This is a genomic window from Streptomyces sp. NPDC048442, from assembly GCF_040651475.1.
In the GTDB taxonomy this organism is placed as follows: domain Bacteria; phylum Actinomycetota; class Actinomycetes; order Streptomycetales; family Streptomycetaceae; genus Streptomyces.
The window spans coordinates 1-111683 of the sequence record NZ_JBEZKB010000008.1 but is presented as its reverse complement, the minus strand read 5'-3'; the positions used below and the strand labels follow the sequence as shown (position 1 = coordinate 111683).

116 protein-coding genes and 1 rRNA gene (1 of these 117 running past the window's edge) are annotated in these 111683 nt (G+C 69.7%); 43 read left to right on the top strand and 74 right to left on the bottom strand.

The genetic code is table 11. The features are described 5' to 3' along the window. The 4 genes in view from AB0D18_RS14810 to AB0D18_RS14795 are tightly spaced (at most 18 nt apart) and all read right to left on the bottom strand, a layout consistent with a single transcriptional unit that may run on beyond the window. Nucleotides 1-567 carry the start of an NADH-quinone oxidoreductase subunit D gene (locus tag AB0D18_RS14810; RefSeq protein WP_362417042.1) on the bottom strand. The gene continues 774 nt to the left of window position 1, outside the view, so the window shows 567 of its 1341 coding nt (coding positions 1-567); it begins with the start codon at nt 565-567; its stop codon lies beyond the left edge, outside the window. Continuing rightward, entirely contained in the window at nt 564-1280 is a 717-nt protein-coding gene (locus AB0D18_RS14805) for an NADH-quinone oxidoreductase subunit C (protein WP_362417039.1), read from the bottom strand. Before AB0D18_RS14805 ends, AB0D18_RS14810 begins: the two co-directional genes overlap by 4 nt. Then, nucleotides 1277-1831, bottom strand: a complete 555-nt coding sequence (locus AB0D18_RS14800) for an NADH-quinone oxidoreductase subunit B family protein (RefSeq protein ID WP_362417036.1) — start codon at nt 1829-1831, stop codon at nt 1277-1279. Before AB0D18_RS14800 ends, AB0D18_RS14805 begins: the two co-directional genes overlap by 4 nt. Nucleotides 1832-1849: 18 nt before the next feature. Beyond that, nucleotides 1850-2209: an NADH-quinone oxidoreductase subunit A gene (locus AB0D18_RS14795; protein WP_003967084.1), complete on the bottom strand. Its 360-nt coding sequence runs from the start codon at nt 2207-2209 to the stop codon at nt 1850-1852. A gap of 727 nt (nt 2210-2936) precedes the next feature. Here AB0D18_RS14795 and AB0D18_RS14790 point away from each other — a divergent pair. Continuing rightward, nucleotides 2937-3797, top strand: a complete 861-nt coding sequence (locus tag AB0D18_RS14790; RefSeq protein ID WP_362417033.1) for a C40 family peptidase — start codon at nt 2937-2939, stop codon at nt 3795-3797. Between the two features lie 93 nt (nt 3798-3890). Here the strand turns inward: AB0D18_RS14790 and AB0D18_RS14785 are convergent, their stop codons facing one another. Together AB0D18_RS14785 and AB0D18_RS14780 are read right to left on the bottom strand one after the other, a co-directional pair. Further along, nucleotides 3891-4823, bottom strand: coding sequence for a threonine/serine dehydratase (locus tag AB0D18_RS14785; RefSeq protein WP_362417030.1), 933 nt, complete (start codon nt 4821-4823; stop codon nt 3891-3893). A gap of 109 nt (nt 4824-4932) precedes the next feature. Further along, a complete protein-coding gene (locus AB0D18_RS14780) occupies nt 4933-6228 on the bottom strand; it encodes a geranylgeranyl reductase family protein (RefSeq protein ID WP_362417027.1) in 1296 nt (431 codons plus the stop codon). Nucleotides 6229-6333: 105 nt separating this feature from the next. Between AB0D18_RS14780 and AB0D18_RS14775 the strand changes: the two genes are divergently transcribed. After that, the gene (locus AB0D18_RS14775; RefSeq protein ID WP_362417024.1) at nt 6334-6891 is read left to right on the top strand and encodes a GNAT family N-acetyltransferase; all 558 of its coding nucleotides are present in this window, start codon (nt 6334-6336) and stop codon (nt 6889-6891) included. Between the two features lie 93 nt (nt 6892-6984). Here the strand turns inward: AB0D18_RS14775 and AB0D18_RS14770 are convergent, their stop codons facing one another. The 5 genes from AB0D18_RS14770 to AB0D18_RS14750 all read right to left on the bottom strand — a co-directional run bounded on the left by AB0D18_RS14770 (nt 6985) and on the right by AB0D18_RS14750 (nt 10959). After that, nucleotides 6985-7914: a glutaminase gene (locus AB0D18_RS14770; protein WP_362417022.1), complete on the bottom strand. Its 930-nt coding sequence runs from the start codon at nt 7912-7914 to the stop codon at nt 6985-6987. After that, a complete protein-coding gene (locus AB0D18_RS14765; protein WP_362417019.1) occupies nt 7914-8606 on the bottom strand; it encodes a demethylmenaquinone methyltransferase in 693 nt (230 codons plus the stop codon). The genes AB0D18_RS14770 and AB0D18_RS14765 overlap by 1 nt, the downstream gene beginning before the upstream one ends. Before the next feature lie 166 nt (nt 8607-8772). Next, on the bottom strand, nt 8773-9327 hold the full coding sequence (locus AB0D18_RS14760; RefSeq protein ID WP_362417016.1) for a hypothetical protein: 555 nt from the start codon (nt 9325-9327) through the stop codon (nt 8773-8775). 7 nt (nt 9328-9334) lie between these two features. Continuing rightward, nucleotides 9335-10531 (bottom strand): cyclic dehypoxanthinyl futalosine synthase, encoded by a 1197-nt coding sequence (mqnC, locus tag AB0D18_RS14755; protein ID WP_362417013.1) that lies wholly within the window; start codon nt 10529-10531, stop codon nt 9335-9337. 248 nt (nt 10532-10779) lie between these two features. Next, entirely contained in the window at nt 10780-10959 is a 180-nt protein-coding gene (locus tag AB0D18_RS14750; protein WP_362417010.1) for a hypothetical protein, read from the bottom strand. Between the two features lie 70 nt (nt 10960-11029). Here AB0D18_RS14750 and AB0D18_RS14745 point away from each other — a divergent pair, with 70 nt between their 5' ends. Further along, nucleotides 11030-11986: a hypothetical protein gene (locus AB0D18_RS14745; protein WP_362417008.1), complete on the top strand. Its 957-nt coding sequence runs from the start codon at nt 11030-11032 to the stop codon at nt 11984-11986. A gap of 4 nt (nt 11987-11990) precedes the next feature. Here the strand turns inward: AB0D18_RS14745 and AB0D18_RS14740 are convergent, their stop codons facing one another. Beyond that, nucleotides 11991-13646 carry a serine/threonine-protein kinase gene (locus AB0D18_RS14740; protein ID WP_362417005.1) on the bottom strand — a complete coding sequence of 552 codons (1656 nt, stop codon included), beginning with the start codon at nt 13644-13646 and terminating at the stop codon, nt 11991-11993. 240 nt (nt 13647-13886) lie between these two features. Between AB0D18_RS14740 and AB0D18_RS14735 the strand changes: the two genes are divergently transcribed. After that, nucleotides 13887-14921: an alpha/beta fold hydrolase gene (locus tag AB0D18_RS14735; protein WP_362417002.1), complete on the top strand. Its 1035-nt coding sequence runs from the start codon at nt 13887-13889 to the stop codon at nt 14919-14921. Nucleotides 14922-14933: 12 nt separating this feature from the next. Here the strand turns inward: AB0D18_RS14735 and AB0D18_RS14730 are convergent, their stop codons facing one another. Continuing rightward, entirely contained in the window at nt 14934-15806 is an 873-nt protein-coding gene (locus AB0D18_RS14730) for a menaquinone biosynthesis protein (protein ID WP_362416999.1), read from the bottom strand. Between the two features lie 319 nt (nt 15807-16125). Between AB0D18_RS14730 and AB0D18_RS14725 the strand changes: the two genes are divergently transcribed. After that, nucleotides 16126-16329 (top strand): cold-shock protein, encoded by a 204-nt coding sequence (locus AB0D18_RS14725; RefSeq protein WP_006347360.1) that lies wholly within the window; start codon nt 16126-16128, stop codon nt 16327-16329. A 163-nt stretch (nt 16330-16492) separates the two neighbouring features. Here the strand turns inward: AB0D18_RS14725 and AB0D18_RS14720 are convergent, their stop codons facing one another. After that, nucleotides 16493-18232, bottom strand: coding sequence for an AMP-dependent synthetase/ligase (locus tag AB0D18_RS14720; protein ID WP_362416996.1), 1740 nt, complete (start codon nt 18230-18232; stop codon nt 16493-16495). Nucleotides 18233-18323: 91 nt separating this feature from the next. On the opposite strand from AB0D18_RS14720, the gene AB0D18_RS14715 reads away from it, so the two are divergent. Further along, on the top strand, nt 18324-19376 hold the full coding sequence (locus AB0D18_RS14715; protein ID WP_362416993.1) for an AraC family transcriptional regulator: 1053 nt from the start codon (nt 18324-18326) through the stop codon (nt 19374-19376). Nucleotides 19377-19468: 92 nt separating this feature from the next. Continuing rightward, the gene (locus AB0D18_RS14710; protein ID WP_362416990.1) at nt 19469-20659 is read left to right on the top strand and encodes a lipase family protein; all 1191 of its coding nucleotides are present in this window, start codon (nt 19469-19471) and stop codon (nt 20657-20659) included. Between the two features lie 111 nt (nt 20660-20770). On the opposite strand, the gene AB0D18_RS14705 is transcribed toward AB0D18_RS14710, so the two are convergent. Continuing rightward, nucleotides 20771-21451 carry a hypothetical protein gene (locus AB0D18_RS14705; RefSeq protein ID WP_362416987.1) on the bottom strand — a complete coding sequence of 227 codons (681 nt, stop codon included), beginning with the start codon at nt 21449-21451 and terminating at the stop codon, nt 20771-20773. A gap of 148 nt (nt 21452-21599) precedes the next feature. Between AB0D18_RS14705 and AB0D18_RS14700 the strand changes: the two genes are divergently transcribed. After that, nucleotides 21600-21827 (top strand): hypothetical protein, encoded by a 228-nt coding sequence (locus tag AB0D18_RS14700; RefSeq protein ID WP_362416984.1) that lies wholly within the window; start codon nt 21600-21602, stop codon nt 21825-21827. 74 nt (nt 21828-21901) lie between these two features. Here AB0D18_RS14700 and AB0D18_RS14695 read toward each other — a convergent pair whose 3' ends face one another. The 4 genes from AB0D18_RS14695 to AB0D18_RS14680 all read right to left on the bottom strand — a co-directional run bounded on the left by AB0D18_RS14695 (nt 21902) and on the right by AB0D18_RS14680 (nt 24501). Next, nucleotides 21902-22336 (bottom strand): VOC family protein, encoded by a 435-nt coding sequence (locus AB0D18_RS14695; RefSeq protein WP_362416981.1) that lies wholly within the window; start codon nt 22334-22336, stop codon nt 21902-21904. A gap of 103 nt (nt 22337-22439) precedes the next feature. Beyond that, a complete protein-coding gene (locus tag AB0D18_RS14690; RefSeq protein WP_362416978.1) occupies nt 22440-23057 on the bottom strand; it encodes a GNAT family protein in 618 nt (205 codons plus the stop codon). Nucleotides 23058-23161: 104 nt separating this feature from the next. Further along, entirely contained in the window at nt 23162-23611 is a 450-nt protein-coding gene (locus AB0D18_RS14685; RefSeq protein WP_362416975.1) for an SUKH-3 domain-containing protein, read from the bottom strand. Between the two features lie 56 nt (nt 23612-23667). After that, a complete protein-coding gene (locus AB0D18_RS14680; RefSeq protein ID WP_362416972.1) occupies nt 23668-24501 on the bottom strand; it encodes an SMI1/KNR4 family protein in 834 nt (277 codons plus the stop codon). A gap of 536 nt (nt 24502-25037) precedes the next feature. Here AB0D18_RS14680 and AB0D18_RS14675 point away from each other — a divergent pair. From AB0D18_RS14675 to AB0D18_RS14660, 4 genes are all read left to right on the top strand, one after another. Further along, nucleotides 25038-26054, top strand: coding sequence for a LysR family transcriptional regulator (locus AB0D18_RS14675; RefSeq protein ID WP_362416969.1), 1017 nt, complete (start codon nt 25038-25040; stop codon nt 26052-26054). Between the two features lie 190 nt (nt 26055-26244). Continuing rightward, nucleotides 26245-27303, top strand: a complete 1059-nt coding sequence (locus AB0D18_RS14670; RefSeq protein WP_362416966.1) for a vWA domain-containing protein — start codon at nt 26245-26247, stop codon at nt 27301-27303. 524 nt (nt 27304-27827) lie between these two features. After that, nucleotides 27828-28229 carry a hypothetical protein gene (locus tag AB0D18_RS14665; RefSeq protein ID WP_362416963.1) on the top strand — a complete coding sequence of 134 codons (402 nt, stop codon included), beginning with the start codon at nt 27828-27830 and terminating at the stop codon, nt 28227-28229. A gap of 305 nt (nt 28230-28534) precedes the next feature. Beyond that, nucleotides 28535-28948, top strand: coding sequence for a hypothetical protein (locus AB0D18_RS14660; protein ID WP_362416960.1), 414 nt, complete (start codon nt 28535-28537; stop codon nt 28946-28948). Nucleotides 28949-29070: 122 nt separating this feature from the next. Here the strand turns inward: AB0D18_RS14660 and AB0D18_RS14655 are convergent, their stop codons facing one another. From AB0D18_RS14655 to AB0D18_RS14620, 8 genes are all read right to left on the bottom strand, one after another. Then, nucleotides 29071-29643 (bottom strand): GNAT family N-acetyltransferase, encoded by a 573-nt coding sequence (locus tag AB0D18_RS14655; RefSeq protein ID WP_362416957.1) that lies wholly within the window; start codon nt 29641-29643, stop codon nt 29071-29073. A gap of 464 nt (nt 29644-30107) precedes the next feature. Further along, nucleotides 30108-30413: a hypothetical protein gene (locus tag AB0D18_RS14650; protein ID WP_362417558.1), complete on the bottom strand. Its 306-nt coding sequence runs from the start codon at nt 30411-30413 to the stop codon at nt 30108-30110. Between the two features lie 284 nt (nt 30414-30697). Further along, the gene (locus AB0D18_RS14645; RefSeq protein WP_362416954.1) at nt 30698-31792 is read right to left on the bottom strand and encodes a WD40 repeat domain-containing protein; all 1095 of its coding nucleotides are present in this window, start codon (nt 31790-31792) and stop codon (nt 30698-30700) included. Next, a complete protein-coding gene (locus tag AB0D18_RS14640; RefSeq protein ID WP_362416951.1) occupies nt 31789-34725 on the bottom strand; it encodes an NB-ARC domain-containing protein in 2937 nt (978 codons plus the stop codon). Before AB0D18_RS14640 ends, AB0D18_RS14645 begins: the two co-directional genes overlap by 4 nt. Nucleotides 34726-34728: 3 nt before the next feature. Continuing rightward, nucleotides 34729-35046 carry a trypco2 family protein gene (locus tag AB0D18_RS14635; RefSeq protein ID WP_362416948.1) on the bottom strand — a complete coding sequence of 106 codons (318 nt, stop codon included), beginning with the start codon at nt 35044-35046 and terminating at the stop codon, nt 34729-34731. Continuing rightward, nucleotides 35018-35380 (bottom strand): DUF4158 domain-containing protein, encoded by a 363-nt coding sequence (locus AB0D18_RS14630; RefSeq protein WP_362416945.1) that lies wholly within the window; start codon nt 35378-35380, stop codon nt 35018-35020. Before AB0D18_RS14630 ends, AB0D18_RS14635 begins: the two co-directional genes overlap by 29 nt. A 101-nt stretch (nt 35381-35481) precedes the next feature. Then, on the bottom strand, nt 35482-35721 hold the full coding sequence (locus tag AB0D18_RS14625) for a helix-turn-helix transcriptional regulator (protein WP_362416942.1): 240 nt from the start codon (nt 35719-35721) through the stop codon (nt 35482-35484). Beyond that, nucleotides 35721-36212 (bottom strand): DUF2975 domain-containing protein, encoded by a 492-nt coding sequence (locus AB0D18_RS14620; RefSeq protein WP_362416939.1) that lies wholly within the window; start codon nt 36210-36212, stop codon nt 35721-35723. Before AB0D18_RS14620 ends, AB0D18_RS14625 begins: the two co-directional genes overlap by 1 nt. Before the next feature lie 455 nt (nt 36213-36667). Here AB0D18_RS14620 and AB0D18_RS14615 point away from each other — a divergent pair, with 455 nt between their 5' ends. Then, nucleotides 36668-37588 carry a hypothetical protein gene (locus AB0D18_RS14615; protein ID WP_362416936.1) on the top strand — a complete coding sequence of 307 codons (921 nt, stop codon included), beginning with the start codon at nt 36668-36670 and terminating at the stop codon, nt 37586-37588. A 43-nt stretch (nt 37589-37631) separates the two neighbouring features. Here AB0D18_RS14615 and AB0D18_RS14610 read toward each other — a convergent pair whose 3' ends face one another. After that, nucleotides 37632-38411 (bottom strand): NAD(P)H-dependent oxidoreductase, encoded by a 780-nt coding sequence (locus tag AB0D18_RS14610; protein WP_362416931.1) that lies wholly within the window; start codon nt 38409-38411, stop codon nt 37632-37634. Between the two features lie 167 nt (nt 38412-38578). Between AB0D18_RS14610 and AB0D18_RS14605 the strand changes: the two genes are divergently transcribed. Beyond that, complete coding sequence (locus AB0D18_RS14605; RefSeq protein WP_362416928.1) at nt 38579-39469, top strand: helix-turn-helix transcriptional regulator; 891 nt, start codon at nt 38579-38581, stop codon at nt 39467-39469. Between the two features lie 20 nt (nt 39470-39489). On the opposite strand, the gene AB0D18_RS14600 is transcribed toward AB0D18_RS14605, so the two are convergent. From AB0D18_RS14600 to AB0D18_RS14590, 3 genes are all read right to left on the bottom strand, one after another. After that, nucleotides 39490-40140: a dihydrofolate reductase family protein gene (locus AB0D18_RS14600; RefSeq protein WP_362416925.1), complete on the bottom strand. Its 651-nt coding sequence runs from the start codon at nt 40138-40140 to the stop codon at nt 39490-39492. A gap of 75 nt (nt 40141-40215) precedes the next feature. Next, nucleotides 40216-40500, bottom strand: coding sequence for a hypothetical protein (locus AB0D18_RS14595; RefSeq protein ID WP_362416922.1), 285 nt, complete (start codon nt 40498-40500; stop codon nt 40216-40218). Nucleotides 40501-40591: 91 nt separating this feature from the next. After that, nucleotides 40592-41017, bottom strand: a complete 426-nt coding sequence (locus AB0D18_RS14590) for an ATP-binding protein (RefSeq protein WP_362416919.1) — start codon at nt 41015-41017, stop codon at nt 40592-40594. Nucleotides 41018-41143: 126 nt separating this feature from the next. Between AB0D18_RS14590 and AB0D18_RS14585 the strand changes: the two genes are divergently transcribed. From AB0D18_RS14585 to AB0D18_RS14565, 5 genes are all read left to right on the top strand, one after another. Next, nucleotides 41144-42010 carry a helix-turn-helix transcriptional regulator gene (locus AB0D18_RS14585; protein ID WP_362417555.1) on the top strand — a complete coding sequence of 289 codons (867 nt, stop codon included), beginning with the start codon at nt 41144-41146 and terminating at the stop codon, nt 42008-42010. Further along, nucleotides 42007-42252, top strand: coding sequence for a DUF397 domain-containing protein (locus AB0D18_RS14580; protein ID WP_362416916.1), 246 nt, complete (start codon nt 42007-42009; stop codon nt 42250-42252). The genes AB0D18_RS14585 and AB0D18_RS14580 overlap by 4 nt, the downstream gene beginning before the upstream one ends. A gap of 5 nt (nt 42253-42257) precedes the next feature. Beyond that, nucleotides 42258-42551: a hypothetical protein gene (locus tag AB0D18_RS14575; protein ID WP_362416913.1), complete on the top strand. Its 294-nt coding sequence runs from the start codon at nt 42258-42260 to the stop codon at nt 42549-42551. A 119-nt stretch (nt 42552-42670) separates the two neighbouring features. Further along, nucleotides 42671-43858, top strand: a complete 1188-nt coding sequence (locus tag AB0D18_RS14570) for a cytochrome P450 (protein WP_362416910.1) — start codon at nt 42671-42673, stop codon at nt 43856-43858. Nucleotides 43859-43893: 35 nt separating this feature from the next. Continuing rightward, nucleotides 43894-44103, top strand: a complete 210-nt coding sequence (locus AB0D18_RS14565) for a ferredoxin (RefSeq protein WP_362416907.1) — start codon at nt 43894-43896, stop codon at nt 44101-44103. A gap of 301 nt (nt 44104-44404) precedes the next feature. Here AB0D18_RS14565 and AB0D18_RS14560 read toward each other — a convergent pair whose 3' ends face one another. From AB0D18_RS14560 to AB0D18_RS14535, 6 genes are all read right to left on the bottom strand, one after another. Next, nucleotides 44405-45019 (bottom strand): TetR/AcrR family transcriptional regulator, encoded by a 615-nt coding sequence (locus AB0D18_RS14560; protein WP_362417552.1) that lies wholly within the window; start codon nt 45017-45019, stop codon nt 44405-44407. Between the two features lie 233 nt (nt 45020-45252). Then, entirely contained in the window at nt 45253-46662 is a 1410-nt protein-coding gene (locus AB0D18_RS14555) for a dicarboxylate/amino acid:cation symporter (RefSeq protein ID WP_362416904.1), read from the bottom strand. 383 nt (nt 46663-47045) lie between these two features. Further along, the gene (locus AB0D18_RS14550; protein WP_362416902.1) at nt 47046-47348 is read right to left on the bottom strand and encodes a DUF4229 domain-containing protein; all 303 of its coding nucleotides are present in this window, start codon (nt 47346-47348) and stop codon (nt 47046-47048) included. A 102-nt stretch (nt 47349-47450) separates the two neighbouring features. Next, a complete protein-coding gene (locus AB0D18_RS14545; protein ID WP_362416900.1) occupies nt 47451-48008 on the bottom strand; it encodes a GNAT family N-acetyltransferase in 558 nt (185 codons plus the stop codon). Nucleotides 48009-48084: 76 nt separating this feature from the next. After that, nucleotides 48085-49248: an aminofutalosine synthase MqnE gene (mqnE, locus tag AB0D18_RS14540; RefSeq protein WP_362416898.1), complete on the bottom strand. Its 1164-nt coding sequence runs from the start codon at nt 49246-49248 to the stop codon at nt 48085-48087. A 58-nt stretch (nt 49249-49306) separates the two neighbouring features. Beyond that, nucleotides 49307-49762, bottom strand: a complete 456-nt coding sequence (locus tag AB0D18_RS14535; RefSeq protein WP_362416895.1) for an Lrp/AsnC family transcriptional regulator — start codon at nt 49760-49762, stop codon at nt 49307-49309. Between the two features lie 179 nt (nt 49763-49941). Here AB0D18_RS14535 and AB0D18_RS14530 point away from each other — a divergent pair, with 179 nt between their 5' ends. Continuing rightward, nucleotides 49942-50082 carry a hypothetical protein gene (locus AB0D18_RS14530; protein ID WP_362417600.1) on the top strand — a complete coding sequence of 47 codons (141 nt, stop codon included), beginning with the start codon at nt 49942-49944 and terminating at the stop codon, nt 50080-50082. A 17-nt stretch (nt 50083-50099) separates the two neighbouring features. Here the strand turns inward: AB0D18_RS14530 and AB0D18_RS14525 are convergent, their stop codons facing one another. From AB0D18_RS14525 to AB0D18_RS14515, 3 genes are all read right to left on the bottom strand, one after another. Next, a complete protein-coding gene (locus AB0D18_RS14525) occupies nt 50100-50795 on the bottom strand; it encodes a UbiX family flavin prenyltransferase (protein ID WP_362416892.1) in 696 nt (231 codons plus the stop codon). Between the two features lie 80 nt (nt 50796-50875). Then, a complete protein-coding gene (mqnP, locus tag AB0D18_RS14520) occupies nt 50876-51784 on the bottom strand; it encodes a menaquinone biosynthesis prenyltransferase MqnP (RefSeq protein ID WP_362416889.1) in 909 nt (302 codons plus the stop codon). Continuing rightward, nucleotides 51781-53232, bottom strand: a complete 1452-nt coding sequence (locus AB0D18_RS14515; protein WP_362416886.1) for a menaquinone biosynthesis decarboxylase — start codon at nt 53230-53232, stop codon at nt 51781-51783. The genes mqnP and AB0D18_RS14515 overlap by 4 nt, the downstream gene beginning before the upstream one ends. Before the next feature lie 97 nt (nt 53233-53329). On the opposite strand from AB0D18_RS14515, the gene AB0D18_RS14510 reads away from it, so the two are divergent. Both AB0D18_RS14510 and AB0D18_RS14505 read left to right on the top strand, forming a co-directional pair. Continuing rightward, nucleotides 53330-53686, top strand: a complete 357-nt coding sequence (locus AB0D18_RS14510; RefSeq protein ID WP_362416883.1) for a PLDc N-terminal domain-containing protein — start codon at nt 53330-53332, stop codon at nt 53684-53686. A 92-nt stretch (nt 53687-53778) separates the two neighbouring features. Next, nucleotides 53779-54381: a DUF4291 domain-containing protein gene (locus AB0D18_RS14505; RefSeq protein ID WP_362416880.1), complete on the top strand. Its 603-nt coding sequence runs from the start codon at nt 53779-53781 to the stop codon at nt 54379-54381. A gap of 4 nt (nt 54382-54385) precedes the next feature. On the opposite strand, the gene AB0D18_RS14500 is transcribed toward AB0D18_RS14505, so the two are convergent. The 8 genes from AB0D18_RS14500 to hemL form a co-directional block, all read right to left on the bottom strand. Next, nucleotides 54386-54901, bottom strand: a complete 516-nt coding sequence (locus AB0D18_RS14500; protein ID WP_362416877.1) for an SRPBCC domain-containing protein — start codon at nt 54899-54901, stop codon at nt 54386-54388. A 67-nt stretch (nt 54902-54968) separates the two neighbouring features. Next, entirely contained in the window at nt 54969-56132 is a 1164-nt protein-coding gene (gene ccsB, locus AB0D18_RS14495) for a c-type cytochrome biogenesis protein CcsB (protein ID WP_362416874.1), read from the bottom strand. Beyond that, nucleotides 56129-57850, bottom strand: coding sequence for a cytochrome c biogenesis protein ResB (locus tag AB0D18_RS14490; RefSeq protein WP_362416872.1), 1722 nt, complete (start codon nt 57848-57850; stop codon nt 56129-56131). The genes ccsB and AB0D18_RS14490 overlap by 4 nt, the downstream gene beginning before the upstream one ends. 4 nt (nt 57851-57854) lie before the next feature. Continuing rightward, nucleotides 57855-58562 (bottom strand): cytochrome c biogenesis protein CcdA, encoded by a 708-nt coding sequence (locus AB0D18_RS14485; protein ID WP_362417549.1) that lies wholly within the window; start codon nt 58560-58562, stop codon nt 57855-57857. A gap of 61 nt (nt 58563-58623) precedes the next feature. Then, a complete protein-coding gene (locus AB0D18_RS14480; protein ID WP_362416869.1) occupies nt 58624-59241 on the bottom strand; it encodes a TlpA disulfide reductase family protein in 618 nt (205 codons plus the stop codon). 118 nt (nt 59242-59359) lie between these two features. Further along, nucleotides 59360-60625 carry a hypothetical protein gene (locus AB0D18_RS14475; protein ID WP_362416866.1) on the bottom strand — a complete coding sequence of 422 codons (1266 nt, stop codon included), beginning with the start codon at nt 60623-60625 and terminating at the stop codon, nt 59360-59362. Between the two features lie 171 nt (nt 60626-60796). Further along, on the bottom strand, nt 60797-61495 hold the full coding sequence (locus AB0D18_RS14470; RefSeq protein WP_362416863.1) for a histidine phosphatase family protein: 699 nt from the start codon (nt 61493-61495) through the stop codon (nt 60797-60799). Continuing rightward, nucleotides 61492-62799, bottom strand: a complete 1308-nt coding sequence (gene hemL / locus AB0D18_RS14465) for a glutamate-1-semialdehyde 2,1-aminomutase (RefSeq protein WP_362416861.1) — start codon at nt 62797-62799, stop codon at nt 61492-61494. The genes AB0D18_RS14470 and hemL overlap by 4 nt, the downstream gene beginning before the upstream one ends. Nucleotides 62800-62923: 124 nt before the next feature. On the opposite strand from hemL, the gene AB0D18_RS14460 reads away from it, so the two are divergent. From AB0D18_RS14460 to AB0D18_RS14445, 4 genes are all read left to right on the top strand, one after another. Next, on the top strand, nt 62924-63532 hold the full coding sequence (locus AB0D18_RS14460; protein ID WP_362416858.1) for a hypothetical protein: 609 nt from the start codon (nt 62924-62926) through the stop codon (nt 63530-63532). Nucleotides 63533-63639: 107 nt separating this feature from the next. Next, nucleotides 63640-63828: a hypothetical protein gene (locus AB0D18_RS14455; RefSeq protein WP_362416855.1), complete on the top strand. Its 189-nt coding sequence runs from the start codon at nt 63640-63642 to the stop codon at nt 63826-63828. A gap of 87 nt (nt 63829-63915) precedes the next feature. Further along, the gene (locus AB0D18_RS14450; RefSeq protein WP_362417546.1) at nt 63916-65013 is read left to right on the top strand and encodes a magnesium and cobalt transport protein CorA; all 1098 of its coding nucleotides are present in this window, start codon (nt 63916-63918) and stop codon (nt 65011-65013) included. Nucleotides 65014-65097: 84 nt separating this feature from the next. Continuing rightward, on the top strand, nt 65098-67701 hold the full coding sequence (locus AB0D18_RS14445; RefSeq protein WP_362416852.1) for a PEP/pyruvate-binding domain-containing protein: 2604 nt from the start codon (nt 65098-65100) through the stop codon (nt 67699-67701). Between the two features lie 62 nt (nt 67702-67763). On the opposite strand, the gene AB0D18_RS14440 is transcribed toward AB0D18_RS14445, so the two are convergent. Continuing rightward, complete coding sequence (locus AB0D18_RS14440) at nt 67764-68129, bottom strand: VOC family protein (protein ID WP_362416849.1); 366 nt, start codon at nt 68127-68129, stop codon at nt 67764-67766. A gap of 147 nt (nt 68130-68276) precedes the next feature. Here AB0D18_RS14440 and AB0D18_RS14435 point away from each other — a divergent pair, with 147 nt between their 5' ends. Both AB0D18_RS14435 and AB0D18_RS14430 read left to right on the top strand, forming a co-directional pair. Beyond that, nucleotides 68277-68999: a Mut7-C RNAse domain-containing protein gene (locus tag AB0D18_RS14435; protein ID WP_362416846.1), complete on the top strand. Its 723-nt coding sequence runs from the start codon at nt 68277-68279 to the stop codon at nt 68997-68999. A gap of 966 nt (nt 69000-69965) precedes the next feature. Further along, nucleotides 69966-71456 carry an FAD-dependent monooxygenase gene (locus AB0D18_RS14430; RefSeq protein ID WP_362416843.1) on the top strand — a complete coding sequence of 497 codons (1491 nt, stop codon included), beginning with the start codon at nt 69966-69968 and terminating at the stop codon, nt 71454-71456. A 48-nt stretch (nt 71457-71504) separates the two neighbouring features. Here the strand turns inward: AB0D18_RS14430 and AB0D18_RS14425 are convergent, their stop codons facing one another. Next, nucleotides 71505-71990, bottom strand: a complete 486-nt coding sequence (locus AB0D18_RS14425; protein ID WP_362416840.1) for a hypothetical protein — start codon at nt 71988-71990, stop codon at nt 71505-71507. Nucleotides 71991-72056: 66 nt separating this feature from the next. Here AB0D18_RS14425 and AB0D18_RS14420 point away from each other — a divergent pair, with 66 nt between their 5' ends. Further along, nucleotides 72057-72407, top strand: a complete 351-nt coding sequence (locus AB0D18_RS14420; RefSeq protein ID WP_362416837.1) for a YnfA family protein — start codon at nt 72057-72059, stop codon at nt 72405-72407. 64 nt (nt 72408-72471) lie between these two features. Next, nucleotides 72472-73230 carry an SDR family NAD(P)-dependent oxidoreductase gene (locus AB0D18_RS14415; protein WP_362416834.1) on the top strand — a complete coding sequence of 253 codons (759 nt, stop codon included), beginning with the start codon at nt 72472-72474 and terminating at the stop codon, nt 73228-73230. Nucleotides 73231-73711: 481 nt separating this feature from the next. On the opposite strand, the gene AB0D18_RS14410 is transcribed toward AB0D18_RS14415, so the two are convergent. Beyond that, nucleotides 73712-74557: a pentapeptide repeat-containing protein gene (locus tag AB0D18_RS14410; protein ID WP_362416831.1), complete on the bottom strand. Its 846-nt coding sequence runs from the start codon at nt 74555-74557 to the stop codon at nt 73712-73714. A 344-nt stretch (nt 74558-74901) separates the two neighbouring features. On the opposite strand from AB0D18_RS14410, the gene AB0D18_RS14405 reads away from it, so the two are divergent. Further along, nucleotides 74902-76371: a recombinase family protein gene (locus tag AB0D18_RS14405; RefSeq protein WP_362416828.1), complete on the top strand. Its 1470-nt coding sequence runs from the start codon at nt 74902-74904 to the stop codon at nt 76369-76371. A gap of 59 nt (nt 76372-76430) precedes the next feature. Here the strand turns inward: AB0D18_RS14405 and AB0D18_RS14400 are convergent, their stop codons facing one another. Then, complete coding sequence (locus AB0D18_RS14400; protein ID WP_362416825.1) at nt 76431-77624, bottom strand: RtcB family protein; 1194 nt, start codon at nt 77622-77624, stop codon at nt 76431-76433. A gap of 190 nt (nt 77625-77814) precedes the next feature. Here AB0D18_RS14400 and AB0D18_RS14395 point away from each other — a divergent pair, with 190 nt between their 5' ends. From AB0D18_RS14395 to AB0D18_RS14385, 3 genes are all read left to right on the top strand, one after another. After that, complete coding sequence (locus AB0D18_RS14395; RefSeq protein WP_362416822.1) at nt 77815-78675, top strand: DUF3558 domain-containing protein; 861 nt, start codon at nt 77815-77817, stop codon at nt 78673-78675. 71 nt (nt 78676-78746) lie between these two features. Then, entirely contained in the window at nt 78747-79484 is a 738-nt protein-coding gene (locus tag AB0D18_RS14390) for a DUF3558 domain-containing protein (RefSeq protein ID WP_362416819.1), read from the top strand. A gap of 252 nt (nt 79485-79736) precedes the next feature. Next, nucleotides 79737-81137 carry a DUF2637 domain-containing protein gene (locus AB0D18_RS14385; protein WP_362416816.1) on the top strand — a complete coding sequence of 467 codons (1401 nt, stop codon included), beginning with the start codon at nt 79737-79739 and terminating at the stop codon, nt 81135-81137. Between the two features lie 11 nt (nt 81138-81148). On the opposite strand, the gene AB0D18_RS14380 is transcribed toward AB0D18_RS14385, so the two are convergent. Together AB0D18_RS14380 and lysS are read right to left on the bottom strand one after the other, a co-directional pair. Next, on the bottom strand, nt 81149-81364 hold the full coding sequence (locus tag AB0D18_RS14380) for a hypothetical protein (RefSeq protein WP_362416813.1): 216 nt from the start codon (nt 81362-81364) through the stop codon (nt 81149-81151). Nucleotides 81365-81669: 305 nt separating this feature from the next. Further along, complete coding sequence (lysS, locus tag AB0D18_RS14375; protein WP_362416811.1) at nt 81670-83403, bottom strand: lysine--tRNA ligase; 1734 nt, start codon at nt 83401-83403, stop codon at nt 81670-81672. Nucleotides 83404-83560: 157 nt separating this feature from the next. Here lysS and argS point away from each other — a divergent pair, with 157 nt between their 5' ends. Next, nucleotides 83561-85330 carry an arginine--tRNA ligase gene (gene argS, locus AB0D18_RS14370; protein WP_362416809.1) on the top strand — a complete coding sequence of 590 codons (1770 nt, stop codon included), beginning with the start codon at nt 83561-83563 and terminating at the stop codon, nt 85328-85330. Nucleotides 85331-85433: 103 nt separating this feature from the next. Here argS and AB0D18_RS14365 read toward each other — a convergent pair whose 3' ends face one another. Next, nucleotides 85434-86978: a helix-turn-helix domain-containing protein gene (locus AB0D18_RS14365; RefSeq protein WP_362416807.1), complete on the bottom strand. Its 1545-nt coding sequence runs from the start codon at nt 86976-86978 to the stop codon at nt 85434-85436. A 223-nt stretch (nt 86979-87201) separates the two neighbouring features. Between AB0D18_RS14365 and AB0D18_RS14360 the strand changes: the two genes are divergently transcribed. Further along, nucleotides 87202-88038: a DUF4232 domain-containing protein gene (locus AB0D18_RS14360; protein ID WP_362416805.1), complete on the top strand. Its 837-nt coding sequence runs from the start codon at nt 87202-87204 to the stop codon at nt 88036-88038. A gap of 6 nt (nt 88039-88044) precedes the next feature. Here AB0D18_RS14360 and AB0D18_RS14355 read toward each other — a convergent pair whose 3' ends face one another. Together AB0D18_RS14355 and AB0D18_RS14350 are read right to left on the bottom strand one after the other, a co-directional pair. Beyond that, on the bottom strand, nt 88045-88389 hold the full coding sequence (locus AB0D18_RS14355) for a hypothetical protein (RefSeq protein ID WP_362416802.1): 345 nt from the start codon (nt 88387-88389) through the stop codon (nt 88045-88047). A gap of 103 nt (nt 88390-88492) precedes the next feature. Then, nucleotides 88493-88930, bottom strand: a complete 438-nt coding sequence (locus AB0D18_RS14350) for a hypothetical protein (RefSeq protein ID WP_362416799.1) — start codon at nt 88928-88930, stop codon at nt 88493-88495. Between the two features lie 463 nt (nt 88931-89393). On the opposite strand from AB0D18_RS14350, the gene AB0D18_RS14345 reads away from it, so the two are divergent. Then, entirely contained in the window at nt 89394-90290 is an 897-nt protein-coding gene (locus AB0D18_RS14345) for an NAD(P)-binding domain-containing protein (RefSeq protein ID WP_362416796.1), read from the top strand. Here the strand turns inward: AB0D18_RS14345 and AB0D18_RS14340 are convergent. After that, on the bottom strand, nt 90287-90712 hold the full coding sequence (locus tag AB0D18_RS14340) for an ATP-binding protein (RefSeq protein WP_362416793.1): 426 nt from the start codon (nt 90710-90712) through the stop codon (nt 90287-90289). The two genes, AB0D18_RS14345 and AB0D18_RS14340, sit on opposite strands and share 4 nt — an antisense overlap. 112 nt (nt 90713-90824) lie before the next feature. On the opposite strand from AB0D18_RS14340, the gene AB0D18_RS14335 reads away from it, so the two are divergent. Next, nucleotides 90825-91649 (top strand): helix-turn-helix transcriptional regulator, encoded by an 825-nt coding sequence (locus AB0D18_RS14335; protein WP_362416790.1) that lies wholly within the window; start codon nt 90825-90827, stop codon nt 91647-91649. Next, nucleotides 91646-91879, top strand: a complete 234-nt coding sequence (locus tag AB0D18_RS14330; RefSeq protein WP_362416787.1) for a DUF397 domain-containing protein — start codon at nt 91646-91648, stop codon at nt 91877-91879. Before AB0D18_RS14335 ends, AB0D18_RS14330 begins: the two co-directional genes overlap by 4 nt. A 186-nt stretch (nt 91880-92065) precedes the next feature. Here the strand turns inward: AB0D18_RS14330 and AB0D18_RS14325 are convergent, their stop codons facing one another. Next, entirely contained in the window at nt 92066-92362 is a 297-nt protein-coding gene (locus AB0D18_RS14325; RefSeq protein ID WP_362416784.1) for a hypothetical protein, read from the bottom strand. 108 nt (nt 92363-92470) lie between these two features. Beyond that, the gene (hemB, locus tag AB0D18_RS14320) at nt 92471-93463 is read right to left on the bottom strand and encodes a porphobilinogen synthase (RefSeq protein WP_362416781.1); all 993 of its coding nucleotides are present in this window, start codon (nt 93461-93463) and stop codon (nt 92471-92473) included. Between the two features lie 136 nt (nt 93464-93599). Here hemB and AB0D18_RS14315 point away from each other — a divergent pair, with 136 nt between their 5' ends. Next, entirely contained in the window at nt 93600-94613 is a 1014-nt protein-coding gene (locus tag AB0D18_RS14315; protein WP_362416778.1) for an ANTAR domain-containing protein, read from the top strand. 115 nt (nt 94614-94728) lie between these two features. On the opposite strand, the gene AB0D18_RS14310 is transcribed toward AB0D18_RS14315, so the two are convergent. From AB0D18_RS14310 to AB0D18_RS14290, 5 genes are all read right to left on the bottom strand, one after another. Continuing rightward, nucleotides 94729-96411 (bottom strand): bifunctional uroporphyrinogen-III C-methyltransferase/uroporphyrinogen-III synthase, encoded by a 1683-nt coding sequence (locus tag AB0D18_RS14310; protein ID WP_362416775.1) that lies wholly within the window; start codon nt 96409-96411, stop codon nt 94729-94731. Next, nucleotides 96408-97382: a hydroxymethylbilane synthase gene (gene hemC / locus AB0D18_RS14305; protein WP_362416772.1), complete on the bottom strand. Its 975-nt coding sequence runs from the start codon at nt 97380-97382 to the stop codon at nt 96408-96410. Before hemC ends, AB0D18_RS14310 begins: the two co-directional genes overlap by 4 nt. Beyond that, complete coding sequence (locus AB0D18_RS14300) at nt 97379-98947, bottom strand: glutamyl-tRNA reductase (RefSeq protein WP_362416769.1); 1569 nt, start codon at nt 98945-98947, stop codon at nt 97379-97381. Before AB0D18_RS14300 ends, hemC begins: the two co-directional genes overlap by 4 nt. Next, the gene (locus AB0D18_RS14295; RefSeq protein ID WP_362416766.1) at nt 98944-99738 is read right to left on the bottom strand and encodes a redox-sensing transcriptional repressor Rex; all 795 of its coding nucleotides are present in this window, start codon (nt 99736-99738) and stop codon (nt 98944-98946) included. Before AB0D18_RS14295 ends, AB0D18_RS14300 begins: the two co-directional genes overlap by 4 nt. A gap of 365 nt (nt 99739-100103) precedes the next feature. Beyond that, complete coding sequence (locus AB0D18_RS14290) at nt 100104-100379, bottom strand: glutaredoxin family protein (protein WP_362416763.1); 276 nt, start codon at nt 100377-100379, stop codon at nt 100104-100106. Between the two features lie 124 nt (nt 100380-100503). Here AB0D18_RS14290 and AB0D18_RS14285 point away from each other — a divergent pair, with 124 nt between their 5' ends. From AB0D18_RS14285 to AB0D18_RS14275, 3 genes are all read left to right on the top strand, one after another. After that, on the top strand, nt 100504-101469 hold the full coding sequence (locus AB0D18_RS14285) for an HAD-IB family hydrolase (RefSeq protein ID WP_362416760.1): 966 nt from the start codon (nt 100504-100506) through the stop codon (nt 101467-101469). Between the two features lie 405 nt (nt 101470-101874). Continuing rightward, nucleotides 101875-102660, top strand: a complete 786-nt coding sequence (locus AB0D18_RS14280) for an ECF subfamily RNA polymerase sigma factor, BldN family (RefSeq protein WP_362416757.1) — start codon at nt 101875-101877, stop codon at nt 102658-102660. Between the two features lie 253 nt (nt 102661-102913). Next, nucleotides 102914-104140 (top strand): DUF5667 domain-containing protein, encoded by a 1227-nt coding sequence (locus AB0D18_RS14275; RefSeq protein WP_362416755.1) that lies wholly within the window; start codon nt 102914-102916, stop codon nt 104138-104140. A 70-nt stretch (nt 104141-104210) separates the two neighbouring features. Here the strand turns inward: AB0D18_RS14275 and AB0D18_RS14270 are convergent, their stop codons facing one another. The 9 genes from AB0D18_RS14270 to rrf form a co-directional block, all read right to left on the bottom strand. After that, nucleotides 104211-105263 carry a lysophospholipid acyltransferase family protein gene (locus AB0D18_RS14270; protein WP_362416752.1) on the bottom strand — a complete coding sequence of 351 codons (1053 nt, stop codon included), beginning with the start codon at nt 105261-105263 and terminating at the stop codon, nt 104211-104213. Nucleotide 105264: 1 nt separating this feature from the next. Next, the gene (locus AB0D18_RS14265) at nt 105265-106413 is read right to left on the bottom strand and encodes an NAD-dependent epimerase/dehydratase family protein (protein ID WP_362416749.1); all 1149 of its coding nucleotides are present in this window, start codon (nt 106411-106413) and stop codon (nt 105265-105267) included. Nucleotides 106414-106601: 188 nt separating this feature from the next. After that, complete coding sequence (locus AB0D18_RS14260; protein WP_003948845.1) at nt 106602-106700, bottom strand: AURKAIP1/COX24 domain-containing protein; 99 nt, start codon at nt 106698-106700, stop codon at nt 106602-106604. 130 nt (nt 106701-106830) lie between these two features. Next, the gene (locus AB0D18_RS14255; protein WP_185027739.1) at nt 106831-107043 is read right to left on the bottom strand and encodes a helix-turn-helix domain-containing protein; all 213 of its coding nucleotides are present in this window, start codon (nt 107041-107043) and stop codon (nt 106831-106833) included. 129 nt (nt 107044-107172) lie between these two features. After that, nucleotides 107173-107988: a phosphatase gene (locus AB0D18_RS14250; RefSeq protein WP_362416746.1), complete on the bottom strand. Its 816-nt coding sequence runs from the start codon at nt 107986-107988 to the stop codon at nt 107173-107175. A 413-nt stretch (nt 107989-108401) separates the two neighbouring features. Continuing rightward, nucleotides 108402-109577 carry an acetoin utilization protein AcuC gene (locus AB0D18_RS14245; RefSeq protein ID WP_362416744.1) on the bottom strand — a complete coding sequence of 392 codons (1176 nt, stop codon included), beginning with the start codon at nt 109575-109577 and terminating at the stop codon, nt 108402-108404. Beyond that, nucleotides 109546-110796 carry an MFS transporter gene (locus AB0D18_RS14240; RefSeq protein ID WP_362416741.1) on the bottom strand — a complete coding sequence of 417 codons (1251 nt, stop codon included), beginning with the start codon at nt 110794-110796 and terminating at the stop codon, nt 109546-109548. Before AB0D18_RS14240 ends, AB0D18_RS14245 begins: the two co-directional genes overlap by 32 nt. A gap of 78 nt (nt 110797-110874) precedes the next feature. Further along, complete coding sequence (locus AB0D18_RS14235) at nt 110875-111519, bottom strand: HAD family hydrolase (RefSeq protein ID WP_362416738.1); 645 nt, start codon at nt 111517-111519, stop codon at nt 110875-110877. Nucleotides 111520-111592: 73 nt separating this feature from the next. Next, nucleotides 111593-111683, bottom strand: a 5S ribosomal RNA gene (gene rrf / locus AB0D18_RS14230); the annotation flags it as partial.

Below are 111683 nucleotides of genomic sequence, written 5' to 3'. Positions count from 1 at the left end.
GTTCATCCGCAGCCCGGTGATCAGCTCGAAGGCGTCCAGGATGAGTTCGCGGTCCCGGAAGCCGTAGATCATGATCGTGGTCGCGCCGAGCTCCATGCCACCGGTGGCGATGCACACCAGGTGGGAGGAGAGCCGGTTCAGCTCCATCAGCATGACGCGGATGATGCTGGCACGGTCGGGGATCTGGTCGGTGATGCCGAGCAGCTTCTCGACGCCCAGGCAGTACGCGGTCTCGTTGAAGAACGGCGTCAGGTAGTCCATGCGCGTGACGAAGGTGGTGCCCTGCGTCCAGTTCCGGAATTCGAGGTTCTTCTCGATGCCGGTGTGGAGGTAGCCGATGCCGCAGCGGGCCTCGGTGACGGTCTCGCCGTCGATCTCCAGGATGAGGCGGAGCACGCCGTGCGTGGACGGGTGCTGGGGGCCCATGTTGACGACGATGCGCTCGTCGTCGGCCTTCGACGCGGCCTGTACGACCTCGTCCCAGTCGCCGCCGGTGACCGTGTAGACGGTGCCTTCGGTGGTCTCGCGGGCCGAGGCGGACGTGGGGGATGAAGAGGGGGTGGTCACGAGTACGACCTCCGCTGGTCCGGAGCCGGGATCTGGGCGCCCTTGTACTCGACGGCGATGCCGCCGAGGGGGTAGTCCTTGCGCTGCGGGAAGCCCTGCCAGTCGTCCGGCATCATGATCCGGGTCAGGGCGGGGTGGCCGTCGAAGACCAGGCCGAAGAAGTCGTACGTCTCGCGCTCGTGCCAGTCGTTGGTCGGGTAGACCGAGACCAGGGACGGGACGTGCGGGTCGGCGTCGGGGGCGCTGACTTCAAGGCGGATCAGCCGGCCGTGGGTGAGCGAGCGCAGGTGGTAGACCGCGTGCAGCTCGCGGCCCTTGTCCTCCAGGAAGTGCACGCCGCTGACGCCGGTGCACAGTTCGAAGCGCAGGGCCGGGTCGTCGCGCAGGGTGCGGGCGACCGTCAGGAGGTGCTCGCGGGCGATGTGGAAGGTGAGTTCGCCGCGGTCGACAACCGTCTTCTCGATGGCGTGCGAGGGAAGCAGGTCCTGCTCCTCCAGGGCGCCTTCGAGTTCGTCGGCGACCTCGTCGAACCAGCCCCCGTAGGGGCGGGACGATTCACCGGGAAAGGTGACGGTACGGACGAGTCCGCCGTACCCGGTCGTGTCGCCGCCGTCGCCGGCGCCGAACATGCCCTTGCGGGTGCGGAGGACCTCAGCGGTGTCCGCGCGCTGGGCGGGGACGCCGTTCGGCGTGCCCTCGTGTTGCTCGCTCACCGGAGCAGCCCCTTCATCTCGATCATGGGGAGCGCCTTCAGGGCTGCTTCCTCCGCCTCGCGGGCCGCTTCCTCCGCGTTGACGCCGAGCTTGGAGCCCTGGATCTTCTGGTGGAGCTTGAGGATCGCGTCGATCAGCATCTCGGGGCGGGGCGGGCAGCCCGGCAGGTAGATGTCGACCGGAACGATGTGGTCGACGCCCTGGACGATCGCGTAGTTGTTGAACATGCCGCCCGAGGAGGCGCAAACCCCCATGGAGATGACCCACTTGGGGCTCGGCATCTGGTCGTAGACCTGTCGCAGTACCGGCGCCATCTTCTGGCTGACCCGGCCGGCCACGATCATCAGGTCGGCCTGCCGCGGTGAACCGCGGAAGACCTCCATGCCGAAGCGGGCCAGGTCGTACCGGCCCGCTCCCGTCGTCATCATCTCGATGGCGCAGCAGGCGAGGCCGAACGTCGCGGGGAAGACGGAGGACTTCCGCACCCAGCCCGCGGCCTGTTCGACCGTCGTCAGCAGAAATCCGCTCGGCAGTTTCTCTTCGAGTCCCATGGGTGATCCCTCAGCCCCTCAGTCCCATTCCAGGCCGCCGCGACGCCATACATACGCGTACGCGACAAAAACGGTGAGCACGAAGAGGAGCATCTCGACGAGCCCGAAAATCCCCAGGGCGTCGAAGGAGACCGCCCAGGGGTAGAGGAAGACGATCTCGATGTCGAAGACGATGAACAGCATCGCCGTCAGGTAGTACTTGATGGGAAAGCGGCCGCCTCCGGCCGGCGTGGGAGTGGGCTCGATGCCGCACTCGTACGCTTCGAGCTTTGCCCGGTTGTAGCGCTTGGGGCCGATAAGCGTGGCCATGACCACGGAGAAGATCGCAAACCCTGCCCCGAGGGCGCCGAGCACAAGGATGGGCGCGTAAGCATTCACCCTCCTCGCTCCTTCCAGTCGTCCTTGACCGTTGGACCGCGCCGGGCTCGAACTTGCCCCGTCGCGGGGGGCCGGTGCGCCTCGCCGCGGAAGAACCGTATGAAGATCGCGGATATGTGAGGCAGTTCACAAGCCTGACTGCCCCGCATCCTATGCCTGCCGGTCTGTGATCTGCGACACGGGGTACGACAACGCCTTTGTGATCTCCACCACCTGACGAAGGATCATGAACACGGATGCACGGTGATCTACGTACCGGAAGCACGCAAGTGATCACCTGACGTGACATTCAGTGGTGTTACCGCTGGTCGGAGACGTGGTGCTCTATCAAGAGAGGGCGCCTACAGGCAAATTGGAGATGGACGGGCGCTGGTGATAGTGCCTTCGCGCCCGCTCTCGGGAGGGGGTCCGGAGGGACGGGTGGACTCGTGCGCGCGTTCACGAGCGGACAAGTCGGCGAAGCGCGCCTCTATTGTGACCTGCGTCACTCCTAAGAGGTCGTCAGAAAAGCGGGCTTGGCCATGCGTGTGAACGGATGGTAGGCGTCAGGGCAATTCGGGCGTATCGCGGAAAACCCATGATCACAGGGTTGGACGGTCGTGCCCGTTTTGCCCTTTACGGCGTCAATAAGGGTGCGCGGACGCGGAATTCGGGCCGCAGGATGGCAACTGTGGCGGAGACCACGTTTCTTGATGCAGACTCGTTACCTCTGATAGCGGTTGTTCTCATGTCCCACACCGCTCACATACCCAGCCACCGGAAGCCCCGCCGCAGCGCCTCGAAGATGGCGCTCCGTGCCGGAGTTGCCGGTGGCGTCCTCAGCACCATCGCGGTGGCTGGTGCGGCTGCTCCGGCGAACGCGGAGCCGGTGCACGAGACCGTCGAGATGCCCCTGCTGACGACCACCGCCGCTTCCACGCCCGCCAAGTCCGCCGCCACGGTCAACACCGCTGTCGAGGCGACGCAGCAGATCGCCTTCGAGTACGACCGCCAGGCCCGCCAGGACGCCGCGGCCGAGACCGCCATGAAGGACGCCAAGAAGGCCAAGGCCGAGGCGGACCGCAAGGCGGAGGCCGAGAAGAAGGCCGCCGAGGCCGCTCGTAAGAAGGCCGAGGAGAAGGCCGAGCAGGAGCGCGCCTCGCGTTCCTCCGAGCGCACCTCGCTCACCTCGTACTCGGGTTCCTCGTCCTCGTCCGAGGGTTCCGGCAGCTCGGCTTCCTCGTCGTCGGCCACCGGCAGCGCCGCTTCCGTCATCGCGTTCGCGCGGGCGCAGGTCGGCGACGCGTACGTACTGGGCAGCACCGGTCCCAACGCGTGGGACTGCTCCAGCCTCATGCAGGCCGCGTTCGGCTCCATCGGTGTCGACCTGCCGCGCGTCTCGCAGAGCCAGTCCACCATGGGCACGCAGGTCGGTCTCGACAACCTCCAGCCGGGCGACATCCTCTACTGGGGCAGCGCGGGCAGCGCCTACCACGTGGGCATCTACGTGGGCGGCGGCAACTTCGTCGGAGCGCAGAACTCCGGCACCGGTGTGGTGGAGCGTCCGCTCTCGTACGACCCGCCGACCGGCGCCGTGCGCGTTCTCTGATCCACCTTCCCTGCCAGTCAGTTGGTACGGCCGAGGGCCGTCGTCCCCCCGCTCGGGGACGACGGCCCTCTGGCGTAGCGGGCGGGGCGGGGGCTAGGTGAGGTCGGTGAGGCCCGTGTTCGCGCCGCACAGGACGATTGCGGTGCGCTCCCCGGGCTGCGGTGCGTACGCGTAGGCGGTGGCTGCCGCGTGCTCGACGGCGAGGCGGCGTTCGTCCCAGAGCCGGTGCCGTGCTCGTACGATCGCCTCGTCCGGTACGAGCACGGAGCGCACGCCGTCGCGGCGGGCCGTGTCGAGGGCGGTCTGCGAGACCCGGGTCGCGCCGAGGGAGTCGGCGGCGACCGAGTCCACCGCGGAGTCGACGACTTGGCCGGCGGCGAGGGCGGCGTTCAGGGCGCGGCAGTTCTCCGGCTCGACGGCGACGACCTCGATTCCTTTGTCCAGTGCGGCGGTTGCCACTCCGGCGAAGAGCCCGCCGCCGCCGACCGACACCACGATCGTGTCGAGTCCTTCGGGGACCTGCCGAAGGATCTCCTCCGTGAGCGTGCCGGCGCCGGCCGCGATCAGCGGATGGTCGTACGCGTGCGAGGCGAGCGCGCCCGAGGTCTCGGCGAACTCCGCGCAGGCGGCCCGCGCTTCGTCGTACCGTGTGCCGACGAGCCGTACCTCCGCACCGTACGAACGCAGCCGGGCCACCTTCACCGGCGGTGCGGTCTCCGGGAGGAAGACGGTCGCGTCGACGCCGTGCTCGCGCGCCGCCCATGCGCAGGCGAGGCCCGCGTTGCCGCCGGAGGCGATGGTCAGCCCGGCGTCGGGGAGCAGTCCGGCCTCGCGGTGGGCGAGGAGGAAGTTCATGGCGCCGCGCGCCTTGAAGCTGCCGGTGTGCTGCATGAATTCGAGGGCGAGCAGCACATTCCCCTCTGTCGGGGCAACGGCGACGGGCCGCACGTGACCGGCGATACGGTCGGTGGCGGCCTTGATCTCACCGGGGGTGAGGGCGGGGGCGGGGGTGCTGGGCTGTGGCACGGGGGCTCCAGGGGTGTAGGTGCGGCAGGTAGGTGGTGCGGGTTGCCTGCGGCTGTGCCCGGTGCACGGCTCCGCCGCGCGTCCTCAAACGCCGGACGGGCTGATGTGCCTAAGAGTTCGGTGCCACCTTCGCCAGGCCGTTGATGATGCGGTCCATCGCGTCGCCGCCCGTCGGGTCGGTCAGGTTGGCCAGCATTTTCAGGGTGAAGCGCATCAGGACGGGGTGGGTGAGGCCGCGTTCGGCGGCCAGTTTCATGATCTTGGGGTTGCCGATGAGCTTCACGAAGGCACGGCCCATCGTGTAGTAGCCGCCGTACGTGTCCTTCAGGACCTGGGGGTAGCGGGCCAGGGCCATTTCGCGCTGGGCGGGGGTCGCGCGGGCGTGGGCCTGGACGATGACCTCCGAGGCGATCTGGCCGGACTCCATCGCGTAGGCGATGCCCTCGCCGTTGAACGGGTTGACCATGCCGCCCGCGTCACCGACCAGGAGCAGGCCCTTGGTGTAGTGCGGTTGACGGTTGAACGCCATCGGGAGGGCCGCGCCGCGGATCGGCATGGTCATGTTTTCGGGGGTGTAGCCCCACTCGGCGGGCATGGACGCGCACCAGGCCTTCAACACCTCGCGCCAGTCCAGTTCCTTGAAGGCCTTGGAGGAGTTGAGGATGCCGAGACCCACGTTGGACGTCCCGTCGCCCATGCCGAAGATCCAGCCGTAGCCGGGGAGGAGGCGGTCCTGGGGTCCGCGGCGGTCCCACAGTTCCAGCCAGGACTCCAGGTAGTCGTCGTCGTGGCGGGGGGAGGTGAAGTACGTGCGGACCGCCACACCCATCGGGCGGTCCTCACGCCGGTGCAGGCCCATCGCGAGGGACAGGCGGGTGGAGTTGCCGTCGGCCGCGACCACGAGCGGGGCGTGGAAGGTGACGGGGAGCTTCTCCTCGCCGAGCTTCGCCTCGACACCCGTGATGCGGCCGGTGCGCTTGTCCAGGATCGGGGCGCCGACGTTGCAGCGCTCGTACAGCCGCGCACCCGCCTTCTGGGCCTGGCGGGCCAGCTGTTCGTCGAAGTCGTCGCGCTTGCGGACCAGTCCGTAGTCCGGGTACGAGGCGAGCTCCGGCCAGTCCAGCTGGAGGCGCTGGCCGCCGCCGATGATGCGCAGGCCCTTGTTGCGCAGCCAGCCCGCTTCCTCGGAGATGTCGATGCCCATCGACACCAGCTGCTTGGTGGCGCGCGGGGTGAGCCCGTCGCCGCAGACCTTTTCGCGGGGGAACGCGGTCTTTTCCAGGAGAAGTACGTCCAGGCCCGACTTGGCCAGGTAGTACGCGGTCGCGGAGCCGGCGGGTCCGGCCCCGACGACGATCACATCTGCGCTGTGTTCGGAGGGGGTCGCGGTCACGGGCTCGGTCACGGCGGGGTCTCCCGTAAGACTCGATGTTGATGTTGTGCCTTGACGGCACAGGGCAAGGGGCAGTCTATGGGGGCGTACCTCTCACTCATCTGAAGGGCTGCCCACATGACCCTCACGCCCCCCGCGGCTCCCGAGCTGTCCTCCGCGCCGTCCCGCGCCCTGCCCACCGTGCGGCTGCGTGTGCCGATCGAGGAGGACGCGTACGCCTGGCACGACGTGTTCAAGAACCCGGAGGTCATGGAGTTCCACGGCGGGAAGCCGCACGGTGTTTCCGTGTACGAGGAGCTGACCGCGCGCCAGCGCAAGCACGACGCCGAACGGGGGTTCTGCCTCTGGACGCTGCTCGACGAGGACGACACGGTGATCGGTTTCACCGGCGCCCAGCCGTGGCCGCACACCCACTTCGGGCCGGTCGGCGAGATCGAGATCGGCTGGCGGCTCGGCCGTGCGTACTGGGGGCGGGGGTACGTCACCGCCGCCGCGCACGCCACCGTGGAGCGGGTACGGGCGGCCGGCGTACCGGAGGTGGCGGCGATGGTGGACGCGCGCAACACCCGTTCCATCGCCGTCACCGAGCGGCTGGGCATGCGGCACACGGAGACCTTCGTCGTGCCCGACTCCGAGCCGGAGCGGACGGGTTACTGCTTCCGGCTGAAGCTGTGAGGCGGTAGGAGCTCGGGCGGGAAGGGCGGGATCAGCCGGTGTACGCGCACTCCCGGAGGGCAGGGCTCAGAAGGCACTCCCGCAGGGCCGGGCTCAGAAGACCGAGAGCCCCGTCAGCGTCGTGAACCGGTCCAGTGCCGCGATGCCCGCCACCGAGTTCCCCTGCGCGTCGAGCCCCGGGCTCCACACGCTCACCGTGCACGTTCCCGGTACGACAGCCACGATCCCGCCGCCGACGCCGCTCTTGCCCGGCAGCCCGACCCGGTAGGCGAACTCGCCCGCCGCGTCGTACGTCCCGCAGGTCATCATCACCGCGTTGATCTGCTTGGCGAGCCTGCGCGGCAGCAGCCGCGACCCGTCCGCGCGCAGCCCGTGCCGGGCCAGGAAGCGGGTGGCGAGCGCCAGGTCGGAGCAGTTCATCTCGATCGAGCACTGCCAGAAGTAGTGGTCGAGGAGGGCCGGGATGGGGTTGGCGATGGTGCCGTACGCCGCCATGAAGTGGGCGAGGGCGGCGTTGCGGTCGCCGTTGTCGGACTCGGAGGCGGCGACCTCCGGGTCGAAGGAGACGTCCGGGTTGCCGCTCTCCTGCCGTACGAACTCCAGGAGTTCGCTGCTCGCGTCGCCGGTGAGGGTCTGGAGGCGGTCGGTGACGACGAGGGCGCCCGCGTTGATGAAGGGATTGCGCGGGATGCCGTTCTCGTACTCCAGCTGGACGAGCGAGTTGAACGGGTTGCCGGAGGGCTCGCGTCCGACCTTCCGCCACAGGTCGTCGCCGCCCTCGGCGAGGGCCAGTGCGAGGGCGAAGACCTTGGTGATGGACTGGGTGGAGAACGGCTGCTGCCAGTCCCCCACCCCGTACACCTTGCCGTCGAGGTCGGCGATCGCCATACCGAAGCTGCCGGGGTCGACACAGGACAGCGCCGGGATGTACGCGGCGACCTGGCCCGCCCCGACCTGCGGGCGGACGTCCTCCTCGATCTGCCTGAGGATGTCCTGGAAGTCGAACTCGGCGGCCTCGCTCATCAGATCCGTACGCCCCGGTGCAGCGCCACGACGCCGCCCGTCAGATTGCGCCAGGCGACCTTCGACCAGCCGGCCTTCTGGAGCTTGGCGGCGAGGCCGGCCTGGTCGGGCCAGGCGCGGATGGACTCGGCGAGGTAGACGTACGCGTCCGGGTTGGAGGACACGGCCGTGGCGACCGGCGGCAGCGCCCGCATCAGGTACTCGGTGTAGACGGTCCTGAACGGCGCCCAGGTGGGGTGCGAGAACTCGCAGATCACCACCCGTCCGCCCTTCTTCGTCACCCGGAACAGCTCCTTCAGCGCGGCGTCCGTGTCGACGACGTTGCGCAGCCCGAAGGAGATGGTGACGACGTCGAAGGACTCGTCCTTGAAGGGCAGCTTCGTCGCGTCGCCTGCGGTGAGCGGCAGGTACGGGTGCTTCCGCTTGCCCTCGCGGAGCATGCCGATGGAGAAGTCGCAGGGGACGACGTACGCCCCTGTGGCCGCGAAGGGGAGCGAGGAGGTGGCGGTGCCGGCGGCGAGGTCCAGGATCCGCTTTCCGGGTCCCGCGTCCACCGCTTTGGCCACCTCCTTGCGCCAGGCGCGGTCCTGGCCGAGGGAGAGCACGGTGTTGGTGAGGTCGTAGTTCGCCGCCACGTCGTCGAACATCGAGGCGACTTCGTGCGGCTGCTTGTCCAAGGATGCGCGGGTCACCCACCCATTGTGCAGGGCGCCTGGGCGGCGGGCGTGGGGCGGGGGAGCGTCACGGCTCGCGCCGGTGGGGGCGGGCGTCCCGGGCTGCGCCCGGTGCACGGCTGCGCCGTGCGTCCTCAAACGCCGGGCGGGCTGTTGAAGATGCCCGCCCGGACCGGCTGATCCGTCAGGCCCGCCTGAACACCAGCCGGCCGCCGATCACCGTCACCAGGCACTCCCCCTCCGGCTCCGTGAACACCGCGAAGTCGGCGACCGCCGAAGGGGTGAGCGGGTTCGGGCGCGGCGCGTGCAGGATCCGGACCGGCGAGCGTTCGACCGCGACCCGTACGGCGGGATGGGTGAAGGGGCCTGCCACCGCCGTCGTGCCGTGGGCGAGGAGCCGCTGTACGCCCCGCCGGGCGCTCGCGCCCCACCGCGTGTCGGTCATGTCCAGGTCGTGCAGGGCGGACCCCGACAGCGGCCCGGTGCCGAGCTCGTCGGCCTCGCGGGGGTCGGGCCAGTAGCGGGCCTGCAGGAGCGTGACCGCGTCCGGCTCGAAGCGGCCGGGGGTGAGATAGCCGTCCCACTCCCTGGTACGGGCCCCCTGGCCCGCGTGCGCCGCCAGCTTCTCGTACGTACCGACTGCGGAGATGCGGTCGCCGTCCACGACGACCGCGTCCCCGGTCGAACCCTCCGAGCCGTCCGCCTCCCGGATCCCCAGGACCCGGTGAATCGTCAGCACCGCGACGTCAGTTGGAGGCGAGGAGCTTCAGCTCGGGGTGCGCCGTGCCGCCCTCGATCGCTGTGGAGGAGAGGTGCGAGACGACGTGGTCGTCGACCGGGTCGCTCGCCGGGTCCGTGTGCACGAGCAGGTGCTCGTACGTCGTGGCGCGCTGGGCCGGCACCCGGCCCGCCTTGCGGATGAGGTCGATGATCTCCATCCGGTTGGAGCGGTGCCTGGCTCCGGCGGACGAGACGACGTTCTCTTCGAGCATGATCGAGCCGAGGTCGTCGGCGCCGTAGTGCAGGGAGAGCTGACCGGCCTCCTTGCCGACCGTCAGCCAGGAGCCCTGGATGTGGGCGATGTTGTCCAGGAAGAGCCGGGCGACGGCGATCAGCCGCAGGTACTCGAAGATCGTGGCCTGGGTGCGGCCCTTCAGCGCGTTGTTCTGCGGCTGGTAGGTGTACGGGATGAACGCGCGGAAGCCGCCCGTCCGGTCCTGTACGTCGCGGATCATGCGCAGGTGCTCGATGCGCTCGGCGTTCGTCTCGCCCGTACCCATGAGCATGGTGGACGTCGACTCGACGCCGAGGCCGTGCGCCTCCTCCATGATCTCCAGCCAGCGCTCGCCGGACTCCTTGAGCGGCGCGATGGCCTTGCGGGCGCGGGCCGGCAGCAGCTCGGCGCCGGCGCCCGCGAAGGAGTCGAGACCCGCGGCGTGGATCCGCTGGATCGCTTCCTTCGTCGACACCTTGGAGATGCGGGCCATGTGCTCGACCTCGGACGCGCCGAGGGAGTGGATGACCAGCTGCGGGTAGGCCTTCTTGATCGCGGCGAAGTGCTCTTCGTAGTACTCGACGCCGTAGTCCGGGTGGTGGCCGCCCTGGAACATGATCTGGGTGCCGCCCAGTTCGACGGTCTCCGCGCAGCGGCGCAGGATGTCGTCGAGGTCGCGGGTCCACACGTCGGGGCTCTTCGGCGCGGCGAAGAAGGCGCAGAACTTGCACGCGGTGACGCACGAGTTCGTGTAGTTGATGTTGCGCTCGATGATGTACGTCGCGATGTCCTCGGTACCCGCGTACCGGCGGCGGCGCACGGCGTCGGCGGCCTGGCCCAGCGCGTGCAGCGGGGCGTCGCGGTACAGGTCGAGCGCTTCCTCGGGAGTGATGCGGCCACCCTCGGCGGCACGGTCAAGGACAGACTGGAGGTCGGCCTTCTCGGTCACCGGGGCGGTTCCTTCCCAAAGGGGTGCACAGCGGGGTGTGCGGGGCGGTACGGCAAGACCGATCCAGCGTACGCCAGGGCGGCATGCCCGTTGCGGGCGGCCACGGAGGGCGGCGCGGTGACGCGGCGCCGCACCTCGGCCCGTGCCGCATCCCGCGCCGCACCCGGTGGCGCCGCACCTCGGCCCGTGCCGCACCCGGTGGCGCGGCCCCGCCACGCGCCGCCTCACGCGCCCCGTCACACGCCCCCTCACTGCTCGTGCACGGGCCTCCGCCACACCGGGACGACGGCCGCGTCCGCCGCCGCCTTCTTCGCTTCGCGGGTGGCCAGCCCCACGGCGATGCGCCACCCCACGCAGTCGGCGAACGCCAGAGCGCCGATCGCACCCGGGACGTACCCGAACCGGTCCTGCGCACCCAGCAGCAGCACTGTCGCCCCGCACCTCACGGATTCCGTCGGGCCCCGTACGCTGCCCGGACCCCGACCTCCGGAGGACCGAATGGCCTCGCACCGCTCCCCCCACCCGGCCGGCCCGCCCGCTCCCCCGCTGCCGGGGGACGCTCTCCGCAGCTCCCCGGCCCTGCTGGCCGACGTCCAGCAGCTCAACGCCCGCTACGGAGTGGACTACACGGACGACGAAACGGTGGGCGCCCTCCTCGCCCGGCACAAGGAGGAGATACACCGGCTGCGGAACAGCCCCAAGGCGTGGGTGGGCGGGATCTCCCTGCTCGTCGCCGTCTGCTGGCCCGCCGCCACGCTCATGGGCCTGGGCCCGCCGGACATGACCCAGGCCCCCCGTTCCCTGGTCGTGCACGCCGCACCGGCCCTCGCCCTCTTCGTCTTCGGCCTCGTGCTCGTCGTCCAGTCCCACCGCAGGGCGGGCCGCCGCATGAATCACCCCGAACTCGTGGGCTACCGCCTGGTGCTGGCGACCGCGACCGCGCACCGGGTTCCGGTGCGCAGTGCCCCCGCGTGGCTGGTAGGGCGCGACAAGTACTCCGACAAGGAGTCCCACCCGGTCCCTGAGCTGGACCTGGCGCCCCGCCCGGACACCGCCGCCCCTGCCACCGGCACCGCGGCCGCGGGCGCTGTCGCCGCCGCGCCGGCACCCGTCGGCCCGCCTCCCCCCGTACCGGAGAAGCCGTACGACGTGGTCCGGTACGAGTCCCTGGGTACGGAGGGCGGCTGGCACGACGAGGCGGGCTGGCTGCTCGTCGCGGCGGGTGGCATCGCGGGAGTCTGGGCCTACTCCGACGGCCAGCCGTTCGGGTACGCCCTGATCCCGGTCCTCGTGGCGCTGGGCGTCCTGGTCTGGGTGGCGGGCCGCCGCCAGGGCGTCCGGCACACGGCGCTGCGCGAGGCGGCGTCGAAGTACGTGGCGGAGGTGACGGCGGCACAGCGGGCGGGGGCCCCGGTGCCGGAGCTGTCGCCCGAGCTGCGAAAGCTCATCGTCTGACCCGCTACTGCTTTTTGAGCTTTCCGTACGGCTTGCCCTGGACGGCGGAAGGCGACGTGTACTGGAGCGTGCCGTCCGCGTTGCGGGTGAGGTTCAGTTCACTGGAGTCGCCGGAGCAGAGCAGCGGGGTGGACGGGCGTGCCGGGTCGGTGCGGTCGACGACGCGGATCTCGTCGGCACTCGCGGAGACGAGCCGGCCGACGCCGTAGCACTTGACGGCTTCTCCCAGGGCGTAGCTCGACCTGTACACGTCCTGGCCCTTGTGTCCCTTGACGATCTCCAGGGTGATGGTGCCGTGCGGCTGGTGGGTGGTGGCCTCGGTGAGGGTGCCGCTCCAGGTGCCGAGGAAGCTGTCCGGCACTGTGCCGGACCCGGCCGGGGCGCCCTTCGTCGGAGAGGGGGACGACGACGAGGCGGCGGGGGGCCTGGCCGCACCGGGGTCCGCATCGTGTTTGCTGCTGCTGCCGCCGTCCGGCCACATGTTCAGCAGGAGGCTGCCGCCGAGAGTGACGGCGGCGAGGGCTCCTGCGACCGAGAGCACCAGCGTGCAGCTGCGGCGGCTGCCACGGCCTTCGGGCCCGGCGGAGGGCCCGTTCTCCGTGGCGACGGACACCGAGAGACCGGGTCTGCCCGGTACACCCTTCCCCCGCTCCTCCCGTTGTACGGGCACGGCGGGTGCCGAGCCCGGGACCGGCGGAATCTGCGCCTCGCTCCGCACCACCCCGTGGGTGAAGGGGACCGGCCCGGACGGCGCCTCGCCCGCCGACGCCTCCAGGTCGAGGAGCCGTACCGCGCCCCGTCCCGCCTCCGCCACCAGCGGCCCCGGCAGCCAGCCGGCCGCGACCATGCCCGCCGCCCCGCCCGGGGCCAGCCGGGCCGCGATCCGTGCCGGGGTGGGCCGGTCGGCGGCCGACTTGGCGAGGCAGTCGGCGACCAGGTCGCGCAAGTCCCCTGTCAGGCCTTCCAGTTCGGGTTCCTCGTGGACCACCTTGTAGAGGAGCGAGGCGGCGGAGTCGCCGGGGAAGGGCGCCGTCCCGGTCGCCGCGTACGCGAGGACCGCGCCCAGCGAGAAGACGTCGGCGGCGGAGGTGACGCCCTTGCCGAGGATCTGTTCGGGCGACATGTAGCCGGGCGAGCCGACCGAGACGCCGGTGGAGGTGAGCGAGGCGGTGGAGTCGGTGGCGCGGGCGATGCCGAAGTCGATGAGGCGGGGGCCGTCGAGGGTCAGCAGCACGTTGGACGGCTTCACGTCCCGGTGTACGAGGCCCAGCGCGTGCACCGCCGTCAGCGCCTCCGCGAGGCCCGCGCCCAGCGCACGTACGGAAGGGTCCGGCAGCGGACCGTGCTCCGCGACCGCCTGCGTCAACGAGGGACCCGCCACATAACCCGTCGCCACCCACGGCACCGGGGCGCCCGGATCGGCGTCGAGCACGGGCGCGGTCCAGGCCCCGCCGACCCTGCGCGCCGCCTCCACCTCACGGCGGAATCGGGCCCGGAACTCCTCGTCGAGGGCGAAGTGCGGGTGCACGATCTTGACGGCGACGGTCCGCCCTCCGGCGCTGCGCCCGAGGTACACCCGGCCCATGCCACCGGACCCCAGGCGGCCGAGCAGCCGGTAGGCACCGATATTCTGCGGATCGCCCGCTTCCAACGGCTGCATGGTGGTGCACTCCCCCGAGGGCCCGCCCAGTGGCCCACTCCCCGTGAGCCTCATGAACCCGTCCCCCACAGTAGGGCCCGAGTGTGCGGGATCACTCGGGACGAGTCGGACACTAGGTGAACCGATGGACCCCGGGTCGCATCTCCTTGTACGGAATCGCCACACCCCGTCCACCACATTTGCCGACGTCCCCGTCCGTCCCTGTCCGTCCCCGCCGCCTCACCCGCACGGAGCCCGCCCATGAATCGCCTGGTCAGCCGCCGTCTGATAGCCGTCACCATGATCGGCTCCGCACTGGCTCTGTCCTTGACCGGCTGCTCCGACGAGGGCAAGCCGTACGACTTCAACTCGGCGGGCAGCGGCGGAAACTCCATCCACCACGCCGCGGTCTCCGGCGACGGTGTGAGCCGGATGCCGATGGGCCCGCGCGCGGACTTCTCCATCTTCCGCACCCTGGAGGACGACACCAAGGTCGCCGAGACGACGCTGACCGGAGCGAAGTCCGGCATCACGGGCAAGGTGTGGGTGTGGGCGCCGAAGCAGTACTTCGACCCCAAGTACGAAAACAGTGGCTTTCCGGTACTGATCGCCCTGCCCGGGTCGTACGGATTCAACAGCAATTACTGGACGAAGCCCAACAATCCATTCCTGGACACGGTGGCCCGGATGTCCGAGGAGGGCACGAGCCTGCCCTTCGTCGTCGTCATGCCCGTACTGAATCCGGAAAAGCGGTACTACGACGGAAGCGACATCCCGGGGCAGCCCAAGGTGGGCACCTGGATGACGGAAGATGTTCCCGATTTCGTCAGGGCGAATTTCCGTACGTTCAATTCGCGGGACGGCTGGGCGTTCATGGGATCGTCGTCCGGCGGATTCGTCGGGCTGAAATCCGTACTCCAGCACCCGGACCGGTTCAAGGCGGTCATCTCCTCGGGCCCGGACATCGTGCCGGACTCCCCGATGTGGAAGGGCCACCCCAAGGAGAAGCTGGCGAACAGTCCCCGCAAGCTGGCCGGCGACCTGATCAAGAAGCCGGGTGCCCCGGACGTCTATGTGGCGTTCCAGGTGGGCAGCAAGGAAACCCTCCAGCCGCGGGTGAACCGCTTCATCCGGGAGTTCGGCAAGGGCCCGGTCAAGACCCATCTGGAAGTCATTCCGGACGGCGTCCACAACCCGGCGACGTACGTCAGGGGCATGGAGGCGGGCAGCCTCAGCTGGATCAGCTCCCACCTGAGGGCCCCCGCCCCCTCGCCGCAGGAGCCGCAGGAGCAGTAGGACCGGCGGGCACTACTCGCCGAGCAGCGTGACCTGTACGTCCGACGGGTAGCCGGTGCTCTCGCCGGTGCGGCGCGCGAACTCCCGTACGCCCTTGATCTGGGCGGGCCCGAAGCGGAAGTCCAGCGTCGTGAAGTACTTCTCCAGCAGCTCGGCGTCGAAGTCCTCCCAGCGCGCGGCCTGCTCGGCGACCCGGTCGACCTCGGCGAGCGACAGGTCGCGGGAGGCCAGGAACGCCTCGTGCGCCTTGTGCACGTGGTGCGGTTCGCGCGCCAGGTAGTCCTTGCGGGCCGCCCACACGGCGAAGACGAACGGCAGCCCCGTCCACTCCTTCCACATCTGCCCCAGGTCGTGGACCTCCAGGCCCAGCCGGGGCGCGTCGTGCAGCGAGGCCCGTAGCGCGGCGTCCCCGATCAGCACGGCGGCGTCCGCCTCGCGCATCATCAGCGAGAGGTCGGGCGGGCAGGTGTAGTAGTCGGGCTCGACGCCGTACTGCTCGGCGAGGAGCAGCTGCGCCAGGCGTACGGAGGTGCGGGAGGTCGATCCGAGGGCGACCCGCGCCTTGTCGAGCTGGGCCAGGGGGACCTTGGAGACGATCACGCAGGACATCACCGGGCCGTCGCAGCCGACCGCGAGATCGGGGAAGGCGACCAGGTCGTCGGCGTTCTTCAGGAACTCGACGACGGTGACGGGCGCGATGTCGAGCTCGCCGCGGATGAGTTGTTCGCTGAGCCGCTCGGGGGTGTCCTTGGTCAGCTCGAAGTCCAGCAGGGTTCCGGTCCGTGCGAGCCCCCAGTAGAGGGGCATGCAGTTCAGGAACTGGATGTGGCCGACGCGGGGCCGGGTGCGGTTCGGCGTCAGCTCGCCAGCGGTTGAATTGTCCACATCGTGAGGCTAGACCCGAAGCGGGCGGAGGACCCCTCCGGGGGTCTTCGCGGGGTCCGCGCGGGGCCCCGGAGAGGTGGCCAAACGGCCTCCCCGCACCCCTCCTGGGGTCAGCCGACACGCCCGTGTCAAACATCCGGGTGACGTGATCTTTCCCTCTACCGCTTGGCTGAGGGTGCGTGCTAGGCTCGCCCGCAAGTTGCAGTTTGGTTTCCCTTGCAGTACAGAGCCTGCGGAGCATGTAACCCCGCAGGCTTTTGTTTTCAGACTTCCTTGTAGGTTCTGGAGCAGGGCAACCCTTTGGCCCATGGGAGGGCTTATGGCTACCGGAACCGTCAAGTGGTTCAACGCTGAAAAGGGCTTCGGCTTCATCGCCCAGGACGGCGGCGGCCCGGATGTCTTCGTCCACTACTCCGCGATCAACGCGGCTGGTTTCCGCTCGCTTGAGGAGAACCAGGTCGTGAACTTCGACGTCACGCAGGGCCCGAAGGGCCCGCAGGCGGAGAACGTCACCCCCGCCTAAGTCCTCGACTTAGTGGGAATGACCGATCGCGGTCATTGAACAGCAGTACCCAAGGAGCCCTGTCCCGCGAAAGCGGAACAGGGCTCCTGCCTTTCTCCTGCCGCTTCTCCCGCCTTTCTCCCGCCTTTCTCCTGCCGCTTCTCCCGCCGCTTCTCCCGCTGCGCTACGGATTCCGGTACAGCTCCTCGACTTCCTCCGCATACCGCTCCAGAACGGCTTTCCGCCGCACCTTCAGCGTCGGCGTGAGCGCCCCGCCCTCGATACTGAAGTCCTCGTCGAGCACGGCGAAGGCCCTGATGCGGGCGGGCCGGGAGAGCTGCGCGTTCGCCGTCTCGACCGCCTGGCGCACCAGCTCCCGTACAGCGGGGTGCTGCCCCGGCCGCTCCCCCAGCTCATGCCCCTCCCGCCCCGCCCACCCGGCGATCTCGTCCGCCTCCAAGGTGATCAGCGCGACGGGGTGCGGCCGGCGGTCGCCGACCATCACGGCGTGCGAGACGTACCGCGACTGCTGGATCGCGTGCTCGACGAGCGAGGGGGTGAGGTTCTTGCCCGAGGACGTGATGATGAGGTCCTTCTTGCGCCCGGTGAGGGTGAGGAATCCGTCCTCGTCGAGCCGCCCCAGGTCACCGGTGTGCAGCCAGCCCTCGCCGTCGAGGGTCTCGCGGGTGGCGCCGTCGTTCCCGTAGTACCCGGGGAAGACCATCCCGCCGCGCGCCAGCACCTCCCCGTCGCCCTCCGCGATCCTCACCTCACAGCCGGGGTACGGGCGGCCGACCGTGCCGTAGCGGACGGCGCCGGGCCGGTTGAGGGAGATGACGCCGCCGGACTCCGTCATTCCGTATCCCTCGTACACGGGGATCGAGCAGGCCCGCAGGAAGTCGAGGGTCTGCGGGGCGATGGGCGCGGCCCCGGTGAGCGCCCACCGCAGCCGCCCGCCGAAGGCACCGCGCACAAGCCCGTACAACGACTTCTCAGCAGCCTCGTAAGCCTCCCTGTCCCCCTCCGGAAGCCGCCCCTCCGCCGCCAGGACCCCGATCCGTACGGCCTCCTCGAACCGCTCCTTGCCGCCCTCCTGGGACTCCGCCATCCCCAGCACCACCGAGTGCACCTTCTCGAAGAGCCGCGGTACGGACGGCAGATGCGTCGGCCGCACCTCACCGAGCTCGCCGAGGACGTCCTCGATCCGCCCCCCGAAGTAGCACAGCTCCCCGCCGAACATGAGGGTGTTGAACTCGATGAGCTGCGCGAGGAGATGCGCGAGCGGGAGATAGAGGTACGTCACGTCCCCCGGCCCGCCCTCGATCATCTCGGCCCCACCGTCGAGCACGGCCCCGAAGTTGGCATGGGTGAGCCGGCAGCCCTTGGGGGGACCGGTGGTGCCGGAGGTGTAGACGAGGGAGGAGAGGTCGGAGGGGACGACGGAGGCGGCCCGGGAGAGGAAGTCCTCGACGGTGGCGCCCTCCCGTGGCAGTTCCGCGAGCTCCGCGAAAGTCAGGGCCCGCACCTGGTGCCTCTCCACTCTCTTCAACTGCTCGGAGTTCTCACACAGGACGTACTCCGCGCCCGAGTCGCTCAGTACCCAGGCGATCTCCTCGTCCCCCGCCGTCGGGTAGACGGGCACGACGACCGCGCCGACCGCCAGTACCGCGAAGTGCGCGTACGTCCACTCGATGCGGGTCTCGCCGAGAAGGGCGACCCGGTCGCCGGGCTCGACGCCGAGAGTGAGCAGCGCCCGGCCGATGTCCCGGACCTTCTCCCGGAGGCGGGCGTACGAGACGGGGCCGGCCCCCTTCGCACGCAGCGCAGGAAGCTCCCCGTACCGCCTCCCCGCCCACTCGGTGAACTCCGCCAGAGTCGCGGGCCGAGGCGGTATCGCGTCCATTGCCGGTTTCGTATCCGTCATGACCCGACGGTAAGTACGCGCCCGGTCGCGGGAGATGACGGGAAACGTCACCCCCGCTGACCCGCGCGCTCAAAGCCGCTACCGTCACGCCATGGGCAAGCGGACGATCACCGTGCACCACGTACGCGCCGTACTGCGCGGTGCCGAGCGCGCGGGCGCCGACATCGTCCCCCTCCTCCAGGCCGCGCACATCCCGCCGCTGCTCCTCGGCGACGACCGGGCGCGTATCACTTCCGTTCAGTTCGCCCGTCTGTTCCGGGCGTTGTACCGCACCACGCGGGACGAGTTCCTGGGCCTGGCCGCGGCGCCCAGCCGTCCCGGTACCTTCGCGATGATGTGTTACGCGGCCCTGGCCTGCCCGGACCTGGGCCGGGCGATGGAACGCGGCGCCGCGTTCTACGGCCTCTTCGACGGCGGCCCGGACCTGACCCTCACCCGTACGCCCGCCGAAGCCGTCTTCACCGTCCACAACAAGCTCGACACCGACGAGGACCGCTTCCTCACCGAGTGCATGGTGATCATCTGGCACCGGCTGTGCAGCTGGCTGACCGGCAGCCGGATCCCGCTGCGCTGGGCGGAGTTCGACTATCCGCCGCCGCCGCACAGGGGCGAGTACGAGACCCTCTTCGGCTGCCCGGTCCGCTTCGGCGCCCCGCGCACGGCGGCGGGCTTCGACGTGCACTGGCTGGCGGCCCCGCTCGTGCAGGACGAGGAGTCCCTCGACGCTCTCCTCCACCGGGCCCCGTTCGACCTCCTCACCCGCCGCGAGTACGGCACGACGGTCGCCGAACAGGTCCGCCGTTCGCTCGCCCAGGCGCTGCGGGCCGGCCCGCGCCTGCCCTCGCTCACCGACACGGCCGCCCGCCTGGCCGTCAGCCCGGCGACGCTCCGGCGCCGGCTGGACCGCGAGAACACGTCGTTCCAGCAGCTCAAGGACGCGGTACGGAGGGACGCGGCGATCGCGGGGCTGGCCGAGGGCCGCGAGCCGATCGCCGAACTCGCCGCCCGGCTCGGCTTCTCGGAGGACACGAGCTTCCACCGGGCGTTCAGGAGGTGGACGGGGACGACGCCGGGGGCGTACCGGGTCGCTTCGCACGTCTATTCGCACGTCTATTCGCACGACTATGAGACTCCGAGTCAGTGAAGCTGAGCATTCCGGTCAGAGCGTTTCTTACTCGCCGGTCACTACGTTCTCCCCACGACCCTGCACCCCCACCCGCTCGTAGGGAGAGCCGTATGTCCGTACGTCACAGAGTGCTCGCGGCCGCAGCAGCCCTCGCCCTGGCCTCCGCCCTGCCGACCGCCGCGACGGCGACAGCGACGGCCGCCGGGGAAGCGCCGCCCGCAGCCCCGGCCACCACGTCCGCCCCCGGTGACCTGGTCTCCACCTCCCCCACCTCCTTCCACCCCCTCCCCCTCCAGCCCACGAACACCGATGCGTGGCACATCGAGTACCGCTCGACGACCGCGAAGGGTGCCCCGAACACCGTCTCGGGCACGGTCATCGTCCCGAAGGACGGCAGGAAGGGCCCACGCCCGCTCGTCACGTACGCGGTCGGAACGGTCGGCATGGGCGACCAGTGCGCACCGAGTGCGGGCTTCCCGTACGGGACGACGATCGAGGCGAGCCTCATCAACCAGGCCGTCCAGCGCGGCTGGGCGGTGGCGGTCACCGACTACGAGGGCCTGGGCACGCCGGGCGACCACACATACACGGTCGGCCGGGCGGAGGGCCAGGCGGTCCTGGACGCGGCCCGCGCGGCGCTCAGACTCCCCGCCGACAAGACCGGCCTGACCGCCGCATCGCCGGTCGGCATCATGGGCTACTCGCAGGGCGGCCAGGCCAGCAGCTGGGCGGCCGAGCTCCACGACTCGTACGCCCCGGAACTCAACATCAAGGGCACGGCGACCGGTGGAGTCCCGGCGGACCTGATGGAGGTCGCGAAGTTCAACGACGGCGGCCTCGGTGCCGGGCTCATCCTCATGGCGGCGGCCGGCCACGACACTGCCTACCCGGAACTCAAGCTCGACTCCTACCTCAACAAGCAGGGCAAGTCGTACGTCGACTTCATGCGCAAGAACTGCGTGGCGATCAATGCGACCTCCGCGCCGTTCAAGCGGATCAGCGAGGTCACGACCACCAACCCCCTGGAAGCTCCGGACTGGAAGGCCAGACTGGCCGCCTCCAAGCTGGGCACCCACGCCCCCGACCACCCGGTCTACCTCTACCACGGGGGCCTGGACGAGCTGATCCCGTACAAGGTCGGCCAGCAGCTGCGCACGGGCTGGTGTGCGGCGGGCGCCAAGGTCCAGTGGCGCTCGCACCCGCTCCTCGAACACATCGGAGGGGTGACGGTCGGCGCGTTCCCGGCCATGTCCTGGCTGGACGACCGCTTCGAGGGCAGGCCGACGGGCGGCAACTGCTAGCTCTACGAGACCAGTTGGGGGGCTCGGCCGTACGCACGCCACGGCCGGGCCTTCACGCGTGACGGGGCACCGGACTTCGCTCTCCGGGCACCGGTCACGCCCAGCAGCCACTCACCGATTCCGCTTTCCCGGCGTGAACGGGCCGGACACGGGGGCCACGCACTTGTCCACGACGGTCTCGTCGCCGGCCGCCGAGCCCTCCAGGCAGAGCCGTCCGCCCTTGTCCCGCAGGTCGAGGAAGAACCGTGTGGCCGCACCCGACTGCTTCAGGTCGTGAATGCGTCCGTCGGCATAGCCGAGGCCGTTCAGGACCGTCCTGACCTTGGCGGGCGAGGGAGCCGTCAGATTCCAGAGCGCCTGGGCGATGCGCTCCTCATGGAAATTGCTCGCGCACCAGTCACGAGCGTTCAACTCCACTTCCGGCCCCGCCGTGGGGGCGACGGGCTCGACGTCCGGCGGTATGCCCACCACACCGGCCGGCAGCGGCCGCGAAGGACCAGTCGGCGGCGGCACCGGCGGGGCGCTCGGGGGACACGACTGCTCGACCATGTCCAGTATCTCGGTGAGACCGTGGGCCTTGGCGGTGCTGGTGACTCCGGCGGTACTGGTGGCTCCGGCGGTACTGGTGGCTCCGGCGGTGCTGGCGGGCTTGCTCTGCAGGTTACCGGCGCTTGTCTTCTCGGTGCCGCAGGCGGTGAGCGCCAGAGCGGCGAGAGCCGTCACCACGAGCAGGTGCCGTCGGCGGCGCGGGATGTGGGTAACGGTGCTGGTCAGGGCGGGAGTTCGTCTCACGGGCCAAGTCTGTGATCAAGCCGCTCCTCGCACGTGAGTAGTCGTACTCAAGTCCGCAGGGAGTACCCGCTCAAGCTTCCCTACGTTGTTCTGCGGGCCCGGGTACTTGGTGCTCACCTCCGCCCACACCTGTGGGACGATCCCCGGTATGCGCCTGGCCACCGACGGGGTCACCCCCGTCCCACGACTGCTGCTGGTCGACGAACTCGAGACGGACGACGGGCACTTCTGCGAACTGTCCGCCCCGCTCCTCCTGACACCCGGCGACCGGATCAGCTTCGACGGCGGGAGCCTCGTCGTGACGAGGGTGAACGGCGAGACCTTCGAGCCTGCCGGCACCCGGGGAGTGCGCTGTCGCGGGGGCCGTCGTGCCTGACATCCCGAACAGCCCGCAATGTCACCGGCCTTGACGACGTACGCTCCCGCCTCGCCCGCCGTGTCGGAGAATGCTCAGTCGAGGCAGAACTCGTTGCCCTCGATGTCCTGCATCGTGATGCAGGACTCGTTCTCCTCATCGGCATACTGCGTGTACAGGTGCACCGCGCCGAGCGCGACCAGGCGTGCGCATTCGGCCTCAAGGGTGGCCAGGCGCTCCGCACCCGCGAGGCCGGTGCCGGCTCGTACGTCGACATGCACCCTGTTCTTGGCGACCTTCCCTTCGGGAACGCGCTGGAAGAACAGTCGCGGGCCCGCGCCCGAGGGATCGCTGCACGAGAACCAGGAATCCCGCTCCTCGGGAGGCAGGGAGGCGTTGTAGCCGTCCCAGGTTTTGAACCCCTCCGGCGGCGCCGGTGCGACGTACCCCAGCGCCTCGCACCAGAAGCGGGCGACGCGCTCGGGTTCCGCGCAGTCGAAGGTGACTTGGATCTTCCTGATCGTTGACATCGGCGCACCATAGCAGGGGGGCTCTGTCGCTCAATTGCCGGAGTGGAGCTCTGTGTTGGCAGGCGGCTCACCCGGCCCGTACCTGCGCACCCGGGGCCGGAGCCTACGCCTGGATCCCGTCCCAGGCGCGGGGGCGGTCGAACCCTTCCCACTCGGGTCGGAGCAGAGCGAACACGGCGAGGTCGTGGCGGCGGCCGCGATGGAGACAGGCGGAGCGGCTGGTGCCTTCTCGTACGAAACCGGACTTGGCGAGGGCGGCGAGGGCGGGGGCGTTCTCGGCGTGGGTCTCCGCCACGAGGCGGTGCATCGGGAGTTCGCCGAACGCCAGGTCCACCAGGGCGTCGACGGCCTCGGTGCCATGACCGTGCCCGCGATGCTGGGCAGCGAGCATCAGCTCGACCTCTGCTGTGCCGTTGACGATGTTCTGGCCGCTCAGGGCGATGTGGCCGATGGGGGTGCCGTCGGGGAGGAGGACGAGGAAGTCGTCGCGGTCGTTGTCCTCATTGTTACGCTCGATGCGCTCGCGCAGGGCGGTGAGTGAGCGCGGCCAGATGCCGAATTCGTAGGCGGTTACGGGGTCGGACCGCCAGCCGTGCAGGAGCTCGGCGTCCTCGATGTCGAGCGCCGCGAACCCGACACCCTTGGCTCGCCAGGCAAGCTCCCGATTCCTTTCGGTCCCTGCGTCGTGCTCATCGCCTGCGATTTCGGTGTCTTCGGTCATGGCCGGATGCTATGGGCGCCCCCGAGTCCCGACCACTGGTTTGTCCCGCTCGACGGTGCGGCGCCGCCCTTCCCTTCTGGTCCGGGGCGTAGTCCTCCGGAGCCTCATCGGAACCTGCCGTCCACCACCTTCGGCTGCACCCCGAGCACCAGCCGGTTCATCGCCTCCGGCATCACCCCGAACGAAGCGAGCCGCGTCTCCACGAGATACAGCTCCCCGGTCTCGTCGATACCGAGGAAGAAGCGCCCCCCGTCGTGCTCGCCCACGGGAAAAATGACCCGGCCGATCAATGCGCCCCACTCCGCGAACCGGTCCCCCTCCCCCAGGCACAGCAGCGGATCGAACGCGAAGGGCTCCCGGGTACGGCTGACCCCGTGGCCGTGGTGCCCCACCGCCAGCCCACCGAACTCGGCCAGGAAGTCCCGCGCCGCCGCGTGCCCCCTCAGCTCTTCCTCCTCGAAGGCAACGAGCCAGCGCTCCGGATCGACCCGTCGACCCGGCTCCCAACCGGCCTCCCGCAGAACTCGGTTCGTCTCCAGCGGAAACTCCAGCATCTCCACTCACCCCGCTCGACCCCGGCCACCGACGCCGGCACCGGCTCAGGGGCCATTCAGAGTTCGTTCAGGACAGTGAACCAGTGCACATCGAAATGCTGCGCCATGTTCCCGGGAAAATCGAGGTCCGTCAGATACCGGAACACTGCCTCCGTGAGGCTGCACTCAAAGCGTTCGGACTCCCCGTCCTCCTCGGTCACACAGACGGGCCAGCGGTCGGGGTCCGGGCCGTCGGGAAGCCAGCAGAAGTCCTGCTGGTACTCGTTGCCGGCCCAGGACAGCCTTCCGTCCGGGGCGGGGTATCTCTCGGCGAGCCGGACCAGGTACTCGGGGCCGTGGATTCCCAGGAACCCGTCGAACAGCCCCTCCCCGAAGGTCTCGATCAGCCTCTTGTAGTCGCTCGGCAGGCGGGTGCCGAGACGTGCTTCGACTGCCGCCCAGTCGACCGTACGAGGCTCGCCCCCCATCGCCGCCCAGCCGGTCACGGCGACGATCCGGTCCAGCCAGGACGCGTCCGGCGGCAGCTCCGACGGGTCCGGGGTGGTCCGTTCCGCGACGACCAGGAGGGGCCGCGCGACTCCTCCGGCGCAGGCTGACGCATCGGTACGGGTTCGGCCGAGCGCGACCCACCGCGCATCCCACTGCCACGCGTGATCCCACTCGACCTGTTTCCCACCGACCAGCGACGGCAGACCGGCCGCGCCGGTCGGGCCCGTGCGGGGGCTTCCCTGCCACGCGCTGATCATCTCCACGACCGCATCCGGCCCCGGCCCGCCCTCGACCGGCACGCACACGTGCCCCGGCTCGTGTCCTGCCTCGCCGCACACCAGCTCGCCGGAGTCGTCGTACAAGAACTCCCTGACGAGCGCCCACAGTTGCTCCGTGTCCACCGGCCCTCAGCCCTGCTCGCCGGCGGTGTGGTCGGTGATGTCGGCGGTGCCCGTACCGGTGAGGGAGGGTGCCCAGTAGCTACTCATCCGGGCATCCAACCACCGGCGCACCACACCGGCCAAAGGTGTCGGGCTCTTCAGACACCGGGAGAGGGCAGTGCCTGAGACGCTAGAAGTGGGGCCCATGGTGCTGCCGGATGAGCGAGGATCCCGAAGGCGTCTTCCGGTCCTTCTGAGTGGTGAGCAGGCGGCGGAGCCGGGCGAGACCTCTCCCGGCCCGGTTTGTGCGTGCCGACAGCCGATTCCGGGGGCCGGAGTCGTTGCTGCCGCCGGGCACCGCAGCCGCAACGAGCGTCTGTCCGCTGACCGTCAGCAGGAGCAGCGGGGAAGGTGCCGAGGAGGACGCAGGTCGTGGGAGTTCGTAGTGGGGCATGGGCTCTACGGTCGGCTGCCGTGGCCCCTGCGGTCCAACACCTGTTCCGTTCGTATTCACGCACCTGTGTTGTCAGTTTCCTGCGCGCCGGTAGATTGCCCCGGTGCCCCGCGACTTCGACCCCCGTCTCCTGCGCGCCTTCGTCGCCACCGCCGAGGAGCTTCATTTCACGCGTGCCGCCACCCGGCTGTACGTGGCCCAGCAGGCGCTGAGCCGGGACATCCGGCGGCTCGAACGCGAGCTGGATGCCGAGCTGTTCGTACGTACCACCCGAAATGTCCGCCTCACGGACGAGGGCGCGCGGCTCCTGCCGTACGCCCGGCAAGTGCTCGCCGCGCACGAGGCGTTCGTCGTCGCGGCGCGAGAGTCGGGCGAGCCGCGTGAGCTACGGCCGCTGGTCGTCGACGTCGGGGACCTGGTGGCCACCGGGCACAGGGTGGTGGAGGAGACCCGGCTCGCCCACCCCGAGCTGGAGATCGTCGCCCGTTTCCACAGCGGCCTCACCGGCGCCGCCCAGGAGATCCTCGAAGGCCCTCTCGACGCGTCCTTCGGACGGTTCGCCGGGCTCGCCCCCGCCGTGGCCGCGCGGCTCGGCCACCTTCCGGTGCGTTACGAGCGGATGGCCGTGCTCCTGCCCGAGGACCACGCCCTCTGCGCGTACGACCGCATCCCGCTGAAGGCTCTCACCGGCCGGACCCTCTACGCCGCGGCGGGCAATCAGTCCGCCGCCGAGTGGACCGACCTCGCCACCCGCCTGTTCGCCGGGCACGGCATTCAACTGGCCGAACCCTTCCCGGAGATCGAGGGTCCGGAAGAGTTCATGCGTGTCGTACGGAAGCGGGGGTGGTGGGTGCTGGCGAGCACGGAGTTCATCGACTTCCCCGGCATGGCCCTGCGCCTGCTCAGCGACCCCGTACCCCTCTCGCCCCTCTCCCTGGTCTGGCGCGCAGGCCTCGACCACCCGGCCCTCGACGCCCTCGCCGACACCGCACGGCGCCTCGCCCAAGAACACCACTGGCTCGACCTGCCCCCGGACGCGTGGCTGCCGCCGGAGGACAGGGCGGCAATGCGGGTGCGGGAGGGTGCCCAGAGACGGGGACGGACCTCGCCCCAAGCGTGACGACCCCGGCCGGCGCGTCCACCACGCCCGCGCCGACGAGCAGGAGCCGGTCAAGGTCTCCGTACCCCAGCTGCACCAAGCCTGATCCGAGGGCCTCCGGACAGCCATTTCACCAGGTCAGAGGCCGTTGTCAGTGGCTCCACCTAGTGTGAAGACATCACTTGGGGAGCCTCCGAGAGGGAGCACAAGCATGTCTGCAAACAAGATCCAGCACAAGGTCAATCACGTCGCGCTGGTCGTGGACTGTTCGGGTTCGATGCGTCCGCATCAGAGTCAACTGGTGCGTGTGGTGGACGAGTTCGTGGCGGGGCTGAAGGCGGAGTCGGACAGTCTCGGCCACGAGACGCGGATCAGCCTCTACTCCTTCGACCACCGGGTGGAGAACCTCGTCTGGGACATGGATGTGAAGCATCTCCCGTCCATGCGGGGGCTGTACCAGGTCAACGGCGGCGCCACGGCCCTCATCGAGGCCTCGTTGAAGTCGCTGGACGACCTGGAGCACATCTGGGAGGAGTACGGCGAGCACAGCTTCCTCCAGATCGTCGTGACGGACGGCGAGGAGAACGCCTCCGGCGGTTCCATGCGGCACGACGGCGACATGACCGTCCTCGGCCCCTGGCTCGACCGGATCGCGGCGAAGATGGGCGGGCTGCCGGGTCACTGGACCTCCGCGATCCTCGTTCCGAACTCCCTCGCGAAGCGCACCGCCCAGAACTACGGCTTCCCGGCCGGGAACATCGCCGTCTGGGACGCGGACTCCCAGGAAGGCGTCGAGGAGGCGATCGGCACCGTGCGCGCCGCCGCCACCAGCTTCCTCCGCGGCCGCGAGCAGGGCGTGCGCGGTACGAAGAATCTGTTCGCGGTCGGCCAGGACGTCTCGGTCGACGACATACGGGCGAACCTCGACCCCGTCCCTGCCGACAAGTACCGCCTCCTGAAGGTGGACACGGAGGTCGAGATCCGCTCCTTCGTCGATTCACACCCGGGCGTGACGTACCAACGCGGCGCCTGCTACTACCAGTTGGGCACCCGGGTCCAGGTGCAGCCCGACAAGGAAGTCATCGTCGTCGAGAAGGACACCGACCGCGCATACACGGGCGACGCGGCGCGCAATCTCCTGTTCGGTACGGGCGTGAAGGGGACGGTCTCCGTGAAGGCGGGGAACAACCCCAAGCTGGAGGTGTACGTGCAGAGCCGTTCGGTGAACCGAAAGCTCAAGCCGAAGACCCGCCTGCTCATCATGCTGTGAGCAACACGCTGAGATTCCGGGGTTTGTGAATTCTTCGTTTCGGCCGCCGGTGGATACCGGCGGCCGTTTCGTATGTACCGCATGTATGGGACATGCAGGAAATTCGTCGTGTACACCGTCAAGAGCATCAACGCGCCGAAAAGAGGGGCAAGTTGTGGGTGCAGACGAATGAGAATGCCGAAAGGTTGTACGTAGTGCGGGAATTGAGGTCGTGAGAAGGACCACCGGGAGATGGTGTGACGATTGCAAAGCGGGGCCCGCTTGAGTGAGTGGGGAGTGCAGGCCGTTCCCCTGCTGACTGAATGTGGACCGATGGCCGGACAGGGGCGGCCGGGTGAGAACGACAGGACCGATGGGGAGGGACGGAAGCCGTGACCGGTGGCGGAGGAGAGCGGAAGCAGAGGCAGAGGCAGAAGCGGAGACCTGGGGCCGTGGACATGCGGCGCATTGCTCAGGGATATGCGGAACGGGTGACCATGGGGAATCGGTTGCCGTTGGATTTCTCTGTGAAGAGTCTGCGGATCGTGGACTTTCTGATTGATGAGTTGCGGAACGGTAAGACGGATCCCACGGATCCAGCAGATCCGGCGGACCTCGGACGGAATCTGTTCGGACTCGGCGCGTACGTGGGCGAAGTACTCGTACGGAATGCGGGCTCGACGTGGATCGACCTCGCCGAGCCCGAGCGCGACTACTTCCAGCAGCGCGTAGGCATGCGGATGGCGGACGGAATGCTGCGGAGTCCGCTCAGCAAGGTGGCCAACCGGTACGAGGTCGGGCCCGAAGAGTCGCTGGAGCTCTACTACTTGACGCTGCCGGGGCGGGTCCGGGCACGGGATCGGGCACCGGATCGAGTACGGGATCGGGTTCAGGCACCGGATCGAGTACGGGATCGGGTAAGGGTTCAGATGCGGGCCGCGGCTTGACCCCTCAAATCGGCCGTATCTGGCGCGGCCCGCGCAGGGCGGGGCGTATGAGCCAGACTCCGGCGCCGTTCCGTGCCGCGATCCGCCCGGGGGCCGTGTACCGGCCGGGCCGTTCCGCTACAGGCGGGAGTGGGGTGGCCCCCGGGGCTCCCCGGTACCCCGAGGCCCGAATATGCCCAGGTCAGCGGCGCGCGATCAAGATGGCGTGATGGTACTTCGTGACTCTTTCTGACCCCTGTGTGCCCGTGCGCCGGAGCCTAGGTTCGGTCTTCGTCCCAGCACACCGAGCCGAAGGAAGCGATCGCATGGCAGTCACAGGCCTCACCGTCCTCGAAGGCGACCAGCCCGTCCCCCAGGGATGGATCAAGATCAACAAGGACCTCAACGCAGGGGCGGGCGGCGCCTTCCTGTACTTCGCGTACGAGCTGAACGGCGTGTACGCGCCCGTCACGGACGTCATCTTCCTGCTCGACCAGTCGGCGCAGGTCCCGCCCAACTACAACAAGATCAACGTCGACCTGAACAAGGGCGCCGGCGGCAAGTACATCTACGCGGCGTACACGCACGACCCCGACCAGGGCAGCCCGATCCAGTCCTTCGACGTAATGATCAGCGACGACGCCAACGTCCAGCCCCCGAAGCCGTGGGTGCGCGTGGACACCGACCTGAACATGGGCGCCGGGGGCAAGTACGTGTACCTGATCACGCTGTCGATCTGACACTGCCGATCTGATCCGGATCCGTCACGGCGATCGACCACCGGGGCGCGCCGACACGACTTGTCGGTGCGCCCCGGTGCGGGGAAGTACCGTGGCTCAGCCCGTCACGTCCGAACGCGCGCCTAGACAGCGGGAGTCGGCGCTCCGTCCCAGTGCTCCTGGGTCATCGCGTACTCGGCCGTGCGCAGGTCGGCACCCGGCGGGAAGTACTCGGCGGGCGCCTGGAATTCACGGACGTACTCCAGCCCGAGACCTTCCAGCGTTGCCCGCGAGGGGACGTTGGCCACCGCCGTCATGGCGGAGATCCGGGTCAGCCCGAGGTCCTCGAAGCCGTGCCGGAGCAGCTCACGGGATCCCTCACTGCCGAGTCCCTGCCGCCAGTGGCGCCGCAGGAGCTTGAACCCGAGTTCGCCCTGCCCTTCCACTGATTCCTGGTCGGCAGCGTCCGGCAGCCGCAGAATCCAGTAGCCCACGAACTGTCCCTCGACGAATCCGGCCCAGTACCCCAGACCCGCCGCGCGGTCCGCCTCCGCGAGGTTCCCGCGGATCGCTGCCTCCACCTGCTCACGGCTGCGAGCACCGCCGAGGTGACGCATCACCTCGGGATCGGCATCGAGCTCGATCTGGAATTCCAGATGCTCTTCGGACAGCGGGGCCAGGTGGAGCCGCTCGGTACGCAAGATCGCTTGGGACATGGCACCAAGCTTCTCAAACAGCACGCCAGGTTCAAACAAACATTCTGGTTTGCTCGCGACACGTCCGTTTCGCACCGGCGCGATGGGCAACTCACGGTTGACGGTGTCGGCGTCCATCCCCACGTCGTGAGCGAGATCCGGTAGATCCGCGTGGAGGACTTCGCGATGCCCGCGCCGGTGAGGTGCCGGTCGACCGCTGCGGTGTACGTCGCCGGCGGGGCGGGCAGCGTACGACCCGGGCGCACGGCAGCCGGAGCGCGCTCCCGCTACCGAGTTCGGTCACTGGTTCGCTCGTCATCCCGCCCGGCCCTTCCGGCACGGCCGCAGTAAATCCCGCATTTACTGCGGCAGTTGCGTCGTCTCCGTGATCGGCCGAGGTCTGTGCCGCGCGCTGCGGGCACACAGCGGAAAAGGCGTGCCCCCGGGCAACAGCCCGGGGGCACGCCTTTCTGCGGCGCCTGCTGTCAGGAGGAGTGGACCTGGATCTCACCGATCCCCGAGCCAAGGCTTGAGCAGTGCGCGGTCGACTGGCTGGATTCACCCGGGGCAAGGCGGATGTGTTCACCGTCCGCGTCGGACGACCAGCCGCAGATCAGGTGGACCCAGAAGGTGATGGGCTCGCTCCCGGAGTTGGTGCACAGCGCCCATCCGGTGTAGTCGTCGATGTTGTGCTTGCCCTTCTCGCACGAGAGCCCTTGAGGGTCCGCGGCGGGGGCGGCCACCGCGGCGGGCGCCGCGAAGGACAGAGCGAGGGCGAAGGCTGCGGACACGGCGAGGGCGGCACGCACAGCGACGCCCGCCTTCCTGTTGTTCTTCAAAGTGTTTCTCTCCGTGAGGTCGGACGACTTCCTTGCCCACAATGCCGCGCCCAGACCGGACTAAAACTAGGCCCGGCTTCACTGTCCGTGGACGAAAGGATCCGGCACGCCGGGAAAAGGCACACTCAGCCCTGCGGAAGTCAGGGACACGCTGCTCCGGCGTCATCCGACAGTCCGCCTGGGAGAGGTACCAGTCTGTTTGCGGAGTCGTCCTGGTCTGCGCACGTTCCCGCCCGTCAAGTGGCTTCGCCGGAGGACTGGGAGCCGTGCACGGCGAAGAGGTAGAGGCCTGCGTCGCCGACCACGGCGAGGCGGTGGCCTGAGGGGTCGAAGGCGGCGTCCTTGACGGTGCCGTTAGTAGTGAGCCAGCAGACGGGGCGGAGGTCCGGTAGTGCGAAGAGGCCGACGAGGGTGTTGTTGGCGACAAGGGCGACATGGGTATCGCTGACCGCGACGCGCCAGACGTGGTAAATGTACGGTTTCGCCGTGCGTCTCACGAGCCACTGCGCGAGGGGCGACTCGCGCTTGGCCCCGGTCAGCGGCCAGAGGGTGAGGGTCGTTCGTGTGTAGCCCCGGTCCGCGCTCGCGGCGACGACCTTGTCCCCGGCAGGGGTGAAGGCCGCGTCGTACCACTGTTGGTCCCGATCCGATTCCAGAACGATCGAGCGATGTCTGTTCGCGTCCGTCACCAGGAGCGGTGCGAACGAGCGGCCGAGGAGATGGGTCTGCGCGTGTGAGGCGAATTCCGCCAGGGCAGGCGGCCCGGAGCCCCTCCTCCGGAGCGCTCCCGCTTCCTCCGGCCACTGAGGCCGCTGTGCAAAATCGCGTCTGCCGCCCAGCTGCGGAAGGCACGCGCGGGTGCTGGCGGCGGGGCGCAGGGGATCGAGTGAGAACCACTGATCATCGTCGGTGCCTACCGCCAACGTGATGCCGTCCGGGCTCCAAATGACACGGGAGAGGCCCTTCACAGGTTGCTCGTGGGGCGCTACGTCGTCCGTGCCGGGCTGCCACAGTTTGAGCGCCTTCACCTTGCTGGTCGCGGCGATGACGGTACCGTCCGGGTGCCAGGCCAGGGAGTCGGAGGGGTTGTGGTCCACGCCGAGGTCGATCACCGAAGCCGGTGCCGGGACCCCGCCCCGGTAAAGCGCCTGGTCGGACGGCACACGCCAGAGTTCCAGTCTCGCAGCGGCCGGGCGCTGCGAGACATGACGTACTGCCAGGTGATCACCGTCCGGGGACCAGCGGACGAGGCAGCCGCGCAGGTCGTACTCCCGCCACAGGATTTTGTGAGCGAGCGGATCCACCACCAGGACGGCGCCGGTGACCGTCATCGCGACAGTGCGGGCACCGGGCCGCCACGCCAGCTCCTGCGCCCTGCCCCCGAAGTCGCCATGCCGCCAGATCTCGGGGGGGGTTCCCCTGAGAAGGGGTCGGCCCAGCGCAGCAGAATGCCTTCCCAGCCGCGAGGGGAGTCTCTTCCGACGGCATGGACGAGAAGGCCGTGCTCGGGGTGCCAGGCGAGAGCGTCGCACAGACCGGCCGACTCGTCGCCCTCGGCCAGGAGCGGAGTGAGAGGTGTGCCGGCTCCGGGTGCCCACAGCATCGGAATGCGGTCGTGCAGCACGGCCAGGCAGTGGGAGTCGGGTGCCCAGGAGAGAGCCAGGTGTGCGCGGTCCGGCCCACGGCGTACGACTGTGGCGGCGATTTCCGTTCCTGACTCGGGATCATGGACGGCCAGGGTGCACGTCGCTCGGCCCCCGGGAAGGTGAAACGGGTAGGTCCCGGTGTCGCTGGTGATCGCGGTCCGAGTACCGTCCGGACTCCAGCGGACTCCTTCGATGCGGGCGTTGTCGGTCGTGACGGAGTACGAAACGTGACGGCCGTCCGCCGACACCACCTGCAGTTGCGGCCCATGGCCGACGGTGGCGAGCCGGTCCCCGTCCGGGTGCCAGTCGATGGCCAGGCACGAGCCGTCGCCGTGAACGGGAAAGGAGCGCAGGAGCGCCTGGTTGTCGTGGTCGGGCATCGCCAGCAGAGGGATGAGCCCATGGCCGGACCGGGCCTCCTCGACGTACCGGAGCTCCTCCCACACCCCCCGCTGCCCGAACAGCCGGATCTCCAGCGTCGGCCCGACCTCCGTCCCGCCTCTGTATGCCGTGAGCAGATGCCCCGCCCGCCGGACCGACTCCCGCAAAGCCCGCGCATACCCGTCGTCCCCCCGGGCCCCCAGGTGCTCCTCCACGTCCGACTCCAACGCCGCGGGCCCCCCACTTCCGAGACGTGCCACCAGGAACCGCATGTCCCGCAGCAGTCCGGCGAGTTCATCGACCCGCCCGGCCTGCCGGAGGTGGAAGGCGAGGCCGGAGGCGAACAAGGCCTCCGCGCCCGGCAGCCGGTGCCAGCCGCCGGCCGGGCGCATGCGGTCCAGCAGACCGGCGCTCACCTCGGCCATGCGCGTCGGCTCCCTGTGCCGCAGGGCCTCCCGCGTGACGTCGTGCAGCTGGAGCCCGTCGGTGTGCGTGGCCAAGGCGAGTGAACGGCTCACGAACCGGTCGGCCTCCGTACGGACCCGCAGCGCGCTCAGTCCCCACAACCGCTCCAGGAGCCAGTACGGCACGACCTCCCCCTCCGGGAACGCCGCCAGCGCCACCAGCCGTTGACGGGTGGCGGCGGGCAGGTCGGTGAGGCTCAGCTCCAGGGTGCGGGAGATGTTCCGGACCAGATCGGTGTCGGACAGTTCGTCGAGTGTGGTGATGCCCTGGTCGTCAAGTTCGTCGACGAGGGCGGCGACCGCCTCGTCCGTCGTCATCGCATGCCGGTCGGCGAGGCCGCGCAGGATGCCCGACAGCATCACCAGCGCGAGTGGCCAGCGCCGGGAGCGGCGTAGCAGGGGTCCGAGTGTCCCGGTCTCACCGTCGGCGATGAGCAGTTCGGTGGCCTCGTGGTCGTTCATGCCGTCGACGTGGATCTCGGTACCGGCGCCGTTGAGCAGGCCGCTGCGCCGTGAGGTGACGAGCAGAGTGGTCTGTTCGCCCAGGTCCAGGAACGGCCGTAGATCCACCGCGTTCCACACGTCGTCGACCACGAGGAGTGTGGGCCGCTCGGGCAGCGCGGCGCGGAAGGCGTGCGCCGCCGAGGCCACGTCCGCGTACGTGTTCGGGGGAGATCCGGTGAGTACGGTGACGAGCCCGGTCAGCGCCCCCACAGTGCGCTCGGCGCTGGGGTTCTGCCCGAGTTCCACCCACAGCACGCCACCGGGGAACAGCTCCCGCACCTCGGCCTGTCGGCCCGCCCAACTCGCCAGCGTCGTCTTCCCGAAACCGCCCGCTCCGCAGAGGGACAGCTGCCGCGTACGGCTCCGCAAAGCGTCGGCGATACGGCGCTGGAGAGCGAACCGGTGGACGAAGTGGGACGACAGCGCGGGGGCCATAGCGGGAGTGCGGCCAGGAGCTGTCGGCCGCCCGGTCTCGTGGATGACGACATCGCCGTGGACGACGCCGGCCTGCACACGGCGTGGTGGCAGCCGCCGAAACCCGGCCGGGCCGCCGCCGGCCCCGAGCCGGTCCCACCAAGCAGCAGGGTTCGCCACCCCCGGACCCCACTGCGGGCGGTTCGGGTCATGTTCCAAGGCGGTCAAAGGGGTCAGCGTGATCGTGGACGGGCCTTCCCGGGCGGCGTGCTCGATTACCACGCCGAGCAGTGCACTGTCCGCGACGACTGGCGCGCCGGACATTCCTGACCACTGCGACTTCCCCAACGACTCCTGCCCTTGGGGAAGTTCCCGCGGTGCGCTGGTGACCTGCATCGACAACAGCCCACTGGCCAGCCGCGACAGCACCGGCACATGCCCATAGGCGTCGACGGTGTCCCGCACGGCACCGGGTGAGGGGCGCTCCGCGAACCACGGATAGCCGACCGCGTGGCAGCGTTGCACCGGTTCGGCGTCCACGCTGTCGCGGTCCACCACAGCCAAATCCATTGCAGGAAGATCGAACCCGGCCGCATGGTCGATCTCCACCAAAGCCAGATCAGGTCCCGGCCCGTGAGGTTCGCCCACGAACTCCCCGTCCATCCGTGCGGAGTAGAGGGTCTTGTCCGGTCCCCGTACCTGGACCCTGCCCGCGTCGGCCACCACGTGAGCGGCGGTCAGCACCACCCGCCCCACCACCACGCACCCCGAGCCATAGCGAAACCGGGGTGAGGCGCTCGGACCGTGGTCGGCGATCACCTCCACCACACGGGAGGCCAGGGGCACTTCCCGCACCAGCTAGCCCTTCAACTCATCACTTGCCGAGGCGATCTTGACCGGGTTCCCGTCCCTGTCGACGGGCTGTGAGAACGTCACCGTGACCGTCTGCAAGGTCTCACTCCTCCAGCCACCGCTGCCGCCCAGCTCGGCGTTGACCACCGGCACCCGGAAACCCGCCTTGCCCTCTGCACTGCGCGTCGCCCCCACCTTCAACTCCACGGTCAACGACTCCACCGGCAACTGGATCTCCGACCCCGCGCCCGCCTTCCGCGCGGCCAGCAGGTCATCACGCAACAGCGCGATCGCCTCAGCCAGCCCAATGCTCGGATTTGTCACAACCCCTCCATCCATACCCACGCCGCATCGTCGGCGCCGACGTTTCGACGTCGGGCTTCGTTTCGTACGCCACCGCCCGCCGTACGAAGTCCACCGCCATCTCCGGGACGTCCTCCATCGCCGAACACCCCATGTGCCGGTACGACTTCAGCAGCAGCAGAGCCAGCAGATGCTCATTGCAGTCCTTGGCGTCGGCCGCCCACTGAAGCTCATCGCGAGTCGGCGAGAAGAACAGATGCAGCTCGTGCGTGGTGATCAGCCGCCTGAACCGCGGATACGCGGTCCGTTCGATCGATGTCACCACCCACCCCAGGCCCCAGACGACGGTCAACATCACCACCAACGACGCTGAGCCGAATGAGTGACGGGCCGTGCGCTCAGGGCTTCAAGCTCGTGCCGTACACCGCGCGGCGATGACGCTCCGCCAGGCTCGGTTCATTCGCCCGTGGCGTCCCCGGCGCCCTCCGCCTCCTCCGCCTCCCAGCGCAGCAGGTCGCCCGGCTGGCAGTCGAGCACCTCGCAGAGCGCGGCGAGCGTCGCGAAGCGCACCGCCTTGGCGCGGCCGTTCTTGAGTACCGCCAGGTTGGCGGGCGTGATCCCTACGCGGTCCGCGAGTTCGCCCACGGACATCTTCCGCCTGGCCAGCATCACGTCGATGTCGACGGCGATCGGCATCAGATCACCTCGTCCAACTCGGCCTGCAGCTGCGCCGCCTCGACGTCGCGGGCGACGGCCTGCGCGAGCAGCATCCGCAGTACGAGCACGATGAGCGCAACCCCCAGGATGGCCACGCCGATCCCGCCCATGATGAGGGTGACGCCCGGGTCGTCCCGCTGGCCGGGCGCGTTCAGGGCCGCGACCGCGAACCACACGAGAGCAGCCGCGACGATCGCCCCGATGATGACGTCCACGTACCGGAAGGCCGCGTGGGAGAACACGGTTCCGCGTCGCACCATCGTGACCAGCCGCCATACACAGACCAGGGCGACCTGGGCCGCCCCGATGCCCAGGATCGTGATCACGCGCAGCGGGGTCAGCGGGAGCGACCCGTCCTCCGGGTCGCTCCCGCTGACCAACGCCCACACCATCAACGCCTGTACGAACACGGTGCCGGTGAGCACCACCACGAGCACGGCGCGCAGCGCGCGCACTGCCAGCTTTCCCATGACCCATCCACCCTCATCCATCGAATTGCGATGGGAATCTATCGAATCTCGATAGGCAGAGCAAGGGCTGAGCCAGAGGGCGGGCAGCGAGGCAGGCAGCGGGGCGGGCCCGGGGCGGGCGGTCGCGAACTCGCCGTTCCCGCAGGTGGCCACCGGATCGGCGTTACCCCGACCCGGTGAGCGCCGACGCTAAACACTTAACCACCCACACCAAGGAATCCCAGCCCGACCGCCGTTGATACCTGCGGGAGGGTGCACGCAGGGTGAGTCACTCGTTCGGGTGGTTGCGTCAATTCTGGTGTGGTGTAAGGGAATTGGCGCGCTAGGGTCCTCCCCGTAGTCACCAGGAGCCACCACACGACTCCGCGCACAACTCCACATACGAAAAGCGGCCTCAGACCGGGACGGCAATCCCGGCCGAGGCCTCTCCACAGTAGGAAGACGAACCCTTCCCCATGGATGACACGTACCTTAGCGCGCCCGAGTCCGTTCCCGTAGGCGTGCAGCACGTCAAGTACCGGCATCGTGACCGGTTCACGATCGTCGGCAATCACCTTGCGCAGAACCGCAATCTCTCGCTCGTCGCCATCGGCCTCGGCGTCTTCATCCAGTCCCTTCCCGACGGCTTCCGCATCGGCATCAAAGAGCTGGCCAGGGACTTCGACGAGGGCGAGCGGCGCATCTCCTCCGCCTTGCGGGAGTTGGAGGACGAGGGCTATCTGGAGCGCAGGCGGGTTCGGCGGGGGCAGGGCCGGTTCGCCACGCTGACCAGGTTCTTCGAGCATCCGGCTGCCCGTGTGCGGGCGAGTGTCGACGTTGACGCGGAGCCGGAGCCGGACCCAGATCCGGACTCGGACTCGGAGACGGACTCGGACCCGGAGCATGCGCACGAAGGGCCGACAGAAGCGATCTCCTTCAGCGCAAAGTCCATCGAACTGCCCCTGCCCACACCCCAGTTGCCCGTCTCCGACATCCGCCGGCAGATGGCCTGCGCCCTCCTCTCCGAGCTCGTGCAGCACGATCGGCGGCTTCTGCTTCCCGGCATGGATGTCGTACGTCTCGCGCCCGCCGTCTGCGCCTGGATGGAGCGGGGGATCACGGCCGACGAAGTACGGGGCGTACTGCTGCGGAGTCTGCCGGACGGGGCTCTCCCGCACCCGGCCGGGTTCGTACGGTGGCGGCTCGCCGAGTTGATGCCGTACGAGGCGATGGAACGGCCCCGGTACCTGTGCAGCGCCCGTCCGGCCGTCGAGCCCCGGCTGCCGTTCCAGACCTGCGAGGAGTGCGAGCTGGCCTTCCGGGCGGAGAAGCCGGGGCTGTGCCGGGGCTGCCGGGCCACCGCCACCGCGACCCTCAAGTCGATGTGCGTGTCCTGAACCTGGAGGTCGGAGCGGTCGGAGCAGCCAGAGAGCGGCAGGGTCAGCCCCGCACATGCAGTCCGAAGCCCGTGCGGCCCTTCGGCTCCAGGCCCTCCTTCAGGTGCAGCGAGGGGATCTCGTAGTCGCCGAAGTTCTGCTTCCGGAACGCGATCGGCTCCGTCGTCTCCAGCGTGAGCAAACGCTCCTCCCACGCCTTGGCGATGTCCGGGTAGTCCGCTTCGGTCATCCGGTCGGCGCCGTACAGCACGAACGGCGGCACCACCTCGACGCCCGGGTAGTAGAGGATGCCGTGCTGGAACGGGAACAGCAGGTCGTCGATGGGCCCGTTGATCCCGCGCTCGGCGTAGTGCGACTCCGGGCCGCCGACGGTCACCGACAGGAGCGCCCTCTTGCCCGTGAGGGTGCCTTCGCCGAAGCGCTCGCCATACTTGGTGTCGCTGTGCTCGCCGACGCCGTACGCGAAGCGGTAGGTGAAGACGCGGTCCACCCAGCCCTTGAGGATGGCGGGCATCGAGTACCACCACAGCGGGAACTGGAAGATGATCGTGTCCGCCCACAGCAGCTTCTCCTGCTCGGCGAGTACGTCCGGCGTCAGCGTCCCTTCGCTGAAGGCCCGGCCCGAGTCCGCGGCCACCCTCAGCGGGCTCGACGCGGCGGGGCCGTAGTCCTCGGCGTCCACTACCGGCTTCCAGTTCATCGCGTACAGGTCACTCACCCGCACCTCGTGTCCTGCGGCCTCCAGCGTGGACACCGCGAGGTCCTTCAGCGAGCTGTTGAGCGACTGCGGCTCCGGGTGGGCGTGGACGATCAGCGTCTTCATGGGAATTCGGATTCCTTCGGATCGGGTGTCCTGCGGCTGACTTCGATCCTGGACGCTGCGGCGCCCGGTGTTCAGGGGCGCCTCTTCCGTCGGACTGGACTTCCTGGTATCCGCAGGGCCACCCTCGCGAGCCCCGGTCCGGGCACCTCCGCGCCCATACTGAAGCCATGGACGATCTTGCGAGCTTCCTGCGGACCCGGCGTTCCCGGGTCGACCCGGCGGGCGTCGGCATACCCACCGACAGCCGGCGCCGCGTCGAAGGGCTGCGCCGTGAAGAGGTCGCGCACCTGTCCGGGGTCAGCGTCGACTACTACGTACGCCTGGAGCAGGGCCGCGCCACCCAGCCCTCCGAGCAGGTCCTCGACGCGCTCGCCCGCGTCCTCGGCCTCGACGAGACCGAACGCGGGCACCTCCACCGGCTCGCCCGGCAGCCCCGCCGCCGTGCGAAGACGCCGGGCGGTCGGGTCAGGCCCGAGCTGCAGCGTCTGCTCGACCTGGTCTCCGGCGCACCCGCGCTGATCATGGACCACCGCCTGGACGTACTCGCCGGGAACCGCCTCGCCGAGCTCCTCTACGGCCGCCCGCTGCCGGGACCCGCGCCGGGCATGAACACCGCCCGGCACATCTTCCTGGAAGAGGCCGAGCGCGGCCTCTACGCGGACTGGGAGACCTGCACCCTCGACGTGGTCGGGCACCTGCGGCTGGCCGCGGGCCAATACCCGGACGATCCCAAACTCGCCTCTCTCATCGGCGAGTTGGCGATGGGCAGCGAGCGCTTCCGCCGCCTCTGGGCCCGCGCGGACGTACGCGCCCGCACCCACGGCCGCAAGGCGTTCCGGCACCCGCTGGTCGGGCTGCTGGAGCTGCACCAGGAGAACTTCACCATGCCGGACGAGTCGGGCATGGAGCTGGTGGTGCTGTCCGCCGCCCCCGGCAGCCCTACCGAGGACGGGCTGCGCCTGCTCTCGGGTCTGGGCGCCGACAGCGGTGACACGACGCGTCCCGAAGCGCATCGCGCACCGCGTCCCGCACCGAAGACCCAGGCCCACGAGCAGTAGTCACTTGGGCCAGCTTGCGTCTACTTGCGCCAGAAAATGTGGTGCGTCACCCCGCTCGCACTCGGCACGACCTCCAGGTGGAACCGGTCCCGCAGCTCGTCCGGCGACTCCCAGAACCGCACCCCCGCGCCGATCTTCACCGGCGAGACCACCACGTGCAGCGTGTCGACCAGGTCGGCTTCGAGGAACTCCCGGATCGTCGTCGCCCCACCCCCGAGCCGTACGTCCTTGCCCTGCGCCTCTTCCTTCGCCCGCCTGAGCACCGCGGCCGGCTCGTCGTCCACGAAGTGGAACGTCGTGTCGGAGAGCGTGAAGGACGGACGCACGTGGTGGGTCATCACGAACACCGGTGTGTGGAAGGGGGGTTCGTCGCCCCACCAGCCCTGCCAGTCGTAGTTGACCCAGGGGCCGCGCTCGGGGCCGAACTTGTTGCGGCCCATGATCTCGGCACCGATGTTGTGCGAGAAGTCGCGCGTGAAGTAGTCGTCGAGGCCGCGGCTGCCGCCGGGGTCGGTCCGGTTGGGCCAGCTCGCCGTGGCTCCCGCCCAGGACATCAGCTCCGCCGGATCGGCACTGCCGAACGGCCTCTCCAGACTCTGGTTCTCACCGGTCCCGAACCCGTCGCGCGAGACGACGAAGTTCTGGACCTTCAGTAGCTGCTGCCTGCTCATGCGCTTCTCCTCCTGCGTGTTCCTGCGTGTTCCTGCAAGGTCAACAGAAGGTATGACCGTCCTGAGCGGTCGAACTCATCGCTGACCCTTGGCTGCCGCCAATCGGACCAATGAGGCGATGACCGCGGGAGCCACCCCGACGACCGCCACCAGGATCACCACCAGGGTGGGATCGGGTCCTGTGTAGTCGCTGCTCACCTCCTCGTTCGAGACGTACAGAGCCGCCAGCGCCACCAGAAGCGCCGAAACCCCCAGTACGAACGCGGCCAGGCCCCGCCGGGCGGACGGGCTGCGCAACGGCAACAGCGCGATCAGCAGCCAGATCACCGCGACGCCTATCCCGAGGACCCCTATGCCCATGACTCCGCCTTCACTGTCGCCACAACTACCCCTGGAACAAGAGCAGTTGACAGTCTCACGAGCACCGCCCCATGTCACCCTCCTCGCACCGTTACGGCGTACCCGGCCAGGGAAGCTCCGCCCAGACCGTCTTTCCGGGGTTGCGCTCCGTGACCCCCCAGCGGGCCACCAGCTCCTCCACCAGGAGCAGACCGAGGCCGCCGCCCTCCTCGCCCGGTGCGGACGGCCTCGGCGTCGGCAGGCGTTCGCCGCGCGCGTCGGAGACCTCGATACGGAGTACATCCCCCAGGGCGAGCCGCAGCGAGAAGTCACGGCCCGGCAGGTGGCCGTGCAGCACCGCGTTCGCGGCCAGTTCCGCGACCACCGAGACGACGGCGTCGGAGAACTCGCACCCGTACGGCACGCCCCACTCCTGGAGCTGCTGCTGAGCGAGCAGCCGGGCGAGCCGGGCACCACGGAGGGTGGAGGACAGGAGCTGCTCGAACTCGATGGTGGGCGTGGGGATTTCAGTGTTCATGTGACAGAGCGTGGTCGGTCGGATCTAACCTGGACAAGAGGGACCCGGCGACTGTGGGTAGTTGTACGGGTGCGCAACGCGCGTTGTACGGCCAGACGAACGTGACTCAGAAGGCGGCACCGAGTGATCCAGAACCCGGAGCAGGAAGCGACCCCCGAAACCCCCTCCCAGGAGGACGGAACCGCGCATCTGTTCCGCGCGCTGGGCAAGCAGATTAAAGCCTTGCGGGAGTATCGGGGCCTGAAACAAACCGAGTTGGCGACCATGGTCCAGTTCGGCGCGGATCTGATCTCGGCGGTCGAGCGGGGCGTACGGACTCCTCAGCCGGAGCTACTGAGCGCTGCCGAGGTCGCGTTGGACGCGCACGGTGCGCTGGAAGCGGCGATCCCGGACGTCGTCGAGGCTCTGAAGCGCAGCCGGACGCGGCACCCGCAGTGGTACCGGGACTACGCGGGACTGGAGAAGCAGGCCCTGGAGATCCACCACTACGGCAACCAGGTCGTGCACGGTCTGCTCCAGACGGAGGCTTACGCACGGGCCATCTTCACCCGGTGGCGTCCGCTGTTGAGCGAGGAGACCGTGGAGAAGCGGGTGGCGGACCGGTTGTCTCGGCAGGTGGTGCTGGAGAAGTGGCCTCCGGCGCAGTTCGGCTTCATCTTCGAGGAGGTCGTCCTGCGGCGGCCGATCGGTGGGCGCGAGGTGCATCACGCGCAGTTGCGGCGGCTGCTGGCGGCCGGGAGCCAGCGCAACATCACCCTCCAGGTGATCGAGACCGGCTGCGAGGAACATCCCAACATGGACGGGGCGTTCAACCTGCTGACAGCCAAGAACGAGCAGCGTGTGGCGTACACGGAGGTGCAGGGGCATCCGCGTCTGATCGTCGATTCCCGTGAGGTCAGGGAGATCCAGGAGCGCTATGGAATCATGCAGACGCTGGCTCTCAGGCCGGACGCCTCCATGGCCTTGATCGAGAGAATTCTGGGAGACCGATGAACACCGAAGCACTCAACTGGTTCAAGTCGAGCTATAGCGGGGGCGCAGGCGGCGACTGCCTCGAAGTCGCGTACGACTGGCGGAAGTCTAGTTACAGCGGCGGGGCGGGCGGCGAGTGCGTCGAGGTCGCCGCGCACCCCACCACCATCCATGTCCGCGACTCCAAACTCGCCGACGCCAGCCCCCAGTTCGGCGTATCACCGACCGCCTGGACGGCCTTCGTCTCGTATGCGCGGAGCTGACGCTCGTGCCGTCCTGGGGCCTGATACTCGAACCCGCCATCGGCGTGAGCCCCCGCCCGCAGCACGAGGCGTACGTCCTCGCGCACGTACACGGCACGCGCGAAGAGGCGATGGCCGAGCTGGAACGGCGGGCCCGGGAGCACGTACCCGCGCAGCCCCGGAAGCCGCAGCGGCGGCGGCTCTTCCGGGTGGCGGACGGCTTCATGCTGGTGCTGGACGGGAACTGGCAGTCGATGGCCACCCGGTTCACGCTGGGGGAACTGCTGGAGGACAGCGCCGCACCTCCCCCGCCCTCGTAACGGTCGCACCCCTTTGGCCGAACAATGCATAGACGTGTAGGAGCCTCGGGCATCTAGTGGGAAGTGATCGGTAAAGGTCGCTCCGCTTCCCTGTGAGGTTGTCCGTGGCTGAGACGCATGTGACTGAGACGCCCGTCGTGTTCCCGCAGAACCGCAGCTGTCCGTACGCCCCTCCGCCCGGGTACGACCCGGTGCGTGCGACGGGGCAGCCCGTCACCCGGATCGAGATCTACGACGGGAGCAAGGTCTGGATGGTGAGCGGGTACGCGGAGGCGCGGGCGCTGCTCACCGACCAGCGGCTGTCGTCGAACCGGGAACGGCCGGAGTTCCCGGTGTTCCAGCGGCGGCTGGAGGGGGTGGAGCGGCGGCGCGTCCAGCTGCTCGGGGTCGACGATCCCGAACACAACGTGCAGCGGCGGAAGTTGATCCCCAGCTTCACGATGAAGCGGACGGCGGAGCTGCGGCCCGCGATCCAGGAGACCGTGGACCGGCTGCTCGACGCGCTGGAGGCGCAGCCGGAGCCGACGGCCGATCTGGTCAGTACGTTCGCGCTGCCGGTGCCTTCGATGGTGATCTGTGCGCTACTCGGGGTTCCTTACGAGGACCACGAATTCTTCGAGGGGCAGACGCGGAAGCTGCTGCGGGGGCCGGAGGCGAAGGATGTCGAGGCGGCGCGGGACGCGGTGGACGCATATATCGGCGATCTGGTTGAGCGGAAACGAGCCCGGGAAAAAGGACTGCCGGTCGGGCTGCTCGACGACATGATCGAGGTCTTCGACGACAAGGCGGAGCTGGTCAGCCTCGCGGGAATCCTGCTCCTTGCGGGGCACGAGACGACGGCGAACATGATCTCGCTGAGTACGTACACGCTGCTGGAACACCCGGAACAGCTGGCCCGGTTCCGCAACAACCCGGCCGGTGTGCCCGCCGCCTGCGAGGAACTGATGCGGTACCTGTCGATCGCGGACGGGATGACGCGGCTGGCGACGGAGGACATCGAGATCGGCGGGGTGACGATCCGGGCCGGGGACGCGGTGGTGCTGGCGACGTCGCTGATCAACAGGGACCCGGAGATGTACGAGACGCCGGACGAGCTGGATGTGGCGCGGGGGGAACGGCACTTGGCGTTCGGATTCGGGATCCACCAGTGCCTGGGGCAGAACCTGGCGCGGGCGGAGATGGAGATCGCCCTGAGTTCGCTCTTCACCCGGCTGCCGGGACTGCGGCTGGCCGTGCCGGCAGCGGAGATCCCGTGCAAACCGGGAGACACGATCCAGGGGCTGATCGAGCTGCCGGTGGCGTGGTGAGGGGAATGGGTCCGGGCATGGGTACGGGTACGGGTATGCGAATTGAGATCGACACGGATGTCTGCATCGGGGCCGGACAGTGCGTGATGACCGCACCGACCGTCTTCACACAGGACGACGACGGGCTCTCCGAGGTACTGCCGGGGATGGGGGACGGGGGCGGCAGCGCGCTCGTCCGGGAGGCGGGGAGGGCTTGTCCGGTCGGAGCGATCTCGATCCTGCCGGACGGGTCGGACGGGGGCTGAGGGGCGGCGGCCCCTCGCCCCCCTGGGCGGGGGCGGCCCACCGGGGCGGGGCGGGGTGGGGGCGGCCTACCGGGGCGGGGTGGGGTGGGGTGCGTGCGGGTGCGTCGTGGCTGGTCGCGCAGTTCCCCGCGCCCCTAAAAGATTGCCCCTTACCCCGCTGGCCCCTTGGGCGGCTGACGCCGCAGCTCCCTAGCCCGCTTGGGCAGCGGGGCCGCCCCCCGGGGGCGGGACGGGTGGGCAAGGGGGCGGCCCCCAACTGCGGCACGCCCTCCTGCCGACCGCTCCCGCCCCCGCGCCGTCCTCAGCGGAGCGACCAGCGGGTGCCCTGCATGAGGTTTTCCAGGCCCGACCAGGCGAAGTTCATCAGGGTGGAGGCGGCTTCCTTCGCCGAGACGCCGGGGGTGGCGTTCGCCCAGTCCGCGAGGGACTCGGCGGCGCCGACCAGGGCCTGAGCGAGGCCGGCGACCTCGCGGTCCGGGAGGTGCGGGTTGCTGCGGGCCTCGCGGGCGACCTCACCGATCAGGTGCGTCACGAAGGCCGCGATCTCCTCCCGCATCGCGGCCACCTCGGCCGCGAACGGCTCGCCGTGCGTACGGGCCTGATTGTGCAGAACCGACCAGCCGTCGGGATTCTCGGCGGTGTACGTGAAGAACGCGGTGAGCCCGCCCCAGAGCTGACGGTCCGCCGGAGCGTCGGTCGCCACCCCGGCCCGTACGGCCGCGACGAGCGCCTTGGCCTCACGCCGGATACAGGCGGTGAAGAGCTCGTCCTTGGAATTGAGATAGAGGTAGACGAGCGGCTTCGACACCCCCGCCAACTCCGCGATCTGGTCCATCGAAGCGGCCCGGTACCCGAGCCGGGCGAAGCTCTGAACGGCAGCGTCCACCATCTGCCGCTCCCGCACGGCACGCGGCATCCGCTTCCCCCTCACCGGCACCCGGTCCGCCTGCGCCACTCCCACTTCCCGGTCCCCCCGGTCCGCCTCCATACCCCTGTCCCCTCTTCGCCCCACCGCAACTGCCCTCTTGGTCCCTGGTAACCCTACGGCGCCGGTCGGCGAGTTCGAACAGATGAAGTACGGGCACGGAGGAAGCCCCCCACCAGCGCTGGTGGGGGGCTTCCTCCGTGCGTGCTCGCGTACTTGGGCGGCTACGCGGGAACCGGCACGCGCTCCTTGGAGTCGACGTCCGCATCCACGTCCGAGTCGACGTCCGCGGCCGGCTCCGACACGTAGTCGTCGAGCGGGGACGACGACGCCGAGTTGTACGCGTCGTGGTCGAGGATCTTCTCGCGGGCCGAGACGATCACCGGGACGACAACCTGCCCCGCGACGTTCGTCGCGGTGCGCATCATGTCCAGGATCGGGTCGATGGCCATCAGCAGGCCGACGCCCTCCAGGGGCAGGCCCAGGGTGGAGAGGGTCAGGGTCAGCATGACCGTCGCGCCGGTGAGGCCTGCCGTGGCGGCCGAGCCGATCACCGAGACGAAGGCGATCAGGATGTACTCCTTGATGCCCAGCTGCACGTCGAAGATCTGCGCGATGAAGATCGCGGCGAGCGCCGGGTAGATCGCGGCGCACCCGTCCATCTTCGTGGTGGAGCCGAAGGGGACCGCGAAGGACGCGTACGCCTTCGGGACGCCCAGGCGCTCGGTGACCCGCTGGGTGACCGGCATCGTGCCGACCGAGGAGCGGGAGACGAAGGCCAGCTGGATGGCCGGCCAGGCGCCCTTGAAGAACTGGACCGGGCTGACCTTGGCGACCGTGGCCAGGAGCAGCGGGTAGACGCCGAAGAGGACCAGGGCGCAACCGATGTAGACGTCCGCCGTGAACGTCGCGTACTTGCCGATCAGGTCCCAGCCGTACTCCGCGATGGCGTGGCCGATGAGGCCGACAGTACCGATCGGGGCGAGGCGGATGACCCACCACAGGGCCTTCTGGAGCAGCTCCAGGACCGAGCTGGAGAGGGTCAGGATCGGCTTGGCCTTTTCGCCGAGGGCGAGGGCCGCGATGCCTGCGACGACCGCCAGGAAGACGATCTGGAGGACTTCCAGTTCCTGGAACGGCGTGATGATGTCCTTCGGGATGATCCCGGTGAGGAAGTCGATCCAGGAGCCGGCCTTCTTGGGCTTCGCGCCGTCGGCCGCGGTGAGTCCCGTACCCGCGCCCGGGTTGGTGACCAGGCCGATGACCAGGCCGATCGCGACCGCGATCAGCGAGGTGATCATGAACCAGAGGAGCGTACGGGTGGCCAGCCGCGCGGCGTTCTGCACCTGCCGCAGGTTGGTGATCGAGACGAGGATCGCGAAGAAGACCAGCGGGGCGACGGCCAGCTTCAGGAGCTGGACGAAGAGGTCACCGACGGTTTCCAGGGTGGTGCCCAGCCAGCTGACGTCCTGGCTCTTGGCCAGCCAGCCGAGGAGGGCACCCAGGACCAGACCGCCGAGGATCTGTGCCCAGAACGGGATCCTGGATATCGGGTTCTTCGACTTGTTCTTGTTCTTGGGCTTCACAGACTGCTGATCAGTCTGCTCGGCCTTCTGCGCGGGGGACGCGGACACGGACACACTCCGGTGAAGGAAGCTGCGGAAGGCAGGAGAGGTGGAGAGAAGGTCGCTCAGAACTTCAGACGGAGCGGCGACACGCGGCCGAGACACGGCGGCAGAGATCGACATCGAGGCGCGCCACGAGCGGAACGCTCATGGGGTTGCGGGGCGCGGCGGATGTCATCATGTCGAACACGTTAACACTTGTACTTTGAGAACATCAAAGGTCTTCTTTGAGGAAGAGTGGGGCGGGTACAGAGCACGTGCTGGGCAGGCACGGTGAAAAACGGGCAGCGCCCCGGTAGTTGAGCCAGTGGCTCAACTACCGGGGCGCCGTCGAGTGTGATGCGACTTACAGGACCGCTTACCGGACCCCCAAGAGGGCCTTGCGCGAGGTCCTACGCGAGGTCTTCCTGCTTGCGGTTGGACTCCAGGCGGGCCTTCGTCTCGTCGACCTTCGCCACGATGCGCTCGGACATCGCGTCCCGCTGCTTGCGGAGCAGTACGAAGCTGAGGGGCGCCGAGACGACGATGGCGAGCAGCAGCACCCACATCACGTTCGAGACACCGCCGAGGCCGGAAGGCAGCACGCGCAGACTGACCAGGCCCCAGATCACCGCGAAGCAGGCGGCGAAAACGCCCAGGCGCATGGCGGAGTAGCGGATCGTGGCGTTTTTGGTGCTCACGGCCTTGGTGCTCACGGGCAGGACCTTCTTCTCAGCGGCGACTGGGGCGGCGACTGGGCGGCGACTCAGCGGCGACCTCTACAGGACACCGTCCAGTCAAGCACAGGCCCCCGAAGATCAGGTCAGCGGCAGCAGCATGATGACGTCGTCCCGGTCGTCGCCCGGTGCGACACGGATCGCGCCCGGTACCCGGCCCACCTCCCGATAGCCGCACGCCGCGTAGAACACGTCCGCGCCGGTGCCGCCCCGGCAGGTCAGCCGGATCGCCTCGACCCCGGGCATCGTGCGGGCCGCGTCGGCCGCCGCGGCCATCAGGTCGCGGCCGTACCCCTTGCCCTGGTGCTTCGGGTGGACCATCACCGTGTAGAGCCAGATCCAGTGGGTCATCAGGCGGTGGGTGTTGCGGGTGAGGTACGCGGTCGCGGCGACCGTGCCCTCGGCGTCGTATCCGACGAGGAGGCGGGTGCGGCCCTCCGCCATCGCGACGAAGTGCTGCACGAGGTCCGGCCGTATCTTCTCGGGATCCGCCGGGGGTACGAAGCCGACGGCGCCGCCCGCGTCGGTGACGTCCGCCCACAGGGCGATCAGACCGTCGCGGAGTGCGGCGTCCACGGGCGGGTCGAAGACGAAGGTAAGAGGTGCGTGGGGTGTGGAAGCAACGGCAGCACTGGACATGGCGGCACGGTAGCCGAGACGCCGAGAGCCCCGGCCAGGTGGGTGGCCGGGGCTCTCGTACGTACGCAGACGCCGATCAGAGGCGCATCGCCTGCGGGCTCTCGCGGCGGGCCGCGTCCGGGCCCTCGTACTCCTTGATGATCTCGTAGCGCGTGTTCCGCTCGACCGGGCGGAAGCCGGCGTCGCGGATGAGCTCCAGGAGGTCCTCGCGGCCGAGCTTGTTCGGGGTGCCGTAGTCGTCCGCGTCGTGCGTGATCTTGTACTCGACGACCGAGCCGTCCATGTCGTCCGCGCCGTGCTGGAGGGCGAGCTGGGCGGTCTGCACGCCGTGCATCACCCAGAAGACCTTGACGTGCGGGACGTTGTCGAAGAGCAGGCGGGAGACCGCGAAGGTCTTGAGCGCCTCGGCGCCGGTCGCCATCGTGGTGCGCGCCTGGAGCTTGTTGCGGACCTTGCCGTCCTTCATGTCCACGAAGTCGTGCTGGTAGCGCAGCGGGATGAAGACCTGGAAGCCGCCGGTCTCGTCCTGCATCTCACGCAGCCGCAGCACGTGGTCGACGCGGTGGCGGGGCTCCTCGATGTGGCCGTACAGCATCGTGGCCGGAGTCTTGAGGCCCTTCTCGTGGGCGAGGCGGTGGATCCGCGACCAGTCCTCCCAGTGGGTGTTGTGGTCGACGATGTGCTGCCTCACCTCCCAGTCGAAGATCTCGGCGCCACCGCCGGTGAGGGACTCCAGGCCGGCCTCGATCAGCTCGTCGAGGATCTCGGAGGCGGAGAGCCCGGAGATGGTCTCGAAGTGGTGGATCTCGGTGGCCGTGAACGCCTTGAGGGAGACCTGCGGGAGGGCTTCCTTGAGGGCGGAGAGGGAGCGCGGGTAGTAGCGCCACGGGAGGGTCGGGTGCAGGCCGTTGACGATGTGGAGCTCGGTGAGGTTCTCGTTCTCCATCGCCTTGGCGAGGCGGACGGCCTCCTCGATGCGCATCGTGTACGCGTCCTTCTCGCCCGGCTTGCGCTGGAACGAGCAGTAGGCGCAGGACGCGGTGCACACGTTCGTCATGTTGAGGTGACGGTTGACGTTGAAGTGAACGACGTCGCCGTTCTTCTTCATGCGCACCTCGTGGGCGAGACCGCCCAGCCAGGCCAGGTCGTCCGACTCGTAGAGCGCGATGCCGTCCTCGCGGCTCAGCCGCTCCCCGGCCCGGACCTTCTGCTCCAGCTCGCGCTTGAGTCCCGCGTCCATACCCGGCCGCCTCCCATGTCTTCGTACGTACTAAATCAAGCTTCGGACCACGGTACGCCTAGGCCTCCTCGGGAAGTCCCCCGACCCGGTTCTCCCACTTGGTGGAGAGCACGACCGTGGTACGGGTGCGGGACACGCCCCTCGTACCGCTGAGGCGGCGGATCGTGCGCTCCAGGCCGTCCACGTCCCCGACGCGGATCTTGAGCATGTACGAGTCGTCGCCCGCGATGAACCAGCAGTCCTCGATCTCCTCCAGGTCCTTCAGCCGGCGCGCCACGTCCTCGTGGTCGGCGGCGTCGGAGAGCGAGATGCCGATCAGGGCGGTGACACCGAGGCCGAGCGACTTGGCGTCGACGGTGGCGCGGTAGCCGGTGATGACACCCGCGGATTCGAGGCGGTTGATGCGGTCGGTGACGCTCGGTCCTGAGAGGCCGACGAGGCGTCCCAGCTCGGCGTACGAGGCCCTGCCGTTCTCCCGAAGTGCCTGGATGAGCTGCCTGTCCACGGCGTCCATATGCCTGAAGCCTTCCATTGTTCAGCGATACCGCGAGTTTACGTATAGAATCTAAGGCACAGGGGCCGAATCCCCTGTAGATCTTTCATCAGATCCAAGAAAAACTTTCAGAACATCCGGTTCTGAAGCGTTGCACCCCGAAGCGTTGAACCCCATAGCTCCCAGGAGAGTGACCCACCGTGTACACGTCCGAGATGGCCTACGTCCGTATGCGCGAGCTTCAGGAACTGGCCGACAGCTCGCGTGCTCACAAGCCCTCCGCCTCCGCCGCCGCGATGCGCGGCCTCAAGGCCCGCCTGAAGCGCTCCAAGCAGGGCTGACCAGCCTCTTTTCCCCTCTACCTGGTGCGGGAGCCTCCCCCGAGCTCTCCCTCCCACCGGCGGTACAGGCCGTGCGGCACTCCTGCCGCGTCGAGCACTCGCCCCGCGACGAAGTCCACCAGATCCTGGATGTGCGTCGCACCCGCATAGAACGCAGGGGAGGCGGGCAGCACCACGGCGCCCGCCTCGTCCAGCGTCACCAGATGCTTCAGCGTCTGCCCGTTGAGCGGTGTCTCGCGCACCGCCACCACCAGCTTCCGCCGCTCCTTGAGCGTCACGCTCGCGGCCCGCTGCAGCAGGTCCTTCGACAGTCCCAGTGCGACTCCGGCGACGCTCGCCGTCGAGGCCGGGACGATGAGCATGCCCTTGACGGCGTACGAACCCGACGAGGGACCGGCGGCGAGATCGCCCGCGCTCCAGTGCCGTACGCCGGACAGGTCCAGGTCCTGGAAGGTGTCCGGCTTGCCGTCCGCACCCCTGCCCAGCCAGGCCGCGAGGTCCTCGCGCCAGTGGCTGTCGCGGAACGAGATGCCCGTCTCGTCGAGGATCGTCAGCCGTGACGCCCGGCTGACGACGAGGTCGACGGACTCCCCCGCGGCGAGCAGACCACGCAGCACGGCGGCGGCGTACGGGGTTCCTGAGGCACCCGACACCCCTACTACCCAGGGGGTGCGCTCACGCTGCTGGTGCTGGTCGACGACGGGCTCAGTCATGGTCGGAGCCTATCGGGGGGCGACCGGGGGGCGACCGGGGGGCGACCGGGGCGGTTGCGTCGGGGTTCCAGAGCATGTACCTACACGGTCAGGCCACGAACCAGGAGATCCAGCAGGGCGCACACGAACAGGGCAATCCCGATGAACCCGTTGACCTGGAAAAACGCCCGGTTGAGGCGGGAGAGGTCGTGGGGGCGGACGATCGTGTGCTCGTAGCCGAAGGCGGCGACCACGATCACCATGCCGATCCAGAAGAAGATCCCGGCGTCGGTGCGCATCCCGTACCAGACCAGCAGCGCGGTGGTGATCACGTGACAGGCGCGGGCACCGTGCAGGGCGGCCGGGATACCGAAGCGGGCCGGGACCGACTTCACGCCGTGCGCGCGGTCCGCCTGGACGTCCTGCGTGCCGAAGATCAGGTCGAAGCCGCCGATCCAGACGCCGACCGCGAGGCCGAGGACGACCGCGTCACCCGACCACTCCCCCGTGATCGCGATCCACGCGCCGACCGGGCCCATCGCCTGGGCCAGGCCGAGGATCGCGTGCGGGAAGTTCGTGAACCGCTTGCCGTACGGGTAGACGACCATCGGGATCACGGCCACCGGGGCGAGCGCCAGGCACAGGGGGTTCAGGAGCGCTGCCGCGCCGAGGAAGAAGACCAGGGCGATACCGGCCCCCGTCCACGCCGACTTCACACTGACCGCACCCGTGACGATCTCGCGGTTCGCGGTGCGCGGGTTGCGGGCGTCGATCTCGCGGTCGATGATCCGGTTCGCCGCCATCGCGAAGGTGCGCAAGCCCACCATCGCGACGGTGACGAGGAGGAGCTTCCCCCAGTGGATGTTCTTGTCCAGCTGGAACATGGCCGTCAGGGCGGCGATGTACGCGAAGGGCAGCGCGAAGACGGAGTGCTCGATGAGCACGAGGTTGAGGAACGCCCTGACCTTGCCGGGCTGCGGCTGGGGGATTGCTGCTGCGGCGCTGGTCACAGTCCGTATTCCTTCCAGCGGCGGTCGACCTTCGACGCCGTCGCCGGGTCCGACTCGACCATGTTCGGCCAGCCGCCGTCCCGGGTGTAGCCCTCCTCGGGCAGCTTCTTCGTGGCGTCGACGCCTGCCTTGCCGCCCCAGTACTGCTGGTACGAGGCGTGGTCGAGGTGGTCGACCGGGCCTTCGACGACCGTGAGGTCGCGGGAGTAGTCGACGTTCCCGAAGGCCCGCCAGGCGACCTCGTGGTAGTTCCGTACGTCGCAGTCCGAGTCGACGACCACGATGAGCTTTTCGAGGGACAGCATGTGTGCGCCCCAGATCGCCGACATCACCTTCTGCGCGTGCTTCGGGTACTTCTTGTCGATCGACACGATGATGCAGTTGTGGAAGCCGCCCGCCTCGGGGAGGTGGTAGTCCACGATGTCCGGGACGATGATCTTGAGCAGGGGGAGGAAGAAGCTCTCCGTGGCCCGTCCCAGCGGACCGTCCTCGGTCGGCGGGCGGCCGACGACGATCGACTGGAGCAGGGGTCGCTTGCGCATGGTGATCGTGTCGATCGTCAGCGCGGGAAAGTCCTCCTGCGGCGTGTAGAAGCCGGTGTGGTCGCCGAAGGGGCCCTCGGGGAGCATCTTCCCCGGCTCGAGCCAGCCTTCCAGTACGACCTCGGCGTGCGCGGGGACCTGGAGCGGAACGGTTTTGCAGTCGACCATCTCGACGCGCCTGCCCTGCAGGAAACCGGCGAAGAGGTACTCGTCGATGTCGCCGGGGAGCGGGGCGGTGGACGCGTACGTCACGGCCGGCGGGGCGCCGAAGGCGATCGCGACCGGCAGCCGCTCGCCGCGCCGCGCCGCCACCTGGTAGTGGTTCCGGCTGTCCTTGTGGATCTGCCAGTGCATGCCGATGGTGCGCTTGTCGTGGCGCTGGAGGCGGTAGAGACCCAGGTTGCGGATCCCGGACTCCGGGTCCTTGGTGTGGGTCAGCCCCAGGTTGAAGAAGGAGCCGCCGTCCTCGGGCCAGGTGAAGAGCGCCGGGAGCTTGTCGAGGTCGACGTCGTCGCCGGTCAGGACCACTTCCTGGACCGGGGCGTCCTTGATCTTCTTGGGCGGTACGTGCGCGACCGAGCTGAGCTTGCCGAAAGCTTCCCGTACGCCCATGAAGCCCTGCGGCAACTCCGGCTTCAGCAGGCCGCCGATCTGCGCGCTGATCTCGTCGTACGACTTCAGGCCGAGCGCCTTGAGGAGGCGGCGGTCCGTCCCGAAGACGTTCATCGCCAGGGGCATCGAGGACCCCTTCACCTTCTCGAAGAGGAGGGCCGGGCCGCCCGCTTTGTTCACGCGGTCGACGATCTCCCCCACCTCCAGGTAAGGATCGACTTCCGCCTTGATGCGCTTGAGGTCGCCCTCGCGCTCCAGAGCACGGAGGAACGAGCGAAGATCGTCGTAAGCCATGCCGTCCAGTATCGGACACCGACTACCCTTGGGCCCTCACCGGGGCCGCCGGAGCGGCCCCTCTGACGCTCTTACGCTCCCAGGGGGAAGCCACTTCATGCTCAGGGCACTGCTGTTCATCCTGCCGCTGGCGCTGACGATCTACGCGTTCATCGACTGTCTGAACACCCCCGAGGACGAGGTGAAGCACCTGCCGAAGGTCGCCTGGGTCTTCATCATTCTGCTGTTCTGGATCGTTGGCCCGATCGTGTGGATCGTGGCGGGCAAGAACCGCCACGCGGTCCGGGGCGGCGGCGCCCCCTTGGACCGGTACCGGGGCCGGCGCGCCCAGTGGGTCGCCCCCGACGACAACCCCGAGTTCCTGAAGTCCATCAAGGACGAGAACAAGAAGGACGAGCAGCCGAAGGACGAGGGCAAGAAGGACGAGGGCGGTCCTGAGGACTCCCCCAGGTAGGGGCCCGCGCTAAACCGGAGGACTCCCCCCAGGTAGAGGCCCGCGCTAAAACCGCTGGCCGGGTGCCCGCCCGGTGCACCAACCTGGGCCGCATGTCCCACGACGACGTACCGCAGCGGCAGATCCGTGCACTGCACGGCGCAGAGACCCTCACCGTCTACCAGGCGTACCCGGCCTCGATCGGGCTGCCCGCCGCCCGGGACGGGAAGTTTCCGCCCGCGTGGAAGCGCGACCGGATGACGTGGATCAAGCCGTCGTTCCTGTGGATGATGTACCGCTGCGGCTGGGCGGCCAAGCCCGACCAGGAGGTCGTCCTGGCCGTGGAGATCCGGCGTGAGGGCTTCGACTGGGCACTGCGCCATGCCGTGCTCTCGCACTACGACCGGGATGTCCACCCCGACCAGGCGGCCTGGAAGCAGCAGTTGAAGGCCTCGCCGGTGCGGACCCAGTGGGACCCGGAACGGGACGTGCGGCTGCAGCCGCTGCCGTACCGGTCGCTCCAGCTCGGGCTGAGCGGGGAGGCCTCGCGGCGGTACGCGGACGAGTGGACCGTCGGCATCCGGGACGTGACTCCGCTGGCGCGGACCATCAGCGAGGTGGCGCGGGAGCAGGGGCCGCAGAGTGCGGCGCTGCTGCTGCCGGTGGAGTCGCCGTATCCGGTGCCGGAGGGCGGGCTCCGGCACTTGAGGGCGTAGGGGGTCAGGCCCGGGTTTCGTAGTCCGTCAGGAGTGCCTCGTAGCGGTCCAGGGACCAGGTCGACCAGTCGTACGGGGTGCCGGCGAGGGCCGCCACCAGGAGTTCGAAGTGGACGTGCCAGCCTGCGAGGCGGCTGTTGCGGTCGGCTTCGTCGAGGCCGTGGATCTCGTTGGTGAAGCGCAGGACGGTGGCGGCGGGGCCGTTGGCTTCCAGGTGGAAGCGGGCGCGGCCGTTGACGGTCATCGTGTACTCCGCCACCCGGCCCGGGTCCCAGGCCGTGATCCGGCCGTGCTCCGTGATCGGCACGCCCGGGTACTGCCAGGTGAAGGTGGTCGGGGAGTCGAGGTGCGGCTCCCACGGGTCCGGGACCGCGAGCCACTGGCCGAGGCCCACCGGGGTCGCGACCGCCGCCCAGACGTGGTCCAGGGGGTGCGGGAGCGGCAGCTCGTAGCGGAGGAACCAGGAGCCGGGGCGCGGTTCGGCCCTGCCGTACGGGATGTCGGGCGTGGCAGCGGTCATGGGGACAGCCTGGCCCGGCCGCGTGCGGGACGCGACCGGGCCAGGCTGGATGGATGGACGAAGGGCGTCAGACGCCCGCGTACGAGTGCTTGCCCGTGATGAAGATGTTCACGCCGTAGTAGTTCCACAGCCAGGTCGCGAAGGCGAAGAGGGCCAGGTAGGCGGCCTTGCGGCCCTTCCAGCCTGCCGTCGCGCGGGCGTGCAGGTAGCAGGCGTACGCGACCCAGGTGACGAAGGACCAGACCTCCTTGGGGTCCCAGCCCCAGAAGCGGCCCCAGGCGTCGCCCGCCCAGATGGCGCCCGCGACGATCGTGAAGGTCCACAGCGGGAAGACGCCGGCGTTGATGCGGTACGAGAACTTGTCGAGCGTGGCGGCCGAGGGGAGGCGGGAGACCGCGCTGTCCATGACCCGGCGGAGCGGGACGCGCACCTTGCGGACGAACATGACGAAGCCGTTCGCGGGGGGCAGCGTCGCCAGGTGGGCCTTGAAGACGTCGGCGCTCTCGCCGAGCTCGGCGCGGACCTCGTAGCGGTCGCGGAGCAGGTAGCCGAGGGTGCCGACGGCGCCGACGTAGAAGACCGCGCCGCAGAAGATCGCCGTCGAGACGTGGATCCACAGCCAGTACGAGTCCAGGGCGGGGACCAGCTGGTCGCTGTCGGTGTAGAGCCACTTGGTGGCGATGCCGAGGTCGAGGAGGACCGTGGTGACCAGCGGGAGGCCGATCCAGCGGACGTTCATCCTGGTGAGCAGGAAGGCGAGGTAGGCGCCGACCGCGACCGTGGAGAACGTGACGGAGAACTCGTACATGTTGCCCCAGGGGGCGCGCTGCACGGCGGCCGCCCGGCAGACGACACCGCCCGCGGCGATCAGGAAGCCGAGGAAGGTGAGGGAGATGGCGATGCGGCCGTAGAGGTCGCCCTTCTCCGTACCGCCCGCGGCGCCCGCACCGTCTTCGGCGTCACGGGTTCCGGGCGCGGCGCGGGTGACGATCTGCGGCTTGTCGAGGACGGCGGTCGAGCCCTTCGCCCGTACCGTCACCGCCGGGGCGGCGGCGGGCCGGGTCAGCGCGGCGGCCGTGCGGCCGACCCTGCTGCGGCTGCCGAAGGTCCACTCGGCGATGTGCGCGAGGAACGCCAGGGTGTAGACGGCCATCGCGGAGTAGACCAGGACGTTACTGATCTGCGCGAGGTTCTCGTTCGTTTCGGTGACTGCGGCGGCTGCGAGGATCACGCGCGCGCTCCTTCGACAGGGGGTTCAGCAGGAAGGGGCGTCGCGGATGTCGGCGCCTGGGAGTGGAGGGAGCCGGCCAGGTCGGCCAGTTCCTCGGGGAGACGGCCCGACTCGCTGCGGCCGAGCCCGGCCATCTCGACGACGGTGACGCCGTCGGCGCCTCGTACGGCACGGATCCAGACCCGGCGCCGCTGGATGAAGAGCGACGCGGCGAGGCCGAGGATGGCCGCGACGGCGCCCGCGAGGGCCCACATGTTGCCGGGTTGCTGGGAGACCTGGAAGGTCGCCCACTCCTTGATGTCCTTCTCGAAGGTGACGGAACCGGCCCCGTCGGGGAGGTCCATCTTCTCGCCGGGGAGGAGCATCTTCGCGAAGGGGCTGCCGTCGGGCTTCTTGAACTGGGTCATCTTGCGGGTGTCGAGCTGGTAGACGCTCTGCGGCAGGCCCGCGTCGACGCCGAGGCTGCCGTGGTAGCCGGTGAGGGCCAGCGCCGGGAAGTCCAGGCCGGGGTACTTGGAGAACATGCTGCCCTGGCCCGCGCCGCCGAAGGTCGGGACGAAGACGGCGGTGAAGCCGAGCTGGGTCTTCTTGCCGTTCTTGTCGCGGTAGCCGTCCATCACCTTGACCGCGCCGGTCGAGGTGACGTTCGCGTCGGTGGGCAGGAGCGGGGCCGGACCGCTGAAGACGGTCTTGCCCCTGCCGTCGCGGATGGTGATCACGGGGGCGTAGCCGTGCCCGATCATGTGGACCTTGGAGCCGCCGACGGTGAGAGGGGTGTTGACCTCGATGACGGCCTTCTTGGTCGCGCCGTCGGCGCCCTCGGAGTACGTGATGTGCGACTCGTAGACGCGGGGGGTGCCGCGCTGCGGGCCCGTGCGCTCGTACGTACCGACGAAGTTGTCCAGGTGGAAGCTGAACGGCTCCAGGTCCTGGTCCCGGTCGAAGAGCGAGCCCGACTTGAAGTCGTCGTACTGGGTGAGGGTGTTGGAGAAGCCGCCGCCCTCGACGATCAGCTTGCCGCCCTCGGACTTGAAGAGCTGGCCGGTCGCGAAGGCCAGCAGGAGCACGATCAGCGCGAGGTGGAAGATCAGGTTGCCGGCCTCGCGGAGGTAGCCCTTCTCCGCGGTGACCGCGTTGCCCTCGGAATGCGCGCGGAAGCGGCGCTTCTTCATCAGGGCGAGGCCGAGGGTACGGACCTCCTCGGGGGAGGCGTCCGTGCGCCAGGTCGTGTACGCGGGCATCCGGGTCAGCCGGCCGGGGGCGACCGGCGGGCGGGCGCGGAGCTGGCCGACGAACTGCCAGGTGCGGGGCACGATGCAGCCGACGAGGGAGGTGAACAGCAGGATGTAGATCGCGGAGAACCACACCGAGCTGTAGACGTCGAAGAGCTGCAGCTTGTCGTAGAGCGGCGCGAGCGTCTCGTGCGCCTTGAAGAAGTCGGCGACCTTCGTGTCGTCGACGCTGCGCTGCGGGATCAGCGATCCGGGCATCGCGCCCAGCGACAGCATGAAGAGGAGGATCAGCGCGACCCGCATCGAGGTCAGCTGCCGCCAGACCCAGCGGGTCCAGCCGACGATTCCGAAGGCCTGCGGGAGGGGGGTGGTGTCCTCCCGGTCGTCCTTGGGGGCGGTCGACAGCCGGTCGCGGGCTGTCTGCTCGTCCGCCAGGACAGCCGACTGCTCGTCCGTGGCCGCGGCCGGTTCTTCGGTCTTGCTCATGGAACTAGATCCCCACCTGGAAGCTGTCGGTCCAGCCTCGCATGCTCGCCAGAGCGGTATCCCAGAGGCCTGTGAGAAGCAGGAGACCGGTCACGATCATCATGATGCCGCCGATGCGCATGACCCAGACATAGTGCTTCTTCACCCAGCCGAACGCGCCGAGCGCCTTGCGGAAGGCGACGGCCGCCAGGATGAAGGGGATTCCGAGGCCGAGGCAGAAGACGACCATCAGGACAGTGCCGCGCAGCGGGGCCGCCTCATTGAACGAGAGCGACCCGATGACGCCGAGCGTCGGGCCCATGCAGGGCGTCCAGCCAATGCCGAAGAGCACGCCGAGTACCGGCGCCCCGGCCAGCCCGGAGACCGGCTTCTTGTGGAAGCGGAACTCGCGCTGGGTCAGGAAGGGGAAGGCGCCCATGAAGAAGAGGCCCATCAACACCATGAGGATGCCGAGGACGATATTCGTGGTGCCCTTGTAGCTCTGAAGGGTGCCGCCGATGTAGCCGAAGAGCGCGCCGCCCGAGACGAACACCGCGCTGAAGCCGAGCACGAAGAGCGACGCGCCCAGGGCCATCCGGCCCCGGCGCTGATCCGCGAGATCGGTGCCGCTGGTACCCGTGACGTACGAGAGGTAGCCGGGCACCAGCGGGAGCACGCACGGCGAGAAGAACGAGACCAGGCCCGCGAGAAGGGCGATCGGCAGCGCCAGCATCAGCGTGCCGGACTCGACCGTCTCGGCGGTGTCGGCGGCGAGGGAGACGACGTTCACGTGGTCACTTCTCGGCGATCAGCGGGGCGATCATCTGGCGGAGCTTCTTCTCGTTGAGCGCCGCGAGAGAGCGGCCGGCGACCCGGCCCTCCTTGTCGATCACGATCGTGTTCGGGATGCCCTGCGGATTCAGGCTGCCCTTCGGGAAGCGCAGCATCAGCTTGCCGTCCGGGTCGTACAGGCTGGGGTACTCGATGCCCGCGTCCTTCTCGAAATCGATGGCCTGACCCTTCTGCGGGTCACGGGCGTCAATGCCGACGAACTCGACGCCCTTGCTCTTGAGCTCTTTGGCCACCTTCGCGAAGGTCGGCGCCTCGGCCCGGCAGGGCGAGCACCAGGAGCCCCAGATGTTCAGTACGACGACCTTGCCCTTGAGGGACGCGACGTCGAAGTCCTTGTCCTGAAGGGTCTTGCCGTCGAGCTTGGGGGCGGGCTTGCGGTCGGCGACCGGGACAGAGTCGATACCGCCCTTGCCAGCGACGAAATTGGTGCCGCCGCCGCTCGACGGCTTGTCGCCTCCGCAGGCCGACAGGGCGAGTGCGCCGACGAGCACTCCGCAGACCGCGAGCGCGGTACGGGAGGTGCGGGTCGAGCGGCGGCGGGGGGCGCGGGCAGGACTCATGTGAAAAGTTTCGCATGGCAGTTCCCACGATCTTCCGCACCCCCCTACGTGCCCGCAAAGCCCCTTGTCAAGGGCCCATAAGGGACGTCGGGGACTACCCCGCCGTCTTCGTCGGGTACTACCCGGCCGTCTTGCTCCCCGGCTTCAGGAAGGCGTTCCAGCCGCCCGCCGGCTTCTGCCCGACCTCCAGCTTGCGCAGCTTCGCGAGGACCGCGGGGTCCTGCACGTCGAGCCAGTCGACGTACTGCTTGAAGGAGACCAGGCGGGTGTCCTTCGTACCGGCGATGTGCTTGATCGCTTCTTCGACGGCGTCCATGTAGATGCCGCCGTTCCACTGCTCGAAGTGGTTGCCGACGTAGAAGGGGGCGCGGTTGGTGGTGTGCGCGCGCTGGAATCCCTTGATGTACGCGCCCGTCGCCTGCTTCTTCCATTCGGGATAGCGCGAGGTCATTCCCTTGGTGGAATTCTTCGACTGGTTGGCGAGCATGTTGTAGTCCATCGAGAGGACCTCGAAGCCGCGGCCGGGGAAGGGAATCTGCTGGAGGGGCAGGTCCCAGACTCCCTTGCGCTTCACGGGCCACATCTGACGGCCGCCGGGCGAGCTCGCGTCGTACCGCCAGCCGAGCTTCTTGGCGATCGGCAGCAGGTTGTCCTGGCCGAGCAGGCAGGGGGTGCGGCCGCCGACCAGCTCCTTCTTGTAGTCGAAGGGCAGCGGGTCCAGGTCGGTCCAGCCGGAGATCGTCTTCCACTCGGTGACGAACTTCATGGCCTGCTCGATCTCGCTCTCCCACTGGGCGGACGTCCAGTTGCCGACCGTGCCGTGGCCGGAGCAGAAGTGCCCGTTGAAGTGGGTGCCGATCTCGTGCCCTTCGAGCCACGCCTGACGCACGTACTTCAGCGTCATCTTGATGTGGTCGTCGGTGAGGTAGCCGATGTCGGAGGCGCCGACCTTGTTGTTCGGCGGCTTGTAGAGGTTCTTCTTCGACTCGGGCAGGAGGTAGAGCCCGGAGAGGAAGAAGGTCATCGCCGCGTCGTGTTCCTTGGCGAGCTTCAGGAAGCGCGGGAAGAGGCCGTTGCCGACCTCGCCCGCACCGTCCCACGAGAAGATCACGAACTGCGGCGGGGTCTCACCCGGCTGCAGCGGCACCGGCTTGTCCGGCTGGTTCGGCTGCTTGCCGGTGTCGGCGGTCGAACCGTCACCGATCGGCTTGGCGTCCTCGGTCGGCGAAGGGGTGCCGTCCGTACCGGGCTGCTTCGTGCCCTGCCCCTTGCCGCCGGCCGGAGCGGGATCCTTGCCCCCGCCGCCGTTGCAGGCGGCGAGGCCGAGCGCCGCCGCGCCCGCCGCTCCAGCTCCCAGAAGACCCCTTCGGCTGATGTTCCGCATAACTCCCCATCCGCATTCGTCGCGCCTTCGGCCCATCAGGATGGACACGAGGTTAGAGGGCACGACGAACGCGCGGGTTCCGGCAAATTGCACATAATTCGCTGAGTGTTCGTGAAATCACGCGTCGGTCATGCGGAGTTCATGTGCGCAGCCGGCTGACACGGGCACCGCTCAGGCGCCGAACGCCTTGGCCTTGCCCTTCACCGGCTTCGCCCCGGCCAGCAGATGCGCCGGTACGAGGTCCCGGGCGGGCTCCGTGTAACCGACGGAGACGATGCGGTCGCCCTCGTACGTGAACGTGGTCAGCGAGGCCAGCGTGCACTGCCGCTTGCGCGGGTCGTGCCACAGCCGCCGCCGCTCCACGAAGCTCCGCACGATCCAGATCGGCAGCTGGTGGCTGACGCAGACCGCCTCGTGCCCGCGGGCGGCGTCACGGGCCGCGTTGAGCGCGCCCATCATCCGTACGACCTGATCGATGTACGGCTCGCCCCAGGACGGCTGGAACGGGTTGGTCAGGTGCTTCCAGTTGGCGGGCTTGCGCAGCGCGCCGTCGCCGACGCCGAAGGTCTTGCCCTCGAAGACGTTGGCCGCCTCGATCAGCGAGGGGTCGGTGGCCAGGTCCAGGCCGTGCGACGTGGCGATCGGTGCGGCGGTCTCCTGGGCGCGCTCCAGCGGGGACGCGACGACGTGCGTGATGTCACGGCCCTCCAGGTGCTCGGCGACCCGGTCGGCCATCTTCCGGCCGAGGTCGGAGAGGTGGTAGCCGGAGCGGCGGCCGTAGAGAACGCCGTCCGGGTTGTGCACCTCGCCGTGCCGCATCAGGTGGACGACGGTCAGGTCTTTGCCCGGAGTTCTTGACGGGGTGCTCATGCGGTGGCCTCCGCTGCGGCGCGGGCGGCGGCGGGCAGGGCGGCGGCGATGCGCTCGACGGCCTGCGCGTCGTGGGCGGTGGAGACGAAGTACGACTCGAAGGCGGACGGCGGCAGGTAGACGCCCTGCGACAGCATCGAGTGGAAGAACGCGGTGAAGCGGAACGACTCCTGCTTGCGGGCGTCGTCGTAGTTGCGCACCTCGTCCGGCGTGAAGAAGACGGAGAACATGTTGGACGCCGTCTGCAGCCGGTGCGCCACGCCCTCCTTGGTCAGCGCGCCGGTCATCAGGCCCTGGATCTCGGCCGACACCGCGTCGACCTTCTCGTACGCCGCGTCGTCGAGCAGCCGCAGCTGGGCGAGGCCCGCGGCGGTGGCGACGGGGTTACCGGAGAGCGTGCCCGCCTGGTAGACCGGGCCGACCGGGGCGAGGTGCTCCATGACGTCCTTGCGGCCGCCGAAGGCAGCCGCCGGGAAGCCGCCGCCCATGACCTTGCCGAAGGTCATCAGGTCCGGCTTCACCCCGTCGATGCCGTACCAGCCGGCCTTGCTCGTACGGAAGCCGGTCATCACCTCGTCGGAGATGTACAGCGCGCCGTTCTTCGCACAGGCCGCCTTCAGGCCCGCGTTGAAACCCTCGCCGGGCGGGACGACGCCCATGTTGCCGGGCGACGCCTCGGTGATCACACAGGCGATCTCGCCGGGGTGCGCGTGGAAGGCGGCGTGCACCGCGTCCAGATCGTTGTACGGCAGGACGATGGTGTCGCCGGCCTGCGCGCCGGTCACGCCGGGAGTGTCCGGCAGCGCGAAGGTCGCCAGGCCCGAACCGGCGGCGGCGAGCAGCGCGTCCACGTGCCCGTGGTAGCAGCCGGCGAACTTGATGACCTTCGCGCGCCCGGTGAATCCACGGGCGAGACGGATGGCCGACATCGTCGCTTCGGTGCCGCTGGACACCAGTCGTACCTGCTCAACGGGGTCGATCCGGGCGACGATCTCCTCGGCGAGCGCGACCTCGCCCTCACCGGGCGTACCGAAGGACGTACCGCGTGCCACGGCTTCCTGGACGGCGGCGACGACCTCGGGGTGCGCGTGACCGAGAATCATCGGCCCCCACGAGCACACGAGGTCGACGTACTCGCGGCCGTCGGCATCGGTGAGGTACGGACCGGTACCGGACACCATGAACCGGGGCGTACCGCCCACGGCCTTGAAGGCCCGGACCGGGGAGTTCACGCCGCCGGGCGTCACGAGGGACGCGCGGTCGAAAAGCGTCTGCGAAACTGGGGCGTCATAGGGGAGGCTCACACAGCAATGGTGTCAGAGGCCCGCCCGGTCTTGCGGACAGGTGTTTCACCGCATGGGGGCTGGGGAGGTCACTGGGACGATGATCGGGTTGCGCGGCCCGGGTCGCGAGTGGTCGGGTGGAGATATGCATCGCGGTGGCGGACTGGGTGAGGGGACCGACGATCTCGGTCCCGAGCGGGCCAGGCGCGGGCGGCACCGGCGGCGGGAGCGTGCGGTGCACGCGGACGCCTCGGACCTGTCGGACGCGGTTGCAGAAGTCGAGCGGGAAGCGGGCAGGGAGAGCAGGGTTGGCCGGGTGGGGGTGACCTACAAGTACTTCGGTGCCCCGAACGGCGCGACGGCTGCCCGCGTGCCCATTTCGATGCGCCCGGAGGAGCTGGGCGGCGACGAGCTCGGCATGGGCGGCATGTTCACCAAGATCAAGCCGGAGACGATGGCCGCGATGGTCCTCACCGGCATCCAAGGCATACCCCTGCACAAGGTCCCTCCGCTGGAACTGGTCGTCCTGCACCCCGACTACGCCGTGGTGAAGCTCCCCATGACGGTCGTCGACCCGCTGCGCGGCGTCGGCGAGGAAGCGGTGGGGGCGGCCGCGTTCATCTGGTCGACGGTCCCGGACCGGGGCGGCCCGAGCGACGCGTTCAACGTCTACCAACTGCTGCACGAATGGCAGGACTTCAGCCACCGGCTGCACGAGGCGGGACATCAGGCGTACTGCCTGGTCTGGCCCTGAGGACCGCCTGCGGCCCTCTTGTTTCTTCCTTCCGTTCATGCGGTTTTCAGGCCATTCTCAGGTGCCCGGAACGACGATTGTCAGTGGCACCACCTACGCTTGTACGCATGTCCTTCACTTCTCCTACCCCCCGTGCGCCTGGCGCCGTGCGGTCCGCAGCTGTCGTCAACGCCGAGATCCGCGCGCTCTGGTCGCGTGCGGACGGCGCACTGTCGGCCGCGGACGAGGCGCGGTACCAAGAGCTGCTGGTGGAGTGGGCCGAGGCGGTCCGGGCCGGGCTGGTCAAAGCTGCGTAAGCCGGTGGGCACGACCTGCTGAAGCCGGGCAGACTCCCCGGCATGCCTCTCAAGCACCTGCCTCAGCATCTCCCTCTGCAGCGCGGCATGCGCCGGCTGCGCACGGCCGCCCGCCGGCGGCTCGACTTCGCCCGCCGCACGGTGGATCTCAGCCATCCCGCCCGCTCGCCGCTGGGCAGCGCCGTCGAGAACTGCGTGATCTTCGAGGAAGGCGTGCGCCGGCCCCGTGACTGCTCGGCCGCGGAGGCCCTGGAGCGGGTGCGCAAGGGGGACGGTGCGGCGTTCGTCTGGATCGGGCTGCACGAGCCGGGCCAGGCCGAACTGGACGAGCTCGGCGCACTGTTCGGGCTGCATCCTCTCGCCGTGCAGGACGCCGCCCGGGGGCATCAGCGCCCCAAGCTGGTGCGGTACGACGACACTCTCCTCGCCGTGTTCAAGACCGTCCGCTACGTCGAGCACGAGGAGCTGACCGCAACCAGTGAGATCGTCGACACCGGCGAGCTGACGGTCTTCGCAGGACCCGACTTCGTGGTCACCGCCCGGCACGGCGGTTCGGGCTCGCTCGGCCCGATCCGGGAGGCCCTGGAGGACGTACCGGAACAGCTGGCGCTGGGCCCCGCCGCCGTGCTGCACGCGATCGCCGACCACGTCGTAGACGAGTACGAAGCCGTGGTGGAGTCCGTCCAGGACGACCTCGACGCGGTCGAGACGGTGGTCTTCAGCGCGGACTCCGGGCGCGTCGACCCCGGCCGGATCTACCAGCTCAAGCGTGAACTCCTGGAGCTGCGGCGCGCGGTGACCCCGCTCACCCGCCCGCTCCAGACCCTCGCCGACCCGCTGCGGCCGCTGCCGCCCGTCACCCCGGGCCTCCACCCGTACTTCCGGGACGTCGCCGACCACCTCGCCCGCACCGTCGAGCAGATCACCGCCTTCGACAACCTCCTCGACTCGATACTGCAGGCGCACCTCGCGCAGGTGACGGTCGCTCAGAACGAGGACATGCGGAAAATCACCGCCTGGGCGGCGATCGTCGCGGTGCCGACGATGGTGTGCGGGGTGTACGGGATGAACTTTGAGCACATGCCCGAGTTGCGGTGGACGTACGGATATCCGCTGATCGTGGGGGTGATGGCCACGGCCTGCTTCCTGGTGCACCGAAGTTTCCGGCGCAACGGCTGGCTCTGAGCGAGCTTTCGGGTCTACATTCATTTCACAAACTTCTGAAAGTATGGAAGTCCCGAAGTCTTCGCCTCGTGGGAGAACACCATCATGGCTGCCGACGACACGCTCCGATCCACGTCATCCATCCGGCCGTTCGTCATGCCGCTCGACGACCCGGCCGCCACGCTCGACGCGGTCGGCGGCAAGGGCTCCGCGCTCGCGGAGCTGGCGCGGGGCGGACTGCCGGTGCCGGGCGGGTTCCACGTGACGACGGACGCCTACCGGGAGTTCGTGGCGGCGACGGGGACCGACGAGCGGATCGAGGCCGTACTGGCAGGCCTGGACGGCGACGACGCGGACCTCGCGGAGGCGGCGGGCGCACAGATCCGGGGCTGCTTCCGGGACGCGGACATACCCGAGTCCCTCGCGAAGGCGGTGGGTTCGGCGTACGAAGCGGTGGGCGACGGCACGGCAGCCATGGCCGTACGGTCCTCCGCCACCGCCGAGGACCTGCCCGGCCTCTCCTTCGCCGGCCAGCAGGACACGTACCTCAACATCCGGGGGACGCAGGCCGTGCTGGAGGCGGTCAGGAACTGCTGGGCCTCGCTGTGGACCGGCCGCGCGATCCACTACCGCGCCCGCAACCACATCTCCCACACGGACGTCCAACTCGCGGTCGTCGTACAGGAGTTGGTGGACGCGGACGCGGCGGGCGTGCTCTTCACCGTCGACCCGACGACCGGCCGCACCGACCGCCTCCTCATCAACGCGGCGTGGGGACTCGGCGAGGCCGTCGTCAGCGGTCTCGTCACACCGGACACCGTGCTCGTGGACCGGGAGAGCGGGGCGGTCGTCGAGGAGACGATCGCCGACAAGACCGTGATGACGGTCCGCACCGGACAGGGTGGGACGCACGAGGCCCCGGTGCCGGAGGACCGCCGCCGCACCGCCGTGCTCTCCGCCGCCGAAGCGGCCCGGCTCGCCCGCCACGGACGGGAGGCGGAAGACCTGTACGGCGACCCCCGCGACATCGAATGGGCCCGCAGGGACGGCACCTTCTACCTCCTCCAGGCCCGCCCGATCACGACCACCGCCGCCCCCGCCCCGGTACCGGAGGAGTGGAACGACAGCCTCGGCACCGAATCGCTGTGGACCAGCGCCAACCTCGGCGAGGCGGTCCCTGACGTGATGACCCCCGCCACCTGGTCGTACGTCCAGTCCTTCATGAGCCAGGTGATGATCGGCGCGACCCTCGACGGCCGCCCGATGTACGGCAACATCGGCGGCCGCTTCTACATGAACCTCTCCGTCACCGCGACGCTCGCCGCCGCCTTCGGCCAGACGAAGAAGTTCGACAAGGCCACCGAGCTGATCTTCGGCCGCCTCCCGGAGGGCGTCACCGTCCCCCTCCTCCCCGCGTCCCGGCTGCGCATCGTCCGCAACACCGTCAGCGAGGCGTTCCGCGTCACCAGGCGGGTGCGCGCCAACGGCAAACTCCTCGACGCATTCCTCGCCACCGCCCCCACCCGCTGCACCGACCTGCGCGAACGCACCGCCGCAGCCGACTCCCCCGCCGCCCTGCGGGAGTTGTACGACGCCGAGGTCAACCCGTACTTCACCCTCTGCTGCCACATGCTGCAGGCCGCCACCCGCCAGGACGGCGACATGCTGATCAAGGTGCGGGGCTCCCTGCGCGACCTCGCCGGCGAGGCCGACGCAGACCTGATGACCACAGGACTGACCGCCGACGGCGGCCAACTGGCAAGCATGGGCCCCCTGTTGGGCCTCGAACAGCTCGCCGCCGGCACCCTCGACCGCGCCACCTACCTCCGTACGTACGGACACCGCAGCCCGCACGAGTTCGAGGTGTCACGGCCGCGCCCCGCCGAGGACCCGGACTGGATCGACACCCAGCTCGCCGCGCTCGACCGCGTCGAGGAGAACGCCGAACTCCGCCTCGGCCGCCAGGACAGCGCCCGCAAGGCGGCCTGGTCCCGCTTCGAGGCCGCCCACCCCCAACAGGCCGCCCCGATGCGCGAGGCCGTCCGCACCTGGTCGGAGTCCGCCCGGCTGCGCGAGGCGGCCCGCACCGAGATCGCCCGGGTCTTCTGGCTGCTGCGCACCTTCGTCGTACGGGCCGGTGAACTGACCGGCGACGGAGAGGAGTTGTTCTTCCTGCACGCCGAGGAGATCCGCGCCCTGCTCACCGGCGAGCGGGACGTCCTCGAGCCGGTACCGGCACGCAGGGCCGCGTACGAGAGCTACTCGGCCCTGCCCCCGTACCCGACCCTGATCCGCGGCCACTTCGACCCGGCCCGCTGGGCCGCCGACCCGGACCGGCGCGCGGACTTCCACGACGCGCACACGACGACACCGGCGGCGGCGTCCGAGACCGTCACCGGCTCACCCGCCTCCGCCGGCGTCGTCGAAGGCATCGCCCGCGTCATCGCCACCGTCGAGGAGGGCGACCGGCTCCAGCCGGGCGAAATCCTGGTCACCACGGTCACCAACATCGGCTGGACCCCGCTCTTCACCCGCATCTCAGCCATCGTCACCGACGTCGGCGCCAACCTCTCGCACGCCTCGATCGTCGCCCGCGAACTGGGCATCCCGGCGGTCGTCGGCTGCGGCAACGCGACCACCAGGCTGCACACCGGCGACCGCATCCGGGTGGACGGCGGGCGGGGCACGGTAGAGATCGTCCAGCGGTAACAACGGTAACAACGGTAACAACGATTACGCGCTCACCCGCTGCGCACTCACCCGCTTCGCGCTCACTCCCGGCAGAGGCAGAACGGATGCCCTGCCGGGTCCGCGTACACCCGGAAACTGCGCTGCCGGTCGCTCGTGTCGAGCGGCTTCGCCCCGAGCGCGAGGACCTGCTCCTCCGCCACGTCCAGGTCCGGCACGTCGAAGTCGAGGTGCAGCTGCTGGGAGTTGCCCGCGGCGTTCGGCCACTCGGGCGGCCGGTGGCCGGGAGAGCGCTGGAAGGAGATGCGGTGCCCGCCGGGCACGTACAGGTCCCACCAGTTCTCGTCGTACTGCTTGAACTCGCCGCCGAGGACGTCGGCGTAGAACGCGGCGAGCGCGGGCGGGTCCTGACAGTCGAGCGCGACGAGGGAGTACTTGGCGATGGGCATGGAAACGCTTCCTCTCCTGGCAGATCGCGAGGATCGTGATCCTTCGTACGACCACGGGTTCCCGCTCTCCGCCCGCGCCACACGGGAGAGCCCGCAAGGCGGCGAAACCTCCGTGCTCCGACAGGCCCCCGATGGCATCCTGACGGCGTGAACGGACCACAGATCCACATAACCTTCGCGCCCGAACTCCACCTCTTCGTCGCCCCCGACCGCCGCACGGGCCGCACGGACGCCGTCACCGACGGCGCCTCCACGCTCGGCCACGTCGTCGAATCGCTCGGCGTGCCACTGACCGAGGCGGGCGAACTGTACGTGGACGGGCGGGTGGTCACCGCCGCGCACATCCCCGCCGAGGGAGAGCACATCGAGGTACGGCCCTTCCCCCGCCCCCAGCCCGTCCCCGGCGCCCCGCTCCGCTTCCTCCTCGACGTCCACCTGGGCACGCTCGCCCGCCGGCTGCGGCTGCTCGGCGTCGACGCCGCGTACTTCAGCGAGGACATCGGCGACCCGGCGCTCGCCACGTACTCCGCCCGCGAGCAGCGCGTCCTGCTGTCCCGGGACCGGGGCCTGCTGCGCCGCCGCGAACTGTGGGCGGGCGCGTACATCTACAGCGACCAGCCCGACGAGCAACTCCGCGACGTACTCGGCCGCTTCACCCCCATCCTCACCCCGTGGACCCGCTGCACGGCCTGCAACGGCGAACTGAAGGAAGCCACCAAGGAATCGGTCGCCGGCCTCCTGTACGGCGGCACGGAACGCTCCTACGACGTCTTCGCCCAGTGCACGGCCTGCGACCGCCCGTACTGGCGCGGAGCGCATCACGCGCGGCTGGCGGAAGTCGTGGAAACGGCAATGACCGAATTCGGCTAGGCCGCGGGGGTGCGCGCTGGGCTCTCGCGGGGGTGCGCGCTGGGCCCTCGCGGAGGTGCGCGCTGGGCTCTCGCGGGGGCTCCCGCTGGGCTCTCGCGGGGGTGCGCGGGCCTCGTCGCGGGGGTGCGCGGGCCTCGCGGGGGTGCGGGCCTCGCGGGGGCTCTCCGTGGGCTCTCGCGGGGGTGCGCAAGCCTCGCGGGGGCTCCCGCTGGGCTCTCGCGGGGGTGCGCGGGCCTCCTCGCGGGGGTGCGCGGGCCTCGCGGGGGTGCGCGGGCCTCGCGGGGAACTCCCCCTGGGCCCTCGCGGCGGCTCCCGCTGGGCTCTCCCTGGGCCCTCGCGGGGGTTCCCCCGGGCCCTCGCCGGGGCTCCCGCTGGGCCCTCGCGGGGGGTGCGCGGGCCTCGCGGGGGTGCGGGCCTCGCGGGGGCTCTCCGTGGGCTCTCGCGGGGGTGCGCAAGCCTCGCGGGGGTGCGCGCTGGGCCCTCGCGGGGGTGCGTGCTGGGCCCGCGCGGGGGTGCGTGCTGGTCCCTCGCGGCGGCTCTCCCTGGGCCCCCGCGGGGGTTCCCGCCGGGCCCGCGCGGGGGCTCTGCGCGGGCTCTCGCTGGGCCCTTGCCGGTGCTCCCGCTGGGCTCCCCGGGCCCTCGCGGGGACTCCCGCTGAGCCCTCGCGGGGGGGGGGGGGGGGGCTCCCGCCGGGCCCTCGCGGCGGCTCCCGACGGGCTCTCCCCTCACGCGGCCCTCCGCAGACGCATTTCGCGGAGTGCCTACGCGGGGGCCTTGGCGGGGCTCCTTCGCAGTGCCCTCCGCAGGGGCCTTCGCGGACGTCCTGCGCAGTGCTCTCCGCAGGGGCCTTCGCGGGGTCTCCGCAGGGGCCTTCGCGGACGTCCCTCGCCGCGTCCCCCCGCCGCCTTTCGCGGAGGCTTGCATTCCACGGGTGTACGTGGCCGGAGTCGCGGGGAGGGTGCCGTCATGCCGAGCCCTCAGGACGACCCGACGCCGCAAGAAGCCCCCACGCCGACCCCCGCCGGCGTCCCCAGGACGACCGACGCGATCGTCGTCGGCGCAGGCCCCACCGGCCTGCTCCTCGCGGGGGACCTCGCCGCCGCCGGGCTGCGCGTCACCCTCGTCGAACGCCGCGCGCACACCGCGGGCAACCTCACCCGCGCCTTCGCCGTGCACGCCCGCACCCTCGAAGTGCTCGACGCCCGCGGCCTCGCCGACGAACTCCTCAAGACCGGCCGCCAGCTCACCCGGCTCAACTTCTTCGGCAACCTCGCCCTCGACCTCAGCCGCCTCCGCTCCCGCTTCCCGCTCGTCCTGATCACCCCGCAGTACGAGGTCGAGCGCCTCCTGGAGCGCCGCGCCCGCGCCGCAGGCGTGGAGTTCCGCTACGACACCGAGCTCCTCGGCCTCACCCCGCACACGACCGGCGTCACCGCCCGCATCCGTACCCCCGACGGCGGCGAGAGCGAGCTCGGCGCCCCGTACCTGATCGGCGCCGACGGAGTCCACAGCACCGTCCGCAGCGCACTCGGTCTGCCGTTCCCCGGCGAGTCCGTCATCAAGTCGATCGTCCTCGCGGACGTACGCCTCACCGACGAGCCCGAGGGCGTCCTCACCATCGGCGGCCAGGGCGACGCCTTCACCTTCATCGTCCCGTTCGGCGACGGCTACTACCGGGTCATGGGCTGGGACCGCGGCCACGAGGTCCCCGAGTCCGACCCCGTCGACCTCGACGAGATCCGGCACATCGCCCGCACCGCCCTCGGCAACGACTTCGGCATGCACGACGAACGCTTCCTGTCCCGCTTCCACAGCGACGAACGCCAGGTCCCCGCCTACCGCACCGGCCGTGTCTTCCTCGCCGGAGACGCCGCACACGTGCACTCACCGGCCGGCGGCCAGGGCATGAACACCGGCCTCCAGGACGCCGCGAACCTCTCCTGGAAGCTCGCCGCCGTACTGCGCGGCCGGGCCGAGGACCCGCTCCTCGACACCTACCACGCCGAACGCCACCCGGTCGGCGCGACGGTCCTGCGCACCAGCGGCGCCCTGATCCGTATCGCCATGGCCCACACCCCGCTCCAGCGCACCGGCCGCGCCGTCGCCACCCGCCTCTTCAACTCCCTGCGCCCCATCACCTCGCGCGCGATGGGCATGATCTCCGGCATCGGCATCTCGTACGGCGCCCCGCGCGGCGCCCACCCGCTGGTCGGCCGCCGCGTCCCCGACCTGGCGCTCGCCGAGGGCCGGCTCTACGAGCTGCTGCGCAAGGGCGAGTACGTACTGGTGGCCGCGGCCGACGGCCCGATCCCCACCGACGTACCGCCGCACACGGTACGGGCGCACTGGGCGCGGCAGTCGTCGGTACTGGTCCGGCCGGACGGGTACGTGGCGTGGGCGGCCTACGCACCGGGAAAGCGGGCACGGCGCCGGAACGAACGGCGCGAGAAGGGGTAGCGGTGGTGGGCGGCCCGGGGCACCGGCCCCCGTCCGCCCGTCCACCCCTCAGAAGTAGTAGGCGTCCCCGGTGTCCGGTGCCAGTACCCGCCTGCGGTCGTTGCCCGGGTTGAGGTCCCGCGTCGTCAGGCCGGGCTGCGCCGACCCCATCCGTACTGTCCGTACCTCCACCACCACCTCGACGGGCGACCCGCTCACCCGCAGATCGAAGCCGAGCCTGCGCGCGCTCGCCGCCCCGGCGCGCAGCGCCCCGGTCTCACAGACCAGCACGGTCGGCGCCCGACGCACACACTCCCGCGGAATCTTCCCCTCCACCGGTGCCGAGAACGACACCCGCACCGCTCCCGAGTCCAGGCTCACCGGCCCGTGGTTCCAGGTCCGCAGCTCCATGACCAGCCGGCCGGCCTGGTACACGACCTGTCCGTGGTGCCCGAGATCGGCCTCGCCCTCGTCGGCGAAAGCCACTCCCCCCGCACCCAGCGGGAACAACCCCGCGACCAGCACCAACAGCGCCTTGCGCAACAGAGATGACATGGACACCCACCTACCCGTTTCCCCCCAAACCCCCCACCACCGGCCCCGCATGCCACCCTTATGCCCATGCACGTAGCCCGCTCAGCAGCCCTCTTCCTCGTCGCCGCCCTCTTCGAAATCGGCGGCGCCTGGCTGGTCTGGCAGGGCGTACGCGGCGGTGACCACCAGAGCGGGAAAGGCTGGATCTGGATCGGCGCCGGCGTCATCGCCCTCGGCCTGTACGGCTTCGTCGCCACCCTCCAGAGCGACGGCGAATTCGGCCGGATCCTCGCCGCGTACGGCGGGGTCTTCGTCGCGGGCTCGATCGCCTGGGGAATGGTCGCGGACGGCTACCGCCCGGACCGCTGGGACGTGACGGGCGCGCTCGTCTGCCTCCTCGGCATGGCCCTGATCATGTACGCCCCACGAGGCCGCTGACCTCGCCGCTCGTCCTCGTATCCTCGTACGAAAGCCAACCGTCATACGTACGAGGAGCAGCCGCATGCCCAGCGCCCCCATCGCCGTCGTCACCGGAGCGAGCAGCGGAATCGGCGCGGCCACGGCCCGGCAGCTCGCCGCATCCGGCTACCGCGTCGTCCTGACCGCCCGCCGCAAGGACCGCATCGAAGCCCTCGCCGAGGAACTCACCGCAGCGGGCCACCAGGCCATGCCCTACCCCCTCGACGTCACGGACCGCGCCGCCGTCGACGAGTTCGCCACCGCCTTCCGCACGATCGCCGTCCTGGTCAACAACGCGGGCGGCGCACTCGGCGCCGACCCGATCGCCACGGCGGACCCCGCCGACTGGCGCCAGATGTACGAGACGAACGTCCTCGGCACCCTCAACCTCACCCAGGCCCTGCTCCCGGCCCTGACCGCCTCCGGCGACGGCACGGTCGTCGTGGTCTCCTCAACGGCGGGCCACGGAACGTACGAGGGCGGCGGCGGTTACGTGGCGGCAAAGCACGGCAGCCACGTCCTCGCGGAAACCCTCCGCCTGGAGATCGTCGGCACCCCGGTACGGGTGATCGAGGTGGCCCCCGGAATGGTCAAGACCGAGGAATTCGCCCTCACCCGCTTCGACGGCGACACAGAGAAGGCCGCCAAGGTGTACGCGGGGGTGGACTCCCCGCTCTCCGCCGACGACGTCGCAGAAACGATCACCTGGGCGGTCACCCGCCCCAGCCACGTCAACATCGACCTCCTGGTGGTCCGCCCGCGCGCACAGGCGTCCAACACGAAGGTCCACAGGGAACTGTGACGCTCCGCTGAGACGGGGGGGCGCGGGGGCGGGCGCGGAGGCTGCGGGCCCGCCCCAACCAACGCTCCACCCAGCCGCCGGAGCGTGGCGGCACGGGCTGCTTCCTGCCCCACCCGATGCTCAACTGAGCCGCAGGGACAGGGCGCGGGCACGGGCCGGGGCCCCGCCCCAGCCGACGCTCCACCCAGCCGCCGGAGCGTGGCGGGCACGGGCTGGGACCCACCCGATGCTCCACTCAACCGCCGGGACGGGACGCGCACGGGCTACGGCCTCGCCCACCCCCGGCGGAACGGCCGGAGGCCGGCCGCCCCTCCCACCCCTGCGAGGTCGAACGGCCCACCTTGCCGGGCAACCACGGGCCACCACTCCCCTCAGGACCTGTCCGGCAGCCCCTGCCTGCCGCGGCCGCGCGCCCGGCCCGCGCATCCGCGGAAAGCCCCCAGCCCCCAGCCCCCAGCCACGAACCCCTAGCTCCTACTCCCTACTCCCTACCCCAGTGCGACGGCCGTTCGAGCCCCGCCGGGAGCAGCGTCCGCCCGTCCCCCCGAGCCGCATTCACCTGCGTCTGCGTAAGGAAGAGCGCGGCACTCAAGTCAGCCCCCCGCACATCCGCATCGCGGAAATCGGCCCCGATGACATCGGCCCCCCGCAGATCGGCCCCGCTCAAATCCGCAGCGATCACATACGCGCCCCGCAGGTTCACCCCGCGCAGATCCGCCCCCGCCCGCCGGGCCCCCATCAGATCCGCTCCCCGCAGATCCGTCTTCCGCTTCTTCCCGTTCTTCTTCCTCGGCACGGCGGCGGCCCACTCACCCCTGACCAGCTCGCTCACCCGCACCAGCGCCCCGTTCACCTTCTGCCGGTGCCCCTCCGCATCGAGCGCCACGAGCTCCTCGGCACTCCCCCGAGTGAGCTCCTCGGTCTCGTCCCGCAGCCGCCGCAGCTCCCCGTGCACGGGCCGCGCCACATCGAGCGCAAGCCCCGCCTCCACGTACCAGAGCAGCTCGTGCAGCTGCTTCATCACCGGCAGCAGCGCAAACATCAGCTCCGAACTTCCGGGCTCATCCCGCCAGTTCACCCCGGCGAACGTCACCTGCGAAACCTTCTGCCCCGCCCCGAAGCAGTCGTACACGGTGCACCCGGAAAACCCCTCACCGCGCAGCCGCGCATGAATCCCGCACCGAAACTCCTCCCCCAGATTCGGGCACGGCTTCCCGGCCGGCTTGTCGATCGCGAAGTCCGACGACTTCGTCAACGTCAGAGCCACACAGCACAGCCCGAAACAGCTCCCGCAATCGGAACGCAGCTCGGAAGTCATCTCGGGCATGGATCGAGCTCCACATGGTTACGGCGATACGGACAAACCCCCGGCACTTTAGCGGGCCAGCCGCCCATACACCCGTACGGGTGAACACCCCTGGTCACCCACCGACCGCCGAAACCCCGCCCTAGGCTCGCCACACCACCACACACAGAACGGCCCCCGGCTGGGAGTGCAATCCCGGCCGAGGGCCTCACCACCGCGGAAGGACCAACTTCCCGATGACTCCTGACGACAGTACCGGGCGTCCGAACTTCTTCACCGACAGGCGCAAACCCACAAGCCGTGAGCCCTCTCCCGGAGGGCAGCTGGTCACTCAGCTCCGGGGCGTTCCGGCCGACGCGCCGAGCTTGGTCGAGGCCCAGCAGTTGCGGGAGCGTGGATGGCGCCTGGTGGTCGTCTACTGCCGTATCTCCTTCGACGTCCACAGGCGCGACGCCCACGGCGTGGAAGACCAGACCAGGCACTGCAATCGCATCGCGGCCGAGAACAAGATGATCGTCATCCACCGGTTCATCGACAACGGCATGTCCGCCTCCAAGGCCGGCGTCGTACGTCCTGACTTCGAAGCCATGCTCGCCGCTCTCGACAAGGGGGCCACCAGCACCGGATACCCGATCGACGGTGTTGTCTGCGTGGCAGACGACAGGCTCTACCGTGACGAACACACCTACCAACGATTCAGCCGAAGCTTCAAAGCCTTCCCCGGACGTTCATACGCCGACGAACTCGGTCCGCACGACCTGTACAACGAAGGCTCGGCACAGCGTGGCCTCATGGGCGCCGCAGCCGCACAGGCCGAGAGCAAGAAACAACAACAGCGCGCGAAGCTGAACCACCGGGCACGCGCCGAACGTGGCGAGCCTGTCTCCTCCCGCCGCCCCTTCGGGTGGAACAGCGACAAGTACACACTGCATCCTGGCGAGTCGGAGGTAGTACGGCAGGGCGTACAGGGGCTCCTCGCAGGAAAGACCCTCACCGCCGTCACTCATGAATTCACTGCATCCGGGTTCACCAGCACCCTGGGGAATCCATGGCAGTCACAGACCGTCAAATGGGTTCTGCGCAACCCCCGGATCTGCGGCTATCGAAGACTGGGCGGGGAGCTGGTGGTCGGAGCCGACGGAAAGCCCGTCGTGGGCCAATGGGAAGCCATCGTGTCACCGGACGACTGGCTGGCCGTCGCGGAGCTACTGGACAAGAAGCGTCACCCCGGCGGGTGGGACAGATCCGGAACCCGGTCGTCACCCAACAGCGGGTATCTGCTGACCGGGCTGGTCCGATGCGGAGGACTGACGCCCGAGGGTCGCATCTGCGGTGTTCAGATGCATGGAGCCCCCGCCGGGAACTCGTACGTGTACAGATGTCGCACGGTGACCAACGGAGGCTGCGGCAGAGTAAGCAGCCAGGGCCCAGCCGTGGACGATCTCATCACCGAACGCGCGCTGGGCCTGCTCACGCTACGATCCCCCGCCCCCTGGCCGGACGAACACCGGCTTGAGACCGTCCGTCAGCGCACGTCCATGCTTCAAGAGCAGTGGTACGCCGAGGAGATCGATGACACGGACTACTTCTCTCAGCTCAGGTGCGAGGAAGCTCAGTTGAAAAGTCTTGTCAAGGAGCGCAAGAGCTGGGCATGGAAGCAAAGCTCGGCCGGTCCACCCGAAATGTGGTCCGGAATGACGCTGGGAGAGAGGCGCGAGGCCCTCATTCGCCTCATCGAAGTCGTAGCCGTCCTCCCGGGCAAGAAGGGATCCCGCACTTTCGACCCGGCAAGGATCGTCATCGTCCCCCGGCAGAACGAAGCATCCGTCGCCTGACGGCTCGCAGGGCCCGAGCCGAAAGCCGGCAGGGCCCTGCACCATTCCTCTCCGATACCTCAGCCCTTCACGCAGACGACCTGCTTCAGCTTCGCGACGACCTCGACCAGGTCGCGCTGCTGGTCGATGACCTGCTCGATCGGCTTGTACGCGGCCGGGATCTCGTCCACGACACCGGAGTCCTTGCGGCATTCCACGCCCCGCGTCTGGTCCTCCAAGTCCTTCGTGGAGAAGCGCTTCTTCGCGGCACCACGGCTCATCCGCCGACCCGCGCCGTGCGACGCGGAGTTGAAGGACGCCACGTTGCCGAGGCCCTTCACGATGTACGACCCCGTGCCCATCGAACCCGGGATGATCCCGAACTCGCCGGAGCCGGCCCGGATGGCGCCCTTACGAGTGATCAGGAGATCCATCCCGTCGTAGCGCTCCTCGGAGACGTAGTTGTGGTGGGCGGAGATGACCGGCTCGAAAGTCACCCGGGCTTTCTTGAACTCCTTCCGGACCACATCCTGGAAGAGGCCCATCATGATGGCCCGGTTGTGCTTCGCGTACTCCTGCGCCCAGAAGAGGTCATTGCGGTACGCCGCCATCTGCGGTGTGTCCGCAATGAATACCGCCAGGTCACGGTCGACCAGGCCCTGGTTGTGCGGAAGCTTCTGGGCCTGCCCGATGTGGTGGTCGGCAAGCTCCTTGCCGATGTTCCGCGAACCGGAATGCAGCATGAGCCAGACCGAATTTGCCTCATCAAGACAGAACTCGACAAAGTGGTTGCCGCTTCCGAGCGTTCCCATCTGTTTCACTGCACGATCGCGACGGAATTTGACCGCATCCGCCACCCCCTCGAACCGCCCCCAGAAGTCCTCCCACCCCGCCGTCGCGAACCCATGCAGCCGCCCCGGATCCACCGGATCCGCATGCATGCCCCGCCCCACCGGAATCGCCTGCTCGATCTTCGAGCGCAACCGCGACAAATCACCCGGAAGATCGTTCGCGGTCAGGGAAGTCTTGACGGCGGACATGCCGCAGCCGATGTCGACGCCGACCGCCGCCGGGCAGACCGCGCCCTGCATGGCGATGACCGAGCCGACCGTGGCGCCCTTGCCGTAGTGGACGTCCGGCATCACGGCCAGGCCCTTGATCCAGGGGAGCGTGGCGACGTTGTGGAGCTGGCGCATCGCGCCCTCCTCGACCGTCGCCGGGTCGGCCCACATGCGGATCGGGACCTTCGCGCCCGGCACCTCTACGTACGACATTTCTCCTCAGTTCCCCCGAAGCGTGAGTAATCACCCGAGATATAAGCAACATTCGCAAAGCGAAAAAAGGGTGGGAAGATCCGCAAAAGGGACAGCGGACCGGCATCCACACCGGCCTGTGCGATACACATTGTGGTCATCGGCCACCTCCGGGCGGCAACTAAATTTCCTCCGAAGGAGGCCTGGGAACGTGCCGCGAAAGCCGTCTGCGCCGTCTGTGTACGTCAAGGGGCGCGTACCCGGCCTTGTGCCGGGGCTCGCCCTGCTCGCTGCCCTCACCATGGGCGCCACCGGCTGCTCGGGCGACAGTGGCACCACGGACGGTGCGACCGACGCCAAGCCCGGTGAGTCCGCCGCACCGGCCGCCCAGCCGGGCAAGTACCGCACGCTCCCCGAGCCCTGCCGGATCATCGACCGGGGCACGCTGAAGGCGATGCTGCCGGGGGCCGAGACACTGCCCGACGAGCAGCAGCAGAAGCTGTTCGGGGGCGATCCCGCGGTGACGTACGACACGGACCGGCGGGTCGGCTGCCACTGGAAGGCGGAGTCGCCGGACGCCACGCATCTGCTCAGCGTGGACTTCGAGCGGGTCGTCTCGTACGACGACGCGGTGAGCGACGACGACCGCGCACAGGTCGTGTACAAGGAGAAGTTGGACGCCGCGGACCTGCCGGCGCCGCCCCCTCCGGCCACCGCCCCCACCTCCCCGTCCCCGACCGGGAGCCCCGCTCTCCCGACCGCGACCGGCACGCCCGGAGCCCCCGGTTCTCCTTCCGGTACGCCTACGGCTCCCGACCCGAGCGGTCTTGAGCCGCGTACCCTCGGCGGTCTCGGGGACGACGCCTTCCTCGACGAGACGAAGGTGGGGGCGGGGGCGGTCCAGGACCGTACGATCTCGGTCGTCTTCCGGACGTCGAACGTGATCGTGAGCATCGAGTACGGCGAGCAGCCGGGCGGCACCGGCCAGATCCCGGACAGCAAGGTGCTCCAGGACCGGGCACAGGGCCTGGCCCGTAAACTCGCCGAGCAGTTCTCCTCCAACAGCGAGTGACCGACAGCAGCGAGTGATCCACGCAGTACGCGACAGAGGCAGTACGCGACAGAGAAGGAACTACAGGAACCATGTACCGAAAAGCCCCCCGTATCGCCCGCATCCTGACCTGCGCGGTCGCCGCTCCGGCACTGCTCGTCATGGCCGGCTGTTCGTCGGACTCCGGTTCCGGTTCGGGTTCCGGTTCTGACGGCGGCACGAAGAAGGACCAGAGCGCTGCCGCGAAGCAGACGCCGTCGGCCGCTCCGACGGTGGCTCCGGCGAAGTTCGCGAAGCTGCCGGACGTGTGCAAGGCGGTGACGAAGGACACGGTCGGGGAGCTGGTGCCCCAGGCCGAGGAGCCCGGCGGCACGGCGGACAAGTCCTCGGACCCGGAGATCCGCCGGGGCTGCTCCTGGAAGGGCCTGGACGACAAGGGCGTGAAGGGTTCGCAGTACCACTACCTGACGTACCTGCTGCAGCGCTTCGAGTCGAACCTGGTGCTGGGCAACGGTGAGAAGCGGGCCGACCAGGAGCTGGCCAAGCAGGTCACCAAGGTCAAGGGCAAGGACGGGGCCAAGGACTCCAGGACCAATCCGGTGAGCGGGATCGGTGACGCGGCGTCGATGACCTCGTACCAGGCGCGCGAGTCGGGCACGGACTTCCAGCACGCGGTCGTGGTGGCCCGTACGGGCAATGTCGTGGTGACGCTGGACTACAACGGTTCGGGTTACTCGGGTGCGAAGCTGCCGGACTCGGCGGACCTGATGAAGGGTGCGCAGAAGGCGGCGAAGGAGGTCGTGGCGTCGATCGCCGCGGCCAACAAGTAGGCGGGCGAGTAGGCGGGCAAGTGGGCGGACAGGTGGGCGGGCAATTGGGCGGGCAGGCAGAAGTCCGCTCGTAGCGGCCCACTTGTAGGGGGGTAGTCAACGACTTGACTACAACTGGGCCCGGTTCGAGCAGGTTTGCGGGGGTTCGGTCCTCATGCGAGGACCGGGCCCCCGTGTGCGTGTGCCAGGCTGAAGCCGCCTGGCAGGTACCGCCGGGTGTGGACGTACGGGAGGGGATCGCGGGTGGCCGCGATGCAGTTGACACGCACGCACCGAATACTGATCGGCGTGGTGGTCGCCGGTGCGGTGGTCATCGCGGGTATCGGTTTCGCGGGTTCGTACGCGGCGGTACGCGAGTTGGCCCTGGAGAAGGGCTTCGGCAGCTTCTCGTACGTCTTCCCGATCGGCATCGACGCGGGCATCTGTGTGCTCCTGGCGCTGGACCTGCTGCTGACCTGGATGCGGATCCCGTTCCCGCTGCTGCGGCAGACGGCGTGGCTGCTGACGGCGGCGACGATCGCGTTCAACGGTGCGGCGTCCTGGCCGGATCCGCTGGGCGTGGGCATGCACGCGGTGATCCCGATCCTGTTCGTGGTGTCGGTGGAGGCGGCCCGGCACGCGGTGGGGCGGATCGCGGACATCACGGCCGACAAGCACATGGAGGGCGTGCGGCTGACGCGGTGGCTGCTGTCGCCGTTGCCGACGTTCAGGCTGTGGCGGCGGATGAAGCTGTGGGAGCTGCGTTCGTACGAGCAGGTGATCAAGCTGGAGCAGGACCGGCTGATCTACCAGTCCCGGCTGCAGGCCAGGTTCGGGCGGTCGTGGAAGCGGAAGGCGCCGGTCGAGGCTTTGATGCCGCTGCGGCTCGCGAAGTACGGGATCCCGATCGCGGACACCGCGGCGGCGGGGCTCGCGGCGGCGGGCATCGAGCCGATGCTGTTGCCGCCCGCGCCGGTGGCGGCGACGGCTGCGGCGAACGCTCCGGCGTTGCCTGCCGCTCGGCGGGAGGGGGAGGACGGGGGCGAGAGTGCCTCCGGTCCGATAGCGGAAGACCAGGTTCAGGGGCACCCCGATGTACGGGACGGGTCCGCCGGGGCGCAGGCCGTGAACCTGGAGAAGCAGGCTCCGGAGGCCGATGTCCCGGCCCCTGCCGAGCAGCCGCAGGAGCAGGAGCGGCCGCAGGAGCACCCGAGCCCGTGGTTCGCGGCTCCGGTCGGACACCAGGCGTCTGCGACGCAGGGCCAGCAGGTTCCGTACGGTCCTGAGCAGTATCCGGCGGAGCAGTACGCGGACCAGTACGACGAGCGTTTCCCGCAGGGCGGCGACGTGGACGCGCACCCGGTGATGGTGCCGTCCGGTCCCGGCCGCAGCCGTCCGCTCGGCGGCTACAACCCGGACTACGACGCCGAGTTCGGGCCCGACTTCGCTTCCGCCGAGGGCGCTGCCGAAGCGGACTTCGTGCTGGACGACGACGCGTACTACGACGCGTTCCGCAAGTGCGCGGGGGCGAACGGGGCGTTCCCGACGCCGCTGCAGTTCGGTTCGTACCTGAGCGACCTGTACGGGCAGCAGCTGCCGGTGGAGGAGCTGGAGACGTACACGAAGCGGTACGAGGAGCGGTTCCAGCTGGAGCTGGACGAGCACATCGCCTGAGCCCGCGCCGCTCAGTAGCTCCGGGCCTTGGCGCGCTTCTTGGCCGTCTCGCCGACGAAGGCGAGCGCGGCGCCGACGACGGCCATCGCGATGTAGAGCCCGGTGTGCGGGGTGAACCACTTGTGCAGCAGGCCCCAGTCGTTGTCGAACCAGGTGCGGCCCACGAAGCCGAGGATGCCCTGGATGGCGACGATCCAGCCGACGGTGAGGACGATTTCGTTCTTCATGAGCCCAGGATGGCCCGGCGGCCACCGGGCGCGCGTCGTGCGCGAGGCGGAACGGGGGGCCTGGCGGTCCACCGAAAGATGCAGCAAGTTCTCACCGTGCGGGGGCGCTGGGCGCTGGGCGGGAGCGTTTGCACCGTGCGGGTGCGTCGTGGCTGATCGCGCAGTTCCCCGCGCCCCTAAGTCAGCCTCCTTGGGCAGCGGGGCCGCCCCCCGGGGGCGGGACGGGTGGGCAAGGGGGCGGCCCCCACGCGGAGCCCGCCCTCTCCGCGGCCGCACGCCCTCGCGACCGCCCCAGCCCCCCCCGGCTACGCCCCCAAAAGCTTCCGTACCCGTTCCGCCCCCACCGCCAGCAGCAGCGTAGGCAGGCGGGGGCCCGTGTCGCGGCCCACCAGCAGCTGGTAGAGCAGCGCGAAGAAGGTCCGCTGGGCCACCTTCAGCTCCGGCGTCGGCTTCGCGTCCGCCGGCAGGCCCGCCTGGATCTTCGGGACGCCGTAGACGAGCGTCGTCAGCCCGTCCAGGGACCAGTGCGAGTCGAGGCCCTCGGCAAGGAGCCGCAGCGACTCCCGGTCCGCTTCGCCCAGCGCACCGAGCGTCTCCGCGTCCGGCTCGGACCGCACCAGCGTCCGCTGGTCGGCCGGGACGTACGCCGTGATCCACGACTCCGCCCGGTCCAGCCGCGGCCGGACCTCGTCCAGCGACACGATCGGGTCCGTGGGGTCCAGCTCGCTCAGGATGCGCAGCGTCTGGTCCTCCGTACCGGCCGTGATGTCGGCGACGGAGGCCAGCGTCCGGTACGGCAACACCCGCGGTGTGCGCGGCAGTTCACCGGCCGCGGTCCCGATCGCACGGGCGTGGGCCGCCGCGTCCGCCGGGAGCACCGTCCCGTCCGCGACCTTCGCGGAGAGCTTGTCCCACTCGTCGTACAGCCGCTGGATCTCCTGGTCGAAGGCGATCTTGAAGGACTGGTTGGGCCTGCGGCGCGCGTACAGCCAGCGCAGCAGCGGCGCTTCCATGATCTTCAGCGCGTCGCCCGCGGTCGGGACCCCGCCCTTGGAGGACGACATCTTCGCCATGCCCGAGATGCCCACGAAGGCGTACATCGGGCCGATCGGCTGGACGCCGTCGAAGACCTCGCGGACGATCTGCCCGCCGACGACGAAGGACGAGCCGGGGGACGAGTGGTCGACGCCGCTGGGCTCGAAGATCACACCTTCGTACGCCCAGCGCATCGGCCAGTCGACCTTCCAGACCAGCTTGCCGCGGTTGAACTCGTTCAGGAACACCGTCTCGGCGAAGCCGCACACGCAGGTGTAGGCCAGCTCGGTCGAGTCGTCGTCGTACGAGGTCACCGTGGTGAGGTCGCGCTCGCACTGCCCGCAGTAGGGCTTGTACGGGTAGTACGAGGAGCCGCTCGTGCCGTCGTCCTCGGCCGCGGCGCCGGAGCCCTCGGCGGCCTCCAGCTCGGCCTCGTCGAGGGGCTTCTGCGACTTCTTCGCGCCGGGCTTGTCCTTGGTGCGGTAGCGGTCCAGTACGGCGTCGATGTCCGCGCGGTGCTTCATCGCGTGCAGCACCTGCTCGCGGTACGTACCGGCGGTGTACTGCTCGGTCTGGCTGATGCCGTCGAACTCCACGCCGAGCGCGGCGAGCGCCTCGACCATGGGGGCCTTGAAGTGCTCGGCCCAGTTCGGGTACGCGGAACCGGCCGGGGCCGGGACCGAGGTCAGCGGCTTGCCGATGTGCTCGGCCCAGGACTCGTCGATGCCGGGGACGCCGCCCGGCACCTTGCGGTAGCGGTCGTAGTCGTCCCAGGAGATCAGGTGACGGACCTCGTACCCGCGGCGGCGGACCTCGTCGGCGACCAGGTGCGGGGTCATGACCTCGCGGAGGTTGCCGAGGTGGATGGGGCCCGACGGGGAGAGTCCGGACGCGACGACAACGGGTTTGCCAGGCGCACGTCGCTCCGACTCGGCGATGACATCGTCCGCGAAACGGGAGACCCAGTCGGTCTCGGGGGTGCTGCTCTGAGCCACGGTCGGCACGTCCTTGGTTCTCCGGATTCTGTGAAAGCTGGCGTAGGCCATTGTCCCAGACGGCGGGAGCGAGCCCGGGGTTGCTTTATATCGGGAGGAGGGGCGAGGGGGCGCGTGAAATACTGGGTCGCACCATCAACCCGATCTTCCACAGGAACGGCACCCCATGGCCTCGGTCCCCTCGCTCGCCTCGACCGTCAATCAGCGCCTCGCGGACGCACTCTCGGCAGCCCTGCCGGACAGTGCTCCCGCGGACCCGCTGCTGCGCCGAAGCGACCGGGCCGACTTCCAGGCCAACGGGATCCTGGCCCTCGCCAAGAAGGCGAAGGCGAACCCGAGGGAGCTGGCGGCGCAGGTCGTCGAGAAGCTCCCGGCCGGTGACGTCCTCAAGGACATCGAGGTCTCAGGGCCCGGCTTCCTCAACATCACCGTCTCCGACCGCGCCATCGTGGAGACCCTCGCCGCCCGCGCCGCGGACGCCCGGCTGGGCGTTCCGTACAACGACGACGCCGGCACGACGGTAGTCGACTACGCGCAGCCGAACGTCGCCAAGGAGATGCACGTCGGGCACCTGCGGTCCGCCGTGATCGGTGCGGCGATGGTCGAGATCCTCGAATTCACCGGCGAGAAGGTCGTACGGCGCCACCACATCGGCGACTGGGGCACCCAGTTCGGCATGCTCATCCAGTACCTGGTGGAGCACCCGAGCGAGCTGGACCACGGCGGCGCGGACAAGGTCGACGGCGAGGAGGCGATGTCCGCCCTGAACCGGATCTACAAGGCGTCGCGGGTCCTCTTCGACTCCGACGAGGAGTTCAAGGCGCGCGCCCGGGACCGGGTGGTGCACCTCCAGGCCGGTGACCCCGAGTCGCGTGCGCTGTGGCAGCGGTTCGTCGACGAGTCGAAGATCTACTTCTACTCGGTCTTCAACAAGCTCGACATGCAGATCGAGGACGCGGACGTGGTCGGCGAGTCCGGCTACAACGACATGCTCGAAGAGACCTGCCGGATCCTGGAGGAGTCGGGCGTCGCGGTCCGCTCCGAGGGCGCGCTGTGCGTGTTCTTCGACGACGTGAAGGGCCCGGACGGCAACCCGACGCCGCTGATCGTCAAGAAGTCGAACGGCGGCTACGGCTACGCGGCCACCGACCTCTCCGCGATCCGCAACCGGGTCGGCGACCTCAAGGCGAACACCCTGCTGTACGTGGTGGACGTCCGGCAGTCGCTGCACTTCAAGATGGTCTTCGAGACGGCTCGGCGGGCCGGCTGGCTGACCGAGGACGTCACGGCGCACCAGCTGGGCTTCGGCACGGTCCTCGGCAAGGACGGCAAGCCGTTCAAGACCCGTGAGGGCGAGACCGTACGGCTGGTGGACCTGCTCGACGAGGCGATCGAGCGGGCGACGGCGGTCGTGCGCGAGAAGAACAACGAGAAGGTCGCCCTGACCGAGGACGAGATCGTCGAGAACGGTGCGCAGATCGGCATCGGTGCGGTGAAGTACGCCGACCTGTCGACGTCGGCCGCCCGGGACTACAAGTTCGACCTGGACCAGATGGTGTCGCTGAACGGCGACACGTCGGTGTACTCGCAGTACGCGTACGCCCGGATCCAGTCGATCCTGCGGCTGCGCGGCGAGGCCACCCCCGTGGCCCACCCCGAGCTCGAACTCGCCCCGCAGGAGCGGGCGTTGGGGCTGCACCTGGACCAGTTCGGCGAGACCCTGGCGGAGGTGGCCGCGGCGTACGAGCCGCACAAGCTGGCCGCGTACGTCTACCAGCTGGCCTCGCTCTACACCTCGTTCTACGCCGAGTGCCCGGTCCTCAAGGCCGACAGCCCGGCGCAGGTCGAGAACCGGCTGTTCCTGTGCGACCTGACCGCCAGGACCCTGCACCAGGGCCTCGCACTGCTGGGCATCCGGACGCCCGAGCGGCTCTGACCTGCTCCTTCGTACGTACGTGAACGGCCCCGGCGGGAGTGATTCCGCCGGGGCCGTTCCCGTATCTGCTCAGGTCCCGTATCTGCTCAGGTCCCATGCCTGCTCAGGGGTACTGCTCCCCGCTCCCGTCGTCCAGCGGCTTCTCCCAGGCGGTGCTGCCGAGCGGGTGCACGTACAGCGGCCGCCCCGCCGAACCGCTCGTACGGAACGGTTTGCCGTGGTTGTCGATGCGCTGGATGCCGCGCTTCCCGTCGCTGGACCACTCCAGCTCCAGGTACCAGGTGACGTCGTGGGTGCGGGCGCGGGCCTTGACGTAGAAGACCTCGGGGTCGGTCTCGCTGATCTTGTACGGGAAGTCCCGCTGGCCCGCGTGCGGGGCGGCGGAGGGGCGGCCCGCGTCGAGGTCGACGGCGAAGGACTTGGTGTCGACGTTGCCGCCGCAGCCGACGCCGGCGGCGTACCGGTTCCAGAGCACGGGTGCCTCGTTGCGTACGACGCGTACGTGCAGGGCCTGCAGGACGACGGTCTTCTTCGAGCGGCCCTGCAGGGTCAGCGCGACGAGTTGGTCGTCGGCGGAGACGGCCTTGTACGAGGCGGCCCAGCCGGGGGCGTCCTGCTCGCTGGGCGGCGGGGCGACGTGCTCGGGTGCGCTGTCGATGAGGAAGAACTGGCTGCACGGGCTCTCGTAGACGAAGGGGCGGACGGCGGCGGAGAAGGGTGAGACGGATCCTTGGCCCTCGCTCCCGGCCTCGCTGTCCTTGCTTCCGCCCTCGCTGCCGACTTTGCTGCCGTCCGTACTGCCGTCCTTGCTGCCGCCGGAGTCCTGCCCCTGGCCGGGGGCGCCGGTGGGCGCCGAGGGATCGGCGCCACCGGGCGCACCGGAACGGGGAGGGGTGGCGGGAGGGGACTTCGCGGCGCCGCCGCTGTCGGCGCCCGCGCTCGTACCCCCACTTCCGCTCGGTGCGATCGACGACACGGCGCGGGCGGGTTGATTGCCGGAACCTCCGCTCCACGCGCCGTCCCACGGGTGCGTGACGAGCACGGTGGAGGCGGCCACGGCCAGTACGGCGCCCACCCCGATGAGCACGTTGCGCCGCCGCTTGCGGAGGGAGGCCGTGGAGGTGCCGGAGGTGGCGTCGGCGTCGGCGTCGCCAGTGTCACCGTCACCGCTGCGGAGCGAGACGAGGGGCTCGGGCGAAGCCGGCCGGTCCGGGGCGGCCGGCCCCGACGACGCAGGCCCCGACGACGCAGGCCCCGACGGTACGGGCCCTGGCGGTACGGACCCTGGCGGTACGGGCTCCGACGGCGCAGGCTCCGACGGTACGGACCCTGGCGGTACGGGCGCCGCTTCCGGAGCCGCAGCCCCCGCACCTGAACTGCCCGCGGCCGCCTTCTTCCCCCGCTCCGCATCCGCCAGGATCCACAGCCGGTGCACCCGCACCATCTCGTCCCCAGTGGCCCTGCAGAGCCGGGCCAGCCGCTCCACCGGCGCGAATTCCGTCGGTACGGCATCCCCGTTGCAGTACCGGTGAAGCGTCGACGTACTCATGTGCAGCCGCTTGGCGAGCACTCCGTAGCTGAGCCCCGAACGGCCCTTCAGCTCCCGCAGGGCTTCCGCGAGTTCAGCCGTTCCCCCAGTGTCGGACACCGGTACCCATCCCATCCCGGCGTTCCAGGAACGCCGCATCACCGCAGGTCAAAGCCTGTGCGAGCGTTCCAGCCGTCCCCAACTGCCCGTCAGCCCTGGCGGCCGGGACGGCCCGTCGTACAAGCTCTGGGCATCAAAGCACGCCGCCCCCGGCAACCGGTCGAGCGGCCCCTTTCACCACACGCAGCAACTCACTCCGCATCACACCGAAATGAGATCCGCCATGTCCGCACACACCGCCCGCAGCGCACACACCGCCCGCACCGCCCGCCTCCCCCGCACCGCCCGCCGCACTCGTCTGTTCGCCGCCTCGGCGGTGGCCCTCGTCGCGACGCTCTCCCTCAGCGCCTGCCAGAACGGCGAGGGCACCAAGGACGCCGGCGCCGCACAGACGTCCTCCCCCGCCGCCAACGGCACCACGGACGGCAACACCGACAGCAAGCCGTCCGGAACGTCCAAGCCCGGCCAGCCCGGCCAGTCCGGCGGCGACGCCCAGCAGACCTCCTCCAGCACCGGAGGCTCCGGCTCCAGCACCGGCAGCAAGGGCAACGGCAACAGCAACACCAGCGGCAACGGCAAGGGCGGCAGCGCCGGCACCGGCACCACCGCCCCTGACTCCCCCGACGCCCCCGCCCACCGCGCCCGCTGCGACGCCGCCAACATCAAGGTGACCGCCCAGGTGACGAGCCGCCCCCTCAACACCATGATCCTCACGGCCACCAACAAGGGCTCGAAGCTCTGCGACCTCTTCTACGCCCCGGTCGTCCGCTTCGAGGGCGCCCAGTCCGTACCGCCGTCGATGAAGGACACCCAGCCGCAGGCCGTGGTGAGCCTGAAGCCCGGCGAGAGCGGCTACGCCGCCGTGAAGCTCTCGTCGCCCACGGGCACCCCGGACCCCGGCTACACCGCGAAGTCGCTCTCCCTCGGCTTCTACGACGCCGGGCACCGCAACGTGGACGGCTTCGTCAACGTGGGCCTGCCCGCCAAGGGCGTCTACATCGACTCCTCGATCAAGGTCTCCTTCTGGCAGTCCTCCCTCGACGACGTCAACAGCCTCTGAAGGCCCTCAGGCGCCGCGCCGCCCCATCTTCGCCGCCCGCCGGTCGTACCCCTTGGTGTCCCACCACTCCTCCAGCAGGGCCCGTACGAGATGCACGAGTTGCGCGAGACGGTCCGGGTCGGGTGCGGGCGAGGTCAGGACGTCCAGGAAGGACTTGTCGTCCCAGGGCAGGGTGAAGACCCACGACTCGTCCTCGAAGCCGGTCCCGCTGACCGTGAGCCGGTACGTCAGGGTCACGTCGTCGCGCCCGTGATGGTCGACGGTCAGCTCGCGCACCGCGAAGCTGACCTCCCCGTCCCCTGTGGTGTACGAACGCGCCAGCGCGCGCTCGGCGGGCGTACGAACGGTCATCGCCGCTCACCCGCCCTTCCCGTCTCCCGGTCCGCCTGGTCCGCATGGTCCGCCTGCCGTGCGGGCACGGCCCACGGTACGCCGACCGGGCGGGCGGGGCGCGTCAGCACTTCGCGGCTGCGGCGAGGGAATTGACCTTGTACGCGGTGAGCAGCTCGTAGGGCCCCGCCGGGGTGCCGAGGATGGTGCGGAACTTCTCGACGCTCGGGCAGGCGGCGGTGTACGTCGAGAACCCGCCGCGCCCGTTGGGCCGCCCCGACCAGAAGGCCGCGCTGATCTTCCGGTCCATCGTGGCGTTCCAGCCGTGCCGCGCCTTGATGTGCTTCCAGCCCCAGCTGCTGGTTCCGCAGCGCAGGTTGTACTTGCCGGGACCTCGGTAGTAGTGCTTCAGCACATAGTTGCGACTGTGACTCCTGCACAGGGCATCAAAGCTGGCGGCCGCCGCGTCAACGGCCTGGCCGGGCGCCACCTGGCCGGGCGCCGCCTGGCGCGCGACCGGAGCACCGGCACTCGCCGTGCCCGCGGCCGGGATTACCAGCACCGCAGCAGCAACTGCTGTAACCAGCACAGACTTTACTGAACGTACATCGGTGAGCCGCACAGATTTTCCCCCTCAAGGATCCCACCGGCACCCGTCGGTCACACAGGAGCCGCCATGCCGGGCCCGTCGCCCGGACACATTCCCTACCTCATCATTTGCGTTTGCTTAAGCCAAGACACAAATGGGACGCCGACCAGAGCGGGAGAGCGGCTGCCGGAACACCCCGTTCCATGCAAGCCCCCAGGTCCGCCCCCGTCCGCCCCGCCCGACCCCCTCCCCCTCGCACCGTGGGGCGCATGCGACGACTGGCCGAAATTCGCCGCTGCCCACCTTGCGGTAACCACCCACAAATAAGTGCGTACTTGATGACCCCACCGCCCTCCGCACACCATCAAGGGGCCCATCAAGGAGCCCCACCGAGGGGCCCACCACACCCCACCCCCTCCCGGAGGAGCACCCCGCCATGCCCACGAACACGTCCACGCCGGCCCCGACCCCCGCCCCCGTCACCTTCCTCGGCCTCGGCAACATGGGCCAGGCCCTCGCCGCAGCCGCCCTCACCGCCGGTCACCCCACCACCGTCTGGAACCGTTCCGCGGCCCGCACCGGCCCGCTCGCCGCCCAGGGCGCGACCCCCGCCACCACCGTCGCCGAGGCCGTCGCCGCGAGCGAGCTCGTGATCGTCTGCCTGCTCACCAACGACACCGTGACCGAGGTGCTCACCCCCGTCGCCGAGTCCGGCGGCCTCACCGGCAAGACCCTGGTCAACCTCACCAACGGCACCCCCAACCAGGCGCGGGAGCTGGCCGGTTGGGCACGGGAGCACGGCGCGGCATACGTCGACGGCGGCATCATGGCCGTCCCGCAGATGATCGGCGGCCCCGCCGCGTACGTCTACTACAGCGGCGACGAGGCAGCCTTCACCACGCACCGCGACACCTTCGCCCGCTTCGGCGACACCCGCTTCGTCGGCACCGACCCCGGCTTCGCCGCGCTGTACGACGTCGCACTGCTGACCGGCATGTACGGGCTGTTCGCGGGCGCCACCCAGGCGCTCGCCCTGATCCGGTCCGCAGGCCTGCCGACCGGCCCGTTCTCGGAGGATCTGCACCAGTGGCTGGCCGCGATGGCCCCCTCCACCGCCCACTGGGGCAAGGCCCTCGACACCGACAGCCACCTCACGGACGTCTCCAACCTGGCCGTCAACCAGGCCGCCCTCCCTAACCTCATCACCACCCACCTCGAACAGGGCCTGCCGGTGGACCTCATCACCGGCCTCCAGCCCCTCCTTGACCGCGCGGTCGCCGCGGGCCACGCACACGACGGCCTCTCCCGCCTCGCGGAAGTACTCAGCCGCTAGGAACCCCGCGCCTGATCCGCCCCCGGCCACGCGAACTCGCACCACACCACCTTGCCGATCTCCCGGTCCCCGACGCCCCACCGGTCGGCCAGCGCACCGACGAGCAGCAGCCCGCGCCCGTACTCCAACTCCCCGTCAGGGCGGGCCGCCTCGACCCTGCCACCGCCGCTGTCGTGCACCTCGATCCGCAGCAGGCCACCCCCGGCCAGCACCCGCACGTCGAATTCCCGCCCCGGCGGAACCCCGTGCCGCAGCGCATTCGTCGCGAGCTCGCTCACGCACAGCAGTACGGGTTCGATGAGCGGGCCCATCCGCCAGTCCTCCAACGCCCAGCGGACGAACGCCCGCGCGGCGGGGACGGAGCGGCGCTCGCGGCGGTAGAACTTCTGGCGCACCAGGGTGAGTTGAGTCGTCTCGTTCACGGGACGAGGGTTGCGGGCCGGGGCCGGTGGGGAGCACTGGGCCGACCCGTACAAAAAATCTGTACGGGCGCACCCACGCTCAAGCACGCGCGCGCACGGGGAGTTAGGAACAATGAGCCCCAGGCAACGCCAGAGGAAGAACGCATCGGCCATGAAGATGCTGGGCAAGCAATTGGCCAGGTTCCGCGAAGCGGCCGGTTACACCCAGCAGGCGCTTGCGGATGCGGTACAGGTGGACATGGAGACGATCGCCTCGATCGAGCAGGGCAGGCGCGCCCTGCGCGCCGACCTCGCCCAGAAACTCGACGAACTCCTCGACACCCGGGGCGCGTTGCTCGTCGGCGTCGAGAACATGCCGGAGGTCGACCAGTTCCCCCGCTGGGCCGAGGAGTACATGGCGCACGAGCGGGAGGCGCTGGCCCTCTCCTGGTACGACAACCAGGTACTGCCCGGCCTGCTCCAGACCGCCGCCTACGCGGAAACCGTGCTGCGCAACCGCGTCCCTGCGTTCGACGAGGACGAGATCGCGAATCTCACCCAGGGCCGCCTGAAACGCCAGGAGATCCTGCACCGCAAGGAGCCGCCCACCGCCAGTTTCGTCATCTGGGAACCGGTGCTCCACCTGATCCTGTGCGCCCCGTCCGACCACCAGGCCCAACTGCGTCACCTGCGTATCTGTGCCGATCTCCTCGACGTATCGATCCAGATCCTGCCGCTGACCGGCACCAAGCACGCGGGCCTGAACGGCACCTTCACCCTCCTCGAAACCCCCGAGCACCAGCACCTCGCCTATGTCGAGAGCCAGCTCGGCAGCCAGTGGGTCTCCGACCCCGACGACGCATCCAGGCTGGCCCGCAAATATGCGATGCTGCGAACACAGGCACTCAACACCGACGACTCCAAGGGCCTGTTGGACAGACTGCTAGGAGATCAATGAGCACCGCACTGCAGTGGTTCAAGTCGAGCTACAGCGGCAGCGAGGGCGGCCAGTGCCTCGAACTCGCCTACTCCTGGCGCAAGTCGAGCTACAGCGGTGACGAAGGCGGCCAGTGCGTCGAAATCGCCGCCCACCCCACCGCCGTCCACGTCCGCGACTCCAAGAACCCCGAAGGCCCCACCCTCACCCTGGCCCCCGCCGCCTGGTCCGCCTTCGCCCGTACCGTCTGAAAGCCCTGCCCCGCTCCGAACGGGCCGAACGGCGCGCGTTTCCCTACCTGCCGCATACGAACCTGGGACTGTCCCCCCTCCTCAGCCCAGGATCGGCCCCCGCACGCCTCCGCGCGCCCCCGCCCTCGTACGCCGCCTCGCCCTGCCCGGCACGGCTCTGCTCGCCACGCTGCTGGTCACCGGCTGTCAGGACACCACCAAGGCGGCACCCTCACGCCCCGCGTCCCCGTCCACGGCCTCGACGGCATCCACGGAGTCCGCCACACCACCGCCCACCCCGACGCCGTCGGCGACCCCCACCGAGACCCCGCCCCGCACGCCCACCGCGATACCGACGCCCTCGGCTGCGACGCCGAAGCCCGCCGCGCCCCCGCTCCGCCTCGCTGAGCCGCCCGCTCCCCCGCGCAGCCACGCCCCGAAGCCGTCAACGCCGCCGAAGCGCACCGCTCCGGCCCCGGCGAGCGGGGCGACCCTCTCCCCCAACGGTGAACGCGGACGGCACCCGGATCTCCTGCCACAGCGCCCCCGGCGACCGCCTCCGCCGGCACTGAGGGCAAGCCGCCCGGCGACCCGCCCCCACCAGGCCCCCGCTCAGCGCAGCGCCCGCGCCGCCTCGGTCGCCCAGTACGTCAGGATCATCTGCGCACCCGCCCGCTTGATCCCCGTCAGCGACTCCATGATCGCCTGGTCGCGGTCGATCCAGCCCTTCTCGGCGGCCGCCTCGACCATCGCGTACTCGCCACTGATCTGGTACGCCGCCACCGGCACGTCCACGCTCTCGGCGACCTTCGCGAGGATGTCGAGGTACGGGCCGGCCGGCTTGACCATCACCATGTCCGCGCCCTCCGCCAGGTCCAGCGCCAACTCCCGCATGGATTCACGGGAGTTGGCCGCGTCCTGCTGGTACGTCTTGCGGTCGCCCTTCAGCGAGGACCCGACGGCCTCCCGGAACGGCCCGAAGAAGGCGCTCGAATACTTCACGGTGTACGCGAGGATCGACACGTCCTCGCGGCCGATTCCGTCCAACGCATCGCGGACGACACCGACCTGACCGTCCATCATGCCGCTCGGCCCAACCACGTGGGCACCCGCGTCGGCCTGTACCTGCGCCATCTCCGCGTACCGCTCCAGCGTCGCGTCGTTGTCGACACGCCCCTGTGCGTCCAGCACCCCGCAGTGGCCGTGGTCGGTGAACTCGTCGAGGCACAGGTCGGACATGACCACCAGGTCGTCCCCGACCTCCTCGCGCACCGCGCGCAGCGCCACCTGGAGGATCCCGTCCGGGTCGGTGCCCGCGGTCCCCGCCGCGTCCTTCTTCGCTTCCTCGGGTACGCCGAACAGCATGATCCCGGAGACCCCCGCCGTCACGGCCTCGACGGCCGCCTTCCGCAGGGTGTCCAGCGTGTGCTGGTAGACCCCCGGCATCGCGGAGACCGCCACCGGCTCGCTGATTCCCTCCCGCACGAACGCGGGCAGGATCAGATCGGCAGGGTGCAGCCGCGTCTCCGCGACCATGCGCCGCATCACAGGAGTCGTCCGAAGTCGGCGGGGCCGTGCCCCCGGAAAGGATCCGTACTCAGTCATGCGTCCACGCTAAACCCGCTCCACACCCCCCGTTACCGACACCCTGCCGGTCGCACCACCCAGCGTCACCGGCCCCCGCGCCCGGTCGTTACGCTCCCGTCCGTCCCAAACACGGACTACTCGAAAGGAAAACGACGTGACGGACCAGCTCTCCCTGGCAAACTCCCAGGACCCTCAGGACTCCCAGGGTTCCCAGGACTCCCAAGGCTCCCTCCCGAACCGGTCGGCCGGGCCGACCGGTCCGGCCCCTGCCGACCAGCCCGGTCAGCCCGACCAGCCCGGTCAACCCCACCAGCCCGAACTGGCCCGCCTCCGCGCCGAACTCCGCCACCTCCGCGCCCGCGCCCACACCCACCCCCTCATCTCCCAGGCCCAGGGCATCCTCCAGGAGCGCTACGCCCTCCCCGACGGCGAATCCGCCTTCGCTCTCCTCCAGCGCGCCTCCCAGCAGCACAACGTCCGCATGCGCCTGCTCGTCGAGGCGGTCATCCGCACCCCGCGGCCCGACCCGCCACCGGCGCCGCAGCCGACCCCGCGCGCCCCCTCCCTGTGGTTCCCGCAGCGCACCCGCCTCCCCGCCCCGCAGCTCACCTACGAGGCCGCCCGCCGCACGAACGGCGACGGCCTCAACCAGGGCACGGTCCTGCGGTCCGTGCTGAGCCAGCTCCTCACCGTGACCGGCACCGACATGGGCAACGTGCAGCTCCCCGACCGGGTCCGCGGAGGCCTGCGCCTCGAACACCACACCGGGCTGTCCGAGGACTTCGTCGAATTCTTCGCCCACGTCGGCGAAGACGGCACCTCGTGCGCCGAAGCCGCCCGCACCGTCTCCCAGGTGACCGTCAGGAACGTCGAGTCCGACCCGATCCTCGACGAGCCCTCCCGCCTGGCGATCCTCGAAGCGGGCAGCCGCGCCTCCCACAGCGTGCCCCTCGTCACCCCGGCCGGGGTCTGCCTTGGCATGGTCTCGGCCCACATGGACCGTCCGCTCAAGGCGATGTCCACCGCGCAGGACGAGGCCATGACGGAACTCGGCGCCCAGGCCGGCCAATGGCTCGCCTGGTACAACCGCACGGTCCTGCTGGACGCCCTGGAGTTCCTCCACACCATGGGTACCCGCCGCCGCGGCACCGCCTCCCGACGCCGCTGAGCCGGGCCCGTACCGTACGAGAAATCCGTACGAGGAATCCGTACGTACGGAAAAGGGCGGGCCGGGGAAGAAATCCCCGGCCCGCCCTTCGGTCCGACTGCCCTGCGGCTACTGCTTACGTCGTGCGCCGCCGCCGCGACCCCGGCCGCCGCTCGCTCGGCCGTGCCACGTGCTCGCCGGCCTCCAGGGCCGACGCCCGACGGGCCGCGCCGAATTCGGCGAGAGCCTCCGCCAGCTTGTGCACCGAGGGCTCCGGCGACAGCACGTCGACCCGCAGCCCGTGCTCCTCCGCGGTCTTGGCCGTCGCAGGACCGATACACGCGATGACGGTCACGTTGTGCGGCTTCCCGGCGATGCCGACCAGGTTGCGCACCGTGCTGGACGAGGTGAAGAGAACGGCGTCGAAGCCACCGCCCTTGATCGCCTCCCGCGTGTCCGCCGGCGGCGGCGAAGCGCGCACGGTCCGGTAGGCGGTGACGTCGTCGACCTCCCACCCGAGCTCGATCAGGCCCGCGACCAGCGTCTCCGTCGCGATGTCCGCACGCGGCAGGAAGACGCGGTCGATCGGGTCGAAGACCGGGTCGTACGGCGGCCAGTCCTCAAGCAGACCGGCGGCCGACTGCTCACCGCTCGGTACGAGGTCCGGCTTCACGCCGAACTCGACCAGCGAGGCGGCCGTCTGCTCGCCCACCGCGGCGACCTTGATCCCCGCGAAGGCGCGTGCGTCGAGCCCGTACTCCTCGAACTTCTCCCGCACCGCCTTGACGGCGTTGACGGAGGTGAAGGCGATCCACTCGTAGCGTCCGGTGACCAGGCCCTTCACGGCCCGCTCCATCTGCTGCGGGGTCCGCGGCGGCTCGACCGCGATGGTCGGCACCTCGTGCGGCACCGCGCCGTACGAACGCAGCTGGTCGGAGAGCGACGCCGACTGCTCCTTCGTACGCGGCACCAGCACCCGCCATCCGAAGAGCGGCTTCGACTCGAACCACGACAGCTGGTCGCGCTGGGCTGCGGCACTGCGCGCGCCGACCACGGCTATGACGGGCTGGTGACCCTCGGGAGAGGGCAGTACCTTCGCCTGCTTGAGGACCTGGGCGACGGTGCCGAGCGTGGCGTTCCACGTGCGCTGGCGCGTGGTGGTGCCCGCGACGGTGACCGTCATCGGGGTGTCCGGCTTACGGCCCGCCGAGACCAGCTCGCCGGCCGCGGCGGCCACCGAGTCGAGCGTCGTGGAGACGACGGCCGTGGCGTCGCTCGCCCCGACCTCGGCCCAGCACCGCTCGTCGGCCGTACGGGCGTCCACGAAGCGGACGTCGGCCCCGGCCGCGTCCCGCAGCGGCACACCCGCGTAGGCGGGCACGCCGACCGCGGTGGCGACGCCGGGGACGACCTCGAAGGCGAAGCCCTCGGCCGCGCAGGCGAGCATCTCCTCGGCGGCATTGCCGTCGAGGCCGGGGTCGCCGGAGACCGCACGGACGACCCGCTTGCCGCTGCGCGCAGCCTCCATGACAAGATTGACCACGACCTTGGACGACATGGGCGTCCGGATCGCAGACGTGCCCGAAGTTACTGACGAGTCGTCAACTACGGCCAGTTGAGGCGTGCTTACGCCCGCCTTGGCATGAGCGCGTACGACGTCGAGCACTGCCGGCTCGGCGATCAGCACGTCCGCGCTCGACAGCGCCTCGACGGCGCGCAGAGTCAGCAGGCCCGGATCACCGGGGCCGGCGCCGAGGAAGGTGACGTGCCCGGGTGCGGAGAACACCGAGGACGCCGAGGATGCAGGTGTGGGGCTCAAAGTGCTCGCTCCCCCATAAGACCGGCCGCACCCTTGGCGAGCATCTCGGACGCGAGTTCGCGCCCCAGTGCCTCCGCGGCGTGGTGCGACGTGGGTACGGGACCGGTAGTGGACAGCTGCACCAGCTCGGCGCCGTCGGTCGAGCCGACAACACCACGCAGGCGCATTTCATTGACAATCTGCCCGTCAACCAAGAAGTCGGCCAGGGCACCCACAGGTGCACTGCAACCGGCCTCCAGGGCGGCGAGCAGGGCTCGCTCGGCCGTCACGGCGAACCGCGTGCGCGGGTCGTCGAGCTCGGCGAGCACGGCGGCGAGGTCGGCGTTGGTCGCCGCGCACTCGATGGCCAGCGCCCCCTGACCGGGGGCGGGCAGGCAGACGCCGGGGTCCAGGAACTCGGACACCTCGTCCACCCTGCCGATACGGCGCAGCCCGGCCGCGGCAAGAACCACCGCGTCCAGCTCACCGTTTCGTACGTATCCGACCCGGGTGTCGATGTTCCCCCGGATCGGCACAGTCTCGATCTTCATCCCGTGGCTGCGGGCGTACGCGTTCAGCTGCGCCATCCGGCGCGGCGAGCCGGTACCGACCCGCGCCCCCTCGGGCAGCTGCGCGAACGTCAGCCCGTCACGCGCCACGAGCACGTCGCGCGGGTCCTCCCGCACGGGCACGGCGGCCAGCGTCAGGTCCTCGGGCTGCGCGGTGGGCAGGTCCTTCAGCGAGTGCACGGCGAAGTCGACCTCGCCCCTCAGCAGGGCGTCGCGCAGCGCGGTGACGAAGACGCCGGTGCCGCCGATCTGCGCCAGCTGCTCCTTCGACACGTCGCCGTACGTGGTGATCTCCACCAACTCCACGTCGCGCCCGGTCAGTTGACGCACCGCCTCGGCGACGTGTCCGGACTGGGCCATGGCCAGCTTGCTGCGCCGAGTCCCCAGCTTCAAGGCCGTAGCGGCCTTAGCGGCATCAGTCATGCCCGCCCTCTCTTCGCACTCGTCGCACCGTCGGTGTCGTCTCGGTCGGCCTGCGGGCCCTTCTCGGGGCCACCCGTCTCGGGGCCGCCCTTGAGGCTGTCGGCCCTGCTCACCGCCGCGACCGTCTGCGGGTCGAGGTCGAAGAGCTCGCGCAGCGCGTCCGCGTACCCGGCGCCGCCGGGCTCGCTGGCGAGCTGCTTGACCCGTACGGTCGGCGCGTGCAGGAGCTTGTCGACCACGCGTCGTACGGTCTGCGTGATCTCCGCCCGCTGCTTCGCGTCGAGGCCGGGAAGACGGCCCTCCAGCCGGGCCACTTCATTGGCCACGACGTCTGCGGCCATGCTGCGCAGGGCGACCACGGTCGGGGTGATCTGCGCGGCCCGCTGGGCGGCGCCGAAGGCGGCCACCTCGTCGCCGACGATCGTGCGCACCCGGTCCACGTCGGCGGCCATCGGCGCATCCGCCGCGGCGTCGGCCAGGGACTCGATGTCCACCAGGTGCACGCCGTCGAGCCGGTGCGCGGCGCCGTCGATGTCGCGCGGCATCGCCAGGTCGAGCAGCGCGAGCCGCACGGCCTTCCCGCCGGCGCCCAGCGGCCTGACCCGGGGCTGCGCCTGTGCGGCGATCTCCCCGTTGTCGGCCCAGGCTCCGTGCAGTTCAAGGGAGTTGGCGTCGCTCTCGGCACGTATCTGCGGTACGTGGCCTGCTTCGGCCGTACGTACGGCCGAGCCGGTCGGCAGCCCCAGCGCACCCGCGACGTCCTCGACGGTCAGTACGAGGCCGGTCGCGCCGGTGCACGAGACGGCGACGTCGACTCGTGTCAGTTCCTGAGCCACCTCGTCCATCGGTACCGCGCGCGCGGCGCCGCCCGACTGGTTGAGGATCTCCGCGAGGCGCTCGGCGCGCTCGGCGGTCCGGTTGGCGACGACGACCTCGGCGACGCCGATCCGTACGAGCGTCGCGGCGGCGAGTGAGGACATCGAGCCCGCACCGATCACCAGCGCCCGCTTGCCGGCCGCCCATTCGGCGACCGGAGCGTCCCCGGCGAGCTGTTCGAGACCGAAGGTGACGAGCGACTGCCCGGCCCGGTCGATGCCGGTCTCGGAGTGCGCCCGCTTGCCGACCCGCAGCGCCTGCTGGAACAGGTCGTTGATCAGGCGGCCCGCGGTGTGCAGTTCCTGCCCGAGCGCGAGCGCGTCCTTGATCTGGCCGAGGATCTGCCCCTCGCCGACGACCATCGAGTCGAGGCCGCAGGCCACCGAGAAGAGGTGGTGGACGGCCCGGTCCTCGTAGTGCACGTACAGATAAGGGGTCAGCTCTTCGAGGCCCACCCCGCTGTGCTGGGCGAGCAGCGTCGACAGTTCGGCGACGCCCGCGTGGAACTTCTCCACGTCGGCGTACAGCTCGATGCGGTTGCAGGTGGCGAGCACCGTCGCCTCGGCGGCCGGCTCGGACGCGAGGGTGTCCTGCAGCAGCTTCGCCTTGGCGTCCAGTGAGAGCGAGGCGCGCTCCAGCACGCTGACGGGCGCGCTGCGGTGGCTCAGCCCGACGACCAGAAGACTCATGCCGGCATCACGGCGGGCACGTCGCCGTCGGGTCCCTTCCGGTTCGGGCCCTCGCTCGGGCCGTCGTTCTGGCCCTCGGCGGCGGCGCGCGCGGCGGGGGGCAGCAGGGCGGCAGCGGCGGCTTCGGCGTCGCCGGCCTTGCGCTGCTCGTGGAAGGCGAGGATCTGCAGCTCGATCGACAGGTCGACCTTCCGCACGTCCACCCCCTCCGGCACCTGGAGCACCGTCGGCGCGAAGTTGAGGATCGAGGTGACGCCCGCGGCGATCAGCCGCTCGCTGACCTGCTGGGCGGCGCCCGCCGGAGTCGCGATGACCCCGATGGACACACCGTTCTCAGCGATGATCTTCTCCAGCTCGTCCGTGTGCTGGACGGGCATCCCGGCGACCGGCTTCCCGGCCATCGCGGGATCGGCGTCGATCAGCGCGGCGACCCGGAACCCGCGGGAGGCGAAACCGCCGTAATTGGCGAGCGCGGCGCCGAGGTTGCCGATGCCGACGATGACCACGGGCCAGTCCTGGGTCAGGCCCAGTTCGCGCGAGATCTGGTAGACGAGGTACTCGACGTCGTAGCCGACCCCGCGCGTCCCGTAGGAGCCCAGGTACGAGAAGTCCTTCCGCAGCTTCGCGGAGTTGACCCCCGCGGCTGCGGCGAGTTCCTCCGACGACACGGTCGGGACCGAGCGCTCGGAGAGCGCGGTCAGGGCGCGCAAGTACAGCGGAAGGCGGGCGACGGTGGCCTCGGGAATGCCTCGGCTACGGGTCGCCGGTCGGTGAGTTCGGCCAGTTGCCACGGTGCTCCTGCGGGATGAGCGGGGCTGTAGGCGGCCGTATGTCCCAAGGCCGCCCCGTCGGATGCAGGCTATGTCTTTGTGAACGCGTGCACAAAGATTGTGTCCGATTTGTCCAAGCAAAGTGACCGGGGTCACGCGTTCACGCCGCGTCACCCTGGAACCGGAACACGCACGGTGACGTCGCGATTCCATCGGGGGCAAACCGGTACACACTCCTCACAAGCCAGCCCCCAACTCAACCCAAACCGCCCCCGATGGTACGCGGCATCCCTGCGGCCCCAAGCCCCTGAGGCCGGCGCAGCCGCGCCTTCAGGGGCGCGGGGAACGGCGCGACCAGCCACGACGTGCCCGCACATTCCAGCCCCCTACCCCCCAAGCTCCCGCCGCAGCCGCCCCGCGTCCACCTTCCAGAACGTGTGCTGCTCCCCGTCCACCAGCACCACCGGAATCTGCTCCCAGTACTGCCGGTACAACTCCGCGTCCACGGAGATGTCCTTCTCCTCCCAGCGCACCCCCAACTCCCCGCACACCGCCCCGACGACCCCCCGTGCGTCGTCGCACAGATGGCAGCCGGGCTTGCCGATCAGCGTGACGAGACGCTCACCGGGCTCCTTCTTCTTACGTCGCAGCAGAGGGCTCATCCCCCCATTCTGACCGCCCTCCGGCACGCCCCGGGCGGCGCCGTAACGGACCGGACGCGGAGAGTTCACACCCTTGCATCCCACCGGCTCCGGAAGTCCCGAACAGAATGGCTATGCTCACGACATGGCCGCACTGGGATGGCTCACCCCCCGTAGGCGCTCCGCGACCGCACGGAGCGTGCTGGCGGGCGAGGCTGCAGCCGAAGCAGCACGCAAGTCGTCACAGGAACTCGAAGAGCTGGAGGCGGCCCGCGCCGCCGAGCCCGAAAGCCCGGACGAAGCCGCCGGGCCTTCCGAACCAGAGTTCCCGGTCCCCGGCGACACCAAGGCCGCCGCCTTCTTCGACCTCGACAACACCGTCATGCAGGGCGCCGCGATCTTCCACTTCGGCCGCGGCCTCTACAAGCGGAAGTTCTTCGAGCGCCAGGAACTCGTCCGCTTCGCCTGGCAGCAGGCCTGGTTCCGGCTCGCCGGCGTCGAGGACCCCGAGCACATGCAGGACGCCCGCGAGAGCGCCCTGTCCATCGTGAAGGGCCACAAGGTCTCCGAGCTGATGACCATCGGCGAGGAGATCTACGACGAGTACATGGCCGAGCGCATCTGGCCCGGCACCCGCGCCCTCGCCCAGGCCCACCTCGACGCGGGCCAGAAGGTCTGGCTGGTGACGGCCGCCCCCGTCGAGACGGCCACGATCATCGCCCGCCGCCTCGGCCTCACCGGCGCGCTGGGCACGGTCGCCGAGTCCCACGACGGCATCTACACCGGCCGCCTCGTCGGCGAACCCCTGCACGGCCCCGCGAAGGCCGAGGCAGTCCGCGCCCTGGCCGCCGCCGAGGGCCTCGACCTCACCCGCTGCGCCGCGTACAGCGACAGCCACAACGACATCCCGATGCTCTCGCTCGTCGGCCACCCGTACGCGATCAATCCGGACGCCAAGCTCCGCAGGCACGCCCGCGAACGCGACTGGCGGCTGCGCGACTACCGCACAGGACGCAAGGCCGCGAAGGTCGGCATCCCGGCCGCGGCCGGCGTCGGCGCCCTCGCGGGCGGCACCGCCGCAGCCCTCGCGCTGCACCGCCGCCGCCGCTGACACCCCCCGCTTCCCCTTTCCCCCTTTCGTACGAATTTCATACGAAGAAGGGCCGGGCGCACCCCGCTTGAGGGGGGCGCGCCCGGCCCTTTTCCGTACGCCGGGCATTCCCCGGGTCTTACCCGCCACGCGCCCCGGCCAGTCGTCCTGTCTGCACTCGGCCACAACAGATCCCGCATTCAGGCAGATCGCGACCCGATCCGATCAAGAAGTAGTCACTATCTGCTACTTGTTCCGTCACTTAGACGCTACAGAAGCGACGGAAACGGTGATTTGAGCAACTGGGTGTAGCGCTGCCTGTACGAAGCGTTATTCTCCTCAGACGCATTCCGGAACCCATTCATCAGCATCACGAGTGAACAGTCCGGCACTGCACGTGATGGAAGCTCTGCCTCTGGGAGTCCCGTGTACCCACACGTCGGGGTTGACGCCTCGGGCCTGGCTACGCTGCGCGCAACGGTCATCGACCGCCTGCGCGGCTTCGTCCCCACCGCGTACGCCGTCCCCGCCTATGCCACCCCTGTAGCCGCACGCCCGTGCTACGCCCTCGCCGACGGCGGTGCCGCCGTCGGCAGACGCAGCCGCGGCACCGGCGGCTCGGGCTCCGGCACGTCCACCGTCCGTCGGCCCACCGCCGACAGCGACAGCGCACGCATGATGGACCTCGTCGAGCGGGCGCAGGGCGGCGAGGCCGAGGCCTTCGGCCGCCTCTACGACCAGTACAGCGACACGGTCTACCGCTACATCTACTACCGCGTCGGCGGAAAGGCGACGGCAGAAGACCTGACCAGCGAGACGTTCCTGCGCGCCCTGCGGAGGATCTCCACCTTCACCTGGCAGGGCCGTGATTTCGGCGCCTGGCTGGTCACCATCGCCCGGAACCTGGTCGCGGACCACTTCAAATCGAGCAGGTTCAGACTCGAAGTGACCACGGGCGAAATGCTCGACGCCAATGAAGTCGAGCGAAGTCCGGAGGACTCCGTCCTGGAGTCGCTCTCCAACGCGGCCCTCCTGGAAGCCGTGCGAAAGCTCAACCCGCAGCAGCAGGAGTGCGTCACACTCCGCTTCCTGCAAGGGCTCTCGGTCGCCGAGACCGCCCGCGTCATGGGCAAGAACGAGGGTGCCATCAAGACCCTCCAGTACCGGGCCGTCCGCACCCTGGCGCGGCTGCTCCCCGACGACGCCCGGTAGGACATCTCTCGACGACGCCCGGTGATCGTTCGATCACCGGGCGTCGAAGTTCGCGCGCAATCCTGCACAAGTGGCAGTCGGATCATCTTTCGTCCGTAACCCAAGTGCCCAGAGGCTCGTTGTGCGGAATGCAGGCTCCCTGCGGTCACGCCATGCCCGCAGCCACTCGCCCAATCGTGTGGACGCACTCATGGCGTGCAACCTTCCGGACCACCCGGGGAGTCGATCGTCATGACGAGAGGAGGTGCCGCCAGTGATCGCAAATGTATCGGCGTACCGGCGGGCCAACGCCTTCGCCCAGGCCCTGGAGGACCAGGAACTCCAGGGCACGGCGGCCGAACAGCCCGAAGGTACGGCCGGAGCAGCCGAAAGGCCTGCTGACCAGGGAGCACTGCTGTCCCTTGTCACAGGTCTGGGCGGCCTGCCCGCACCGGAAATGGACCCCGAGGTCAAAGTGGTGCAACGAGCCCAGCTCGTCGCCGCCATGGAAGCCATGATGCTGGAAGGCACCGCAGCGGGCCCCACGGGTCCTCACGTGCCCGAGCAGCGCACCGGACGAGGCGCCCACCGGGCCGCCGCACTCCGGAAACTGAGCCCACGCTCCCGCTGGTCGAAAGGCCTGGCGGCGGGCGGACTCACCGTGGGTGTGGTCGGCGGAGCCTTCGGCGGCGTAGCCGCTGCCAGCTCCAACGCCCTCCCCGGTGATTCGCTGTACGGGCTCAAGCGCGGCATGGAAGATCTGAAGCTCACCATGGCGGACGACGAGTCCGACCGGGGCCAGATCTACCTCGACCAGGCGTCCACCAGGCTCCAGGAGGCCCGACGCCTCATGGACCGGGGCAGAGCAGCCGACCTCGACCACGAGCAACTGGGTGAAGTACGACGCACGTTGACCGGGATGAAGCACGACGTCGGCGAGGGCCACCGGCTCCTCCACGAGGCGTACGAGAGAGACGGAAACATTGGCCCCATTCAGGCCCTGAACGCCTTCGCCCAGTCCCACCGCGACAGCTGGAGCAGTCTGCGCGGCCTGCTGCCCGCCCAACTGGGCGACGTGGGCTCGCAGGTGAGCTCGGTCTTCGACGCCATAGACCAGGAGGTCGGACCGCTGCGGTCGCTGCTGCCCAAGCCCCCGCAGTCGGACCAGAAGCCGGCTGCCCCGGGCACCCACAAGGACCGCCCAGGCACTCCCCGCTCGAACGACGGGACGCGCCCCGCCGCCCCCGGCTCCACCCCCGGCAGCCCCCACCAGGGCCGGCCGGGCAGTCCACCGCCCGCGACCTCCGACGGCAAGCCGTCCGAAGGCCTGATCGGCGGTGCGGGCGACCTGCTGGACCCCCCGGCCCACCGTCCCGCCCCGCCCGTGACACCCGGCAAGCCCGGCAGCCCCGGCAAGCCGACCGTCCCCGACGTCACGATCCCGCCCATCCTTCCGGACGTACTCCCGGGCCTGGGCATCGACGGCGAGGACACCGAGTAGCAACAACTGCCGTGCGGCGGCGGCCGGTTCACACTCTTCGCGCTCAGTACGAGAAGTACGAGAATTCGTACTAGAAGAACACCGACCGCCGCCGCACCAGCAGTTCATACAGGGTGTGCTGGATCTGCTCGCGGACCTGGTCCGTCAGGTTGAACATCAGCATCGGATCCTCCGCCGCCTCCGCCGAGTACCCCTTGGTCTCGATCGGTTCGCCGAACTGGATCGTCCACTTCGTCGGCAGCGGCACCGCCCCCAACGGCCCCAGCCACGGGAACGTCGGCGTGATCGGGAAGTACGGAAAGCCCAGCACCCGGGCCAGCGTCTTCGCGTTCCCGATCATCGGGTAGATCTCTTCCGCGCCCACGATCGAGCACGGCACAATCGGCGCCCCCGCCCGCAACGCGGTCGACACGAAGCCGCCCCGCCCGAACCGCTGCAGCTTGTAGCGGTCACTGAACGGCTTCCCGATCCCCTTGAACCCCTCGGGCATCACCCCGACCAGTTCGCCGCGCTCCAGCAGCGCCTGCGCGTCCTCGGCGCACGCCAGCGTGTGCCCGGCCTTGCGCGCCAGCTCGTTCACCACCGGCAGTACGAAGACGAGGTCGGCGGCCAGCAGCCGCAGGTGCCGCCCCGCCGGATGCTCGTCGTGCACCGCCGCCTGGAGCATCAGCCCGTCCAGCGGCAGCGTCCCGGAGTGGTTGGCGACGATCAGTGCCCCGCCCTCGGCGGGGACGTTCTCGATGCCCTTCACCTCCACCCGGAAGTACTTCTCGTAGAACGGCCTGATCATCGACATCAGGACCTGGTCGGTGAGCTCCTTGTCGTACCCGAACTCGTCGACCTCGTAGTCCCCGGTGATCCGCCGCCGCAGGAAGGCGAGACCGCCCGCGATTCGCCGGTCCCAGCCGCCGCCCTGCTCGACGGGCGCCTCGGGAGCCGCCGTGGGAGCCTCGGGGGACGTCCCCTGCTGTTCCGGTACGGGCGCGAGCGCGGCGCCCCCGCCGCCCGCCGCGGACCCGCCCTTCCGGCTGCCGCCGCGCTTCCCCGAGGCCGGGCGCGCGGCCCCCGCGCCCCGCCGCGACCGCGGCTCGTCGCCGAAGGGGATGACCTTGGCATCGGCCATGTCAGATGCGCTCCTTGGGTTCCGTACGGTCCTGACTGTTCTGGCGGCCCTGGCCGTGCTGACGGTCCTGGCTGTCCCTGCGGCCCTGGCCGTCCTGGCCGTCCTGGCGGTCCTGGCTGTTCCGGCGTACGAACGCGGCTGCCCGGTCCACCGCGGACGCCAGCACCTCGGGCGGCAGCAGCCCGCCGCCCCGGCTGCGCGCGAAGTCCGCGAAGGTCTCAAGGGTCGTGTACTTGGGTTCAAAGCCGAGCGTCTCGCGCATCTGCGTGGTCCGCACCACCCGCCCGTGCGTCAGCAGCCGGATCTGCTCGGGCGAGAAGTCGCTCATCCCCACCGTCCGCAGCGCGGTCCCCACCCACCGTACGGCGGGCAGCAGGAACGGCACCGTCGGCCGCCCCAGCCTGCGCGCACACTGCGAAAGCAGCAGCACGCCGTCGCCCGCAATGTTGAAGGTCCCGCTGTTGAGCGTGGCCCGCCGGGGCTCGTGCGCGGCGATCCGCAGCACCTCCACCACGTCGTCCTCGTGCACGAACTGGAGCCTCGGGTCGTACCCGAGCACCGTCGGCATCGCGGGCAGCGAGAAGTAGTCGGCGAGCGGGGAGTCCGCACACGGCCCCAGGATGTTCGCGAACCGCAGCACACACACCGCCACGTCGGGCCGCCGCCGCGCGAAGCCCCGCACATACCCCTCGACCTCGACGGCGTCCTTCGCGAAGCCGCCGCTGGGCAGCGCCTTCGGCGACGTCGTCTCGGTGAAGACGGCCGGATCCCGCGGCGCGGACCCGTACACGCTCGTACTGGACTTCACGACCAGGCGCCGCACGGTCGGCGACTTCTGGCACGCGCCGAGCAGCTGCATGGTGCCGATGACATTGGTCTCCTTGACCGTGGTCCGGCCGCCGCCGCCGGCCAGCGGGGTCCCGGTCACGTCCATGTGGACGACCGTGTCGACCCCGTACTCGGCGAGAATCCGTGCGATCGCGGGCTGCCGGATGTCCGCCCGTACGAAATCCGCCCCGCCGAGATGGTGCTCGGGCGGAATGGCGTCGACCCCGATCACCCGGTCCACCTCGGGGTCCCGCTGCACGCGCCGCACGAAGCGGCCCCCCAGCTGCCGGGCCACACCTGTGACGAGCACGACCTTGCCCAAGATCAGCGCCTTCCCTCGGTCTCCCCGGGTCCCCGTGGTCTCCCCGGGCCCCTGAGGGCCACCGTAGCGCCTGGATGTTGCGCTGTGATGACCGCAGGCCGCTCTCGGCCACGGCCCCCGTAAACGCAGAACGGCCCCTCTGCCATCACTGGCAGAGGGGCCGTTCCTTTATTGCGTACAGCTGCCGCTTACTTCTTGTTGCGACGCTGAACGCGAGTGCGCTTCAGCAGCTTGCGGTGCTTCTTCTTAGCCATCCGCTTGCGCCGCTTCTTAATGACAGAGCCCACGACTACCCTCGCTCACTACTCGGAACACCTCCGCGTCAGCGGAGATCGGTGCGGGGCGTCTGGGCCCACACGACCTAGCAAGGGCCTAGCCTAACCCGCCACCGAGTGAGTGACGTAATCCGAGGTGAATCTAGGCCGTCTCCACCCCCACGAAGGACTCCCGGAGGTACTCGTGCACCGCTTGCTCCGGGACCCGGAAGGACCTGCCCACCCGGATCGCCGGCAGATGACCGCTGTGCACCAAGCGGTACACGGTCATCTTCGACACTCGCATCACCGAGGCGACTTCCGCCACGGTCAGAAACTTGACCTCGTTGAGAGGCCTCTCGCCTGAAGCAGTCATGACCCACCTGTACCTTCCGCACATGACGCGCACCGGCTTCCCCTTCCGGTGACTCTTCGTCGCTGTGCGCTCACTCCCCAGACTAGGGGCGTGTGATGCGAGTGGGGAAGAGGAGATGCGATCGGCCCGCTACCGTGACAGACACGCTCGATTGAGTACATAGCGAGTAAGCGGTCGGTAGTAATCAGACCGCACACCGTCATCAAGTGGAACGACCACGGACACCCGCCCCTCCTCCTGTCCGACGAACAGCGCGGGGTCGTCGACATCCGCCAGACCGATCGCCTCAAACCCCAGCTGACCTGCACCGCAGACCCATCCGTGGTCCCCCACGACCAGCCCGGGAAGCGGCCCTCCACCCTCGGCCGCAGCCTCCAGAACCACCCGAACCGGGAGCGGCGAATGGGAGTGCACGCCGGTGCCACTCCCGCTCCCCCGCGCGCCGGGTTCACGCACCAGCGCGACTCCCCGTACGTAGTCAAGGTTGTACGTACGTACGCCGAACCGGGTCGTTATGTCGACACGATGCCCCTGCGCGGGGGTGAGCACTTCACACCCCGCCGCCGACAAAGCGTCTGCCAACCCGCCGTAGAACCCCGTCAGCCGGTGCGGATGTCCGGTCCCGAACAACACCGGAAGCCCCTTCGCGGCCGCCTCGCCCACCCGCTTCGCAAAGGCATCGAGCGCCACCAACGTCCGTTCCGGATCAATGACATCGGGCCCCACCCGATATCCCGGATCCGCCGACACCCCACACCTCTCCGCCATCAATTCCAACAACTCCCCCTCCCCCCACCCCCGTTCGGGCTCAAGGCCCAACAACACCCGCGGATCCCCCGCCCCGAACGCCCGATAGCTCCGCAGACTCACCTCCCGCGAAGTAGCCACGACCCCCGCCAACCCGGCCTGCACCAGATGCGCCTTGAGCGCCCCACTCCTCAACACCCCACCATGCTCCCGAACCCCCCACCCCCTGTCCCCAAAACCCCACCCCCCCAACACCCTTGGCCTAACCCCCTCTCCCCACCCCCCTGGCCCCCTAGCCCTCTTGGGCAGCGGGGCCGCCCCTTCCCCCTCCCCGGCCCTCTAGCCCTCTCTTGGGCAGCGGGGGCCGCCCCCACCCCCTAGCCCCCTTGGGCAGCGGCGCCACCCCTCCACCCCTCACCCCCTGCCCCCTAGCCCCCTAGCCCCCTTGGGCAGCGGGGCCGCCCCCCGGGGGCGGAACGGGTGGGCAAGGGGGCGGCCCCCACGCGGAGCCCGCCCCCTCGCTCCGGCCCACGCTCGCCCCGCTAGCCGGCACACCGCACGGGGGCGCCGGAGGGCCGAACAGCCCTCAAGCAGACCCCCGCCCCCACCCCCTACGCCCACAACCCCCTCAACGGAAACACCGCCCTGCGAGCCGCCACCACCGCCTGATCCACCCGATCCGCCGGGTCGTACCCCTCGTCCCACCCCCGCCAGGCCACCGTCCGCCCATCCGTCATCCGCCCCGGTCCCCACTCCCGCGTCAGCGCGTACACCTGGTCCTTCCAGCCAGCCGGAATCACCGACTCCGGCTCAACCGGCCGATGCGCCGCGATCCCCACCAGATGCGTCCACGACCGCGGCACCACGTCCACCACCGCGTATCCCCCGCCCCCGAGGGCGACCCACCGCGCCCCCTCCACGTACTCGTGAGCCAGCTCATGACAGGCCGCCTGCACCGCCCGCTGCGCATCCAGCGACACCGTCAAATGCGCCAGCGGATCCTCGAAGTGCGTATCCGCCCCGTGCTGCGACACCAGCACCTGTGGCCGGAAATCAGCCAACAGCTCGGGCACCACCGCGTGGAAGGCCCGAAGCCACCCCGCGTCCCCCGTCCCCGCCGGCAGCGCCACATTCACGGCGCTCCCCGCCCCGGCCCCCTCGCCCCCGGTCTCCTGGGGCCACCCCGTCCCCGGAAACAACATCCTCGGGTGCTCGTGCAACGAGATCGTCAGCACGCGCGGATCGTCCCAGAAGGCCGTCTGCACACCGTCCCCGTGATGCACATCCACATCGACGTACGCGACCCGCTCGACGCCCTTCTCCAACAGCCGCGCGATCGCCAGCGCCGCATCGTTGTACACGCAGAATCCCGCCGCCGCCCCGGGCATCGCATGGTGCATCCCACCGGCGAAGTTCACCGCGTGCGACGCGTCCCCACGCCACACCGCCTCCGCCGCCCCCACCGACAGCCCGGCGATCAACGCAGCGGCCTCGTGCATCCCCACGAAGGCCGGATCGTCCTCGGTCCCCAGCCCGTACCGCGGATCCGCGTCCTGCGGCGACTTCGACGCCGCCCGCACCGCCGCGATGTAGTCCTCCCGGTGCACCAGCTGCAACGTGGAGTCCCCCGCCGGCGGCGCGGCCACCACCTCGACCGCCCCATCGAGCCCGTAGGCCCGCACCAGCCCCATGGTCAGCTCAAGCCTGACCGGGTCCATCGGATGGTGCTTCCCGAAGTTGTACGCCGTGACGGCGTCATCCCACATCAACAGTGCGCGGCCGCTCATGCCCGCCACCGTATCGGTCGCCCTCCGCCTCGAACGACCGGGCGTACACCAGCGTCAGGAGCACCAGAACCGTCGGCACGAGCATCGCCCCCCGGTAGTTCCACGCATCCCCGATCGCCCCCACCAACGGCGACCCGACCAGGAATCCCACGTAGTTGAAGACGTTCAGCCGGGCCACCGCCACATCGCTGTGGGCCGGGAACATCCGCCCCGCCGCCGCGAAGGTCTGCGGAACGATCACGCACAAGCCGAGCCCCAGCAGCGTGAATCCAGCCATCCCCATCCACGCCCCGGAAGCCGCCGCCACCACCCCGAACCCCACAGCGGCAACAACAGCCCCGCACCGCACCACCGCCACCGCTCCGAACCGCCGCACCCCGAAGTCCCCCACGGCCCGCCCCAGCAGCGTCGTCACCATGTAGACGTTGTACGGAACGGTCGCCAGCGCCTCCGACGAACCCAGCACGTCCTGCAGGTACTTGGCGCTCCAGTTCGAAACCGTCGAGTCCCCGATGTACGCAAAAGCCATCACCATGCACAGCGGCAGCAACAGCTTGAACGAGAAGGCCCCCGCCCCCTTCGCCCCCTCCTTCGCCCCCACCTTCGCCGCTTCCTTCGCACCGGCAGCAACAGCCTCCTGCCCCTCCCCCGTCACCGCCACCGCGTCCACGTACCACCGGCTCCCCACCAGCACCACGGGCACCAGCACACACACCACCGGCAGGTACGACACCAGGAGCGACAGCTCCCAGTGCGCCCCCACCCAGGCCAGCGAGGCCCCGGCGATCCCACCGAGGCTGTACGTCGCGTGGAATCCGAGCATGATGCTGCGCCCGTACGCCCGCTGGAGGCTCACCCCGAGCATGTTCATCGAGGCGTCCAGCATGCCCACCGCGAGGCCGAACACCCCGAGCGCCAGTGCCACGTGCCACATCTCGCGGCCCGCCCCCACGCCGAGGAGGGCGAGCAGCACGACCGGCTGGGACCACCGCAGCACCCGCGCAGGCCCGACCCGTTTCGCGAGCGCCTCGGCGGCGAAGCTCCCCGCCCCGGCCAGGATCGGCACTGCGGCCAGGAAGATCGGGAGCACCGCGTCCGACATCCCGTACTGCTTCTGCAGCGCCGGTATTCGAGTCACGAGGATCGCGAAGGCCAGGCCCTGCGCGAAGAAGCTCAACGCCAAGGAAGCCCTGCCGTGCCGCAGGCGCGCATCTGTCATGAACGGTGAGCGTACGACCCCGGCCTACCCATGGGTAGATGGATCACGCACCCAATCCCGGCCGGACCCCCGCCACTCTCAGCCGAGCAGCCCGAGCAGTTCCTTCATGTCCGAGAAGTACCCGTTGGCTCCGGCCAGCCGTTCGGCGGGCGTCATGGCGGTGAATCCGTACACGTCCATCCCGGCGGCCCGCGCGGCCTGCACTCCGAGCGGACTGTCCTCGACGACCACGCACCGCTCGGGCGCCACCCCCATTTGATCGGCGGCGTGCAGGAAGAGGTCCGGCGCCGGCTTTCCCTTGCCGACGTCCTCGGAGCTGAACACCCATTCCTCCTCGAACCACTCGTCGAGCCCGGTCTTCCGGTGCCCGGCCCTGATCCGGTCGTGACTTCCGGAGGAGGCCACGCAGTACGTCACCCCGTCGGCGACCAGGCTGCCCAGTACGTCTTCCGCTCCAGGCACGGGCCGGAGCTCCCGCTCGAAGCCGGCCACGATTCTCTGGTGCAGCGTCTGCTCGAAGTCCGCCGGAAGTTCCTGCCCGGTCCTCTCCCTGACGAGGTCCTGCACCCGGTGCACGGCGGCCCCCATGTAGTCCCGCAGGGACTCGTCGTACGTCGTGGGGTGCCCGAGCTCGGTCAGGTAGCCCGAGAGAATCGTGTTGGAGATCGGCTCGCTGTCCACCAGGACGCCGTCGTTGTCGAAGATCACCAGTTCGTAGCGCATGACTCGACCATAAACGCAAAAAAGCCGCTGCCCCCGAGTCAACAGACTCGGGGGCAGCGGCTTTTTAAAAATTGTTCGGCGGCGTCCTACTCTCCCACAGGGTCCCCCCTGCAGTACCATCGGCGCGGAAAGGCTTAGCTTCCGGGTTCGGAATGTAACCGGGC

What these genes read in the sequence shown, in the direction of transcription:
- AB0D18_RS14800 (WP_362417036.1), bottom strand. Translation starts at nt 1,831, where the DNA reads ATGGGACTCGAAGAGAAACTGCCGAGCGGATTTCTGCTGACGACGGTC.
- AB0D18_RS14790 (WP_362417033.1), top strand. Translation starts at nt 2,937, where the DNA reads ATGTCCCACACCGCTCACATACCCAGCCACCGGAAGCCCCGCCGCAGC.
- AB0D18_RS14775 (WP_362417024.1), top strand. Translation starts at nt 6,334, where the DNA reads ATGACCCTCACGCCCCCCGCGGCTCCCGAGCTGTCCTCCGCGCCGTCC.
- AB0D18_RS14770 (WP_362417022.1), bottom strand. Translation starts at nt 7,914, where the DNA reads ATGAGCGAGGCCGCCGAGTTCGACTTCCAGGACATCCTCAGGCAGATC.
- AB0D18_RS14745 (WP_362417008.1), top strand. Translation starts at nt 11,030, where the DNA reads ATGGCCTCGCACCGCTCCCCCCACCCGGCCGGCCCGCCCGCTCCCCCG.
- AB0D18_RS14740 (WP_362417005.1), bottom strand. Translation starts at nt 13,646, where the DNA reads ATGCAGCCGTTGGAAGCGGGCGATCCGCAGAATATCGGTGCCTACCGG.
- AB0D18_RS14735 (WP_362417002.1), top strand. Translation starts at nt 13,887, where the DNA reads ATGAATCGCCTGGTCAGCCGCCGTCTGATAGCCGTCACCATGATCGGC.
- AB0D18_RS14725 (WP_006347360.1), top strand. Translation starts at nt 16,126, where the DNA reads ATGGCTACCGGAACCGTCAAGTGGTTCAACGCTGAAAAGGGCTTCGGC.
- AB0D18_RS14720 (WP_362416996.1), bottom strand. Translation starts at nt 18,232, where the DNA reads ATGACGGATACGAAACCGGCAATGGACGCGATACCGCCTCGGCCCGCG.
- AB0D18_RS14715 (WP_362416993.1), top strand. Translation starts at nt 18,324, where the DNA reads ATGGGCAAGCGGACGATCACCGTGCACCACGTACGCGCCGTACTGCGC.
- AB0D18_RS14710 (WP_362416990.1), top strand. Translation starts at nt 19,469, where the DNA reads ATGTCCGTACGTCACAGAGTGCTCGCGGCCGCAGCAGCCCTCGCCCTG.
- AB0D18_RS14700 (WP_362416984.1), top strand. Translation starts at nt 21,600, where the DNA reads ATGCGCCTGGCCACCGACGGGGTCACCCCCGTCCCACGACTGCTGCTG.
- AB0D18_RS14695 (WP_362416981.1), bottom strand. Translation starts at nt 22,336, where the DNA reads ATGTCAACGATCAGGAAGATCCAAGTCACCTTCGACTGCGCGGAACCC.
- AB0D18_RS14690 (WP_362416978.1), bottom strand. Translation starts at nt 23,057, where the DNA reads ATGACCGAAGACACCGAAATCGCAGGCGATGAGCACGACGCAGGGACC.
- AB0D18_RS14685 (WP_362416975.1), bottom strand. Translation starts at nt 23,611, where the DNA reads ATGCTGGAGTTTCCGCTGGAGACGAACCGAGTTCTGCGGGAGGCCGGT.
- AB0D18_RS14670 (WP_362416966.1), top strand. Translation starts at nt 26,245, where the DNA reads ATGTCTGCAAACAAGATCCAGCACAAGGTCAATCACGTCGCGCTGGTC.
- AB0D18_RS14660 (WP_362416960.1), top strand. Translation starts at nt 28,535, where the DNA reads ATGGCAGTCACAGGCCTCACCGTCCTCGAAGGCGACCAGCCCGTCCCC.
- AB0D18_RS14655 (WP_362416957.1), bottom strand. Translation starts at nt 29,643, where the DNA reads ATGTCCCAAGCGATCTTGCGTACCGAGCGGCTCCACCTGGCCCCGCTG.
- AB0D18_RS14645 (WP_362416954.1), bottom strand. Translation starts at nt 31,792, where the DNA reads ATGACGGTCACCGGCGCCGTCCTGGTGGTGGATCCGCTCGCTCACAAA.
- AB0D18_RS14630 (WP_362416945.1), bottom strand. Translation starts at nt 35,380, where the DNA reads ATGTTGACCGTCGTCTGGGGCCTGGGGTGGGTGGTGACATCGATCGAA.
- AB0D18_RS14625 (WP_362416942.1), bottom strand. Translation starts at nt 35,721, where the DNA reads ATGCCGATCGCCGTCGACATCGACGTGATGCTGGCCAGGCGGAAGATG.
- AB0D18_RS14620 (WP_362416939.1), bottom strand. Translation starts at nt 36,212, where the DNA reads ATGGGAAAGCTGGCAGTGCGCGCGCTGCGCGCCGTGCTCGTGGTGGTG.
- AB0D18_RS14615 (WP_362416936.1), top strand. Translation starts at nt 36,668, where the DNA reads ATGGATGACACGTACCTTAGCGCGCCCGAGTCCGTTCCCGTAGGCGTG.
- AB0D18_RS14610 (WP_362416931.1), bottom strand. Translation starts at nt 38,411, where the DNA reads ATGAAGACGCTGATCGTCCACGCCCACCCGGAGCCGCAGTCGCTCAAC.
- AB0D18_RS14605 (WP_362416928.1), top strand. Translation starts at nt 38,579, where the DNA reads ATGGACGATCTTGCGAGCTTCCTGCGGACCCGGCGTTCCCGGGTCGAC.
- AB0D18_RS14600 (WP_362416925.1), bottom strand. Translation starts at nt 40,140, where the DNA reads ATGAGCAGGCAGCAGCTACTGAAGGTCCAGAACTTCGTCGTCTCGCGC.
- AB0D18_RS14595 (WP_362416922.1), bottom strand. Translation starts at nt 40,500, where the DNA reads ATGGGCATAGGGGTCCTCGGGATAGGCGTCGCGGTGATCTGGCTGCTG.
- AB0D18_RS14590 (WP_362416919.1), bottom strand. Translation starts at nt 41,017, where the DNA reads ATGAACACTGAAATCCCCACGCCCACCATCGAGTTCGAGCAGCTCCTG.
- AB0D18_RS14580 (WP_362416916.1), top strand. Translation starts at nt 42,007, where the DNA reads ATGAACACCGAAGCACTCAACTGGTTCAAGTCGAGCTATAGCGGGGGC.
- AB0D18_RS14565 (WP_362416907.1), top strand. Translation starts at nt 43,894, where the DNA reads ATGCGAATTGAGATCGACACGGATGTCTGCATCGGGGCCGGACAGTGC.
- AB0D18_RS14560 (WP_362417552.1), bottom strand. Translation starts at nt 45,019, where the DNA reads ATGCCGCGTGCCGTGCGGGAGCGGCAGATGGTGGACGCTGCCGTTCAG.
- AB0D18_RS14545 (WP_362416900.1), bottom strand. Translation starts at nt 48,008, where the DNA reads ATGTCCAGTGCTGCCGTTGCTTCCACACCCCACGCACCTCTTACCTTC.
- mqnE (WP_362416898.1), bottom strand. Translation starts at nt 49,248, where the DNA reads ATGGACGCGGGACTCAAGCGCGAGCTGGAGCAGAAGGTCCGGGCCGGG.
- AB0D18_RS14535 (WP_362416895.1), bottom strand. Translation starts at nt 49,762, where the DNA reads ATGGACGCCGTGGACAGGCAGCTCATCCAGGCACTTCGGGAGAACGGC.
- AB0D18_RS14525 (WP_362416892.1), bottom strand. Translation starts at nt 50,795, where the DNA reads ATGACTGAGCCCGTCGTCGACCAGCACCAGCAGCGTGAGCGCACCCCC.
- AB0D18_RS14515 (WP_362416886.1), bottom strand. Translation starts at nt 53,232, where the DNA reads ATGGCTTACGACGATCTTCGCTCGTTCCTCCGTGCTCTGGAGCGCGAG.
- AB0D18_RS14510 (WP_362416883.1), top strand. Translation starts at nt 53,330, where the DNA reads ATGCTCAGGGCACTGCTGTTCATCCTGCCGCTGGCGCTGACGATCTAC.
- AB0D18_RS14505 (WP_362416880.1), top strand. Translation starts at nt 53,779, where the DNA reads ATGTCCCACGACGACGTACCGCAGCGGCAGATCCGTGCACTGCACGGC.
- AB0D18_RS14500 (WP_362416877.1), bottom strand. Translation starts at nt 54,901, where the DNA reads ATGACCGCTGCCACGCCCGACATCCCGTACGGCAGGGCCGAACCGCGC.
- AB0D18_RS14490 (WP_362416872.1), bottom strand. Translation starts at nt 57,850, where the DNA reads ATGAGCAAGACCGAAGAACCGGCCGCGGCCACGGACGAGCAGTCGGCT.
- AB0D18_RS14485 (WP_362417549.1), bottom strand. Translation starts at nt 58,562, where the DNA reads ATGCTGGCGCTGCCGATCGCCCTTCTCGCGGGCCTGGTCTCGTTCTTC.
- AB0D18_RS14480 (WP_362416869.1), bottom strand. Translation starts at nt 59,241, where the DNA reads ATGAGTCCTGCCCGCGCCCCCCGCCGCCGCTCGACCCGCACCTCCCGT.
- AB0D18_RS14475 (WP_362416866.1), bottom strand. Translation starts at nt 60,625, where the DNA reads ATGCGGAACATCAGCCGAAGGGGTCTTCTGGGAGCTGGAGCGGCGGGC.
- AB0D18_RS14470 (WP_362416863.1), bottom strand. Translation starts at nt 61,495, where the DNA reads ATGAGCACCCCGTCAAGAACTCCGGGCAAAGACCTGACCGTCGTCCAC.
- AB0D18_RS14460 (WP_362416858.1), top strand. Translation starts at nt 62,924, where the DNA reads ATGCATCGCGGTGGCGGACTGGGTGAGGGGACCGACGATCTCGGTCCC.
- AB0D18_RS14455 (WP_362416855.1), top strand. Translation starts at nt 63,640, where the DNA reads ATGTCCTTCACTTCTCCTACCCCCCGTGCGCCTGGCGCCGTGCGGTCC.
- AB0D18_RS14450 (WP_362417546.1), top strand. Translation starts at nt 63,916, where the DNA reads ATGCGCCGGCTGCGCACGGCCGCCCGCCGGCGGCTCGACTTCGCCCGC.
- AB0D18_RS14445 (WP_362416852.1), top strand. Translation starts at nt 65,098, where the DNA reads ATGGCTGCCGACGACACGCTCCGATCCACGTCATCCATCCGGCCGTTC.
- AB0D18_RS14440 (WP_362416849.1), bottom strand. Translation starts at nt 68,129, where the DNA reads ATGCCCATCGCCAAGTACTCCCTCGTCGCGCTCGACTGTCAGGACCCG.
- AB0D18_RS14430 (WP_362416843.1), top strand. Translation starts at nt 69,966, where the DNA reads ATGCCGAGCCCTCAGGACGACCCGACGCCGCAAGAAGCCCCCACGCCG.
- AB0D18_RS14425 (WP_362416840.1), bottom strand. Translation starts at nt 71,990, where the DNA reads ATGTCATCTCTGTTGCGCAAGGCGCTGTTGGTGCTGGTCGCGGGGTTG.
- AB0D18_RS14420 (WP_362416837.1), top strand. Translation starts at nt 72,057, where the DNA reads ATGCACGTAGCCCGCTCAGCAGCCCTCTTCCTCGTCGCCGCCCTCTTC.
- AB0D18_RS14415 (WP_362416834.1), top strand. Translation starts at nt 72,472, where the DNA reads ATGCCCAGCGCCCCCATCGCCGTCGTCACCGGAGCGAGCAGCGGAATC.
- AB0D18_RS14410 (WP_362416831.1), bottom strand. Translation starts at nt 74,557, where the DNA reads ATGCCCGAGATGACTTCCGAGCTGCGTTCCGATTGCGGGAGCTGTTTC.
- AB0D18_RS14400 (WP_362416825.1), bottom strand. Translation starts at nt 77,624, where the DNA reads ATGTCGTACGTAGAGGTGCCGGGCGCGAAGGTCCCGATCCGCATGTGG.
- AB0D18_RS14390 (WP_362416819.1), top strand. Translation starts at nt 78,747, where the DNA reads ATGTACCGAAAAGCCCCCCGTATCGCCCGCATCCTGACCTGCGCGGTC.
- AB0D18_RS14385 (WP_362416816.1), top strand. Translation starts at nt 79,737, where the DNA reads ATGCAGTTGACACGCACGCACCGAATACTGATCGGCGTGGTGGTCGCC.
- AB0D18_RS14380 (WP_362416813.1), bottom strand. Translation starts at nt 81,364, where the DNA reads ATGAAGAACGAAATCGTCCTCACCGTCGGCTGGATCGTCGCCATCCAG.
- argS (WP_362416809.1), top strand. Translation starts at nt 83,561, where the DNA reads ATGGCCTCGGTCCCCTCGCTCGCCTCGACCGTCAATCAGCGCCTCGCG.
- AB0D18_RS14360 (WP_362416805.1), top strand. Translation starts at nt 87,202, where the DNA reads ATGTCCGCACACACCGCCCGCAGCGCACACACCGCCCGCACCGCCCGC.
- AB0D18_RS14355 (WP_362416802.1), bottom strand. Translation starts at nt 88,389, where the DNA reads ATGACCGTTCGTACGCCCGCCGAGCGCGCGCTGGCGCGTTCGTACACC.
- AB0D18_RS14345 (WP_362416796.1), top strand. Translation starts at nt 89,394, where the DNA reads ATGCCCACGAACACGTCCACGCCGGCCCCGACCCCCGCCCCCGTCACC.
- AB0D18_RS14335 (WP_362416790.1), top strand. Translation starts at nt 90,825, where the DNA reads ATGAGCCCCAGGCAACGCCAGAGGAAGAACGCATCGGCCATGAAGATG.
- AB0D18_RS14330 (WP_362416787.1), top strand. Translation starts at nt 91,646, where the DNA reads ATGAGCACCGCACTGCAGTGGTTCAAGTCGAGCTACAGCGGCAGCGAG.
- hemB (WP_362416781.1), bottom strand. Translation starts at nt 93,463, where the DNA reads ATGACTGAGTACGGATCCTTTCCGGGGGCACGGCCCCGCCGACTTCGG.
- hemC (WP_362416772.1), bottom strand. Translation starts at nt 97,382, where the DNA reads ATGACTGATGCCGCTAAGGCCGCTACGGCCTTGAAGCTGGGGACTCGG.
- AB0D18_RS14300 (WP_362416769.1), bottom strand. Translation starts at nt 98,947, where the DNA reads ATGAGTCTTCTGGTCGTCGGGCTGAGCCACCGCAGCGCGCCCGTCAGC.
- AB0D18_RS14290 (WP_362416763.1), bottom strand. Translation starts at nt 100,379, where the DNA reads ATGAGCCCTCTGCTGCGACGTAAGAAGAAGGAGCCCGGTGAGCGTCTC.
- AB0D18_RS14285 (WP_362416760.1), top strand. Translation starts at nt 100,504, where the DNA reads ATGGCCGCACTGGGATGGCTCACCCCCCGTAGGCGCTCCGCGACCGCA.
- AB0D18_RS14270 (WP_362416752.1), bottom strand. Translation starts at nt 105,263, where the DNA reads ATGGCCGATGCCAAGGTCATCCCCTTCGGCGACGAGCCGCGGTCGCGG.
- AB0D18_RS14255 (WP_185027739.1), bottom strand. Translation starts at nt 107,043, where the DNA reads ATGACTGCTTCAGGCGAGAGGCCTCTCAACGAGGTCAAGTTTCTGACC.
- AB0D18_RS14245 (WP_362416744.1), bottom strand. Translation starts at nt 109,577, where the DNA reads ATGAGCGGCCGCGCACTGTTGATGTGGGATGACGCCGTCACGGCGTAC.
- AB0D18_RS14240 (WP_362416741.1), bottom strand. Translation starts at nt 110,796, where the DNA reads ATGACAGATGCGCGCCTGCGGCACGGCAGGGCTTCCTTGGCGTTGAGC.
- AB0D18_RS14235 (WP_362416738.1), bottom strand. Translation starts at nt 111,519, where the DNA reads ATGCGCTACGAACTGGTGATCTTCGACAACGACGGCGTCCTGGTGGAC.